This is a genomic window from Mycobacterium riyadhense (genome assembly GCF_963853645.1).
In the GTDB taxonomy this organism is placed as follows: domain Bacteria; phylum Actinomycetota; class Actinomycetes; order Mycobacteriales; family Mycobacteriaceae; genus Mycobacterium; species Mycobacterium riyadhense.
On record NZ_OY970456.1, the window covers coordinates 5,974,264 to 6,089,606 of the forward strand.

Sequence of the window (115,343 nt, forward strand, 5' to 3'; positions counted from 1 at the left end):
CCTTCGCTTGTGACGCCGCAACACCCAAGTGGGGTGGGAACAGAGCATTATGAACCAATGTTCTTCATCGCGTGGGACCGACACGCTGACTAGCCCAAGAAGGTGTGCGAGGATAATGGGACTCATCGCAGATGGTAACTTTCATCTGAAGGAAAACCGCAGGTCAGAGCTTGTTTTTGAAGGAGAGACGTTGTTAACTGGGGGTAATGGAACAACTGAATACGGGCATCCCGGACGAATCCGACCAGTCGCTAAGGCCGCAGCGACGTGTGTCGCTGCCCCTTCCGACACAGTTGCGGAGCGTTGACATGTCAACTGGCGAAACAGCTTCAACACCTGAGACATACGCCCCCGTGCGGTATGTACCCAGCGGTACCGAGTCGGACCTGACTGTAACTTCCGTTGACGGGCTCGTCGTGTACCGAGGTCCAACGCCGCAGTCATCGGGTTGGCTTGTGTCCGCCCTCAAGCGAGTCGATGACGCAAAAATGGACAAGGTCTAGAATCAATCGACCCAAGGTTCTGGTGTCAAGATTTTTTCACCTAGTTTCGATGCCTCTTTCACCCAAGGTGTCGCGTTCGCCCGAAGGTAATTGAGGCATTCATCTGAGGTAGCTGCGCCAGATCCGTGCAGCAAAATCTCCAAGGCTCCAACGGGTAAGCCCAGCCAAGGCTCGCCATCAAGAAAGATCGGCACGGCCAAGCAGTGCGTCCAACGGCGATCCACCCCACCGGGTGTCATATTGATCACCGTTCCCCTGCTGGTGAAAGCCATGATCGCGTTCTGCTTACTGAGTGGCCGAATTGGCGCCGTATGTGGCCAAGCGTCAGGTCTCCAAGTGCTTTGCGATGAGCACCAGCGTCTCATTGTCCGATCATCTGGCTCACAGCGCGCCCAGACCTCGACCTTGCAATGGTCAAATTGCGGCAGGGCCTCGAACTTGACCGCTAAGGCCCTGCAGGAAATCTCAATGTTGCCACGCATACCTGGTTCGTCGCTTTCACGGACAGTAGACCAAGCACTTGCCCATTGCCTAATTCTTGTGCGGTATTCAACATAGGTTGTACCAGGATTTATCCTCGACGATACGTTTACCCCTAACTCTTGGAGAAATTGGAAGACTTGGCCGTAGAAATCTGGTCTCAGTATCGATACGCCGAATATGAAACCCCGGCGCGCAGCCATTTCAACGAACGGCATCCAATACTTTTCAGCGATCTTTTTGCCCGAAAGATATTTGAACTCAGACTCCGAGGGCATCAACGCGTACCGCGGCTCGTTATGGGACCTCGTCCCGTCTCTCAGGCGAGCTACTATGTTGTTATCCCGTAGCGAGGCGCCAACGGTTAGCAGTCCACCTGATTGAACTCTATTGGTCAGATATGTCCGGAAGTCGCCAGTCTCCCAGTCTATATAGTCGACTTCAGAGAATACGATCTTTCCCTCAATGGGGTTGCGTCCCGCTGCCGCGTGCCCGCTAGGCGCGCGGAGCAACCCGTGTATGTGAACCACCGGAATGTCACCATCTTCAAGATCACCCGCTTCAGGTGGAGATTCGGCGAACAGAACGAGCCGAAGCTTCTCCTTAGACATAATCGAGAACAAGGGCTCGTGCAGGGCAGCTTCCTCGAACGCGTTGTCGTAGTTTGTCGTTACGATATGAACATCGACACCCGCACGCCGCAACAATATCGCGAGTTCGAGTATCTTGCCGACCAGCGTCGGCCCCACTGTAATATCGCCTAATCTGTCATGCTTATAGAGGCTGTCGCGAAGACGCTCGTTTCGAATGGATAGCATTTTCGCATGGATAGCGTTGCGTGTTGGCTTTCCCGATAGTGATGCACGAGCCCGGTCAAAAAGTAGCGAATCGATAACCGACGCAGCGGGTACCTGAAAAAGTTGATTTACAAGCTCAGTGCAAATCGTTTCGACTGGACTATCCGGCCCAAAACTTGCTGAAACTGTATCTTTTAGAAGATCTGAAACCAGAGCCGACCAAGTCGGCAAATTCAGATCCAGCGAGGCACCCGCTCCAACAAAGAATGTCAGACGGTTACAGGCAGCGAGTTTAGCGACGGCTTCCCTCGTGAGTTGGTCATCAAAGAACCCAACGTCGGGGTCACGCACCACTTCAGTCATTTCGCCTCGTAGTCTCCGTATGGAGCGGCCGTGCCAATGGGCCTGTCGATCGGCAACTGTAGCCATCCAACGCAGACAGGGCTCTCGAATCGGTCAACTATGCTGGAGTGGGAAGCATACTCGGGATGCACGGTCAGCCACGCCTAGGCACGCCAGGCCTGTCGAAATGATGCTGCGAGTTAGCTACCTCAAGGACGAACGAGTTCAAACAAGTCAACAGCTCGCGTTGATATTGCTGCAAATTCCACAGCTCCAGCCCCACCCCTGTTATGCCTCAAGAAAATAGGAATTCCTTGCGATCGGACCATTGAACGGATGTTCGATCCGAGGTAATGTCATGCCATGACGGACCCACGAATATCCCCACCAGCTGAGACTTCGCAGGGCGCCCATCGGGCGCCTTTCTTGTCGTTAGGGTCCGAAACCGCCGCGAACGGCACCGATGCCGCCAAAACGGCGATCATCTACCTACGCGTGTCGACCGCCCGCCAGGCCAACAAAGACGGCGAGGCGGAAGGCTATTCGATCCCCGCCCAGCGCGCAGCCTGTATCAAGAAAGCTCGTGACCTGGGCGCGGCCGTGATCGAGGAGTATGTCGATGCCGGTGCGTCAGCTCGCTCGGCCGACCGTGCTGGTCTGCAGCGCATGCTCGTCCGTCTTGGGGACTTGTCGCTGCCGAGCGTGGATTTCGTCATCGTGCACAAGCTGGATCGTCTGGCTCGTGACCGTGCTGACGACGTCGCCATTCTGCTCGATATCCGTAAAGCCGGCGCCACTTTGGTGTCCGTTTCGGAGCAGATTGATGAAACTCCGGCAGGCACGCTGATGCACGGCATTGTGGCGTCATTTGCCGAGTTCTACTCAAAGAACTTATCCACCGAAGCCAAGAAAGGCTTAGAGGAAAAAGTTCGCCGTGGTGGCACGCCGGGCGTTGCGCCGATCGGCTACCTAAATACCACCCGCCGGATCGACGGCACCGAGGTCAAGAGCGTCATTGTCGATGAGTCTCGTGCCCCGCATATCCAGTGGGCCTTCGCTCAGTACGCCACCGGGGAGTGGAGCATTACCGCGCTCCGCGACGCGCTTGAGGAGCGCGGTCTCAAGACTCGCGACACCCTGAAATACCGTGGCCAGCCACTCAGTCGCGCTCAGGTGCATCGCATGCTGACCCAGCCCTACTACAAGGGTCTGATCCGTTTCAAGGGAATGTTGTTCGACGGAAAGCATGAACCCCTGGTCGACGAGGTCACCTGGCAGTCCGTGCAGGAGATTCTGGCGGGCCGTCGTATCGCGGGCGACCGCTCCTGGCGGCACTCCCACTATCTGAAATCCGGTGGCAACCTGCGGTGTGCTCGGTGTGGCGGCAAGATCGGCTACGGCTGGTCCAGGGGTAAAGGCGGCAAGTACGACTATTTCTTCTGCCTTGGGCGGCATACCGGCCGCACCAGCTGCGACCTGCCATATCTGCCCGCTGCTGCCGTGGAACACAAGATCACCAGCATCTGGTCCCATATCCGGTTCAGTGCCAAGACCTTGGCGGATATCGAAACCCAAGCCGTTGCTGATTTCGAGGTGCTCCTCGGTCAACAAGAAAAACTGGCAACTGAACAACGCACGCGCCTCATCCAGCTAGAACGGCAGAAGAGCAAGCTCATCGACGCCTACATGGCCGACGCGCTGCCGGTCGAGGACCTGAAGCTGCGCCAGACCCAAGTGGCCACCGAGATCGCCGACGCTCGTCGCCTGATCGCCGAGGCGGACATCGAGCGCACCGAGCTGCGCAACCGTTTGCAGATTGTACTGGCACTGCTCCGGAAAGCACGCAAGACCTACGACACGGCGAGCGATAAAACCCGCCAGCTGCTCAACACCGCCATGTTCGAACGCTTCGAGCTCGACAGCCGCGACGCCGGACCAGCTGCCAACGGCTGGACGCCGCAGGAGCCACTCGTGGAGCGCGCCAAGTTGACCGAGGTGGTCGACGCCGTACTCAACTACCACCCGGACGCCGTGCTCAGCGCTGGTCCGCTCGCTGGTCCGACCGCGTCGAGTACCGAACCCCTCCTGACATCGGCAGACGCCGCGAAACCGTCAGGGAATAGTGGTGTCCCACGAGACACCACTTGCGCACCCGCGACCACCAGTTTCAGCGGCCTGGGACGGTTCCGACGAACCAAACCCGGTGACGCCCATACGACAACGCCAGGACGACAACGCGACATCACCGCAACCGCGCGGCGGGGTAGGCACGAAAGAACCCCAGCCGAACTTTCGTTCACCGGGGGTTCCAACAAATCACATCTGGCGGTGGCGGAGGGATTTGAACCCCCGGACGGTTTTAGCCGTCTCTCGCTTTCAAGGCGAGTGCATTAGGCCGCTCTGCCACGCCACCCTGGACAAAGTAAGACAAGGGTAACGGGCGGTAGCGTGGCCTCATGCGCGCCATCGTCGCCGAATCCCCCGAGCAACTGGTATGGCAGGACGTCGCCGATGTGACGGCCGGGCCAGGCGAGGTACTCATCAAGGTCGCTGCCGCCGGCGTCAACCGCGCCGACGTGCTGCAGGCCGCAGGCAAATATCCGCCGCCGCCGGGAGTCAGCGAGATCATCGGCATGGAGGTGGGCGGCGTCGTCGCCGAAGTAGGCGCTGGTGTGACGGAATGGTCTGCCGGACAAGAGGTTTGCGCGTTGCTGGCCGGTGGCGGGTACGCCGAGTACGTCGCCGTTCCCGTCGGTCAGGTGATGCCCATCCCACCCACTGTCAACGTTGTCGACTCCGCCGCACTCCCCGAGGTGGCCTGCACCGTGTGGTCGAACCTGGTGATGACCGCACGGTTGAGCCCCGGCCAGCTGCTCCTGGTCCACGGCGGGGCCAGCGGCATCGGCAGCCACGCAATTCAGGTGGCACGGGCATTAGGCGCCCGGGTGGCGATCACCGCGGGCTCACCGGAGAAGCTGGAACTCTGTCGCGACCTGGGCGCCCAGATCGCTATCTCCTACCGCGATGAGGACTTCGTCGAGCGCATCAAGGAAGCGACCGACGGCGCGGGCGCCGACGTCATTCTCGACATCATGGGAGCGGCCTATCTGGACCGCAACATCGATGCGCTGGCCACCGACGGGCAGCTGGTCATCATCGGCATGCAGGGCGGGGTGAAGGCCGAGCTCAACCTGGGCAAGCTGCTCACCAAGCGGGCGCGGGTGATCGGCACCACGCTGCGGGCGCGCCCAGTGAGCGGGCCCAACAGCAAGAGCGCCATCGCTGCGGCGGTGACGGAGTCGGTTTGGCCGATGATCGCCGGGGACCGGGTTCGGCCCGTCATCGGCAAACGCCTGCCCATCCAACAGGCCGAGCAGGCACATCGATTGTTGGTGTCGGGCAAGACGTTCGGAAAGGTCCTGCTGACCGTCAACGACTAGCTCCAACATCTGCCGCGAGATGCTCGCCGGTCGGCTTGGGCTGGGCGGCGACGGGTTCGGCCGTCGAAACTGCCTCGTGAAGCTTGATTTATATACGACCGATCGTGCTATATTATGAGCCGTGAGGCTGCGAACTGGGGCGGACGGCCGGCGTGCCCGCGGCGATCGAACTCGCCGGCGGATCATGGCCGCGGCCGTCGACATCGGTTCGCGCGAGGGACTGGAGATGCTCTCCATCGGTCGCCTCGCTGACCAGGTCGAGGTAAGCAAGAGCGGTCTCTTCGCTCACTTCGGCAGCAAGGAAGAACTCCAGCTGGCTACCGTCGAGGCCGCCCGCGACATCTTTATTCGCGAGGTCATCGAGCCGAGCGCCGGGACCGACCAAGGTCTGCCGCGGCTCCGCCGGGTTGTCGAACTGTGGCTGTCTTACCTCGAGCGCGACGTCTTCCCAGGCGGGTGCTTCTTTCAGGCCGCCTCGCTCGAGTTCGACGGCCGCGACGGCCCGGTTCGCGATCGGGTGGTCGAGATAATGGGCCAGTGGCTTGGCCTGCTGGAGGTCCTGGTGACGCAGGCGGGTCTTGGCGGCGCCGAACCCAAACAGCTCGCCTTTGAGATCAACGCGATTGGGCTGGCCACCAATTGGCAGCGCCAGCTCCTCGGCGACCGTGACGCAGTAATGCGTGGGCGTCGGGCCTTCGCGCACTTGTTGGGGGCGGGGCGATGAGCGATATCGGGACCTGGCAGTGGGCCGAGCGTACCGGCGGCACGATGACCCGCCGGGAACAGCTCGCCCAGGCACGCGCCGCCATCACAGCGCGTCTGGCCGCCATCCCCGCGCGATTGCGGCAAAGTGCGTCGGGATCGGCGCGGGACCTGGATCTTGCCGACCCCCCGGACAGCACGCTCGCGCGATCGGCGGAGGCATATGTCCGGGAAGTCTCAACCTCGTGGCTCTACGCACACTGTGTGCGCACTTGGCTGTTCGCCGCGGCATTGGGAGACCTCGACGGTGAGCCCTACGATTCCGAACTTCTTTACCTAGCCTGCCTGCTCCACGACCTCGGGCTCACCACGGCACATCACGGCTCCGACCCCGCAGCGTCGTGCTTCGCAGTCGAAGGCGCGCGCGCCACCCGCGCGTTGATCGTGGACCAAGGTGGCTCCGAGCACACCGCTCAGGCCGTCGCGGAAGCGATCTCGCTGCACCTCAACATCGACGTTGAACTCGCTCACGGTGTCGAAGCCCACCTGCTCAGCCGCGGAGCCGCGCTCGATGCCGTCGGGCGCGGGTTGGACAAGGTGCCCAGCACCACTGTCGACAGTGTGCTCAAGCAGTGGCCGCGCGATGGATTCGCCAACGCGCTGGCCGCGGTGATCCACCAGGAGGCCCAGTCACGTCCACGGTCCCGCGCCAGCCTGCTCGATCGTCTCGGCTTCACCGGGCTCGTCTTGAACAACCCAATGGATCGGAGTGCGACACCATGACCGCCATCGAGCTCATGCAGCGCCGACATGCCGAGTCCGCGGCGCAACGATTTCAGCCGCTCTCGGAGATACCGTCCTTGCGAGCGCTCGTCATCGCCTGCGCCGACCAGCGCGCCGACCCAACCCATATCCTCGGCCTGAAACCGGGCGAGGCGGCTGTCATTCGCAACGCCGGAGGTCGGATCACGCCCGCGACGATTCAGATGGTCGCGATGATGGCCACGGTGGTGGCCGAGGCCGGCGCCCGTGGCGGTTTTGAGCTGATCCTGCTCCACCACACCGATTGCGGTGTCGCACGGCTTGCGCCGCACGACCAAGTGCTGGCGAGTTACTTCGACATCCCGGTCAGCGCGCTGGGAGACAAACATGTCACTGAACCGGCACGAGCCGTACAAGCCGACCTCGACTGCTTGCGTGCGACACCGATCCTGCCCGACACGCTGATCGTCTCGGGCCTTGTGTACGACGTCGAAACCGGCGGCCTTGAGCTTGCGGTGCCACCCGGGCCACTTCGCGGCCGCGAACGCGGACCGAGCCCGCGACCGGCGTAGTTGCGGGGCGCAATCACGTCAACCCAATGACGCCAGTGCGCGCACCAGCTGGTCGACCTCGGCCATCGTCGAGTAATGCGCCAGCCCGACGGTCACCGCGCCGCCGACGTCGTTGACCCCGAGCACATCGAGCACGCGCGAGCTGGCGTTGGAGATCGCCAGAATTCCGTTGTCCGCCAACCGCTGTACCACCCGGTCGGCCGGCACTTCGTTGACCGCGAAGCTGACCACGGGTATCCGCGCCTCCGGCCGGCCAAGCAGCATCACCAACGGCAACGACCGCAGCGACGCCATCAGGTAGTCGAATACCCGGTTCAGGTACGAAGCGGAAGAGTGCATCGACACCGACAGTCGTTCGCGTCTGCTGCCGCGGGCCGATTCGTCCAGTGACGCCAGGTACTCGATGCTGGCGACCACCCCAGCCAGCAGGCCAAACTGGTGCACGCCCACCTCTAGGCGCGCCGGCCCGGTGGCGTAAGGGTTCGTCGAGACCGAGGCGAACGAGTTCACCAGCGACGGGTCACGGAATACCATCGCCCCAATCGGCGGACCACCCCAGCGGACCGCGTTCACGGCTACCACGTCGGCGTCGATTTCCCTGATGTCGATCAACCGGTACGGCGCAGCGGCCGAATGGTCGACCACCACCACTCCGCCCACGTCGTGAACCAGCTTGGTCATCGCTCGCAGATCGGTGACCGCGCCCAGAGTTCCCGATGCGGAGGTGACGGCGACCAGCCGGGTCGACTTGTTGATCAGACTCTCCCACTGCCACGTCGGCAGGTCACCGGTCTCGATGTCGACCTCGGCCCACTTGACCTTGGCGCCGTAGCGGTGCGCCGCCCGCAGCCACGGAGCGATGTTGGCCTCGTCGTCGAGACGACTGACGATGACTTCGTATCCCAGGCCGGCGCGCGAGGAGGACGCTTCAGCCAGCGACGACAGCAGCACCGCGCGATCGGCGCCCAGTACCACCCCGCGCGGGTCAGCGTTAACCAGGTCGGCCACCGCCTCGCGCGCCGCGTCCAGCACCGCGGCGCTCCGCCGCGCCGACGGATGCGCGCCCACCAAGCTGGAGCTGGACCTGCGGAACGCCGTCGACACGGTTGTCGCAACGGAATCTGGAATCAGCATGCCGGCCGGCGCATCAAAGTGCACCCACCCGTCACCCAACGATGGATGCAGTCCACGCACCCGAGCGACGTCATAGGCCATGCCAGCCACCTTAGAGCTTTCGCTATTCCCGCAAATTGGTGACGGTAGTAGCGGGCGCCATAGACGCTCCAGCCAGTCGGGCTTCGCGAGCCAGGTCACCCGGCCAGCCATACTAGTCGAGTGAGCTTGTGGTTCGGAACGCTGATCGCTTTGATTTTGCTGATCGCGCCGGGGGCCATCGTCGCCCGGATTGCGCAGCTGAATTGGCCCATCGCGATCGCGGTGGGCCCGCCACTGACCTACGGCGTGGTGGCCTTGGCGATTATCCCCTACGGCGCGGTTGGCATCCCCTGGAATGGTTGGACCGCACTGGCCGCGCTGGCCGTCGTTTGCGCAGCAGCAACGGGTTTGCAGCTACTGCTCGGCCGGTTTCGCGACACGGAGGCCGAAGCACGGGGAGTCAGCCGCGGGCCGGCGCTCATCGTCGCGGCCGGGGTGCTGCTCGGCGCGGCGTTCATCGGGTGGGCGGCCTACCGCGGCATCCCGCACTGGCAGTCCATACCCAGCACCTGGGATGCGGTCTGGCACGCCAACACCGTGCGCTTCATCCTCGACACCGGCCAGGCGTCCTCCACTCACATGGGTGAACTGCGCAACGTCGAGACCCATGCCCTGCTCTACTACCCGTCGGTGTTCCACGGTCTGGCCGCGGTGCTCTGCCAACTCACCGGGGCGGCGCCGACCACCGGTTACACGCTCAGTTCACTGGCCGTGGCGGTCTGGCTGTTTCCCGTCAGCGCGGCCGTTTTGACCTGGCGGGTTTTGCGCTCGCATGTCAGTGAGCGGCGGACCGCAGTCGCGGCGGCCACCGCGGCGGCGCTCTCCGCGTCGTTCACCGCGGTTCCCTACGTCGAATTCGATACCGCTGCGATGCCCAACCTGGCCGCGTACGGGGTCGCGATCCCGGCGATGGCGCTGATCACCTCGACGTTGCGGCACCGCGACCGGATCCCGGTGGCGGTGCTGGCGCTGGTCGGTGTCTTCTCGGTGCACATCACCGGCGGCATGATCGTCCTGCTGTTGGTGTCGGCGTGGTGGCTTTTGGAGGCGCTGTGGCATCCCGTGCGGAGCCGGTTGGCCGACCTGTTGCCGCTGGCGGGTGTGGTGGTGATGGCCGGACTGATCCTGTTGCCGCAGTTCCTGAGCGTGTCAGAACAGGAAGACATCATCGCCGGGCACTCCTTTCTGACCTACCTCAGCAAGAAGCGCGGGTTGTTCGACGCAGTTTTTCAGCACTCCCGCCATCTCAATGACTTCCCGGTTCAGTACTCGCTGATCGCGCTGGCCGCCATCGGCGGGTTCATTCTGCTCATCAAGAAGATCTGGTGGCCGCTGGCGGTTTGGCTGCTTCTCATCGTGATGAACGTGGACGCCGGAACGCCGTTGGGCGGCCCGATCGGCGTAGTCGCCGGAGGACTGGGCGAGTTCTTCTACAAGGATCCGCGGCGGATCGCGGCAGCCACCACACTGCTGTTGACGACCATGGCAGCCGTCGGATTGTGCGTACTGGTGATGCTGGTGGTTACCGCGGCGAAACGGCTTACCGACCGTTTCAGACCACTGCCGGGGCCCATCTGGGCCTCGGCCACCGCAGCGCTGCTACTGGGGACAATCCTGGTGAGTACCTGGCATTACTTTCCGCGGCACCGGTTTCTGTTCGGCGACAAGTACGACTCGGTGATGATCGATCAGCGCGACCTGGACGCCATGGCCTACCTGGCGAAACTCCCCGGAGCGCACGACACCATGATCGGCAATGCCAATACCGACGGCACCGCGTGGATGTACGCGGTGGCCGGGTTACACCCGCTGTGGACCCACTACGACTACCCGGTGCAGATGGGCCCGGGCTACCACCGCTTCATCTTCTGGGCCTATGCCCGCAGAGGCGATACCGATCCGCGAGTTCTCGAATCCATCAAGGTGCTCAATATCCGCTACATCCTGACCAGCAGCCCGACGGTGCGAGGGTTCGTCGTTCCCGACGGACTAGTCTCACTGGAGACTTCGCCGTACTGGAAGAAGATCTACGACAATGGCGGGGCCCGAATTTACGAATGGCGCGGGGCTGGCGCAGCGGCGCACTCCTAGCAGGCAGGTAAGAGGTGGTGACTGTATTGAGTACCGGCAACAACGACCGAGATGACGACGGTGTCGAGATCATCGGCGGCGTCGATCCGCGGCTGATGGCGGTACCAGACGACGACTCCGACGAACGCGCCCTGACCGACCTTGTCGAACAACCCGCCAAGGTGATGCGCATCGGCACCATGATCAAGCAGCTGCTCGAGGAAGTGCGGGCGGCCCCGCTGGACGAGGCCAGCCGCAACCGGCTGCGCGATATCCACGCCACCAGCATCCGCGAACTCGAAGACGGCCTGGCACCGGAATTGCGCGAGGAGCTCGACCGGCTGACACTGCCGTTCAGCGAGGAAGCGGCACCGTCGGACGCCGAGTTACGCATCGCCCAAGCGCAGTTGGTCGGCTGGCTGGAAGGTCTGTTCCACGGCATTCAGACGGCATTGTTTGCGCAGCAGATGGCCGCCCGTGCCCAGCTCGAGCAGATGCGTCAGGGAGCGCTGCCGCCCGGGTTGAGCAAGGGGGGCCAAGGCGGCGCTCACGGCACGGGACAGTACCTGTAAGCCGTGTCGAGTAGTCCGCACATCGTGACGCGCGATGCGTGGGTGGAATTTCCCATCTTCGACGCCAAGTCGCGTTCACTGAAGAAGGCCGTCCTGGGCAAGGCGGGCGGCACCATCGGGCGCAATAGCTCCAACGTGGTCGTGATCGAGGCATTGCGCGACATCACAATGGAGCTCAACCTCGGTGACCGGGTTGGTCTCGTCGGACACAATGGGGCCGGGAAATCGACTCTGCTGCGCCTACTTTCGGGGATCTACGAGCCGACGCGCGGGTGGGCGAAGGTCACCGGTCGGGTGGCGCCGGTATTCGACCTTGGGGTCGGCATGGACCCCGAGATCTCCGGCTACGAGAACATCATCATCCGCGGCCTGTTCCTCGGACAGACCCGTAAACAGATGCAGGCCAAGGTGGACGAGATCGCCGAGTTCACCGAGCTGGGCGAGAATTACCTGTCGATGCCGCTGCGCACCTATTCCACCGGTATGCGAGTCCGGCTGGCGATGGGCGTGGTCACCAGCATCGACCCCGAGATCCTGCTGCTCGACGAAGGCATCGGCGCGGTGGACGCCGACTTCCTGAAGAAGGCCCAGTCCCGGCTGCAGAGTCTGGTCGAGCGTTCCGGAATCCTGGTCTTCGCAAGCCATTCCAACGAATTCCTGGCCCGGCTGTGCAAGACCGCGATGTGGATCGACCACGGCGTCATCAGGCTAACCGGCGCCATTGAGGACGTAGTTCGGGCCTACGAGGGCGACGACGCCGCCCGGCATGTGCGCGAAGTACTGGCCGAGACCGCCAGAACTCACGAGCCAATGGCGCAATCGGCTTCCGGGGATGAGTGATTCCGTCTTCGCCGTGGTGGTCACCCACCGGCGCCCGGACGAGCTGGCCAAGTCGCTGGAGCTGCTGACCACCCAGACCCGGGAGCTCGACAAGCTCATCGTGATCGACAACGACGACTCCGGCGACAGCCGGGTTCACTATTTGATTGCCGCACAGCCGATCCCGTGCGTCTACCTCAATGCGCGTCGAAACCTCGGTGGCGCAGGTGGTTTCGCGCTCGGCATGTTGCTTGCGCTGGCACACGGCGCGGATTGGATTTGGCTGGCAGACGACGATGGGCACCCGAAGGACACCGAGGTGCTCGCCACCCTGATGGCGTGTGCCGAGAAATACGGCCTGGCCGAAGTGTCACCGATGGTCTGCAACATGGACGACCCGCAACGACTAGCGTTTCCGTTGCGCCGCGGCCTGGTATGGCGCAGGCGTGCAAGCGAATTGCGCACCGAACCGAGACAAGAGCTGCTGCCAGGCATCGCGTCGCTGTTCAACGGGGCGCTATTCCGGGCGTCCACACTGGAAGTGATCGGCGTCCCGGACCTGCGGTTGTTCATCCGCGGCGACGAGGTGGAAATGCACCGCAGGCTGGTCCGGTCCGGCCTGCCGTTCGGGACCTGTCTGGACACGGCCTACCTGCATCCCTGTGGGTCTGACGAGTTCAAGCCAATCCTGGGCGGCCGTATGCACACCCAGTATCCCGACGACCCCACCAAACGGTTCTTCACCTACCGCAACCGCGGCTACGTGCTGTCGCAACCGGGCCTGCGCAAGCTGCTGCCCCAGGAGTGGCTGCGGTTCGGCTGGTTTTTCCTGGTGACTCGCCGCGACCCCAAGGGTCTGCTGGAGTGGTTTCGGTTGCGGCGCTTGGGACGTCGCGAGAAGTTCGAACGGCCTGGAGGGTCTTCATGACGTTCATCGATGCGGCAGCTCAGTCCAAGACGTTCGCCCGGGCCCGCCGCGATCTGATCGACGGGTTCCATCGCCATGAGCTGTGGCTGCACCTGGGGTGGCAGGACATCAAGCAGCGCTACCGCCGCTCGGTGCTGGGGCCGTTCTGGATCACCATCGCGACGGGGACCACCGCCGTCGCAATGGGCGGACTCTATTCCAAGCTGTTCCATCTCGAGCTGTCGGTGCACCTGCCCTATGTCACGCTCGGGCTGATCATCTGGAACTTGATCAACGCCGCCATCCTGGAGGGCGCCGACGTCTTCGTCTCCAACGAGGGCCTGATCAAGCAACTGCCCACACCGCTGAGCGTGCACGTGTACCGGCTGGTCTGGCGGCAAATGATCTTGTTCGCCCACAACATCGTGATCTACCTCGTCGTCGCAATCATCTTTCCCAAGCCGTGGTCGTGGGCGGATCTGTCGGTACTTCCGGCGCTGGCACTGATCGTGCTCAATTGCGTTTGGGTATCACTGTGTTTCGGCATCCTGGCGACCCGCTACCGCGACATCGGTCCGCTGCTGTTTTCCGTTGTGCAGTTGCTGTTCTTTATGACGCCAATCATCTGGAACGACAACACGCTGCGACAGCAGGGCGCGAGCCAGTGGTCGAGGATCGTCGAACTCAACCCACTGCTGCACTATCTCGACATCGTCCGGGCGCCGCTGCTGGGCGACCCGCAGGAGCTGCGGCACTGGGCCGTGGTGGTGGTGCTGACGGTCGTCGGGTGGATCATGGCGGCGTTCGCGATGCGGCAATATCGCGCGCGGGTGGCCTACTGGGTGTAATCGGCCGATCACTCGACGCCCACCACCGAACGTCACGCCAGCGCGACCGTGGCCGCTGAAGGTCACGCCAGCGTGGGCGATCCGAACCGCGTTGAGGATCTTCCAAGAATCCGTTGAGAATCCATCAAGGCCTCGCCCTGAGGCTGAGTCCGTGCATCAGACAACCTGACTAACTGCGGATCTCATGCCAACGACGAGAGGTACTTTCATGCTGCGCCATGACAACGGATCCGCGCTCGACAGCGGATCGCTGCTGCAAGTTTCCGTCGGTAGAACCGGCGCCCCGGTGCCACCCCCCGAGCTCGTGCTGGTTCCCGCGATCGCGTTTCATTCGCTCTGTGCCCATCATCTGCTTCCGTTCTACGGTGTCGTGCACATCGGCTATGTGCACGGCGAAAATCAGTTGAGGCAAGCCGAATTCACACGCGTAGTCGAAGCCTGTTCACGCGGTATTCAGGTTCAGCAGCGGATGACCATCCGGATGGGTTTGTGGCTGCATCACCAACTTGCCCCGCGAGGATTGGGCGTACTGGTAGAGGGCGGCTACACGTGCGAGACGGACCGCGGCGGCGCCCCATTTGGGGGGCCAAAAACCACCCTGTCCTTCTACGGCTCGTTGCGCCATAGCGCCCACGAGCAGCGTGAATTCCTCACGGCGACCAGGCGAGAACTCGGAAAGGGAAAGTTTGGACATGAGTGATAACGCTGTGGCCGAAGGCGTTCGCATCGCTACGATTCACCGGGCCGATGCACCGATCGGCCGGACGGCAAGGTTTCATCTCCGCAAGCGCTTCGGCGATCTGCCATGCTGCCATCGCTCGTGGTCCCGTCAGGGAAAGCGCTTCTTCCTACACGGCTATGAGCGAACTTTCGAGGTCGAATTCGCCTGCGCGGAAACCGCACCCGGCACCGGCTTGGTGGTGGACACCCGTTGCCTCAAGGACCTGCGGGCAGCACTGCGACGCCAGTTCGACCACACCACGCTGATCGCAGCGGACGACCCCCAGCTCGACCTGTTCCAGATGATGGCCGATCAGGGCGTCATCGATCTGCGCATCATGGACAGCACCGGGATGGAGGCCTGCGCGGCATGGGTGTTCGACACCGTCGAGCGCATCGTCGGGAAAGCAACCGAAGGCCGGGTCTGGGTGTCTCGAATCGAGGCACGGGAGAACCGCAACAACGTGATCACCCTGACGGCCGAGCCGGCCGATTAACCCTGGCTCGACGCTGGCCCGACGAACGAGCAGTAGGCGTTCGTCAGCGCCTCGGTAGTCGGCTACGTTGGTGCGTTGACCTTGGCGACCCGCGGCGCGCAAGCATCCCACTGCAAACTCTTGACAAATACCAGGTGACGACCAGCTCTTGGTGGTGTAACACTGAATGGCCACGATCACAGACAATCCACGCGGCGAAAGGTCGGCGGACGTGAGCGACGAAGTCGAATCGACAGGGCTGGCGGCTGCAGCGCGCGATAACCTGGCAGCCGAACTCGCCCGGCTACGGCATCGACACGATCGCCTTGAGGTTGAGGTCAAAAACGACCGCGGCATGGTCGGCGATCACGGCGATGCTGCCGAGGCTATCCAGCGCGCCGACGAACTAGCGGTCCTCGCCGACCGGATCAATGAGCTCGACCGGCGGTTGAAGGGGGGCGCGGCGCACTCGACCGGATCGGAGACGCTGCCCGGCGGTACCGAGGTGACGTTGCGGTTCGCCGACGGTGAAGTCGTCACGATGCACGTGATTTCCATCGTGGAAGAGACTCCGGTCGGCCGCGAAGCCGAGACATTGACCGCTCGCAGCCCGTTGGGGCAGGCCCTAGCGGGGCATCAACCGGGCGACACCGTGACATACTCCACTCCACAGGGACCGAATCAGGTCGAGCTGATCGCGGTGAAGCTACCGAGCTAACCCGCAACGCCCCGCCGCTGCACCCAGCACCGTTAAGCTTCCTACCGATGAATCCCCCAGAGTCTGGTGCCGCGCTGCCACATCAGTACCAGCGCCACCACCTGCATCTGACGACCCAAGTCACCCGCTTTGTTCTCACTGGCGTCTTCGCGGCGATCGTCGACTTCAGCGTGTACGTAGCACTCTACAAGGGGTTGGGCCTGCAGGTTGACCTCTCGAAATTCATCAGCGTGGTCATCGGCACCATTACCGCATACCTGATCAACCGTCGATGGACATTTCAGGCGGCACCGAGCAGAGCCCGATTCGCCGCGGTCATGGCGCTCTACGGGGTCACGTTCGCCGTGCAGGTCGGCCTCAATCATCTATGTCTTGCGCTATTGCACTACCGCAGCTGGGCCCTACCCGTTGCATTCGTGATCGCGCAGGGCACCGCCACGGTGATCAATTTCGTCGTGCAGCGAGCCGTGATCTTTCGCATCCGCTGAGCCTTATCGGGCAGACGAGTGTGAATTGATGGCGTTCGCTGTGCGTTCCTGGGCGAGAAATGGGCCGCATTTCCGGCCTGGCCACCCACTCGAAGCCGTGAGCGCACACGCAAGCGTCCCGCATCGTCGCCGGACCGGCAGGTACCCTCTTTGACGATGTTGAGCGCCGACCTTTCCACCACTCCCACCCGGTTGACCGGGTGGGGACGCACGGCGCCCTCGGTGGCACAGGTGCTATCCACCCCCGATCCCGAGGTGATCGCCAAGGCGGTGGCGCGGGCGGCCGATGCCGGTACGAGGGGCGTGATCGCGCGCGGACTCGGCCGCTCCTACGGGGACAACGCGCAAAACGGCGGCGGGCTGGTGGTCGACATGACCCCACTGTCCAACATCCATTCCATCAGCGCCGACACCAAGCTGGCCGACGTCGACGCCGGAGTCAACCTCGACCAGCTGATGAAGGCCGCCCTGCCGTTCGGACTGTGGGTCCCGGTGCTGCCGGGAACACGACAGGTCACCATCGGCGGCGCGATCGCCTGCGACATCCACGGCAAGAACCACCACAGCGCGGGCAGCTTTGGCAACCACGTGCGCAGCATCGACCTGCTGACCGCCGACGGCGAGATCCGCCACCTCACCCCGGACGGTGAGGATTCCGAACTGTTCTGGGCCACCGTCGGCGGCAACGGGCTAACCGGGATTATCCTGCGCGCCGCCATCGAGATGACGCCCACCGAGACGGCGTATTTCATCGCCGACGGCGACGTCACCACCAGCCTGGACGAAACGATCGCCTTGCACAGCGACGGCAGCGAAGCGAACTACACCTATTCCAGCGCCTGGTTCGACGCGATCAGCGCCCCACCGAAACTGGGCCGCGCGGCGGTATCGCGCGGCTCGTTGGCCACCGTTGAGCAGTTGCCGGCGAAGTTGCGCCGCCACCCATTGAAATTTCATGCGCCACAACTGCTTACGCTTCCCGACGTGTTCCCGAATGGGCTGGCCAACAAGTACACCTTCGGGCCGATAGGCGAATTATGGTACCGCAAATCCGGCACCTACCGTGGCAAGATTCAGAACCTAACGCAGTTCTACCACCCGCTGGACATGTTCGGCGAGTGGAACCGCGCGTACGGTTCGGCGGGTTTTCTGCAGTACCAATTCGTGATTCCCACCGAAGCGATCGACGAGTTCAAACGGATCATCGGCGATATCCAAGCCAGCGGCCACTACTCGTTTCTCAACGTGTTCAAGTTGTTCGGGCCGGGCAACCAAGCGCCGCTGAGCTTTCCCATGCCAGGCTGGAACATCTGCGTCGACTTCCCCATTAAGGCCGGCCTGGGCGGGTTCGTCGGCGAACTCGACCGGCGGGTAATGGAATTCGGCGGCCGTCTTTACACCGCCAAGGACTCCCGTACCACGGCCGAAACCTTTCACGCCATGTACCCACGCATCGACGAGTGGATCGCCGTGCGCCGCAAGGTGGATCCCTTGCGGGTGTTCGCCTCCGACATGGCCCGACGTTTGGAGCTGCTCTAGATGGTGCTCGACGCCGTAGGAAATCCCCAGACCGTGCTGCTGCTCGGCGGTACCTCCGAGATCGGGCTGGCCATCTGCGAGCGCTACCTGCGCAACGCCCCCGCACGTATCGTGCTGGCGTGTATGCCCGAAGACCCCGGCCGCGACGACGCCGTCGCCCAGATGAAAGCCGCCGGCGCACGGTCGGTGGAGCTCATCGATTTCGACGCGCTGGAGACGGAGAGCCATCCGAAGGTGATCGACCAATGTTTCGCCCATGGCGATGTCGATGTGGCTATCGTCGCGTTCGGCTTGCTCGGCGACGCCGAAGAATTGTGGCAGAACCAGCGCAAGGCCGTGCAGATCACCGAAATCAATTACACTGCAGCGGTTTCGGTGGGGGTGCTACTGGGAGAGAAGATGCGCGCCCAAGGCTTCGGCCAGATCATTGCGATGAGCACCGTGGCCGGTGAACGGGTGCGCCGGTCCAACTTCGTCTACGGGTCCACCAAGGCTGGTCTGGACGGTTTCTATCTCGGATTGTCAGAGGCGTTGCGTGAGTATGGCGTTCGGGTTCTGGTGATCCGGCCAGGTCAGGTACGCACTCGGATGAGCGCGCACATCAAGGAAGCTCCGCTAACCGTCGACAAGGAGTACGTAGCCAACCTCGCGGTAACCGCGGCGGCAAAAGGTAAGGAATTGGTTTGGGCGCCAGCGGCATTCCGTTACGTGATGATGGTGTTGCGTCATATCCCGCGGAGCATCTTCCGCAAACTGCCAATCTGAGCATGCCGAGCAGACGCAAAGGCCCCCAATTCGGGCCCGAATTGGGGGCCTTTGCGTCTGCTCGCGCCCGAAACGCACTGGCCACCCTCGGCCAGCTGGCCCTTGCGGTGGCGGTGGCTGTCCTGGTCGCGGTGGTGTCACTGAACGCGATCTCTCGCGTCCAGTGGCCGGCCTTCCCGTCGTCCAACCAACTGCACGCCCTGACCACCGTCGGCCAGGTCGGTTGCCTTGCCGGACTGGTGGCCGCCGGGTGGGTGTGGCGACGCGGTCGGTTCCGACGTCTGGCGCAGCTGAGCGGGCTGGTGTTCGTGTCCGCGTTCACGGTCGTGACGCTGGGCATGCCGCTGGGAGCCACCAAGCTGTATCTGTTCGGCATCTCCGTGGACCAGCAGTTCCGCACCGAATACCTGACCCGGCTCACCGACAGCGCCGCCCTGCGCGACATGACCTATATCGGGCTGCCGCCGTTCTACCCGCCGGGCTGGTTCTGGATCGGCGGCCGCGCTGCGGCGCTGACCGGGACACCGGCCTGGGAGATGTTCAAACCGTGGGCCATCACGTCGATCGCCGTCGCCGTGGCCGTCGCACTGGTGCTGTGGTGGCGCATGATCCGCTTCGAGTACGCGCTGCTCGTCGCGGTTGCCACCGCGGCGGTGACGCTGGCCTACAGCTCGCCGGAGCCTTACGCCGCGATGATCACGGTCCTACTGCCGCCGATGCTGGTGCTGACCTGGTCGGGCCTGCGCGCCAGCGAGCGTGGTGGCTGGGCCGCGGTGATCGGCGCGGGCCTGTTTCTGGGCTTCGCCGCCACCTGGTACACGCTGCTGGTGGCCTACACAGCCTTCACCGTCACGCTGATGGCACTGCTGCTGGCCACATCGCGATGGCGCCAAGCGGGCATCAAGGCTGCCATCGATCCGCTGCGCCGGCTAATCGTCATCGGCGTCATCGCGGCCGCGATCGGATCCATCACCTGGCTGCCCTACCTGCTCAGGGCTGCCCGCGACCCGGTCAGCGACACCGGCAGTGCGCAGCACTACCTGCCCACCGACGGCGCCGTTTTGACCTTTCCTATGCTGCAGTTCTCGCTGCTGGGCGCGATCTGCATGCTCGGCACCGTGTGGCTGGTCGTTAGAGCGCGATCGTCGGTCCGGGCCGGCGCATTGGCCATCGGTGTGTTGGCCGTTTACTTGTGGTCCCTGCTATCGATGCTGACCACGCTGGCGCGCACCACATTGCTGTCGTTCCGGCTGCAGCCGACGCTGTCGGTGTTACTCGTGGCCGCCGGGGTGTTCGGCTTCATCGAGACCGCACAAGCGCTGTCCAGGCGCAGCCGAGCCGTCATACCGGTGGCCGGTGCGATCGGGCTGGCCGGAGCGATCGCGTTCAGCCAGGACATTCCCGACGTGCTTCGACCCGACCTCACCATCGCCTACACCGACACCGACGGCTACGGCCAGCGCGGCGACCGGCGACCACCCAGCTCCGAGAAGTACTACTCGGCGATCGACGCCGCGATCCAGCGCGTCACCGGCAAGCCCCGCGATCAGACCGTGGTGTTGACCGCCGACTACAGCTTCCTGTCCTACTACCCCTATTGGGGCTTTCAGGGGTTGACGTCGCACTACGCCAACCCGCTGGCGCAATTCGACAAGCGCGCCGCACACATCGAGAGCTGGGCCAAGCTCAAGACGGCCGACGAGCTGATCCAAGCGCTGGACAAACTGCCGTGGCCACCGCCGACCGTCTTCCTGATGCGCCGCGGCGCCGGTGCTGGTTTGGGAACCAACTACACCCTGCGGCTGGCCGAGGATGTCTACCCCAACCAGCCCAACGTGCGCCGTTACACCGTGGAGTTCAAGGCCGCGCTGTTCGCCGACCCCCGCTTCACCGTCGAGACCATCGGCCCCTTCGTGCTGGCCGTTCGTAAGCCGGTAGCGAGCGCCTGATGGCTACCGAAACCGCGCCCCGCGGCGTCACGGAGCTAGCATCTACCTCCGTGAGCGAAGCGGGAGCAAACTACCGGATCGCTCGGTTCGTCGCCGTTTTCGCCGGTCTGCTCGGGGCCATTCTGGCGATCGCCACCCCGCTACTGCCGGTCAACCAGACCACCGCCCAACTGAACTGGCCCCAGAATGGCACCTTCAACAGCGTCGATGCACCGCTGATCGGCTACGTGGCCACCGAACTGAACATCACCGTGCCCTGCCAAGCCGCCGCCGGCCTCACCGCCGCCCAGAACACGCTGCTGTCCACCGTGCCCAAGCAGGCCCCGAAGGCGATCGATCGCGGGCTGCTCCTGCGGCGCACCAATGACGATCTGGTGCTGATAGTCCGCAATGTCCCGGTGGTCAGCGCGCCGTTGAGTCAGGTGCTCAGCCCAGCCTGCCAGCGCCTGACCTTCACCGCGCACGCCGACCGGGTGACCGCCGAATTCGTCGGGCTGACGCAGGGACCCAACGGTGAGGATCCCGGCGCACCGCTGCGTGGCGAGAAAAGCGGCTACGATTTCCGGCCCCAGATCGTCGGCGTGTTCACCGACCTGACCGGTCCGGCGCCGCCGGGCCTGAGCTTCTCGGCGACGGTCGACACCCGCTACAGCAGCTCTCCCACGCCGCTGAAAATGCTGGCGATGGTCCTGGGGGTGCTGCTGACCGGCGCTGCCCTGGTCGCGCTGCACATCCTGGACACCGCCGACGGCACCCGGCACCGACGCTTCCTTCCCCCGCGGTGGTGGTCGATCGGCGGTCTGGATGCCCTGGTCATCACCGTGCTGGTGTGGTGGCATTTCGTCGGGGCCAATACCTCCGACGACGGATACATCCTGACCATGGCCCGGGTGTCCGAGCACGCCGGGTACATGGCGAATTACTACCGTTGGCTAGGAACCCCCGAGGCGCCGTTCGGCTGGTACTACGACCTGCTGGCGCTCTGGGCGCACGTCACCACCGCCAGCATCTGGATGCGGCTGCCGACGCTGGCGATGGCGCTGACCTGCTGGTGGGTGATCAGTCGCGAAGTCATCCCCCGGCTCGGGCACGCGGTCAAGCGCAGCCGGGCCGCCGCGTGGACGGCGGCTGGCATGTTTCTGGCGACCTGGTTGCCGCTCGACAACGGCCTGCGACCGGAGCCCATCATCGCCCTGGGCATCCTGCTCACCTGGTGTTCGGTAGAGCGCGCTGTAGCCACCAATCGGCTGCTGCCGGTGGCGACGGCCTGCATCATCGGTGCACTGACGCTGTTCTCCGGGCCGACCGGCATCGCGTCCATCGGCGCATTGCTGGTCGCGATCGGACCGCTGCGGACCATCGTGCACCGCCGCTCCAGGCAATTCGGCTCGCTGCCGCTGTTGGCGCCAATTCTGGCCGCAACTACGGTCACCGCGATCCTGATCTTCCGCGACCAGACCCTCGCCGGCGAGATGCAGGCAACCACCCTCAAGCGGGCCCTGGGACCAAGCCTGAAGTGGTTTGACGAGCACATTCGCTACGAGCGGCTGTTCATGGCCAGCCCCGACGGGTCGGTCGCCCGGCGCTTCGCCGTGCTGGCATTGATACTCGCGCTCGCAGTAGCGGTCGCAATGGCATTGCGCAAGGGCCGAATTCCGGGCACCGCCGCGGGGCCGAGCCGCCGCATCATCGGCATCACCGTCATCTCGTTCCTCGCCATGATGTTCACCCCTACCAAGTGGACACACCATTTCGGGGTGTTCGCGGGGCTGGCCGGCTCGCTGGGGGCGCTGGCCGCGGTCGCGGTGACGGGGTCAGCGATGCGCTCGCGACGCAACCGCACCATGTTCGCCGCGGTGGTGTTATTCGTGATGGCGCTGTCATTCGCCAGCGTCAACGGCTGGTGGTATGTCTCCAATTTTGGTGTGCCGTGGTCGAATTCGTTTCCGAAATGGCGGTGGTCTCTTACCACTGCGCTGCTCGAGCTCACGGTGGTGGTGTTGCTGCTGGCGGCGTGGTTTCACTTCGTCGCTACCCGTGACGGCCCGCCCAAGACCCGATACGGGGCACGTCTGGCCGGAATCATCCAGTCCCCGTTGGCAATTGCGACGTGGTTGCTGGTGCTTTTCGAGGTTGTGTCGCTGACCCAGGCGATGATTACTCAGTACCCAGCATGGTCGGTAGGCCGCTCCAACCTACAGGCGTTGACGGGCAAGACCTGCGGGCTGGCCGAGGACGTACTGGTAGAGCAAGACCCCAACGCCGGCATGTTGACGCCAGTGACCGCTCCAGTGGCCGACGCGCTGGGAGCCGGACTGTCGGAAGCCTTCACTCCCAACGGAATTCCGGCCGACGTCTCCGCCGACCCGGTGATGGAACGTCCGGGCGACCGTAGTTTCGTCAGCAACGACGGGCTGATCACCGGAAGCGACCCCGGCACCGAAGGCGGCACTACCGCCGCGCCCGGAATCAACGGCTCGCGCGCCCGGCTGCCCTACAACCTGGATCCGGCTCGCACACCGGTACTGGGCAGCTGGCGGGCAGGCATACAGGTGCCCGCCATGCTGCGCTCGGCGTGGTACCGGCTGCCGCCCCGGGAACAGTGGGGCAAGGCACCGTTGCTGGTGATCACGGCCGCCGGTCGGTTCGACCCGCGGGAGGTCCAGGTGCAGTGGGCCACCGACGACGGGGCGGCGAGCGGGCATCCCGGTGGATCAATGGGATTCGCCGACGTCGGCGCGGCGCCGGCCTGGCGCAACCTCCGGGCGCCGCTGTCGGCGATCCCCGGCAGCGCGACTCAGGTTCGCCTGGTCGCCGACGATCAGGACCTGGCCCCGCAGCACTGGATCGCACTCACTCCGCCGCGAATTCCGCAGGTACAAACGCTGCAGGATGTGGTGGGCTCAAAGGACCCGGTCTTCCTGGACTGGCTGGTAGGTCTGGCATTCCCATGTCAGCGACCGTTCGGCCATCAGTACGGCGTCGACGAGACGCCGAAATGGCGGATCCTGCCCGACCGGTTCGGCGCCGAGGCCAACTCACCGGTGATGGACAACAACGGCGGTGGCCCGCTGGGCGTGACCGAACTATTGGTGCATGCCACCACTGTGGCCAGCTACCTGAAGGACGACTGGTTCCGAGACTGGGGCGCATTGCAGCGGTTGACGCCCTACTACCCCGGCGCCCAGCCGGCCCGTCTGCAGCTGGGAACCGTTACCCGCAGCGGTCTATGGAAGCCCGCACCGCTGCGGCGCGGGTAAGTCGCGATTTACCCCGCGCCAACTACGGTCCTGTCACGCACGCGCGGCGGCATTGCGGCGCGGTCGGGTTTGGCGGAAGCTCGTGGGCGGATCAGCTCAGGTAGGCGCGGTCGGGGCGTCGCGGTAGCGCGGATGATGCTGGTTGCGATTGTGCACTTCGCCTAACGGATGCGCGTTGATCCGGTCGATTTGCCCTTGACCGCGACTATGCCAGGAGAAATCATCGGCACCGCGAGTGACCCCGACTGTCGGGTTACCTCCTGAACGTCTCATTCTGAGTCACTGATCGCAAGCGTGATTCTGGGTTACGGAAGAGGTCGGATGTCGCTTCGCGTGCGCCAATTCGGCCACCGAAGGAGTAGGCGGACAAACGCATGAAACGACATTCGGGAGGTAAGGGATGAACGCGACTGTGCCGTCCCTTCTTGTTTGTCCAGGCACGGCGAGAATTGAGGCCATCCTGGACCAAGCTCGTGTTCTGGTGGAGCCGATGCTGCGCTCTGTCATGGACACCCTTCCCGCTGAAGTACGCCAGGTCGCCGGTTTTCATTTGGGATGGTGGGACAGGGACGGCAGCACAGATTCGCGCGGAGGTGGCAAAGCCGTCCGCCCCGCCCTCACATTTGCATGCGCGCGTGCGGCGGGCGGTTCGCTGGAGGCAGCAATTCCAGCCGCGACCGCTGTGGAGTTGGTGCACAACTTCTCGCTGTTGCACGACGACATCATGGATGGCGATATGACACGGCGGCACCGGTCCACGGCATGGGCGGCGTTCGGGATGCCAAGAGCGTTGTTAACTGGTGATGCACTATGCGTTTTGGCCGTGGATCTGATCAATAATGGCGCGGCCGGCGAGGCTCTTAGAGCTACCCTGTTGGAGATGTGCGCCGGCCAGTCCGACGACCTTGCCTTTGAAGATCGTACCGAAGTAACGCTGCCGCAGTGTATTCGCATGGCGGAGAAAAAGACAGGCACATTATTCGGTCTTGCGTGCGAACTCGGCGCACTTTCTGCGGCCGCCGATATTCAGATTGCCGGATTGTATCGCAAATTTGGCCGTCAACTGGGCATTGCGTTTCAGCTGATCGACGATGTTCTTGGAATCTGGGGGCAGGAATCAGTTACCGGTAAACCCGCGTATTCCGATCTCAAGGCGAGAAAGAAGTCGCTCACAGTGGTCGCTGCTTTGTCTTCTGGAACTGCGGCAGGTCACGAATTAGCCGCACTTTATCGGAGCAGCGCTGCCTTGTGCCAACGTGAATTGGAGCGTGCGGCCGACTTAGTCGACGAGGCCGGCGGCCGAGCATGGGCGGAAGCCGAAGCGGCGCGTTATCTCGCCAATGCGCGCGAGCTGCTCGCCGCCGCCGAACCAGAGCGCACGGGTGCGGTCGAATTGCAGGCATTAGCCGAGGTGGTCACGGCACGGATATGCTAATGAGATCCGCTCGATATGCCGATTCCAAGGTGACTGACAAATCCGATCGAACGACGAAAAGTCAATGGCATTCGGTAGACCCCACGCAAATTGCAAAGGTCAACGCAAACACGACAAGATTGCGATATTCATGAACCAGTTCAACGATCAGCTGTCAGTTCCGATATCCCAGCCGCGACCTCGTAATGTCGCCCTCTACACCGACGGCAACGCGCGCTGGGCCGCGAAGCGCGGACTGTCCGCGATGGAAGGCCATTTGGCCGGAGGTGAGGTCGCAATCAAGCGCGTTCGCGACGCCTGCGAACTCGGCATCGAGCAGCTCTCCGTGTTCACGTTGTCCACGGATAACATGATGCGTTCCTCCGACGAGGTCGCCACACTTATGACCATCATGGCAAGCCTGTTCGATCGCGGTATCGAGCTGCTGGGCCCCTGGGGCATCCGGCTGCGGGTGGTGGGATCGCGTAATGGCCTGCCGCAGACGGTGCTTGACGCGATGGATCGCGCCGAGTCGGCCACTGCGCACAACAACCGAATGGAGCTGTTCTTCGGGTTCAACTACGGGGGCCGTCAGGAGCTGCTGGACGCCGCACAGCGCTACCACGGCGGCGGTGAACAGGTATTCCGGCAGCTGCTGTTCGCGCCTGAAATGCGCGACCTCGATCTCATCATTCGCACCGGCGGGGACCGGCGCCTGTCCAACGGCTTTCTCTGGCACTCCGCGTACTCGGAGCTGCTGTTTGTAGATGAACTGTGGCCCGACTTCACCCGCGAATGCTTCGAGAATGCGCTCGCGGACTTCGGACATCGCGTGCGCACGCTAGGAAGATCACACCGCCAAATGAGCGCCCCGCAGAACAGCGCCCACACAGCGGTTAGCCCGTAGCGCTAAACATCGTTTCCGCGGAACGGCTACCCCGAGCTTGGATACCACGTGGAAAGCTTTGCCGGATCTGTCAGGGAGGCTATGTCGGACCCGGAGGTGAATCAGCGTCGTCGGAGCGGCTCGGTAGGCGGGCGTGCGGGGAGCATGGTAGCGCTGGTGGTCGCGGCGGCCACTGCCGTCTGCACGCCCGTCATTGTGTGACTGTCGACCGCGCCGGCCCCAGGGTCACCGGCAGCGTCGACCAGCCCCGCAGTACGCGGGTATCCCTCCGACTTCCTGCACCCGCGGCTCGCACGTCGGGGAAGCACTCGAAGAACGTCCGCAATCCGACTTCGCCCTCGGCCCGCGCGAGAGCGGCTCCCAGACAGAAGTGGCGCCCGCCGGAGAACGCGAGATGTCTTCCGGCATTGGGGCGTTCGATGTCGAAGCGATGCGGATCCGGGAATACCGACGGGTCGCGGTTGGCGGCACCCAGGTAGACCAGCACCAACTCACCCCGCTTTATCCGCGTGCCCGCCACCTCCACATCGCTGCGCGCAATCCGCGCGGTGAGCTGGACCGGCGAATCCAATCGCAAGATTTCTTCAACCGCGTTCGGCCACAGCTCCGGACGTTGGCGCAGCGTGTCCAGGTGTTCGGGCGCGTCCAGCAACATCCGAATCCCGTTTCCCATCAGGTCCACCGTGGTCTCAAAGCCCGCAACCAACAACAGCCCGGCGATCGCCAGGAGTTCGTCCTCACTGAGTTGTGTTTCGGGAGAGCCACTTTCGGCTGTCTGAATCAACCGACTCATCAGATTGTCACCCCGGACACGCCGCAGTTGCCGCAGGTGCTGCGCGAGCCAGAGGTTCAATCCAGCGATCCCGTCCTGCACGGCCCGGTACTGGCGCCAGGACAGCCCGATGTCGAGGCTCGGCCCGGCGAGTTCACCGAACTCCAAGACACGGCGCCGTTCTCGCTCGGGCACTCCCAGGACTTCGCTGATAATCATGATCGGAAGCTGCGTGCAATACCGCCCCACGATGTCAATAACACCCGAATCACCAAATTGGCCGGCAAACTGCTCCAACAGATTGGCCGCGGTCTGCTCGATTCGATCCCGCAATGCGGCGACCGCCCTGGAGGTAAACACCGCCGACACCGTTTTGCGGTAACGGGTGTGGTCCGGCGGCTCGACGACGAGTAGTGACGGTGGCCGCAGCGCATGAAGAAGATCGTCGCGCGCCCAGCTCTCCAGCCAGCGCAGTGGTGCAGGCAGAGTCGAGCCAAGCATCAGTACCCGAAAGTCGTCGGATCGCAACAGCTCGTGGGCAACGCCATAGTCGGCGGTCACGTAGCTGACGCGACCGCGGAGAACCGGTCCGTGGGCCCGCAGTTCCTCATAAAGCGGCACCGGATCGTCGACCGCCCTTGGATCGGCTAGCAACCTGGCCTGCAACTCACCTCGCCGAACGCCGATCGCTGCGGCTGCCCGGATAAATCCGTGCATCGCCAACCAGTGCAATCTCTGCTTCACTTGTTCTCCATCGATTGGCTGCGCCGCAAGTGGTCTTTCACCCGCGTAGGTTAGCCGACCAGGCGGACGCCGCCTCGGGATTTGGCAGGAGACAATTGACATTGCGCTAAATTCCTGCACTCACGAGGGAACCGCACTGATCTCATCTCGGTAAACCGGCTTCGTGCGGTTTGAATCGGAACGGAGTCGATGACCGAAACTGCACAGCCAATTCACGCCTGCGCTTCTCGTCGACCCACGAAGCGCGTTGTCTTTGACACCCTTTCGGCTAAGTTCCGTCGTATCGCCGGCTTTCATCTGGGACGGTCGGACGCCGTCGGCGGCAACAAACCGGCGGGCGGCGGTAAGGCGATACGACCCACAGTGACGTTGACTTGTGCGCGCGGCGCGTGGCCCCGCACATGCGGCGATTTCAACCGTCGTCGCGGTGAATTTGGTGCACGACTTTCCGCTGCCGCACGACGACTTCATGGATTGCGTTCTCCGCGAAGCCAACGACTTGGCTTTCGTACACCGCGTCGACGTGAGTCTGTCGGAATGCCTACGCATGACAGAACAAAAGACGGGTGCGTCGTTTGGCGCGGCATGCCAGGGCGCACTTTCGGTCACCGACGACACGCGGGTGCCCGGCTGGTATCACGGGGGTCGATCGTGGGCGGCGGCGGAGGCCGCCCGCCGTCACCGATACGCGCTGGACGTGCTTGCGACCGCGAACCCAGATCCGAGCGCGGCAGACGATCTGCGGGCCCTGGCGGAATCGATCACCACACTGATGCGTTGATGAACGGCTTCCTCCCTGCTGTCGAGCACGTGGTGCTGCTCGACGAGCACGGCGGCGCCGTCGGCGTTGCCGACAAAGGCCACCGTCCACACCTCGGCCACCCCCTGCACCTGGCGTTTGCCAGCTATGTGTTCGCGCCCGATATGCGAGACCCCGACCTCATCATCCGCACCGGCGGCGAGCGGCGGCTGTCCGGCTGTCCAATTGTTTTCTGCGGCAGTCGTCGTACTCGAAGCTGCTGGTCCGCGATGTATTGTGGCCGGACTTCAGCCGCCGCAGTCTGGAGATTGCGCTGGCGGACTACGCGAGGCGCGAACGCGGGCTGGGCGGACGGACCGTTGCCCAGGGTTGAGTGTGGACGCGAGCAAATGCTCCGCACAGAGCACTATTGCTACTAGCAACTATTGCGCAGAACAACTTATTCTCAGGCAGATTTTAAACCCTCCAGGACCGTCAGCGCCGCCTGATACGAATGCCCGGCGGCCGGCCATCGGCGTGGGTTTGGCGATCTCGCCTAAGCCCGGAATTTTGCGTATTTGCGCACATAAAAGGCATGAAACCGGAGCGGCCGAGGAAGCGTTGGCTGCCGGTTGTTCCCCCGCCGTACCGACGGACGAATCGTGGCGTTCGCCTCACCGACAGTTGCATCGTGTACGGCGGCAGGGCCAGACCCGCCTTAGCCTCACAGCCGGCGACATTGTCTGTCGAAGGACGGTGAGACTGGCAACTACGTGAAGGCGATGCTGATGGATTTCGGGGCGTTGCCCCCGGAGGTCAACTCCGGTCGGATGTATGCGGGTCCGGGCTCAGGGCCACTGCTGGCCGCGGCGTCCAGCTGGGACGCGCTGGCTTCCGATTTGGCAGTTGCGGCGGTCGGCTATGGCTCGGTGATCTCGGAGCTGACCAGCTCGGCGTGGATTGGCCCAGCGTCGGCCGCTATGGTTGCCGCCACGGGGCCCCACGTCGCCTGGCTGAACGCTACCGCCGCCCTGGCAGAAGCGGCAGGCTTGCAGGCGAGAGCTGCCGCGGCGGCCTACGAGGCGGCGTTCGCGATGACGATACCCCCACCGGTCATCGCCGCCAACCGCGCTTTGCTGCTGACGCTGGTCGCGACCAACCTCTTCGGCCAGAACACACCGGCGATCGCTGCGACTGAGGCACAGTACGCCGAGATGTGGGCACAGGACGCCGCCGCCATGCACGAATATGCCGGGTCCTCGGCGCTTGCCTCGATACTGCCTCCGTTCACGCCGCCACCAGCTATTGCCAGCCTGGCTGCCGGGGCCGGCCAGGCCGAATGGGCCAACCTTTCGCCTGCCGAATGGATCGCCGTGCTCGGAGCGCTAGCGATCGCCGAAGGATTCGTCTACGACGGCGGCGGCCTCACGCTGAACGCCCTCCAGGTGGCGCAGGCCCTGATGTTCGGACCGTCTGGAGCTGCAACACCGGCCGGCGCGGGCGCTGCGGTCACGGCCGCTGCGAGTATCGGCCCAGTTGCGGCGCGCTGGGGTGAAATAGCGGTTGCGGCGAACCTCAGCCAGGCCGTCAAGATCGGCCGGATGTCGGTGCCGCCGAGTTGGACCCCGTCGCCTCCGGTACCGGCAGTCGACACCGCGGTGACTTCGAGCACTGTGGTTCAGCCCGCCACTGCGAACACGACGGCGAGCTTGCTTCGGGGTGTCCCGACGAGGGGCTTGCAGCGCACCGCCAACTTCGCCTACCGGCGGCAAGGGTTCAGTCCCACTGTCATGCAACGTCCGGTGGCCGCCGGGTAACGCGAAAGAGGTTGACAACGAATGGATTTCGGAGCATTGCCGCCGGAAGTAAACTCTGCGCGGATGTACGCCGGCCCAGGGTCGGCGCCGATGCTGGCCGCCGCATCGGCGTGGAACGGGCTGGCCGCGGAGTTGACTGCGGCCGCCGCCGACTACGACGCGGTGGTCACAACGCTCAGCAGCGAGGAGTGGCTCGGTCCAGCCTCGGCATCGATGGCCGAGGCGGTGACACCCTACGTGGCGTGGCTGAGCACGACGGCGGCCCAGGCTCAGCAGGCGGCCAAACAGGCCGCCGCGGCTGCGGCGGCATTTGAAGCCGCGTTTGGGTCGGTGGTGCCCCCACCCCTAATCGCGGCCAACCGCGCTGCCCTGACGTCGTTGGTTTCGACCAACGTGTTGGGCCTCAACGCCGCGGCGATCGCCGCCAATGAAGCCCAATACTGCGAAATGTGGGCCCAAGACGCCATGGCGATGTACGGCTACGCCGGCTCATCGGCGCGCGCGCTCGCGGTCACCCCGTTTGCCGCGCCGCCCCAGACCGCCAGCCCGGCCGCCTCGGCCGTGCAGGGCGCCGCGGTCGCCCAGTCCGTGGGCACTGCGGCCGGCGCGGTCGAATCCACCCTGTCGCAATTGCTTTCCGCGCTCCCCAGTGCGTTGCAGGGCCTGTCGTCGCCTATCTCGTCGATCTTCGCTGCCGCTGGAGCGTCCCCCACACCGGGCTGGCTGCAGTGGCTGATGAACTGGTACCTACCCGTGTCACAGCTGTTGTATAACACCACGGGCCTGCCGTATTTCGGCATCGGTATTGGCAACAGCCTGATTACCTCGGCGCGGGCGATGGGAATGATCGGCCCCGAAGTCACCGACGCCGCCGCGGCGGCGCCGGCGGCTGCCGCCGCGAGCGGCGCGGCGTCGATGGGCGGCGCAGGACCGGTAGCGGCGGGTCTGGGCAACGCGGCCGGCGTCGGCAAGCTGTCGGTTCCGCCCGCGTGGGCCGGGTCGGGCCCGGCACCGTCCGCGGTCCGCCCGCCGCTGCTGCGGGTGGACCAGATCGTCGAGCCCCCGGACGTCGGCGGGGCCGGCAACTTGTTGGGTGGCATGCCATTGGCCGGTGCCGGTGCGGGCGCGGCAGGTAGCGGGCCCCGCTACGGGTTTCGCCCCACCGTGATGACCCGCCCACCGTTCGCGGGATAGCTCGATCACGGCCCTGCGTCCAAAGACCACTCAGGACCGTCGCCTACGATCGAGCCTCGTGCCCCACGACGGTAATGCGCGATCCCATCGGATCGCCCGCTTGATAGCCGTCGTCTCGGGATTCGCCGGTCTGCTGTTGTGCGCCGTGGTCCCGCTGCTTCCGGTGAAACAGACGACGGCGACCATCCTGTGGCCTCAGGGCAGTACGCCGGGCAGCACCAGCGTCTCCCAGATCACCGCACCGCTGGTGTCCGGGGCGCCACGGGCGCTGGACGTCTCCATCCCCTGCTCGGCGATGACCACCCTGCCCGCCGACGGCGGCCTGGTGCTGTCCACCCTCCCGTCCGGCGGCGTGGATACCGGCAAGCACGGGCTGTTCGTCCGTGCCAACAAGGACACGATCGTCGTCGCGTTCCGGGACTCGGTGGCCGCGGTCGCACCTCGCGCGGCGGTCGCCTCCGGCGCCTGCAGCGTCCTGCACATCTGGGCTGACGCGGGCGGCGCGGGCGCGGACTTCGCCGGCATCCCAGGGGCCACCGGAAAACTGTCCCCTGAGAAGAAGCCGCAGGTCGGCGGGATTTTCACGGACCTGAAAGTGCCCCCGCAGCCCGGGTTGTCGGCCCGCATCGACGTCGACACCCGGTTCATCACGGCGCCCACCACCATCAAGCTCACCGCGATGGGGCTGGGCGCGCTGGCGGTCCTGGCCGCCATCATCGCGCTAGCCGCCCTGGACCGGCAGAGCCGCGGCGCCAGCTATTGGCGCTCGCCGGTCTCCTGGCTGCAGAGCTGGCGCGCCGGCTTCGCAACCTGGCTCGCCGACGCCGGCGTGATCGCCACGCTGCTGCTCTGGCATGTCGTCGGCGCGCTCTCGTCGGATGATGGCTATAACCTGACGATTGCCCGGATCGCGCCGCAGGCCGGCTACGTGGCCAACTACTACCGGTACTTCGGAACGACGGAGGCACCATTCGACTGGTACGCCTCGATGCTGGCACAGCTGGCCACGGTAAGCACCGCGAGTGTCTGGATGCGCGTGCCCGCAACGCTGGCCGGGATCGCATGCTGGCTGCTCATTAGCCGCTTCGTGGTGCGGCGGCTGGGGCCCGGAAAGGGTGGTTTGGCTTCCAATCGGGTCGCCGTGTTCACCGCGGGCGCGGTGTTCGTGGCCGCGTGGCTGCCCTTCAACAACGGCCTTCGGCCCGAGCCGCTGATCGCCCTGGGCGTACTGGTCACCTGGGCGTTGGTGGAACGCGCGATCGCGCTGCGACGGCTGGCCCCGGCCGCGGTCGCCATCATCGTCGCGATGCTCACCGCGACGTTGGCTCCCCAGGGGCTAATCGCCATCGCAGCGCTGCTGGCGGGCGCCCGCGCGGTCGCACAGGTCATCCGCCGCCGGCGGGACACTGACGGGTTGCTGGCACCGCTGGTGGTGCTGGCGGCGGCGTGGTCGCTGATCATCGTGGTGGTGTTTCGCAGTCAAACGCTGGCCACGGTCGCCGAATCGGCACGCATCAAGTACAAGGTCGGGCCGACGATCGCCTGGTACCAGGACTTCCTGCGCTATTACTTCCTCACCGTCGAGAGCAACGCGGACGGGTCGATGTCACGGCGGTTCGCCGTACTGGTGCTGTTGCTCTGCATGTTCGGAATGCTGGCCGTGCTGCTACGGCGCGGCCACGTACCGGGTTTGGCCAGCGGTCCGACCTGGCGGCTGATCGGCACCACCGCAATCGGCCTGCTGCTGCTGACGTTCACCCCCACAAAGTGGGCCATCCAATTCGGCGCGTTCGCCGGACTCGCGGGCGCCCTGGGTGCGGTCACCGCCTTCACCGTCGCCCGGATCGGCCTGCACAGCCGCCGCAACCTGGCGCTGTATGTCACGGCGCTGCTGTTCGTGCTGGCGTGGGCAACGTCGGGCATCAACGGCTGGTTCTACGTCGGCAACTACGGGGTGCCGTGGTACGACATCAAGCCCGTGATCGCCAGCCGTCCGGTGACATCGATGTTCCTGGCGCTGTCGGTCTTCACCGGCTTGCTGGCCGCTTGGTACCACTTCCGCATGGACTACGCCGGGCACACCGAGGTCAAGGACAACCGACGCAACCGGATTCTCGCCTCCACGCCGCTGCTGGTGGTCGCGGTGATCATGGTCCTGGGCGAGGTCGGTTCGATGACCAAGGGCGCGGTGTTCCGCTATCCGCTGTACACCACCGCCAAGGCCAACCTGGCCGCGCTGCGGACCGAGCTCTCACCAAGCAGCTGCGCCATGGCCGACGACGTGTTGGCCGAACCCGACCCCAATGCCGGCATGCTGCAACCGGTTCCGGGCCAGGAATTCGGACCCGCTGGCCCGCTGGGCGGCATCAATCCCATCGGCTTCAAACCCGAGGGGGTAGGCGATGACCTGCAGTCCGACCCGGTGGTGAGCAAGCCAGGAGTGGTCAATTCCGACGCGTCACCCAACAAGCCCAACGCCGCGATCAGTGACTCGGCCGGCACCGCCGGCGGCAAGGGCCCGGTCGGAGTGAACGGATCGCACGCGGCGTTGCCGTTCGGGCTGGATCCCGCACGCACCCCGGTGATGGGCAGCTACGGGGAGAACACCTTGGCGGCGCGGGCCACTTCGGCCTGGTACCAGTTGCCCGCGAATTGGAAGGCGCACATCGCGGCCCAGCCGATCGTCGCGATCGCGGCCGCCGGCGAGATTTGGTCCTATAAAGAGGACGGCGACTTCGTCTACGGTCAGTCGCTGAAGCTGCAGTGGGGCCTCGCCCGTCCCGACGGCAGCATCCAGCCACTCGGTGAGGTGTTCCCGATCGACCTTGGACCGCAACCGGCATGGCGCAACCTGCGGTTCCCGCTGGCCTGGGCCCCGCCGGAGGCCAACGTGGCGCGCGTTGTGGCTTACGACCCGAACCTGAGCTCAGAGCAATGGTTTGCGTTCACTCCCCCACGGGTGCCGCAACTGGAGTCACTGCAACAACTGATCGGATCGCAGACCCCGGTGTTGATGGACATCGCGACCGCGGCGAACTTCCCGTGCCAGCGGCCGTTCTCCGAGCACCTTGGCATTGCCGAGCTGCCGCAATACCGCATCCTGCCCGACCACAAGCAGACCGCGGTGTCGTCGAACCTATGGCAGTCCGCTTCGACCGGCGGGCCGTTCCTGTTCACCCAGGCGCTGCTGCGGACCTCGACGATCTCGACATATCTGAGCGGTGACTGGTATCGCGACTGGGGATCGGTCGAGCAGTACTACCGCCTGGTGCCGGCCGATCAGGCGCCCGAGGCCGTCGTTCAACAGGGCGTGACCGTCGTCCCCGGCTGGAGCCGGCAAGGACCGATTAGGGCCCTCCCATGACACAAAGCGCGAGCAGACGCAAAAGCACCCCAAATCGGGCGATTTCGGGTGCTTTTGCGTCTGCTCGCGGGGGGAACGTGCCCCCAGCTCGCGGGACGAACGTGGCCCGCGACGTGCGGGTGACACGCTGGGTGGCGACGATCGCCGGGCTGATCGGGTTCGTGTTGTCGGTGGCGACGCCACTGCTGCCCGTCGTGCAGACCACCGCGATGCTGAACTGGCCGCAAAACGGCCAGTTCAGCAGTGTGACGTCGCCGCTGATTTCGCTGACGCCGGTCGACTTTACGGCCACCGTGCCATGCAGCATCGTGCGCACGATGCCCCCGGCGGGCGGCGTGATCCTCGGCACCGCACCCAAGCAGGGCAAGGACGCCAACCTGCAGGCGCTGTTCGTGGTCGTCAGCGCTCAGCGGGTCGATGTCACCGACCGCAACGTGGTGATCCTGTCCGTGCCACGCGACCAGGTGGTCGGCGGCGCAAATGCGCCGGGATGTTCAAACATCGAGATCACCTCGACCCACGCCGGAACCTTCGCGACCTTCGTCGGGCTCAAAGACCCCAGCGGCGCACCGCTGCGCAGCGGCTTCCCCGACCCGAACCTGCGCCCGCAGATCGTCGGGGTGTTCACGGACCTGACCGGTCCCGCGCCGCCGGGGCTGCGTCTGTCGGCGACCATCGACACTCGGTTTTCCACCGCCCCAACGACGCTGAAACTCGCGGCGATGATCGGTGCCATCGTGGCCACCGTCGTCGCACTGATCGCGCTCTGGCACCTCGACCAGCTGGACGGCCACCGAATGCGCCGCTGGATTCCAGCGAACTGGCGCACGTTCACCCTGGCCGACGCCGTGGTGATATCCGCGTTCCTGCTCTGGCACATCATCGGCGCGAACTCTTCAGACGACGGCTACATCCTGGGCATGGCGCGGGTCGCCGACCACGCCGGCTACATGTCCAACTACTTCCGTTGGTTCGGCAGCCCGGAGGACCCCTTCGGCTGGTACTACAACCTGCTGGCGCTGATGACCCATGTCAGCGATAACAGCCTGTGGATGCGGTTGCCGGACCTCGTCGCCGGGCTGGTGTGCTGGCTGTTGCTGTCGCGTGAGGTGCTGCCGCGGCTCGGGCCGGCCGTGTCCGCGAGCAAGGCCGCGAATTGGGCGGCGGGCATGGTCCTGCTGACCGCGTGGATGCCGTTCAACAACGGCCTTCGTCCGGAGGGCATCATCGCGCTCGGCTCGCTGGTCACTTACGTGCTGATCGAACGGTCGATGCGGTACAGCCGGTTGACGCCGGCGGCGCTGGCGGTCGTGACCGCCGCGTTCACGCTCGGTGTCCAGCCCACCGGCCTGATCGCCGTGGCCGCGTTGGTGGCCGGTGGCCGTCCGATGCTGCGGATCTTGGTGCGCCGTCATCGTCTGGTCGGCACGTTGCCGTTGGTGTCGCCGATGCTGGCCGCCGGCACCGTAATCCTCACCGTGGTGTTCGCCGACCAGACTCTGTCAACGGTGTTGGAAGCCACCAGGATTCGCACCAAGATCGGGCCCAGCCAGGCGTGGTACACCGAGAACCTGCGCTACTACTACCTCATCCTGCCTACCGTCGACGGGTCGCTGTCGCGCCGGTTCGGCTTCCTGATCACCGCGCTGTGCCTGTTTACGGCGATGTTTATCATGTTGCGGCGCAAGCGAATTCCCGGTGTGGCCCGCGGCCCGGCGTGGCGGCTGATGGGCGTCATCTTCGCCACCATGTTCTTCCTGATGTTCACCCCCACCAAGTGGGTCCACCACTTCGGGCTGTTCGCCGCGGTGGGGGCCGCGATGGCCGCGCTTACAACGGTATTGGTATCACCAAAGGTGTTGCGCTGGTCGCGCAACCGGATGGCGTTCCTGGCGGCGCTGTTCTTCATGCTGGCGTTGTGCTTTGCCACCACCAACGGCTGGTGGTACGTCTCGAGCTACGGCGTGCCGTTCAACAGCACCATGCCGAAGATCGCTGGAATGAAGGTCAGCGCAATCTTTTTCGTTCTGTTCGCGATCGCCGCGATCTATGCGGCGTGGTTGCATTTCGCGCCCCGTGGCGCCGGGGAGGGACGGCTGACCCGAACCCTGACTCAGGCGCCCATACCCTTCGCGGCCGGCTTCATGGCGCTGGTGTTCGTCGCCTCAATGGGGATCGGGATCGTGCGACAATACCCGACCTACTCCAACGGCTGGTCCAACCTGCGGGCGTTTACCGGCGGCTGCGGGCTGGCCGACGACGTGCTCGTCGAACCAGACCCCAACTCGGGTTTCATGACGCCGCTTCCCGGCGATTACGGCCCGCTGGGACCGCTGGGTGGTGTTAACCCGGTGGGCTTCACACCCAACGGCGTGCCGGAACACACCGTCGCCGAGGCGATTGTGATGAAACCCAACCAGCCCGGCACCGACTATGACTGGGACGCGCCTACCAAGCTCACGACTCCAGGCATCAATGGATCCACGGTGCCGTTGCCGTACCAGCTTGATCCCGCACGGGTTCCGTTGGCCGGCACCTACACCACCGGCGCGCAACAGCAGAGCAGGCTCCTATCGGCGTGGTATCAATTGCCCAAGCCCGACGACGGGCATCCACTCGTGGTGATCACCGCGGCGGGCAAGATCGCCGGCAACAGCGTGCTGCACCACTACACCCCCGGCCAGACCGTGGTGCTGGAATACGGAAAGCCCGGGGCCAACGGCGATATCGTGCCGGCCGGGCGGATGGTGCCTGATGACCTGTATGGGGAACAGCCCAAGGCGTGGCGCAACCTGCGCTTTGCCCGCGACAAGATGCCGTCTGATGCCGTCGCGGTCCGGGTGGTGGCAGAGGACTTGTCGCTGACGCCGGAAGACTGGATCGCGATAACCCCGCCGCGGGTGCCAGACCTGCGCTCGGTGCAGGAATACGTCGGCTCGACGCAGCCCGTGCTGCTGGACTGGGCCGTAGGGCTGGCGTTCCCGTGCCAGCAGCCGATGTTGCACGTCAACGGCGTCACCGAGATCCCGAAATTCCGTATCACGCCCGACTATTCGGCCAAGAAGCTGGACACCGACACGTGGGAGGACGGCACCAACGGCGGTCTGCTCGGCATCACCGACCTGCTGTTGCGGGCTCACGTGATGGCCACCTACCTGTCGCGTGACTGGGCACGTGACTGGGGGTCGCTGCGCAAGTTCGACACCCTGGTCGATGCGCCTCCCGCGCAGCTGGAGTTGGGCACCGCGACCCGCAGCGGGCTGTGGTCGCCCGGCAAGATCCGGATCGGACCCTAGACGTCACGGACTCATCGAGCCTGCGCTCAGTGCGGCCAATCCCGGGCTGTTGCGGAATCGGCTGCGACGGGTGTGGCGTGTGGGGCCTTGACTTGGTCGAGGTTGGTGATTGCTGACTCTGGGGGGTTGCCGCTTAGCTGAAGGCGTGGGTCAGGGCGCCGGCGGTGATGGCTTTCATCAGGTTGTGCACCAGGGCGTGGAAGCTGAATTCGGCTGCGGCTCTGTCGATTCCGCGGCTGGTGAAGCGGCGGAACCCAAGGTTGTGCTTGGCGTGGGCGAACGGGGTTTCGGCGATATGACTGCGCTGCTTATAAATGGCGTGTCCCTCGGGGGTGCGCAGCCGGTGCGCCATCGCATCGATCGGGGTGGCATCCGGCGGGGGTGGCCCGCTAGCGGGGTCCTGGCGGGCGGCCAGCGCCAGGTCACGGGTCTTACCGACTGCGATGAGCCGGTCCGGTCCGGCCATGGTGAGGTTGTCGGTGCTCAGGTAGCCGGCATCGGCGAGAACGGTACCGATCCCGCCCTGGGTGTCTTGGGCCTCGGCGCTGTCAGGGCGGTGGGCGTCGATGAGTGCAGCGGCGTCCACGGATTTGTTCATGATCGTGTCAAAGGCGGTGGCATCGCTGGGATTGCTGCCCACGCTGGTCGCGATGATCAGCCCGTCGCTGCTAGTGGCGGCCTGGCAGTTGTAGCCCTGCACCCAGCCCCCGCCCCGCAGCGGCATCATCCGTGACTGCGGATCAGTGATATTGCGTTTAGGGCCCCCACCGGCCGGTGCACTGCCTTGCTCGGCGGCGGCGCGCTGCGCGGCGGCGCGCTCGGCGGCAGCCTGCTCGGCGGCGGCGCGCTCCGCGATCGCCCGGTCCAGGGCGGCTTGCTTGCGTTTGACGAAAACATCCTCCTCGACCGGTCCAGGGGTGTGCCCACCCCGGAACGGTCGGGCCGCCCAGGCATCATTGCGGGCCTGCACCCGGGCTTTCTCCCTGGCCAGGCTCTGGGTCAGAACCTCCACGCGGATCTCAGCCGGCGGTGGGCCGCACCGGATTCCGCGGGCGCGCCGGTCCTGGTAGTCGGCCAGGAAGGCCTGGCGCTTGGCAGCGCGATCGGCGTCGCGTTGGCGGCGACGCTCCTGCACGCCCTGGCGGTCGCCTCCACCGGCACCGGTGCCGGCCTTGAGTTCTGCGAGCGCCTCAGCGATACGGGCGGCCCGGGTGCGGGGATCGGCCAGATCGGCAGGCAGCTCATCACCACGACGATCCGGCCCGTACAAGGCATCCTCGGCCGCATCAGCAGCAGCGTGCTCGGCTGCGGCGGCCGCGGCGAGCTTACGGGCCTTGTCCATATCGACCGCGGCCTGCTGGGCCGCCGCCTTGACCAGCCCGTCTTCGGTGCGGTTGGCCGCTATCGAGGCATCCGAGGCGATCTTGACCGAATCGATGGCCACCACCCCCAACTGGCCCATCCCCACCCGCGCGCACAACGCCAACACCTGGGCGAACAAATCCTCACAGGCCCCAGCAGCCCGGGCCCGAAACCGTGCAATCGTCACATGATCTGGCCCATCACCAGCGCAAATGACCCGAAAAGCCACATCACGCTGACACAACCGCTCGATCACCCGCGACGACCGCACCCCCTGGGCCCACGCCCAAATCAGCAACGTCAACAACATATCCGGGTCATAACCAGCCCGGCCCGTCCCACCGACACGCCGCTGGGCATGCACACCCGAGGTATCCAGCCCCGCCACCACCTTGATCACCAGCCACACCGGATCCGACTCGGGCAACCAATCCCGCATATTCTCCGGCAACAAGAACTGCTGATCGCGATCCACCGGTCGATAACCCTTGGCCACCAACCAATCTTCGTCGACCATCAACCCCACCCCAGGCAAGACATGCCTACAACACAGGACCAAACCCAATAGCCGTACTAACTACCTATTTCGCAACAGCCCGATCCGGGGCGCGCTGGCCGCAGGCTCGGCGCACGGGCTAGCGCGTAATGGGCACCGTCTGGGCGATAACGGCACCGCCGGCGTTCAGGCCCTGCAGTTGGTAGTAGCCGTCCTTGCTTCCGCTCAGCGGTATCGGGGTGTCGTATCCCGCCCAGTCCACGGTGGAAAGCATTGTCATGGCATTACTTTCGGGCCCGTGCAGCAGCCGCCACTGCCGCACCGCGGTGGCCCCGTTCCAGACCGCGTGTGCGGTGTCGTCGGTGAAAGTCAGTTGCGGTGGGTCGACGGGATCGCCGGCCCAATCGTTGAGAAACGCGCGGTAGGTGCCTCCGGTGAGGGTGGCGTCGTAAACCATCTCGCCCGTTCCAGTGAACTCGGCGATGTGGAGGGCGGTACCCCAACTCGAGAAGGTGTTGCCGTCCGGTAGCTGTTGCAGATTGCCCATGGCGCCGGTGCTGAGCTTGTCGGGGTGGGTTTGCGCCCGGATGAGCGTGGCCCGACGGGCGGCAAAATCCAGGTGGATCCATTTCAGGCTGGTCGGCACCGATCCGCCGCTCGTTTGCCCCGCGTCGCCTTCAAAGTGGTTGTCGAACAACGTCACCGTGTTCGCATCTGGCATCTCGGCGTCATGTTGATAGGCGAAGTCGACCCCGTCACCGAGCTCGAACGTCGAATGTTTCCCCCCGAGTTGCCAATTGATGGCACCGGTGCGGGGATCGACATTGAACACAGTGGACAGCGCACGCATGCTGATCACCAGATTGCCCGCGGGATCCAGCGCGATCGCGTTCATATGGTAGGGATCCAGCACACTGCCGGCGGTGTACTTTTCCGGCGAGTCGGCGACCGGCACGTGGCTCAGCGCGTCCCACTGGAACAGCGTCTTTTTGGACGCCACATCCACCACCGATGCGATGCAGTTGTAGATCTTGCCGTCGCGGGGCCCACCGATGGCCGTCAGGTCGGTCGTCACCTCCTGGTAGGAGGTGATCAGGGCGCGCCCATCCGGGATGAGCCGGAACTCGTGGACATCCGACGCCAGATCTCCACCGGGTGTCAACGCGCTGATCACGTTGTAGTGCGCATCGGCGATGTAGCTGGCGCCAAGCCCGTGGCTTCCTTGCTTGAGGCCCTGCCACCAGGTGAGCACCGGTTTGCCTTGATAGCTCTGGACCCGCAGGTTACCGGCGCTCTGGCCGGCCGGCGTTTGGCGTTGCCACACCACTTTTCCGGTCCTGTCGGCAATCACGAGGATGGCGGGGCGGCTGGCGGTGCCGGGATTGGCGGCCGTCATTCCGGAGACGAAGAAGATGTACCCGGGCGCACCGGGCTTGTTCACGTTGACGGTGTAGCCCAGCGACTGCGCCGACACCTCGGTAGCCGGCGCTGCACCGGAAGCTGCCGACGTCTGTGTCGCTGACTTGTTGTCGCGTGAACTACACCCGGCCAGGCCGCCCGCTGTCCCGGCTGTCAGGAAAGCACCCGCTGCGATACCGAACCGACGCCGCGATAACCCGAATTGGCTTGCCACCCGGCTAGGTTGTCACACTATGACGCATGGGCTGGACGCGGCTTGCCGTGGCGTCGCTAGTTGGTGTGGTGGCGGTCGGCTGCGCCGCTCTCCCGGCGGCCAGCCCGGGCCCGGCCAAGCCGCTGGACTACGTCGCCATGGGCGACTCCGTCGCCGCCGCTCCCGGCGTGCCGGACCAGGCCGCACCGCGCGGATGCAACAAGTCGACCAATAACTACCCGTCGGTGCTGGCACGACGGATCAAGCCGACCCGGTTCGTCGACGTCACCTGCAGCGGCGCGAACACCCTGGACCTCATCAGTCGCCAACAACAGACCCAAAGCGGCCTGATTGACCGCCAACTCGACGCGGTCGCCGCGACGACAGGTCTGATCACGATCACCATCGGCGCCAACGACGTCGGGTTGGCTTCCGACGCGCAGGCGTGCGAGGTCAAATTGCCCAACCCCAAGTCGTGCACCGCCAAGTTCGTGGTTGGTGATGTCGACCGGATCTCTACCCAGATTGCCGCGCAAGTCCCGGTGTGGGCGATGATGATCGACCAGATCCGCGTCAAGGCGCCGCACGCGCGAATCATCTTGGTGGGTTACGGGATCGTCATCCGGTCTGGTGGCTGCTTTCCCGGCCAGCCGGTGCTGCCGCATGACTCCGACTACTTGCAGGCCAAGCTCAACGAGCTCGACAACCGGCAACGACAGCTTGCCGCCGCAAAGGGGATCGACTACTTCGACACCAGACCGCTGTCGGTCGGCCACGACATGTGCGCGCCGCCGGCCGAGCGGTATACCGAGGGGTTTGTAACGAAGGCTCCCGCGGTTCCCTTGCACCCCACCGCTTTTGGCGCTGCTGCTGTGGGCAGCGCGCTCGCCGAGCACGTTACCCGGCCCGGCTCGCGCGGCTGAGCGTGTCTCATCCGGGTTGGAAATGCCCGGTTTAGATTCGCGAATTGGCGGCAATCATCTAATTCGGGTCGGGCAAACCGAATCTAAGACGGTGGGGCAATGCGCACGCTGATAAGTATCGGGTTTTCCGCGGCGGCAATCATTGTGGCGACTTCCTCGGCGGCGGCTTTTGGGGCGAATACCGCAACGGCCGCACCCGGCTCGAACGGCGGCACCAGGGTTGCATTACAGGCGACTCAGCGGCACTGCGATTTCAGCCGCACCAACTTCGCACCCAAGGTGCCTCATGTTTCCGAAGCCGTCGGCTCGGTCGTCATACGCACAGCCGGCTCCAGCGTGGTCGCGGAGGTGAATCTGGTGAACACCGCGGAGCCGGGCATGCACTATGACGTCGGCCTGATCCAGGCGCCACGGCCGTCGTCGGCTACCTGCGGTCCGGGGGCTCCGAGAACCACGTATACGGGCCTGGACCTGGACGAGGCTGGCCGGGGAACCGTGACCATTCAAGACGGTATTCGGCAGGGCACGACGGGCGTGTGGGTGATAATCCAGCGCCCGAATGAGCATTCCCAAGATCCGGCCGAGGTCTACACCTCCGAATTTGTGGTCCCGGTATAGCGGCATTTGTAATACGGTCGCGGAATGAGTGACTACGACTCAGAGGCCGTGGACCGGCTACCCTTCTCGACTCCCGAGAAAGCCGATCGCTACCGCACCGAAAATTATTGCGGTGCAGTGGGTCTCAATTGGTACCTCACCGATCCCACGTTGCAGTCCACCCTGGCGTATTACCTGAGGCCTGACGAGCTGTCGGTCGTGGAGCCCCATCTGATCCGCATCGGTGAGCTGATGGGCGGCCCGGTGGCGCGCTGGGCGGAAGAGACTGACCGCAACCCACCGCGCCTCGAGCGATACGACCGGTGGGGACACGACGTCAGCGCGGTCGTCATGCCGCCCTCGTTCGCCCAGTCCAAACGCGCGGTCCTAGATGCCCAGAAGGCGTTGCGCGACGAGGCGCGGGCTGCCTCCGTGAGTTCGTCACTGGCGATGTTCGCCTCCAACTACCTGCTTGACCAGGCCGATATTGGGATGGGCTGCGCGTTGGGCACCGGTGGCGGCATGGTGCAGTCGCTGGTGGCCGCCTACGCGCCGGCCGACGTGCGAGACCACGTCCTGGCCAAGTTTGAATCCGGGGAGTGGGCGGGCGAAACGGCACAGCTGCTCACCGAGCGGACCGGCGGCTCGGACTTGGGTGCGCTGGAGACAACGGCTCGACACAGCGGGGACGCGTGGCAGTTGAACGGCTTCAAGTGGTTTGCGTCCAACTGTGCCGGAGAGGCATTCGTCGTGCTGGCCAAACCCGAGGGCGCTCCCGACTCGACGCGTGGCGTTGCGACCTTTCTGGTGCTGCGCACCCGCCGGGACGGCTCTCGCAACGGGGTGCGGATCCGTCGCCTCAAGGACAAGCTCGGTACCCGCTCGGTTGCCTCGGGCGAGATCGAATTCGTCGACGCCGAGGCATTTCTGCTGTCCGGTGAACCTAGCGGCGACACGGGCCCGTCCGACGGCAAGGGTTTGGCCCGCATGATGGAGCTGACCAACGCGGCGCGGTTGGGCATCGCCTTGTTCGCGCTGGGAAACGCGCGCCGCGCCCTGGTGGAGTCGCTGTGCTACGCCCGGGCGCGCCGGGCGTTCGGCGGCGCGCTGATCGACAAGCCGCTGATGCGCCGCAAGCTGGCCGAGATGATCGTCGACGTCGAAGCCGCACTTGCGCTGGTGTTCGACGGCACCGGAGCCACCAACCACCGTCAACCCCGCGGCATGCGGCAGCGCATCGCGGTGCCGGTCACCAAGCTCAAGGTCTGCCGGCTCGGGATCACCATGGCCTCCGATGCGATCGAGATCCACGGCGGTAACGGCTACATCGAAACCTGGCCAGTGGCAAGGCTTTTGCGCGATGCGCAGGTCAACACGATCTGGGAGGGGCCGGACAACATCCTGTGCCTCGACGTACGCCGAGGCATCGAGCAGACTCGCGCTCACGAGACGCTGCTCGCGCGGTTGCGCGACGCGGTATCGGTCTCCGGCGATGACGACATCACACGGCTGGTGGCCGAGCGCATCGAGGACCTCCACGCGGCGATCACCGCGTGGACCAAACTCGACCGAGAAGTCGCCGAGGCGCGGCTATTCCCGCTCGCCCAATTCATGGGCGACGTATATGCCGGTGCTTTGCTCACCGAGCAGGCCGCGTGGGAGCGCGAGACCCGCGGCACCGACCGCAAGGCCCTCGTCGCCCGGCTCTATGCGCGGCGTTATCTCACCGAGTGCGGGCCGCTGCGCGGCATCGACGCCGACTCCGATGACGCGCTGGACCGTTTCGACGAACTCGTGGCCGGGGCGTTCAGTTTGTAGCGCGAGCAGGGGGCACCTCCCCCCTCGCGAGCAGACGCAAAAGCGCCCTGGAACGCCCGTTCCAGGGCGCTTTTGCGTCTGCTCGCCGGAGAAAGCTAGCGCAGATCTGACGTCCGCAGCAGGCAATGCACCCCGACAACGCCATTGACCGCCTGCGACACCTCGAAGTCGGCGGCCGCCGACAAGAACGCCAACGCCGACGCGCGGTCTGCACCGGTCACCTCACACACGTACGCCAGCGCGCGCCGCACACCATCCCGCATGGCTTCGTCGAGGGTCCCGCCCAGACCCACCAGGATGGTGTGCGTCGACGTCTGCGCCCACGGCGAGGCCAACACCTGCGCGAGCCGACGCGCATCACGATCGGACAGCACCGTCACCCGAAGGTCCGCCCGCAGCGGCGCTTCCAACGCGGTGAGGGCGACCTCCCCGTTGCCCTGCGCGAAGTGCGGGTCACCCAGATACAACCCGGCGTCCGGCACCTGCACAGGCAGCAACAGCGCACTGCCCACGCCCAGGTAGCGGATATCGAGGTTGCCCCCGTAGTCCCCGGGTGGGGTCGACGACCGCGCGCATCCGTCACCGGGCGTGACCCCCACCAGGCCCAGTTGCAGTCTCAGGTCGAACCGCAGCTGACGCCCGGTCGCCAGCGCGATGTGGGCGCGCTCGTCGGTGCCGACACGACCCAGGACGCAAACCAAATCCGAGGATTCGGGCATTTCGCCAGCCAGCACACCCAGGCCGTGGCGGTTGCTGATGATGCCGTAGTCGACGCGACGGGTGAGCCCGAGTTGCTCCACGCACAACACGTCTCCAGGGCGAGCGCCGGCGATGCTAATCGGCCCGAGGACCACGTGTGGCCCGTCGTCGCCGTTGCGTACCAACGATGCACCGGCGAGTTCGCGCACGTCATCGAGGATTTCGTTGTGCGCGATGCCGTATTCGCCGAAGAACGTGACGGGATCGGCGCCCTGGTCGTCCAGCAGTCCTTCGTGGCTGACCGTGTCGACGGTGATGGTCTGGCCGCTGTTTAGCGTCACGACCGGGGTTTCGCCGGCACATGGCAATCGGCCCCAGCGCAGGGCGCCCGTCATGGCGCTGAGATATTTGTCGCCCCGGATGTCACCGGTGCCGGTGTGTAGGGGCGGCATCGCGACGGGCTAGATCGGGGTCAGGCCGTGCTTGCGGCCGACGCGCCACCACTGTTGCCTGTCCCTCAGCAGGTGCATCGATTTGCGCAGCAGCAGCCGGGTTTCGTGCGGCTGGATCACCCCGTCGATGTAGCCGCGCTCGGCTGCGGTCCACGGGATCGCCAGGTTGAGGTTGTAGCCCTCGATGAAGTCGCGCTTGACCTGCTGCGCCTCCGGCGTGGTCGGATCCGGGAAACGCTTCATCAGCAGCTGCGCGGCGCCGTCGGCGCCGATCACCGCGATGCGCGCGGTCGGCCACGCGAAGTTCAAGTCGGCGCCCAGCTGCTTGCAGCCCATTACCGCGTAGCCGCCGCCATAGGCCTTGCGGATGATGATCGTCACCTTCGGTACGTCGGCTTCGACGAGGGCGTTGAAGAACCGGCCGCCGCGCTTGATGATCCCGTTCTTCTCTTCCTGCACCCCGGGCATGGCGCCTGGGGTGTCGACGACGAAAACCAAAGGCAGGTTGTAAGAGTCGCAGAAGCGGATGAAGCCGGCCGCTTTGTCGGAGGCCTCGGTGTCGACCGCCCCGGACATGTGCATCGGCTGGTTGGCGATCACCCCGACCGGCCGGCCGTTCACCCGGGCGAACGCAGTGATCATCGCTAGACCACGCTGTGCTGCCACGTCGAAGACGTCGCCGTCGTCGAAGATGCGCAGCAGAATCTCGTGCATGTCGTAGGCGGTGTTGTCGGCGTCCGGCACGATCGAGTCGAGTTCTAAATCAGTCGGGGTGATCTCCGGCTCCAGCCCGGGGTTTACGATCGGCGGATCATCAAAGCAGTTGGACGGCAGGAACGACAGGTAGTCGCGGACGTACTGGAACGCGCCGGCCTCGGACTCCACCACCTGGTGGATATTGCCGTACCGGGCCTGGTTGTCCGCGCCGCCCAACTCGTCGAGGCTGACGTCCTCGCCGGTGACGTCCTTGATCACGTCGGGGCCGGTGATGAACATGTAGCCCTGGTCGCGCACCGCCACCACCAGATCGGTCTGGATCGGTGAATACACCGCTCCCCCAGCACATTTGCCCAGAATGATGGAGATCTCCGGAACCAAGCCACGCAACATCTCGTGGCGGCGGGCCAGCTCGGCATACCAGGCCAGCGAGGTGACCGCGTCCTGGATACGGGCGCCCGCCGAGTCGTTGATGCCGACGATCGGGCAGCCGGTCATCGCGCACCACTCCATCAGCTTGGCCACCTTGCGACCGAACATCTCCCCCACCGAGCCCTGGAACACAGTCTGGTCGTGGGAGAACACCGCCACCGGACGGCCGTTGATCCGGCCGTGCCCGGTGACCACCCCGTCGCCGTACAGCGCGTTCGGGTCACCCGGGGTCTTGCACAGCGCGCCGATCTCCAGGAAGGTGCCCGGATCCACCAGTGCGTGAATACGTTCTCGCGCGCTGGGGATGTCTTTCTTGGCCCGTTTAGCGACGGCCTTCTCACCGCCAGGCTCCTTGGCCAACTCCAGCTTTTCGTGCAGTTCAGCCAGCAGCTCGGCGGTGGTCTTAGTGCTCAATTGCGGGCCCTCTGTTCAGCCTCGATGTCCTCCAACGCGCGGCTCATGTGTTCGCCCACCTTGGCGATGATCGGTTCGTCGATGGCCTGAATGTGCTCGCCACCGATCGGCACCACCTCGAGGTCGGAGACGTACTCGCCCCAGCCGCCATCCGGCTTGCGGGTGGCATACCGCGGCTCGAACATGATCGCGTCGTCATGGTAACGATCGGCCATGTAGAGGGTGACATGCCCGTCATACGGCTGGATCTCGGCGGTGTCGATCGCCCGGTTGTCCAGATACGACGTGCGCTGGTGCTCGACGATCCCGGCCGGGATCTGCACCCCGCTTTGGCTGACGGCCTCGAGCACAAACCGGACCTGGCCTTCGTCGTCGAGCTCCTCGAGCTGCTCGTACGGGATCTCCGGGATGGTGACGTTGAACGTCTTCTCGGCGAACCGGGCGTAACGATCCCAGCGCTTGCGGATCTCCTCCTTGGTCTGCGGGATCTCCTCACCGGCTCGCACCGCGTCGATCAGCCCGACCCATGCGACGTCCTTGCCCTGTTGCTTGAGCCCGATCGCGCACGCGTAAGCCAGCACGCCACCCAGTGACCAGCCAGCCAGAATGTAGGGCCCGTCGCCCTGCATCTCGATCAGCTTCGGCACATACGCCGCTGCACGTTCTTCGATCGACCCCTCGACTCGTTCGAAGCCGTACATCGGAGTGTCCGCCGGCAACCGGTTGAGCAGCGGCTCGTACACCACCGTCGACCCGCCGGCCGGATGGAACACAAACACCGGGGCCTTGGAGCTGCTCTCGGGACGCGCCCGCAGGGTGCGGACAAATCCATCGATCACGCCGGCCTCCAGATAGCCACGTACCTTGTCGGCCAGCTCCTCGATGTTCGACGAGGTCAGCACGTCTTCGGCGGTGATCGGCCCTTCGGCACGCTCGGAGAGCCGCTGCGCCATCTTGGCGGCCGTCGCGTCGTCCAGCTTGGGCAGGGGGTTGAAGATGCCGCCCGCCGACTTGCCCGTGACGATCGCCCAGGTCGCGAACGTAACCCGCTCGGCGGCATCACGCGGCGGCACGTCGGAATTCAGTGCCTCGGCGACGGCCTTCTGGTTGAGCGCCTCCGCGGCGGCAGCCAGGTTCGGCTGTCCGTTGCCGGTGGAACTGGACGGGCCCGACGGGCCTGACGGGTCCGTCGGCGGAGGCGGGATCGGGACTTCCGACGCCGGCGCGGGCTGAGACTCGGGTTCGGCAGTCTTGCCATGCAGCAACTCGGCCTGCGCCCGGGCGATCTCCTCGGCCGTCTGGGTCTTCTGGTGCTCATGCAGCTGCTGGACCTCGTCGCGGTGCTCGACCGCGTACTCGATCAGCTTCTCGACGTTGTAGAGATTGGCGTCACGCACCGCAGTCAATTGAATTGGCGGCAGGTCGAAGTCGTATTCGACGCGGTTCTTGATCCGCACCGCCATCAGCGAGTCCAGGCCAAGCTCGATCAGCGGCACCTCCCACGGCAGGTCCTCGGGCTCGTAGCCCATGGCCGCCCCCACGATGGCGCCCAGTCGATCGGCGATCGTCTCGCCCGAATCGGGTGACCATCTGCCCATGTCGGATATGTAGCGGGTGGTCAGGCTGTCCGTCAGAGTTTCGGCTTCGGGTTCCACTGTCTCTGTTGGCGGAGCCGCTGCGGCCACCGCCGCCGGGGCCGCAATCGCCGTGCCCGCGCCCACCGCGGTCGGCAGCACCGCTTCGGAACCGGCCCGGGCCACCAGGGCGTCGTACACCAGCGTGAACGATTCCTCGATGCGCGCATGCACCTGAACCGACGCGCCGCCGGGGTGGCGGGTCATCGTCGTCACCAGCCGGGCACCCGCACCGGGCATCGCACGCTGCTCCGCGGCGCTCAACTGTGCGTCCGGAAGTATTTGCGTCGCAGCGGCTTTCACCAACGCGGCCAGATCCGTGTCGGCGTCCCGCGGCGCGTATTCCCAGACGTGGCGGCCGTCCGGCAGCGCGACATGAGTGCCCGGCACGATAACCGAGCCGTCACCGGAGAAGTGCGCGGGCAGCCAGTGCTCCTTGCGCTTGAACCGCGTCGGCGGGATATTCGCGTAGTCCTCCGGGCCAGACGCGCGGCTGAACAATGTGCGCATGTCCAGGTCGTGGCCGTATACATAGAGCTGCGCCATGGTCGTGATCATCGACTCGACCTCGTCCTGCTTGCGGGCCAGGGTCGGGATCAGTTGGGCGTCATGCAGGCCCGCCGACGCCGTGGTCAGACCCACCTGCATCAGCGCCACCGGGTTGGGCGCCAACTCCAGGAACGTGGTGTGCCCGCTGTCGACGGCGTTGCGGATCCCGTGGGTGAAGTAGACGGAATGCCGCAGCCCCTTCTTCCAGTAGTCGACGTCGTGGATGGGGTCGCTGCCGGGCTTGATGTAGCTGCCCTCGTGCACCGTGGAGTAGATCCCGGCCGTCGGGCTCATCGGCTTGATGCCCTGTAGCTCGGCGGCGAGTTCGCCGAGCAGTGGGTCCATCTGTTGGGTGTGGCTGGCGCCCTTGGTCTGGAACTTGCGGGCGAACTTGCCCTCGGCCTCGGCGCGGGCGATGATCGCGTCCACCTGGTCGGGCGGGCCGCCGATGACGGTCTGGGTGGGGGCGGCGTAGACGCACACCTCCAGGTCCGGGAAGTCGGAGAACACCGTCTTGATCTCGTCGGCGGAGTATTCCACCAGCGCCATCAGCCGGATGTATTCGCCGAACAGCATGGCCTCGCCCTCGCCCATCAGGTGCGAACGCGAGCAGATCGCCCGGGTGGCGTCGCGCAGCGACAGGCCACCGGCGAAGTAGGCGCACGCGGCTTCGCCCAGCGACTGGCCGACCACCGCGGCGGGCTTGGCGCCATGATGCTTGAGCAGCTCGCCCAGCGCGATCTGGATCGCAAAGATGGTGACCTGGGTGGTCTCGATGCCGTAGTCCTGCGAATCGTCCAGGATCAGCTCGAGCACCGAGTAGCCCAGCTCGTCTTGGACCAGCGCATCGACCTTCTCGATCCACTCGGCGAAGACCTGGTCGCGCAGGTACAGGCTCTTGCCCATCTTGCGGTGCTGGGCACCGAACCCGGCGAGCACCCACACCGGGCCGCTGGTCACCGGCCCGTCGACGCTGAACACGTTCGGCCGCTGCTTGCCTTCGGCGATGGCCCGCAATCCCTTGATGGCCTCGTCGTGGTCATGCGCCAGCACCACCGCGCGAGAGCGGCCGTGGTTGCGGCGCGACAGCGATCGGCCGATCGACTCCAGCGACGCCGCCTGGCCCTCGGGGCTTTCCATCCAGTCCGCCAATTCGGCGGCGGCGGCCTTTTTCCGAGACGTCAGGAACGCCGACACCGCAAGCGGGATCAAAGGGGCCGTAACCTCTTGTGCCGCAAGCTCTTCCAACGCAGCCGCCTTAAGCGCCAGCGCTTCTTCGGTCACGCCGGGCAGCTCGGGCTCTTCGTCTGCGGCCGCAGCGCCGTCGGTAATGATTTCGCCGTACTCGTCGAACCGCAGCGCGTGGCTTTCGAGCGGGCCCGCCTCGGCCGGGGCCGCTGCTACCGGTAGCGCAGCTTCGGGTTCCGGCTCCCGTTCGATGACGTCACGTGGTAGGACCTCGCGCACCACCACGTGCGCGTTGGCGCCGCCGAAGCCGAAGCTGGACACCCCAGCCAGCGCGTAGCCGCCATAGCGCGGCCAGTCGGCCACCGTGTCGATGACCTTCAGCCGCATCGCGTCGAAGTCGATGTATGGGCTGGGGCCGGCGAAGTTGATCGACGGCGGCAGCTTGTCGTGCTGCAGGGCTAACACCACCTTGGCCATGCTGGCCACACCGGCCGCCGCCTCCAGGTGGCCAATGTTGGTTTTCACCGCACCCAGCAGCGCCGGCCGATCGGCCGGACGTCCCCTGCCGACCACCCGGCCCAGCGCCTCGGCCTCGATCGGGTCACCGAGGATGGTGCCGGTGCCGTGCGCCTCGATGTAGTCGACATTGCGCGGATCGATGCCGGCGTCCTTGTAGGCCCGGCGCAACACGTCGGCCTGCGCGTCCTGGTTGGGTGCGATCAGGCCGTTGGACCGGCCATCGTGGTTGACCGCGCTACCGGCGATGACCGCGAGGATCTGGTCGCCGTCTCGGCGGGCGTCGTCGACCCGCTTGAGCACCACCATGCCGGCACCCTCGGACCGGGTGTAGCCGTCTGCGTCCGCCGAGAACGACTTGATGCGGCCGTCGGGCGCCAGCACCGCGCCGATCTCGTCGAAACCGATGGTCACCATGGGAGTGATCAACGCGTTCACCCCGCCGGCGACGACGACGTCGGCCTCGCCGTTACGCAGCGCTTGCACGCCCTGATGGATGGCGACGAGCGAACTCGAGCACGCGGTATCGATGGTGACCGACGGTCCCCGGAAGTCGTAGAAGTACGAGACCCGGTTGGCAATGATCGAGGTGCTGGTGCCGGTGATGGCATAGGGATGCGCGACCGTCGGGTCGGAGACGGCCAGGAATTGGTAGTCATTGGTGGTGCTGCCGACGAACACGCCGACGGCTTCGCCGCGCAGGCTTGACGGTGGGATCCGGGCGTGCTCAAGCGCCTCCCAGGTCAGCTCCAGCGCCATCCGCTGCTGCGGGTCGATGTTGTCTGCCTCGGTCTTGGCCACCGCGAAGAACTCCGAGTCGAAGCCCTTGATGTCCTTCAGGTAGCCGCCGCGGGTGCGCGCCGATGCGACCCGCTGGGCGATGCGAGGCTCTTCAAGGAATTCCGACCAGCGGCCCTCGGGCAGGTCGGTGATGCCGTCGCGGCCCTCCAGTAGCGCCTGCCAGGTCTCCTCGGGGCTATTCATGTCGCCGGGCAGCCGGGTCGACAGGCCCACGATCGCGATGTCGACACGTTCGGCGGGGCCGCTGCGTGTCCAATCGACATTGCCGGAATCGTCGGCCTCAACCTCGGGCTCGCCCTCAACGATCCGGGTGGCAAGCGATTCGATGGTCGGATGCTGGAAGGCCACCGCGACCGAAAGGGTGACGCCGGTCAGGTCTTCGATATCGGCGGCCATCGCCACGGCATCCCGCGACGCCAGGCCCAGCTCCACCATCGGCACCGACTCGTCGATGTCGTCCGGGGACTTGCCCACCGCCTTACCCACCCAGTTGCGCAGCCACTGCCGCATCTCGGCGATGGTCATATCAGGCTTGTTGGCGGGCAGGTTCTCCTGGGATTCCGATACGTCAGACATAGGCCCCTACTCAGGATTCCGTCGCAAAAACCGTCGGAGAACCGACGCCGCTGCGCAGCGTGCCGTCGAGGTAGGCCGCACGGCAGGCACGCCGGCCGATCTTGCCGCTGGACGTGCGAGGAATCGTGCCGGCCTGCACCAGTAGCACGTCGCGGACGGTCACTCCGTGCCCGACGGCGATCGCCGCCCGGATGTCGTCCGCGATGGGCTGGTAGTCCAGCTTGTGCGCGCCCGCGGCCCGCTCGCCCACGATCACCAGCTGCTCGGAGGTGTCCTCGGCGTCGAACTTCAGCCCGGCGTGCGGGTCGTCGAAGACATTCTGCGGCAACTGGTTGGCCGGCACCGAAAAGGCGGCCACGTAGCCAACGCGCAACGCCTTCGTCGCTTCCTGCGCGGTGTACTCCAGGTCCTGCGGGTAGTGGTTACGGCCGTCGATGATGACCAGGTCCTTGATCCGGCCCGCTATATAGAGGTGCCCCTTGAAGTACGTGCCGTAGTCGCCGGTGCGTACCCACAGCCCGTCGTCGGAGGCTCCCTCGGCGTGTGACTCAGGGATTCGCGACTTGAGGATGTTTTTAAAGGTTTCGGAGGTCTCGTCCGGTTTACCCCAGTAGCCGACACCGAGGTTGTTGCCGTGCAGCCAGATCTCGCCGATCTGTCCATCCGGGAGCTCGCTGGCCGTGTCGACATCGACGATGACCGCCCACTCGTCGACGCCGATCTTGCCCGCCGAGACCTGCGCGACCGCGTTCGGTGCGTCGGCGGCGACCTCGACGAAGCGCTGCTTGTTCAGCTCGTCCCGGTCGACGTGGATCACCGTCGGTTCCTCGTCCATCGGGGTGGTGGAGACGAACAGTGTCGCCTCCGCCAGACCATAGGACGGCTTCACCGCGGTCGGGCGCAGGCCGTACGGTTCGAAGGCTTTGAAGAACTTGCGCATCGACGCCGGCGACACCGGCTCGCTGCCGTTGAGGATCCCCTTGACGTTGCTCAGGTCCAGAGGCGGCTCGTCGTCGCGGGGCAGGCCACGCATCGCGGCGTGCTCGAACGCGAAGTTCGGCGCGGCCGAGAAGACGCCACCGGTCTCCCCGGGCTTCCGCGCGAGCTCACGGATCCAGCGGCCCGGCCGGCGCACGAACGCGGCGGGCGTCATAAACGTGAAGCTATGGCCGAGCACCGTCGACAACAACGTCGTGATCAGGCCCATGTCGTGGAAGAACGGTAACCAGCTGCACCCGCGGTCACCTTCCTGACCTTCCAGGGCATTCAGCACCTGCAGCACGTTGGTGGGCAGGTTCAGGTGGGTGATCTGGACGCCCGACGGAATGCGGGTCGAGCCGGACGTGTACTGCAAGTAGGCGGTGGTGGACTCGTTGGCTTCCGGCTCCTGCCACGTGGCGGCCACCTCGGTGGGCACCGCGTCGACCGCGATGACGCGCGGCCGTTCCTTGGCCGAACGGTTGCGAATGAACTTGCGGACACCTTCGGCGGAGTCGGTGGTGGTCAGGATGGTCGACGGTGCGCAGTCGTCGAGCACCGCGTGCAGCCGGCCGACGTGGCCGGGCTCGGCGGGGTCGAACAACGGCACCGCGATCCTGCCGGAGTACAGCGCGCCGAAGAACGAGACGAGGTAGTCCAGGTTCTGCGGGCAGAGGATGGCGATGCGGTCGCCCGGCTGGGTGACCTGCTGCAGACGGGCCCCCACGGCGCGGTTGCGGGCACTGAATTCCGACCACAAGATGTCGCGCTCGACACCGTCGCGCTCGGTGGAGAAGTCCAGGAACCGGTAGGCGAGCTTGTCGCCGCGAACCTTGGCCCACTTTTCGACGTGACGAACCAGGTTGGTGTTCTCCGGGAACCTGATCTTTCCGTTCACGATGAACGGGTTGTGGTACGCCATGCCGCCCTCTCCTGTCACAACACATCGGTCGGCTTCGCCGCCGGTCACATCTCGGTGTCGGCTCCGCCGACTGTTCTACCTGCACGCCGACCAGCCCCGAAACCGGCCCTGAAAGGCGCACGCTCGCGGCGTGCGCCCCTTCAATGGTCACTTCGAGCCAGCTTCAACCCGATCGGGTCACCACATGCTCTTAAATATCTCTTAATGTTAAGGGGCGGCGCGCGGCAGACCAAATCACAAGGTACCGCTGATAGCGCCCACTACAGCGCCAGCACATCCCATGTCGGACCCATGTTTCACCCGTGTTTGGGATGCGGCGCCTTCTCAACAAGCCCGCGCGCCCAGTTCAATGTCCACTCGGTCGCCGGCTGCCCGTCGGAATTCCAGAAATCGGGCGTGCCATACATCGCATGAACCGGCTGCCCGGCACCGCCGGCCAGCGTGTTCAGCGTGGTCGGCAGGTTCGCCGGACTGAACGCTTCTTGCGGGGCGGCGCAGATCAGGTCACCCTCCGCACAAATCTCATTCGTTCGGCTGTCGAGCGCACCGAAACCGCCCGGCCGCGCGCCGGTCATGGTCAAGCCGAGCCCGGACAGCACCGGAACTTCGTGGAGGGTCACCTCAGCACCTTCGCCCGGCGGATTGGGTGGGATGTCGTTACCCACCCCCTGCTGGCGACGCCCGTCCGCGATCAACGTCACGCCGAGGACCAGGTCCTCGTCGACGGGCCCACGGCCGTTGCCGATATCGCTGGCGACATCGCCGGCGATCACCGCGCCCTGCGAGAAGCCGATCAGGACGTAGCTGGTCAACGGGCATTTGTTGTTCATGTCCGTCATCGCCTGGACCATCGCGCGGGTGCCTTCCGCCCGGCTGTCGTTGTAGGACATTTGGTTGTCGGAGGTCAGCGGATTGTGGAACTGCGCCGTGTAGGGAACGGTGTAGGTCTGCACCCGCGAGCCGGGGAACTGCTGGGCGATCGGGCCCGTCACAGTGAGCAGCAACGCCTTCGGGAATTGCACCGGTTTGAGCGGGTCGTCCGTCGGCGACGATTCCCAGGTTCCGGGAACCGAAACCAGCTGCACGTCGGGGCAGGAGGCGTCCTGGAAGGCGGGTCGGGGCTTGCGTGGGTGGGACGTGGTCGGCCCCGGCGTCAAGACCCCGGGCGGCACCGCGCTGGGCGGGGTCTCGTGGCGGCGCAGTATGACCACCACCGCCACAATGACCAGCGCCACGACACATGCCATTGACCCAGCCGCGGTCCAGGCGAGGATGCGGTGGCGTCGTCGACGCCGGGAGTTCTTGGCCATGTTCTCCTGCTAACAGAGTCAGTTAGGTGCCAGCGTGGCTGCACCGCCCTCTGCTGCACTCCACTACACGGTACCGGCTCGCTGCGCGGCCCCGACCGGTCCCGATGACCGCGCAGGAACCTATGCAGCGCGGCTCAGCTCACCGGATCGCGCCGACGATATCGCCGGACATGGCGCCCAACTGTGCCGACCACGAGCCCCAGCCGTTATCGCCGCCGCCTGGGAAGTCAAAGTGGCCGTTGTGGCCGCCGACGTTGCGATACTGCTGGTAGAACGACCTGCTGTCGCCCATTGCCGCGCCGGCTTGGCCGATCATCGCGGCGGGATTGCTGGCCCCCGGGTTGGTCGGGCTCCACACCCAGACTCGGGTGTTGTTCTGCGCCAGCAACCCGGCGTGCACCCACGGGTCGTGCCACTTCCACCGGCCCAGCTGTGGGGCACCCCACATGCCGTTGCCGTCCACGCCGCCGAATTGCTGCAAGCCGGCCAGAATCGCACCGTTGGTCGTGGTGCTCGACGGGTACAGGAACCCGGACAACGAACCGGCGAAGCCGAAGCGGTCGGGGTGGAAGGCGGCCAGCGCCATCGCACCATAGCCGCCCTGAGATGCACCAACGGCGGCATGGCCACCGGGTGCCAGGCCCCGGTTTGCGGCCAGCCAATCGGGGAGCTCGCTGGACAGGAAGGTCTCCCACTGCTTGCTGCCGTCCTGCTCCCAGTTGGTGTACATGCTGTAGGCACCACCGGCAGGCGCGGCCACCGAGATCCCCTTGCCGGCCAGCGTGTTCATCGCGTTTCCCGCGGTGACCCAATTGCTGACATCCGGGGCGGCGTCGAAGGCGTCCAGCAGATACACCGCATGCGGGCCGCCGGCCAAGAATGCCACCGGGATATCGCGGCCCATCGCCGCCGAGGGCACCATCAGGGTCTCGTACGGGGCGGCCTTGGCGGTGGATCCCGCCGCCACCGTGACACCGCCCAACGCGATCGATAGCACGGCAACGCAGAACAGCCGCAGCGACACCGACAGACCCCTCATGTACCCACCTCCATGTGTAGCGCACTTCCATATGTAGCGCTGTGTGCACACAGCGTCCGTCTTGCGGCAAGACCCGACCCGCAAGGTAGCTAACCACACCGCGCACGACGGGATAAAGGGGAGATAACGGGCGAATAACTAATGGCGGCGACCCGTGGGGTCGCCGCCATTAGTCGTTGCCGTAGGACCTAGAGAGGACTAGGTGCCCTGGGTGGTACCGGTGCCGTTGGTACCGGTGTTGGGGGTGGCCCCCAGCACGCGCTGCAGGTCAGGCTTCATGGCGTTGAGCTGCGCGCCCCAGTACTCCCAGCTGTGGGTACCACTGTCCGGGAAGTTGAACACCGCGTTGTGGCCGCCACCGGCGTTGTAGGCGTCCTGGAACTTGATGTTGCTGGTCCGCACGAAGCCCTCCAGGAACTTGGCGGGCAGATTGTTGCCACCCAGGTCCGACGGCTTGCCGTTACCGCAGTACACCCACAGGCGGGTGTTGTTGGCAATCAGCGTGCCGACATTCAACAGCGGGTCGTTGCGCGCCCACGCCGGGTCATCCTTCGGGCCCCACATGTCGGAGGCCTTGTAGCCGCCGGCGTCACCCATCGCGAGGCCGATCAGCGAAGGACCCATCGCCTGGGACGGGTCGAGCAGACCCGACATCGCACCGGCGTAGATGAACTGGTGCGGGTGGTAGGTCGCCAGGTTCAGTGCGGACGCGGCAGCCATCGACAGACCGACCGCGGCGCTGCCCGTGGGCTTGACGCTCTTGTTGGCCGACAGGTACTGCGGCAGCTCGCTAGTCAGGAACGTTTCCCACTTGTAGGTCTGGCAGCCGGCCTTGCCGCAGGCGGGCTGGTACCAGTCGGTGTAGAAGCTGGACTGCCCACCAACCGGCATGACGATCGACAGGCCCGACTGGTAGTACCACTCGAACGCCGGGGTATTGATGTCCCAGCCGTTGAAGTCGTCCTGCGCGCGCAGGCCGTCGAGCAGGTACACCGCGGGCGAGTTGGCCCCGCCGCTCTGGAACTGGACCTTGATGTCGCGGCCCATCGCCGCGGAAGGCACCTGCAGGTACTCCACCGGCAGGCCCGGCCGCGAGAATGCTCCCGCGGTCGCCGAGCCGCCGATGACACCGACCAGACCCGACAGCAGGGCCGCGCCAACGGCTCCCACCACGAGTCGGCGCGGCATACCTGTCACGGCGCCACGAAACCTGTCAACAAGCTTCATCCTTGCTTCCTCATCCTCATCGTTTAGGCGCATCCGGTGTAGTGGGCGCATCCCTGAACTAGGTCGGACTGCATTGCGCTGAGCGCCTGCAGTGCCCGTGTAGTCAACCACAACTTTGGGCTTGCACTCTCCTCGAGAGCGGCGCCCAAACCGTTATCTGACGGCGATTTGGCGTATTTTTCCGTTCCGAAGCGGCGTCCGGAAATGGCATTTCCGCATGTGCCCGCGGTTCGACGCCCGCTGGTAGCGGGTCAAATGTGATGTTGCTGTCAGTATTGAGTCACCCGGCGTGCCGGGTGGGGCGCGCAATCGATGAACATTCGGGGGCAAATTCACCTACCGCCCGTCACTCACGAGGCGGGGCGGGGGGAGTCTGGGGCACCTCGAGCCCACACCTGACGAGCTCGTAGAGCGGCACGCGGTCGATCCGATATCGGGTGAATTCAAAGGAGTGCACCACGTTCGAGATGAACCGGTGCAAAGTCATCGGCGCCCGCACCGAGTTCAGCACCGCTTGGGTGGCGGGGCACTGCAAGGCCGCCTCGGCCTGCGCAACCCACGCCTGATCGAGGTATCCGGGAACTCCCGGATACCACTTCACCCATGGGCCGTCGGCGATCACCCAGTCCGGGAACAGGTTCTTGTCGTGGCCGATCCGGCCGTGCTTCAGCCGCTCCGTGTGTTGCGCCAGCGGGTTTGCCAATCCGATTTGATCGATGACCCTGACGTCAAGTCCAACGTTCATGCCCAGCATGCCAAGGTTCGTGAAAAACACTGCATGATGCGACTTTTCGTATGGCCTTTGGCCCGCTGGCGCCGGTGGCGGTGGCTGGATCATGGGCACGAGATCCCACTGAGTGTAATTGCCAGACGGCAGCAACAACGCCCCATCGGGGGTGTTGCTGAGTGCCACCAGGACGGCGGCCATCCTCGGGTAATCGAGGTAGTCGGCGGCGGTCAGCGGATGCGCGCGCCCGGTCGCCTGCGCATAGAACCGACGCTCGTCGACGATCCCCGAATAGGTGACGTGGGTGGCGTCGTCGCCCATTCCCGGCGAGTTTGCCGCCCACAGCGACCAACCCGCCACCGCCAACCAGAGCGCGCTGACAGCACCGGCTAGCCAATAACCGGTCTCTCGCGAGAAGTCCTTGCCGTCGGGCACCAGCACGGGAATGACCGCCACCGGAGCCAGCAAACAAAACAGCGGCGCCAGCAACACTCGGCCGTGCATGAAGTCGCCACCTTGCCGGATCCAATACAGCCCCTGCAGCAGCCCGCTGACCACGATGAATGCCACCACGGCCGGTGGGCTTTGCACGGCCCGAGCCACCCGGCCGTAGTTGGGTGCCAGCACCGGACGCAGGAATGAGGGCCGGCGGCGCATCGACATGAGCAGCAGCCCGAGCGGCACCAGCAGCACGACCGGCACCCAAAGCGCGTACGGCCGGTTGAAATTCGACAGATAGATCATGCCTTGCGACCACTTGTCGCCGGCCGCGTCCTTTGCCAGGGCGGTGCCCGGCACCAGCAGCCCGTAGTAGCCCATCCGGAATATCTGGTAGGCAACCGGCAGGAAGCCCCCGGCCACCACGAGCAGGACACGGCGTTGCCAGGTGCGGGCGGCGATGAGCATCATGATCAGCGCGAGCCCGCCGATGAGCGCGAACTCGGGCCGGACCAGCACGCTACATCCGGCGACAACGGCCAATGCGCCGATGAATACCGGGTTCTCCGCGCGGACCCGCAACGGCTGCGACCAACAGACCATCAGCCACCACAACAGCCCCAGATAGGTCAGCACCAACCCGCTCTCCAGGCCCGAGGTGGCGAAGTCTCGTGCCGGCGGCACCGCGATGTAGACCAGCGCCCCGGCGGGCAGCATGATGGCCCGGCGGCCGCGCAGGCTGGGTGCGTACAACCGGCCCGTCCCCAGCATGAGCAACACCACACCCAGCACCGAGAGCGTCAGGGCCACAGCCAGCGCCACATATTCCAGGCGCATCGGCCCACCCACCCAGCCGGCCACGTACAGCAAGTAGGTCCACACCGTCGACGTGTTCGCCTCAACTCGCTCGCCCTGGTTGAACACCGGTCCGTTGCCGGCCAGCAGATTTCGCACCGTGCGCAGCACGATCAAGCCATCGTCGGCGATCCAGCGCCGTTGCCAAGCGCCCCAACCGAACAGCACGGCTACCACCGCCACGCTGACCCACAGACTGATCCGGACGACGGGGTCGTAGGGGAACACCGGCCGGCTGCCGCGTCGCGCGGCAGGGCGGCGCGACAGCGCGGCTACTTGGAGGGCCTTGAGCTTTTCGCTAGCCGAAAGCAACTGCGGCACCAACAGTTCCGATCCACGCGAGCGCCAGCAACTGCAACACGCGGTCACGCAGCGCTATGTCTTCGGGCTCCCCGGCCAGGCCGCCGTCGACGTCCACGGCGTAGCGCAGGATCGCAATGGTGAACGGAATCATCGACACCGCGAACCAGGATCCGCTGTAGCCGTCGCGTTCGAAGGCCCACAGCCCGTACGTCAACACCACCGCGGTGGCCGACAGCGTCCAGACGAAGCGCAGATAGGTGCTGGTATAGCTTTCCAGCGACTTGCGGATCGCCGCGCCGGTGCGTTCGGCCAATTGCAGCTCGGCGTAGCGCTTTCCGGCCACCATGAACAGCGACCCGAATGCCATCGTGAGCAAGAACCACTTGGACAGCGGGATGTCGGCGGCCACACCACCGGCGATGGCGCGGATCAAGTACGCCGACGACACGATGCAGATGTCGATCACCGCTTGGTGCTTGAGCCCGAAGCAGTATCCCAGCTGAATGCCGATGTAGACGATCATGACAAGCACGAGGTTCGGCGTCAGCAGCCAGGCGATGGCCAGCGACGCCACACCCAGCGTGGCCGCCAGGGCGTAGGCCAGCCACTCTGGTACCACACCGGCCGCGATGGGCCGGAACCTCTTGGTGGGGTGCTCCCGGTCCGCCTCGACATCGCGCACGTCGTTGACCAAGTACACCGACGAGGCAGCCAGGCTGAACACCACGAACGCCACGGACACCTTGGTCAGGACCTCGGTGTAGTCGTAGCGGACTCCGCCGCCCAATGCGGCCAGCGGCGCGGCCAATACCAAGACGTTCTTCACCCACTGCCGCGGGCGGATCGCCTTGACGACGCCGACGACCAGGTTTGCCGGAGGGCCGGTCACAGAAGCCAGGTCATCGCTCATTCAGTCACACCTCCGTCGACTCGGACCGCGATGGCCGCGACGGCGGCGCCGAGAGCAACGCCGGCGGCCACATCGCTGGGGTAGTGCACGCCAGCCAGTATTCGCGACAGCGCCATCGGCGGTATCAGCACCGCCGGAGCCATGCCTTTGGGCAGACCTACAGCCCGGCCAATCAGGATAGCGGCGGCAGTGGTCGAGGTGGCGTGCGCTGAAGGGAAGCTCAGTTGACTCGGTACGCCCACATTGACCGCGACGGCCGGGTGGTGCGGGCGCTTACGCCGCACCACCCGCTTGATGAGAACGGCGGCGGCGTGGGCGGCGAAGCTGCCGGTCCCGGCGACCAACCACTCCCGGCGCCGGCGCGGCGCCACGACCGCACCCAGCAGCGATACCACCAGCCAGCCGATGCTGTGCTCGCCGAAGAAAGATAGCCCGCGCGCCGCGGCGAGCGTCCACGGTCGGTCAGCGAGTGCGGACTGAACGGCCACCATGGCGGCGACTTCGCCGCGCGGCGGCGCGGGTTCAGGCATGCTCAGGCTCGTTGTGAGACAGCAGAGCCGTCTCCCACTTTTGTTTGCTGGACAGCACCGGCAATGCGTCGCGATACGCCCTGCGCATCTCGTCGAACCGGCGCACCAGCCGGCGTTGCCGACGCAGCGAACCGAATAGCAGCGAGAACATCTTGGCGCGATCGCGCTGCCGGTAGACCACCCCGCACCCGTCGGCCGTCGTGACGGTGACGCCGTCGACCGTGCACAACCGGAACCACCGCGCATCCTGGGTGGGCACGTTGAATTCCGGGCGCACATGGTGGGCCGGATCTGCGACCTTGAGATTGTGCAAGATCCCGCGGGCCAGCCGGTATCCGATGACCACAGGGTTCACCGGCGGCTTCATCACTTTGTTCTTGTGCAACGGCGGCGGCAGCTCGCTTGCCGCCGGCAGCACGACCGCGTCTGGATAGGCCTTGCGGATACGGTGCACCTCCGGCAGCGCCGACTCCAGGATCGAAAAGATGTGCTCGGGCCCTGCAAGGAAATCGTCGATGGCCTTGTTCTGGATCTCTACCGTTGAATATTCAAGGCAGGCAAGGTGTTTCAGCGTCGCCTTGAGGTGGCTGCGGACTAGCCCGGTGACGTCACCGTTCCAGTGCATTGCGGCGACGACCAGCCGGTTTCTCAGGTGGAAGTACGCCTGCCAGTCAATGGCGTCGTCCTTGTCGCTCCAAGCCATGTGCCAGATCGCGGCGCCGGGCAGCGTGACCGTCGGGTAGCCGCGCTCGGCGGCCCGCAGACCGTAGTCGGCGTCGTCCCACTTGATGAACAGCGGTAGCGGCTGTCCCAACTCCTCGGCAACCTGCCGCGGGATCATGCACGTCCACCAGCCGTTGTAGTCAACGTCGATGCGCCGGTGCAGCAGCCTGCTCTTGTCTTCCTGGTCGTTCAACGGATATTCGGCGAAGTCGTGGTCGTACTCCGCGTGCGGCGCGGCGGTCCACATGAAGTTCGAGCGGTTGACGACTTCGCCCATGATGTGCAGGTGCGACGGCTCCTGCAGGTTCAGCATCTGGCCGCCCACCAGCATCGGCGACTTGGCGAAGCGGTGCATCGCCAGCACCCGCAGAATCGAGTCCGGTTCGATGCGGATGTCGTCATCCATGAACAGGATCTGTTGGCAATCGGTGTTTTTCAGCGCCTCGTACATCACCCGGCTGTAGCCGCCGGAACCGCCCAGATTGGGCTGGTCGTGGATGGAGAGCCGATTGCCCAAGCGCTCGGCCGCGGCAGGAAAGTCGGGATGGTCGCGCACCTTGCGGGTTCCCTGGTCCGGCACGATCACCGCGCCGATCACCGCGTCCACCAATGGGTCGGCGGTCAGCTCGCGCAGCGCATTCGCGCAGTCGGCGGGACGGTTGAATGTCGGAATGCCCACAGCGACGTTGGCCGCGCCCGGAGCCGCAATGGTGGCGTACCAGCCGCCGCTGAGCAATGTGACCTTGGTGTCGGTGGTGATGTCGAACCAGATCCAGCCGCCGTCCTCAAAAGGCTGCAGTCCCACCTCGATCTCGAGCGCCTGGGGCTGCTCGTCAGCACTGGCAAACTCGCGGCCTTCGACGAAGATGCGCGCCCCGGTCGCCTTGGTTCGGTAGACGTCGAGACGTCCGGCACCGGTCAGCTCGACACGCAACACCACTGACTTGCAGATGGTCCAGCGGCGCCAGTAGCTGGCCGGAAACGCATTGAAGTAGGTAGCGAACGACACCTCGGACTCGGCGCCGATCTGCAAGGAGGTGCGGCTTGTCGCGTGCGCGCGCCGCGAATTCGTGGTCGATTCCACCAGGTACAGCTTGCGCACGTCGAGGGGTTCACCCGGGCGGGGCAGGATGATTCGGGAAAGCAGGCTTACGGCAGTCAATTGCGCGCACCTTCTTCCGCTGCCTGTTCCGCCAGGGACTTGCCATCACGCAGATGCGGCGCGAGGACGTTGTCGAACATGTTCAAAGCGCTGGCAATGGCCATATGCATATCCAGATATTGGTAGGTGCCCAAGCGTCCGCCGAAAAGTACCTTCGCCGACGCGGTCTCGGACTTCGCCCTGGCTCGATAGGCGGCCAACAGGACGCGGTCGGCCTCGGTATTGATCGGATAGTAGGGCTCGTCGTCGTCTCCGGCGAACCGGGAGTATTCCCGCATGATCACGGTCCTGTCGGTCGGGTAGTCGCGCTCGGGGTGAAAGTGGCGGAACTCGTGGATGCGGGTGTAGGGGACGTCGGCGTCGTTGTAGTTCATTACCGGGGTGCCTTGAAAGTCACCGGTCGGTAGCACTTCGACCTCGAAATCCAGCGTGCGCCAACCCAGCCGGCCTTCGGCGTAGTCGAAGTAGCGGTCCAAGGGGCCGGTGTATACAACTGGCGCGTCGGGATTGCCTTCGCGCAGCTGCTCGCGGACATCGAACCAGTCGGTGTTCAGCCTGACCTCGATGCGGTCGTCGGCGGCCATGTTCTGTAACCACGCCGTGTAGCCGTCGACGGGCAGTCCCTCATAGGTGTCGCTGAAGTAGCGGTTGTCGAAGTTGTAGCGCACCGGCAGCCGATTAATGACGGCAGCCGGAAGCGTGGCGGGGTCGGTCTGCCACTGCTTGGCGGTGTAACCCTTGACAAACGCCTCGTAGAGCGGCCGGCCGATCAACGAGATGGCCTTCTCCTCTAGGTTCTGCGCGTCTGCGGTCTCGATCTCGGCGGACTGTTCGGCGATGAGCTGGCGCGCTTCGTCGGGAGTGAAGTACTTGCCGAAGAACTGCGAGACCAGACCCAGACCCATCGGAAACTGGTAGGCCTGCCCGTTGTGCATCGCATACACCCGGTGCTGGTACCCGGTGAAGTCGGTGAACTGGCGCACGTATTCCCACACCTTCTTATTGGAGGTATGAAACAGGTGCGCACCGTACTTGTGGACTTCGATGCCGGTTTGCGGCTCGGGTTCGGAGTATGCGTTGCCGCCGATATGCGGCCGCCGGTCGACGACAAGGACACGCTTGTCGAGTTGGGTAGCCACGCGCTCGGCAATCGTCAGGCCGAAAAATCCGGAGCCGACGACGAAGAGGTCGAAACGAGCGGGGAGGTCGAAACGCGAGATCATCGGTTGCCTAGGGTATCTGACCTTGCTGCCAAAACCCGACTTGACGGTGCGCGGTGGGTCCGGATTCTCCCAGGTACTGCGACGTTCCGGTGGTTTTCCGGTGGTTCACATCGGTCGAACGTCACACACGAGAAGCACTCACGTCGCGATTGCCTCACGATTCGATATCACCACTCTAGTCACATCAATCCCACTCGTACCATCGGTCGTGTGGGTTTCATGCCGTGCATGCCACGCAACGCCTAACCAGATTGAGGAGACTTCCGTGCCGAACCGACGCCGACGCAAGCTTTCGACAGCCATGAGCGCGGTCGCCGCCCTGGCAGTCGCGAGTCCATGTGCATACTTTCTTGTCTACGAAGCAACTAGCGGCCCCAAGCAGCCCGAGCACCACGAGTTCAAGCAAGCGGCCAACATCGCTGACCTGCCGGGCGAGTTGATCGGCGCACTCTCGCAGGGGTTGTCGCAGTTCGGAATCAACGTGCCTCCGGTCCCCGCCCTCGGCGGCACCAGTACCGCCAGCACCGGCCTGGGTAGCCCCGGCTTGGGGCCCAGTCCCGGTTTGACAAGTCCGGGCCTGACCAGCCCGGGCCTTACCAGCCCGGATCTGACCAGCCCCGGTCTGACGCCGTCGACACCTGGATCCCTGGCCCTGCCAGGTACCACAGTGACGCCACCGCCGACGCCCGGTGCTGGAGTCAACCCCGCACTCACCAACCCCGCGCTGACTAGCCCGACCGGGCTTGCGCCGGGCCTGACCAGCCCGACGGGGCTAAGCCCTGCCGCGGGTACCGGCGAGATTCCCATCACCTCTCCGGTCGGATTGGATCCCGGCGCCGACGGCACATACCCCATCCTGGGCGACACATCGGGCCTGGGTGGTGTCGGTAGCGGCACTGGTCTGGCGCCAGTCAGCCCGGCCAGCACCGGATCCGGCGGCGGCGGGCTCGTCAATGACCTGATGCAAGCGGCCAACCAGTTGGGTGCGTCTCAGGCCATCGACCTGCTCAAGGGCCTGGTGATGCCGGCAATCATGCAGGGCGTTCAGAACGGCGGCGCCGGCGCAGCCGGTGCCGCGCCAGGCGCGCCCGCGTTGCCGGCCGGTGCGGTACCCGCGGCGGCGGGTGCAGTGCCGGCGCCGGCCGCTCCGGTGGCGGGTGCAATACCGGCCCCGGCCGCCCCGGTGGCGGGTGCAATACCGGCCCCGGCCGCCCCGGCGGCGGGTGCAATCCCAGCCCCGGCCGCGCCGGCGGCCGCCCCGGCGACCCCAGAACTGGTGCCAGTGACCTAGATCCCCGTCCAGACAAAAGCCCTCCAACCTGTCACCTGACGACACCGCAGAGTCGCACTGGGCCCGGGTCCCGGCAAACCCACCCAGCAACAATCCTCTGCGGTGTCGTCGACATGTTTTGAACGTTTATCCCGTGTCGCCTCATAAGAAACATTAGACACACACGTAACATCGGCTGGTGCCCCGCAGCCGTGCACCGACGATGTTGCTTACCGCTATCGCGGCGACGGTGGTCATTGTCTCGTGCGTGCTGAACCGTCCTCCGCAGGGCACCCACGAGACACCACCGCGTCGCGACACCCATCTCGCCGAGCGGCCGCTGATCGGGCTCGGTGGTGGTGTGACGGTGCGCGAGCTCAATCAGGACACACCGTTTGCACTGGTCGCGCTGACCGGCGATCTGGCCGGCACCTCAACCCGCGTGCGAGCCAAGCGCCCCGACGGGTCGTGGGGGCCCTGGTACCAGACCGAATATGAAACCGCAGCGCCGGACCCGGGCCCGGAGGGGACTTCCCGGGGCCCACGGAGCACCGATCCGGTGTTCGTCGGCACCACCACGACCGTGCAGATCGCGGTGACCCGCCCGATCGACGCGCCGGTGACCCAGCCGCCGCCCGGCGGTGAGCCCGACGAGCGCGGCCTCGGCTACCGTCCCGCGACGAAAGAACAGCCCTTCGGTCAGAACATCTCCGCGATCCTCATCTCACCGCCCCAGGCACCGGCCGAAACACACTGGAACCCGCCGACCGGGGTCACCATGCCGGGGCAGGCGCCGGCCATCATCAGCCGCGCGGAATGGGGTGCCGACGAGTCGTTGCGTTGCGGTACGCCGCAATACGACAACGGTGTTCGCGCCGCGGTGGTGCACCACACCGCCGGCAGCAACGACTATTCACCCCTGGAGTCGGCGGGGATCGTCAAAGCCATCTACACCTACCACAGCAAAACCCTGGGCTGGTGCGACATCGCCTACAACGCGCTGGTCGACAAGTACGGCCAGGTGTTCGAGGGCAGCGCCGGCGGGCTCACCAAGGCGGTCGAAGGCTTTCACACTGGCGGCTTCAACCGCGACACCTGGGGTGTGGCGATGATCGGCAATTTCGATGACATGGCGCCCACGCCGATTCAGCTGCGTACCGTCGGCAGACTGCTCGGCTGGCGGCTGGGCATGGCGGACGTCGATCCCAAGGGCACGGTGGAACTGGAGTCGGTGGGCGGTTCCTACACCACCTTTCCGGCCGGTGCCGTAGCCAAGTTGCCCGCCATCTTTACCCACCGCGACGTCGGCAACACCGACTGCCCCGGCAACGCCGCCTACGCCCTGATGGACGAAATTCGAGACATTGCATCACATTTCAACGATCCGCCCGAGGAACTGATCAAGGCGCTAGAGGGTGGCGCCATCTACGAACGTTGGCAGGCGCTGGGCGGGACGAACAGCGTGCTGGGTGCGCCAACATCGCCAGAGATGGAAGCAGCCGACGCGGCGCGGTACGCAACGTTTGCCAAGGGAGCGATGTACTGGGCGCCGGAGACGGGCGCCCAGCCGGTCACGGGGGCGATCTACGATGCCTGGGCCTCGCTGAGCTATGAGCGTGGCCCGCTCGGGCTGCCCACCAGTGCCGAGATCCACGAGCCGCTGTATATCGCGCAGAACTTCGCGCACGGAACCTTGAACTTCGAGCGGCTCACCGGCAATGTGACCGAGGTCGTTGACGGGATCACCACGCCGCTGTCGACGCAGGCCCCCAGTGGCCCGACGGTGCCGCCCGAGCACTTCTCGCTCCCAACGCATCCGGCCAACTGAGGTCGGCGATAGTCTGCGTCCTGTGCCCGAGACGCCGTATCTGACGATCGATCTCGGTCGGGTCCGTGATAACTTCCAGAACCTGCGCGCCTGCCTGCCCGATGCGCGGATCCGCTACGCGGTCAAGGCGAATCCAGCCGAACCGATTCTGCGTCTACTTGCCGCCGAAGGGGCGGCATTCGACGTGGCCTCCGTTGGCGAGATCGACGCGTGTGGCTCCGCCGGTATCGCAGGACGACTGCTGACGTTCGGCAATCCCATCAAAAAGCCGTCGGCGGTGGCTGCGGCGTACGCACGCGGGGTGCAGCGGTTTACGTTCGACACCGACCACGATGCGGGCTCGATTGCCGCGCACGCCCCCGGGGCGGGTGTGGAATGTCGCATCGCGCCGGCGTTTCCGTCGTCGGCGACGCCGTTCGGCCACAAGTTCGGCTGCGATCCCGCCGAGGCCGTCGGACTGCTGAGCCGAGCCCGCCAACTTGGGTTGCGAGCGGAAGGGGTCTGCTTCCACGTCGGCTCCCAACAGCTCGACCCGACGGCATGGGAGCTCGGAATACGGTGCGCTGTGCCAATTTTCGATGCGCTAGCCGACCTCACCACCATCAACGTCGGGGGCGGATTCCCCATCCCGTACGCGGCCGGCGCACCCGAGCTCGAGGCCGTCGCCGACGCGATCATGTCGGCGTTGACGCGTCATTTTGGTGACAACCCACCACAACTAGTGGTGGAACCCGGTCGGGTGATCGTGGGTGCTGCGGGGACGATCCGCTGTGAGGTGGTGTCCATACGGACCGGGACCGACGGGCGGCGCTGGGTGTATCTCGACATGGGTCGCTACAGCGGACTTGCAGAAACCGAGAATGAATACATCCGGTACCGGCTGCGGACCGACCGCGACGGCGAACGGGTCGACGATGCCGTCATCGCGGGGCCGACGTGCGACGGGGATGACGTGCTCTACCAGAGCTATCCGCTGCCCGTCACACTGCGTCCCGGCGATGGTCTGGTGATTGACGACGCCGGCGCTTACACCGCGAGCTACGGTTCGGTGGCATTCAATGGATTCCCGCCGCTGCCAACCTATTTCGAGGGCGGTATCAACAGTGTGCGGACCGAAATCGTCGAGCCGCTGGCGCCGGGGCTCACCCGAAGTTGGCGCGTCTTCGACGTGAGCTGTGACGTGCGTACCCCCTTCCAGGAGCTGGTCATCGGACGCACCGAACAGGGCGTGGCATTGTTCAGCGACGGCGAACGTCAGAGCACCGAGTTCAGCCAGCTCATCTATCACGAGGCGCTGCTGGTACCGGCGCTGCTCTTGGCGGACCAGGTCGAGCGGGTCCTCGTCATCGGCTCCGGCGAGGGGGTGGTGAGCCAGCTGGCGGTAGCCGCCGGGGCAACCCATGTCGATCACGTCGACATCGATCGCCAAGCGGTTCGGCTGTGCGCGCAGCACCTGCCCTACGGCTACACGATGAACGAATTGCGCAGGGCGGAACAAGGACTCGGTCCGGTCAGCGTGCACTATCGCGACGGCTGGGACTTTGTGGACCAAGCCACCATGTCATATGACCTAGTGGTCATCGACCTTCCCGACGAGCGAGCCGACCTCGCACAGCACAACCGCCTCTACGGCGCCTATTTTGTCCAAAGATGTCGCGACATAGCGCGTGTCGTCGTCAGTCAGGCCGGCTGCCCGACGCAGTGGCGCAACAAGTCGCTGCAGTTGTCGTGGCAGCGCTTTCATGAGACCTTCGACACCGTCGTGTATTTCGGCAGCGACGAGCACGAATGGGCGTTCCTATCGGGCCTGTCGGGGGCCGGCTGCGCGGACCCCGTCGCCGTGATGTCGGCTCGACTGCCGACGCTGACCTACCAACCCCGCACCATCGACACCGACTCGCTGATCGCGTCCACGGTCCCACCAAAGTCGCTGCGGGGCTAGCGGATGCAGGTCGCAACAGACGACTGCTGGCTATCGGCCGCCGACAGCTGCCACCGACGTAGGTGTCGCACCGTGTGTGACTAGTGTTACACTTTGGAGTATGCCGACGACGCACCGGCGCTATGCCATCACCGAAACCGATGAGATCAGCGCCGCGCTTGCGGTGGCACGCAGGGTGTGGCCAGACCTTGCCGAGAAGCCCGGTGCGCTGCTGCGTCGGCTGATTCTGACCGGCCGTAACAGTCTGGTTCACGATTTCGCCGCCACAGAGAAGGCCCGTCGCCAAGCGATTGACGCAACCAGCGGTGCGTTGGCTGGAGTGTTCGCGCCCAGCTATCTGGCTGATCTGCGAGAGGATTGGCCAGAGTGATCCTCTTGGATGCCAGCATCTTGATCGGGCACTTCGAACCGGCCGACTCGCACCACGCCCAAGCGACCGCAGTGCTGAATGCTCATCTGATGGACTCGTTCGCAGCAAGCGTGATCACCCTGGCCGAGGTCTATGCCGGCGCTGCTCGGTCCGGGCAAGCGCATCGCCTCAAAGAGCTTCTCGAGCAACTATGCATTGAGGAGTTGGACCTTCCCGCGGGCGCGGCGCTGCGTTTGGGCGAGCTCCGCGCGGCGACCAACCTGAAGATGCCCGACTGTTGTGTTCTCTACACCGCTGAGCACCATGACGCGGCGATCGCCACGTTTGACGACAAGCTGGCTGCCCGCGCCGGCGACATCGGCATCGCGGTGGTCGACGCTGGTGCCCTGTAGTGCGTACCTCGAGTCGCGAATTGCGCTAGGAGTCAATCGCATTCGCGCGTCGACAGCACCAACAGATCTGAGGATGTTGGCCTTCGGTTCAAAGAGCCTGGACCGTCCACGACTGGCCGCCGGCATCGCCTACTCCGCCTTGCCGACGCCGCCCGCCGTATCAGCCACCGCGTGATCTGTGCTCAGTGCACTCTCATACCCAGCCAGCATGTGCACATTGCACAAAAATGGCTGTCGCCCAACAAATCCCGGCTCAGGAGTTGGTAACTAGTGCGCCAAATCCCGTGCGGATTCAGACGGCGTCACACTACGCTCGCTTTGCCTACCGATCACAGGATTGCCAGCAAGACAGTCGAGAGGAAATACCGTGTCATTTGTGGTCACGACGCCCGAGATAGTAGCGGCCGCAGCCGAGAATCTAGCGGGTATCGGCACCACGCTAGCGAAGGCAACCGCGTCCGCGGCGGGACCCACGACCGAGGTCGCAGCCGCTGCCGCTGACGAGGTGTCGATCGCAATCTCACAGTTGTTCGGTACGTACGCCCAGGAGTTTCAAGCCGTCAGCGCCCAAGCCGCGACCTTCCAGGATCAGTTCGTGCGCTTGTTGACCGGTGGCGCGGCCGCATATCTGAACACCGAGATCGCCAACGTTGAGCAGAATCTGGGGAACGCGATGAATACCCCAACCCAGGCGCTGCTGGGGCTGTCCGAGCGGATCGAGACGCTACCGGCGCTGTGGACGCCCGGCGCGGCGGCAACCGTTCCGGGCGGTGCATACCAGCAACTGTTCGCCAACACGGCCGCCAACCTGCAAGCCCTCGAGAGCGCTTGGGCTGCACACCCATTCCCGTTCCTGAGCCAGTTGATCGCCAACCAGCAGGGCTACTGGCAGCAGATAGCGATGGCATTCGCCAGGACCATCCAGAACTTCCCCGCCGACTTAGCGAATTTGCCGGCGGCCATCCAGGCCGGTATCGAGCAACTTTTGGCCTTCCCCGTGGCCTTTTACACCCAGCAGTTCATCGCCACCCAGCTCGGCTTCGCCCAGACGATCGGCACCCACCTCTACGACCTAGGCAGCGAAATCGTGGCCGGGCTGCCCAATTATTCGGCCGGGCTTCAGCTGGCCTTGAGCAATCTCGCGGCGGGCAAGTACAGCGACGCGCTGGCCGAGTTCGCAAAGGCCCACGCAAATCTCCTCGTCACCGGAGTCGACAACAGCGACATCACCTATTCCGTGGTGGGCACGTCGTTCCATATCACGGCCAAGCCCAAACTGCTGGGCCCGCTAGGACACCTATTCACGATCGACGATGTCCCTGGACAAGAGGCGCAGTACCTCACCAACCTGATGCCTCCCGGATCCATCCCCAGGCATATGGCGCAGAATTTCACCAACGTGCTCAATACGCTTGCGGTTCCGAGCATCACGGGGGATGTTGCGCTGAATTTGTCACCGCTCGGCGTGGAATTCAACGCTTTCTTCGGGTTGCCGCTGGTGCTCACCTACGCGGTGGCGGGTCCGCCGGTCGCGACACTGAACGCGCTCGCGACCAGCGCGACATCGATCCAGCAGGCCCTAGCGAGCGGGAACGGCATGGCAGCGATCGGTGCGCTCGGCGATGTCCCTGCCGTCGCGGTCGACGGCTTCCTCAATGGCCACTACATCATGGATCAGCGGATACCGATGCCTCTTCCCCCGCCATTTACCCAGACCATAGCGATCGTTCTGCACTTGCCCTTCGACGGCATTCTCGTTGCGCCCCACCCCGTTACGGCAACGGTAGACCTGCGTCCCATCGGCGCTGACCCCGTTGACCTGACCATCCGCGGCACGCCCTTCTCCGGACTGGTTCCCTTGCTGGTCAACTACATACCCCAACAGCTCGCCAAGGCAATCACACCTACGGGGTAAGCTAGGCATGCCCCGAAACTTCTAGAGAATCGCTACTGCCACCACGATGCCCAGCGCGACTTGCGCGGCGGCAACCATGAGCGACTCGTAGCAGAATTCCTCCGATTCGAACGTCCCGTGCATGTCAATGCCGATCGCCAGCGTCGCAATCCTCATCATGACCACTTGCGCGGCGATGCCCACGAGCCCGAACGTCGCCGACGCCAGCAGCCCCTCCGCCAACTTTCCAGACGACGAGTAGATCGCCAGCACCACAATGAGCGCCATGCTGACCATCCCCGCCGCGGCCACGACGATGGCGTTCGGCTTTCCGGCGTGGACCATCTTGCGCAATCGACCCGGGGTGGTGAGGTCGATGGCGTAGAACCCGACCATCATCAGCGCCAGCCCGACGATCGCGTACAACACGACGGCACTGACCCCGCGACCCAACCAGCTCCAGTAATCCGAATGCAGCGCCACAATAGTTGTCGACGATGTCGTCATCGAGCATCTCCGTTCATTACGCGGTTCATTTCAAGGGAATGCGGTGTGGGACAAAGGCTGCGCCGTCGTCGGTTATCAGCCCGGCGGTCTCCCGGATGCCGAGCCCGGCCGACGAATCGCCGACGATCCACGCGCCCAGCGCGGGTCGCATGTCGTCGAATTGTGGCAACGGGTCCAGCAATTGGTAGACGAAGCCTTCTTCGCCGTAGACACCACCGGTCGCCGTCTCCATGCCGGCGCCCACGACGGTGACGTTCGCCCCCTCCCGGCCGAGCTTGGGCTTGCGAACGTATTCGGTGAGCTCGTGCGGGTCGTCGAGGTAAGCGGGCAGCAGATTCGGGTGCCCCGGATACATCTCCCACAGCACCGCCAGGATCGCCTTGTTCGACAACAACGTCTTCCACAGCGGCTCGATCCACATCGTCTGCGGCAGGCTCGACACCACGTGTCTACCGAACTCGTCGTCGAGCACCCACTCCCACGGGTGCAGTTTGAAGATCGCGTGGATCTGCGACTCCTCCAGATCGACGAACCGTTCCAGCGCGGAGTCCCAGCCGACATCCTCGATCATCAAGCCGACGGTCTGAAAGCCCGCCTCCGCCGCGGTTTCCTGCATATACGTCGTCGTAATCTGGTCCTCGCCAGTGGCTTCCACACCGGACCAGGCAAAGTGCAATTCGTTGCTGGGCAGCAGATCGCCAACGAGCTTCCAGCGGTCGACCAGCTGTTCGTGCAGCGAGTTCCACTGGTCATCGCCTGGAAACGTGTCTTTTAGCCAATACCACTGCAGGATCGCGGCTTCGAGCAGTGTCGTAGGCGTATCGGCGTTGTATTCCAGTAAGACCGCCGGCCGTCGCCCGTCGTAACGTAAGTCGAAGCGGCCGTAGACATGTGGGTCGGAGCGACGCCATGACTCGGCAATGGCTGACCAACTCCATTCCGGCAGACCAAAATCCGCGTACCGTTCCATCAAGACGACCTGCTCGACGGCGTTCAGGCACATCGAATGCAGCAGCTCGACGTCGGCCTCTAGCGCCAGGATCTCGTCCATCTCGAATTCGTAGTAGACCGACTCGTCCCAGTACGGCCGGTCGGCGCCGGTCGCGTCACGTGCCGGCGTCCCATAAACAAGTCCTTGAGATTCGACGATCGACCGCCAGTTCGGCCTGGCCGCTATCCTGGTGCGCTTCACGAACCGCTGCTCCCGCCGCCACCCTTGCCGCCGCTGCCGCCAATGCCGCCGCGCTGAATCGTGGTGCCCGACTTGGTGGTGATCGTTGCGCCCTTGGGCGCCACCGTCGTTCCACCGGCCGGCCGTTGACCGACCGTCCCCGAGCTGCCGTAGTAGTACCGATACTGATGCCCGCCGTAATAGAAGAAGCCGTTGAGGCCCGCGGTGTGACCCGTGCAGTAGCTGTCCGGAACGATCACCGGCTGCCCGCTTGGGTCGTCGCGAACACATTGGGCGGTGACGTGATCCGGCGACAACAGCCAATAGCCCATGCCTGCCACCACACCCACCACGCCGACGGCGGCGGCGGCACCGATCAGCTGGCCCTTCCGGCGGCGCCGCTTGGCCTCCGCGGCGAGCCGTGCCTCCTCGATCTCGCGCTGTTTGTCGGCGAACTTCCGGCGCGCCCGTAACTCGGCGGGCGTCGGGGGCCGCGGCTTCGTCGTTTCCGCATCCTGAAACTGGATGCTGCCGCTGGGTCGCTTCTTGGTGGTCTCGTCGCGCTCCGACGCCGGCTCTTCGGAAGCCGGCCGCTCCGCCGCATCCTCGGGTTGGTTATCCGGCTCGCCGTCCCCGGGCGCGCCGGTTACCGGTGGCTCTTCTTCCGACCCCACTAGCTGTCCTCCGGTCGGCCAAACGCAGACACGCGGGCAGTCTTCCACATTGCCGCCGCGTTGAAGGTCAGGACCACCAGCGCTCCAGGACCCGCGCCACGCCGTCGTCTGCGTTGGAAGCGGTGACCTCGTTAGCGACGGCAAGCGCATCGGGATGTGCGTTACCCATCGCCACGCCAAGGCCGGCCTTTAGCAGCATCGGCACGTCGTTGGGCATATCGCCGAATGCCAGCACGTCCGCATCGGCAATGCCCAGCGGCCGGGCGACCTCTGCGATGCCGGTCGCCTTGTTGATGCCCCGTGGGACGATCTCCACCAAACCGTTGTTGGTGGAGTACGTGAGGTCCCCCTCGCTATCGATGTGTTTGGAAAGTTCGGCGGCCATGTCCGCACTGGCGGCGCCGGCCTTGCGGATCAGCAGTTTGATCGCCGGCGTGCTGAGCAGGTCTTCGATGGACACCTCGGTGTTGTCCGGGTTGAGCCACGCGTGCTCGTAGCCGGGCGAGCTGACGAACTGCGGGGTAACGGTGTCGTGCGCGCGCTCTCCGATCCGCTCAACCGCCAGCCCGGAACCCGGGATGACGCGCGCCGCCAGCTCGGCCAGCGCTGCCAAGGTATCGACGGGCAGGGTGCGCACCGACACCACCCGATCGGTCGCGGGATCGTAAATGACGGCGCCATTGGCGCACACCGCCATCGGCGTGAAGCCGAGTGCCTCGACGACGGGCCGCACCCAGCGCGGCGGACGGCCGGTCGCCAGGATGAAATGGGCACCACCGGCGACGGCGGCGCGCACCGCGTCCCGGGTGCGCGGGGTGAGCGATTCGTTGTCGTCGAACAGGGTGCCGTCGACGTCGCACGCGATAAGCGCCGGGCGGGTCGACTTGAAAGTCGACTCGGCCACCGAGACGGCACCAAGACGGTCCGTTTTTGCAACTGCCGGTTTAGTCAGCGTCGCCCGCCTACGTCGCGCCTGGCCGTCGTCACGCCGTCGTAACCGCGCTTTTGCATGCGCTCGGCCAACTCAGCAATTCGGAATTGCCTGGATTCGTCCGGAGTCGGCGCGCCGCCACCCAGCCGGCGGGGCACCCAGAACTCCCCAACCGGATGCGGATACTCCTCTTGCACCCGGTAGAGCATCTTGTTCATGACTTGCCGCAGCGCGCCATTGAACTGCTCGGCGTCACCCTCCGGCCACATCGGCTCACCAATCGCCACCGCGATCGGAATCTTGTTGCGCCACAAGTTCTTTGGATGATCCTTTGGCCAAATGCGGTGCGCACCCCAGACGATCATAGGAACTATCGGTACGTGCGCTTCCATCGCCATGCGCGCCGCCCCTGTCTTGAATTCCTTCAGTTCGTAACTGCGGCTGATAGTCGCCTCGGGGTGCAAGCCGACGAGTTCGCCTTCCCGCAGCCGCTGCACAGCCACCGCGAAGGCTTCGGCACCCACGGTGCGGTCGACCGGGATCAGCTGGGCATGCTTGATCACGTAGTTGACTGCCTTCACGTCTTGCATCTCGGCCTTGATCATGAATCGCAGCCGGCGTCGCCGTTCTTTCGCGGCGATCGACGCGGGAATCCAGTCCACGTAGCTGGTGTGGTTAAGGGTGACCAAGGCGCCGCCGCTCGACGGAATGTTCTCAAGTCCCTCGTATGTGATCTTGTTCCCGTTCAGCGCGACGATCGATGGAACGAGAACTTCCATCATCCGGAAGAACGGCTCTGCCATTGGTCGTCTTCTCCTTCCGCTCCTACCGCGCCTGGCGCGGTATTCGGCCCGCGGCTTTTGCGACAGCGTCGTCAGCGTCCATTTGTCTGGCCTCGTCCATGGTCGGCGCGCTGCCGCCGAGTCGGCGCGGCACCCAGTACTCGCCGGTCGGATGAGGATAGTACTGCTGGACCCGATCCAGCAGTACGGTCATCGCCTCCCGGAGTACTTGGTCGGTCACGGAGACGTCCCGGGCCGCGTGCAACGGCGGGCCCACCGCCACCGTGATCGGGATCTTGTTGCGGCCCAATCGCCTTGGATGGCCCTTGGTCCAGATCCGCTGTGAACCCCAAACAATGACCGGCACGATCGGCACATCTGCTTCCAGGGCCATTCGGGCGGCGCCCGTCTTGAACTCTTTCAGCTCGAAGCTGCGGCTGATCGTGGCCTCCGGGTAGACCGCGACCACTTCCCCCTCGCGCAACCGCTGCACGGCGACGGCATAGGCGCCGGCACCGGCGTTGCGGTCGACCGGAATGGCCCCGTTTTGCTTGATCAAGAAGTTGACCAGCTTCACCTGCTGCATCTCGGCTTTGATCATGAATCTCAGCCGACGACGGCGCCGGCGCATGGCCAACGCGGCCGGTAGCCAGTCGACATAGCTGGTGTGGTTGATGGCGATCACGGCGCCACCCTGTTCCGGGATGTTTTCGTCCCCGATGTAGGTGATCCGAGTCCCGGTGGTCCGGACCAAGAGTTGGGCGAGGATCTCGCAGACGCGGTAGGTCGGCTCTGCCATCGGTCACTGCTCCGGCGCCCCGGCGGGGTAAGCACGTCGTGCGCGGCGCGCCGCTTTCATTGCGGCGTCCTCAGCATCCATGCGGGCCGCCTCGGCTAACGAGGGAGCGCCGCCGCCCAGCCGGTGCGGCACCCAGAACTCGCCGGCCGGATGCGGTCCGTACTGCTCCTGCGCGCGTTCCAGTAAATGCTGCATCCGCGAGTGCAGCAGGCCGTTGAGTTCTGCCGTGGGCAGCGTCGGTTCGATCGGTTCGCCCACGACCACCGTGATGGGCACCTTCGGGCGAACGATTTTCTTGGGATGGCCCTTGGTCCAGATCCGCTGCGCGCCCCACACAATGTGCGGAATGATCGGCACCCCGGCCTCGACTGCCATCCGGGCGGCCCCCGTCTTGAACTCCTTGATCTCGAAACTGCGGCTAATCGTGGCCTCGGGGTAGACGCCGACCAGCTCACCGGCTTGCAGCATCTCCACCGCGGCGGCGTACGACGCGGCTCCGTCACCCCGGTCCACCGGGATGTGCCGCAGGGCACGCATGATCGGACCGGTGATCTTGTGGTCGAACACCTCTTGCTTTGCCATGAACCGCACCTTGCGCCCGAGGCCCTGCTTGTAGGCCGGCAAACCCGCGAAAGTGAAGTCTAGGTAGCCGGTGTGGTTGATCGCGACCACGCCGCCACCGCTGGTAGGTATGTTTTCCACGCCGGTCACCGTGATCCGTAGACCCTGGATGCGCCACGTCAAACGGGCAAGCTGAATGACCGTCCCATATACCGGTTCCACAGCAGTTCAGCCTAGTGCTCCCGCGAACTAGAAAGGTGACCTTATGTCTTTTCCATCGTCGTCGCCCCCGGTACCCGCGGTGGTGCGCCGACTTGCCGGCTGCCGGCCCGTGCACGCGGTGTGGGCCAACGAGCTGGGCGGCATCACCTTCCGGGTGGATTCCGGTGCCGAATTCATCAAGGTGTCCGGTGCCGGTTCGGTCGACTTCGCCAATGAGGCGCGCCGCCTCCGCTGGGCGGCGCGCTACATTGCGGCGCCGCAGGTTCTGGAGGTCGGCGCCGACGGGGACTGGACGTGGCTGCGCACCCGCGGCCTGCCTGGCCGGTCGGCGGTACACCCGCGTTGGCTGGCGGCACCGGGCGTTGCGGTACGGGCGATCGGTGTGGGGTTGCGCACACTGCACGACAGGTTGCCGGTGATGTCATGTCCGTTTGACTGGTCGGCGACCAGCCGGCTCGCGCTGTTGACACCGGCACAACGAGCCGGGCTGGACGAGGCACCGCCGATTGACCGGTTGGTGGTTTGTCATGGCGACGCGTGCTCACCCAACACGTTGATCGACGACGACGGCCGCTATTGCGGGCACGTCGACTTCGACCAACTCGGCGTCGCCGATCGATGGGCCGACCTCGCGGTGGCGACGTTGTCGCTGCACTGGAACTATCCCGACGATCCCGACCGGAACTGGGAGGCGGAGTTGTTCACCGCTTACGGCGTCGATCCGGATCCGCTGCGGATCGACTACTACCGGCGGCTGTGGCAGGCCGAAGATGACGACTCAAGCTAAGCTCGAACCGGCGCTCTGCGCTCAAAGCGCGTTACACGAAAGGCATTTGTGCAGGTCACAAGCGTCGGCCACGCCGGCTTTCTGATCCAGACCCAGGCAGGCAGCATTTTGTGCGACCCCTGGGTTAATCCGGCGTACTTCGCGTCCTGGTTCCCGTTCCCGGACAACAGCGCACTGGACTGGGACGCCTTGGGTGACTGCGATTACCTGTACGTGTCGCACCTGCATAAGGACCACTTCGACGCGCGACTCCTCGACGCACACGTCAGCAAAGACGCCGTGGTGCTGCTGCCCGACTACCCGGTGCCCGATCTGCGAAATGAGTTGGAGAAGTTAGGGTTTCACCGGTTCTTCGACACCACCGACTCGACCAAGCATCGCGTGCGCGGCCCCAAGGGCGATCTGGACATCATGATCATCGCCCTGCGCGCCCCGGCCGACGGCCCCATCGGCGACTCGGCGCTGGTCGTTTCCGACGGCGTGACCACGGTTTTCAACATGAACGACGCCCGGCCCGTCGATCTGGACGTGCTGGCCGTGGAGTTCGGTCATATCGACGTGCACATGCTGCAGTATTCCGGGGCCATCTGGTACCCCATGGTCTACGACATGCCCGAACGGGCCAAAAGCGCGTTTGGCACCCAGAAGCGGCAGCGCCAGATGGACCGCGCTCGCCAATACATCGCCCAGGTGGGCGCCACCTGGGTGGTGCCGTCTGCCGGGCCGCCGTGTTTTTTGGATGGCGAACTGCGTCACCTCAACGACGACCGCAGCGATCCGGCTAACATCTTCCCCGACCAGATGGTGTTCTTGGAGCAGATGCGTGCCCACGGCCACGACCGGGGTCTGCTGATGATTCCCGGGTCGGTCGCGGATTTCACTGGCACCGAACTGAACTCGCTGAGCCATCTGCTGCCGCTTGACCAAGTCGAGGCCATCTTCACCACCGGCAAGGCTGCGTATATCGCCGACTACGCCGATCGAATGGCGCCCGTGCTGGCCGCGGAGAAGGGCGGCTGGGCTTCGGCGGGCGAGCCACTGCTGGAGCCGCTGCGCGCACTGTTCGAGCCGATCATGCTGCAAAGCAACGAGATCTGTGACGGAATCGGATATCCCGTCGAACTGGTCATGGGGCCCGAATCCGTAGTACTGGACTTTCCGAAACGCGTGGTGCGGGAACGGATTCCCGACGAGAAGGTCCGCTACGGGTTCGCGATCGAACCCCAGCTGGTGCGCACCGTGCTCCGCGATCGGGAGCCGGACTGGGTCAACACCATCTTCTTGTCCACCCGGTTCAAGGCGTGGCGGGTCGGTGGTTACAACGAGTACCTGTACACGTTCTTCAAATGCCTGACCGACGAACGGATTGCCTACGCCGACGGCTGGTTCGCCGAGACCCACGACGACTCGGCGTCGATCGTGCTGGACGGCTGGGAGGTTCAGCGTCGCTGCCCGCACCTCAAAGCCGACCTCTCGAAATTCGGTGTGGTAGAGGGCAACACACTGACCTGCAACTTGCACGGGTGGCAGTGGCGCTTGGACGACGGCCGCTGCCTCACTACTCGGGGTCACGAGCTACGGAGCTCCCGCGCATGATGCAGTTTTACGACGACGGGCTGATCCAACTGGACCGCGCCGCGCTCACCCTGCGGCGGTATCACTTTCCGTCCGGCACTTCGAAGGTGATCGCGCTGAAGGACATTCGTGGTTATCAGGCCCAGTCACTGGGGCTGTTCATGGCTCGGTTCAACATTTGGGGCACTCCGGATTTGCGCCGCTGGCTGCCGCTGGATACGTATCGGCCGCTCAAGTCGACGCTGATCACCTTCGACGTACCCGGCGAGCGCCCGAAACCCGCGTGCACGCCCGCACGCCCGCACGACTTCATGGCATTGCTGGACGATCTACTCAGCCGCCGCGATATCTAGAGCTCTTCCAACGCCGCTCGCCCGGCGTTAAAGCCCGGGATGAACGTGATCCCCGGTCCGCCGTGGCATCCCGCGCTACCCAGGTATAGCCCGTCAATCGGGATCGGCTGGCCGATAAAGCCTTTCGGGCCCGGGCGGTTCTGACCGATCTGGTCTGGATTCAACAGGCCGTGGCAGTAGTCGCCGCCGGGCGCTCCGAACATCACACCCATGTGTTTGGGCGTGAAGGTGGTATGCCGGGTGATGCTGGTCTCGAAGTTCGGCGCCAAGCCGGTGATCTTGTCGATCACGCGTTGTCCCATTTCGACCTTTGCCGCGCCGTAGTCGGGGTTACCTTCGATCGGGAACCAGAGCGCGAACGCCGATGCCGCGTGCTTGCCCGGCGGGGCCAAGTCCGGATCGTGCACCGACGGAATCTGCAAGACGACCGTCGGATCGGCCGGCACAATCCCACGACGGCAATCCTCCCACTGCTGCTGGACCTCCTCGGGTGTGCAGAAGATGCCCAGCGACGCCTGCATGCTCGGATCGTTGAGTGCCTCGTAGGGTGCGGCGAAGACGGGCGGCTCGTCCAAGGCGAAGTGCATCTGTAAGTAGCTGCCGCGGTGGTCAATGCGTGAATAGCGCTGCCGGACTTCCGGCGGCAGCGCCGCGGGGTCGACGAGCTCGTTGAGCGTGACGTCAGGCGCGATCGCGGAGACGACGATTGGGGCGCCTAAGGTGTCGCCCGCCTCGGTGCGCACTCCGGTTACCTTGCCGTCAACGACGAGGATTTCGGTCACCTTGGCACGCAACCGAACTTCGCCGCCGCCGTCCTCTAGCAGCCGCTGCAGATGCGCGGTGAGCGCGCCGATACCACCGCGCAGCTTCTTCATTTGCACGAAGTCGCCCTCGGGCATGCCCAATCCGAAGGCGAGCGCGGCGGCGCTGCCGGGTGTGGCCGGCCCGCGGTAGAGGGTATTGACCGCCAGCACGGTCATCGAGCCGCGCAGCGCGCCGTGTTTCTCGCGGTCGGGAAAGTAGCGATCCAACACGTCGGTGACCGAACCGAACAACATGTCGTCAATGGCGGAGCGTTCGAATTCGTTGGTGGCACAGGCATACATCTCGTCGAAGGTCTTGGGCAACGTGCCGGCCTCGAACCTGCCCAGCGCCCGCGTCGGCGCCTGGCTCCACGCCAGTAGGCCCGCCATTCCGGTGACGGCGTCGGCTCCGTGCACCTCGTTGAGATGGGCGAACATCTTCATCGGGTCGGTGTACTGGACCAGTGGGTCATCACCGATACCACGCAGCGCTACCGCCATCACCTCCAGATCGACGGTCGGCAGGGAATCCAAGCCCAGTTCGTTAATGACCACCGATGACGTCGGGAATTGCACCGATCCGGCGATCTCGAACCGGTACCCGTCGAACAGCTCCACGGTGGAAGCCATCCCGCCGGCGTAGAGCTTGGCGTCCAGGCAGGCGGTCCGTAGTCCGGCCCGTTGCAGCAGCACCGCCGCGGTCAACCCGTTATGTCCTGCGCCAATGACTATCGCGTCGTAATCAGACATGCTCCATGACCTCCCGAAAGGCAGGCTGACACGGGCCCCAAGTTTTGTCAATTATGACGAAACGCGATGGGCGTGGGCCACGCGGCCCAGCTTTCCTAGATGCCGGCCCGCAGCGACTCGAGCGCCAGCCGGCACATCCTCGCCAGCTCACCGAGCGACCGGTCCTCGCCGAGCATCCACAGCTCCATCGCCCCGAAAACCGCGGCCGAGATGCAGCGGGCGGTCACCGCGATACGCACCCGGGCATCCACGCCCTGACTTGCCGCGCAGCTACGGCGTTGCAGCTGCGCGGCGATGGCGTCGGCGAAGTCGGCTTGCACTTCCTGCATGTGGCGGACGATACGGCTCGGGTCGAGCTCGCCACCCCGTAGCGCGGCGATTTTGGTCACGGCCTCAACGTCATAGGGAAAGGCAAAGATTGCCGACTGCACGGAATCGATCATCGATTCGTCGACGGGCCTGGCGTCGAGCGCCGCGCGAAACCAGTGCAGTCCGGTGTAGTCGGCAAACAACAAGTCGTGCTTGGATCGGAAGTGGCGATAGAACGTGCGCAACGATACCCCGGCGTCGGCAGCGATCTGCTCGGCGGACGTCTCCTCAACACCTTGGCCCAGGAACCGCACCAGCGCGGCCTGCCGCAACGCCTCCCGGGTGCGCTCACTGCGTGCCGTCTGCGCTGGCCTGACCATGACAGTAAAGTAGCAGCATCTTTTGTCAACATTGACAAAACATGGCGTCACGATGAGACTGCGGCCATGGTCTCGCTTCTTGTCCACGCAATACTTGGGCTCGCCGTCGTCGGCTGGATCATCGCCTCGAACCCCGGGGTCTATGCCCGGCCGGCCGGCGGTGCCTGGTTCTCACCGCTGGAATGCGTTTACTACGCCGTCGGCATTGCATCGATCGCGCTCGGCTGGTATTTCAATATTCGCTTCGTCCAGGAGTACTCGCATGGGTCGACCAACCCGATCTGGGGGCCAGGCAGCTGGGCCGACTACATCCGGCTGATGTTCACCAACCCGGCCGCCGGTTCCGCGAGCCAGGACTACACGATCGCGAATGTCATTCTGCTGCCGCTGTTTTCCATCGTCGACGGCTACCGGCGTGGTCTCCGCCGCCCCTGGCTGTACTTCGTGTCCAGCCTCTTCACCAGCTTCGCCTTTGCGTTTGCGTTCTACTTCGCCACCATCGAACGGCAGCGCCGACACGAACGATCCCACACGACAGTGCACGCGTAGGCCCAGGCTCTGGCGATCAGAGCTGCAGGTCTGATTGACGGTCCCAGCACGCGTGGCGGGCACCACCAGCACCACGTGGGCACAGGGCACAGCCGCTCAGCGCCGTCACTGTCACCTGCCGCAGCGGCGTCGAGGCGATAGTGCCTGGCTCGTGCCGGCCCGTCAATGAGTGAGTAATTAAGGTATGATTTCTATACATGCTTGAGTTTGAGTTTGATCCCGTCAAGAGCGCGGCAAACTTGGTCAAGCACGGCATCGACTTCATTGCGGCGCAGTCCATTTGGCGGGATACGCACCGCATTGAAGTTCCGGCACGCACAACGGACGAGTCGAGGTGGATGGTGATAGGTCAGCTTGACGGCCGATGTTGGTCGGCAATAGTAACCTACCGCGACGAACACGTGCGGATCATCTCGGTACGTCGCTCACGTGAAGGCGAGGTGGCGCTTTATGAAGGCTAAAGAGTTCGATGAGCGGTTCGATGCCGGCGAGGACATGGCCACCGCTCTGGATACGGCACGGGCGCGGCGCCCCGGCGAGGAACATCGGCGCGTAAACGTCGACTTCCCGGCTTGGATGGTCGTCGAACTCGACCGCGAAGCCACCCGGCTCGGAGTCACCCGTCAGTCACTCATCAAGATCTGGATCGCCGAAAAGCTCGACCGCGGCAACCACACCGCAGCCTGACCGAATATCAACGTAATCGGCGCGGGCGGCGGCCCGGGGTTCAGTCCGGCTGTCGTGATAGCCGGCCACGGCCTTCCTTGCAGCCTGGCATTCGGCCTTCGTTGCCACAGTTGGACGATACCGGTAAACGCTTAAGCAGCAACCGGTTTGGTGGCCCGCCAGCGCTGTCGACCGCGTGCGACGTCGATCTGGATGTCGGTGAATCCCACGGTTCGAAGCCGGCAGGGCAGATCCTCGGGGGCGATCGGGTTGTAGGTGTCGGCGATGTGTATCAGGCGAAACGGCAGTGACGGTACGCCGTCGCTGCCGGCGAAGGTGCCCCCGGGTTGCAGCACTCTGAAGGCCTCGGCGAACAGCTGGTCTTGCAGCTGGCCGCTGGGCACATGGTGCAGCATCGTGAAGCACACCACTGACGTGAAGTGGCCATCGGGCAGCCCGGTGTTGGTGCCGTCACCGTGGATAATGTGTGCTCGTTCACCGTAGCGGCGATTCAAGCGCTCGGCCATCGTGCTGTCGACCTCAACGGCGGTGAGCGACGCGGTCCGGTCCAGCAGCGCCCGCAGCGTCGCACCGTAGCCAGGGCCGATTTCCAATGTCCGAGAACCCAATTCGACGTGCTGCAACGCCCACGGCAGCAGCTGGTCGGCCACCATCGTGGCCCAGCCTGCCGAGCTGCAACGGCGTCGGTGGAGAAGATTCATAGCCATACGCAAAACCTAAGCCACCACCGCCGCGGCAGGCTTCCGATATTCTGCCGTGATATGTCGGAAATCAGCCACCCGAGGCTCGCCACGACGTCGCTGACGTTGACGCCGGGCGCGCGGATCGAACGGCACCGCCACCCGCTGCACCAGATCGTCTACCCCTCCGCCGGTGCGGTCTCGGTAACCACCCCCGCGGGAACCTGGATCACGCCGGCCAACCGCGCGATCTGGATACCGGCGGGCTATTGGCACGAACACAAGTTCCACGGTCACACTCAATTTCACGGTGTGGCACTGGATCCGCAGCGCTACCGGGCAGGGCCGGCGGCGCCGGCCGTCCTTGCGGTCACTCCACTGATGCGCGAACTCATCATCGCGTGCTCGCAGTCGACCGAGACCGACACCGACGAGCACCACCGGATGCTGGCCGTGCTGCACGATCAACTGCAAGCAACGAGCATCCGGGAGCCACTGTGGATTCCCACTCCAGTCGATGGCCGGTTGCGGCGAGCCTGCGCGTTGATCGCCGACAACCTGCGCGAGCCGTTGACGTTGCGGCAGATCAGCGACCAGACCGGCGTCAGCCAGCGCACCCTCAGCAGACTCTTCAGCGCGGAGCTGGGCATGACTTTCCCGCGATGGCGCACCCAACTGCGCCTGCAACATGCGCTCGTGCTGCTCGCCGGCCAGAGCGACGTCACCTCCGTGGCGCTGGAATGCGGTTGGGCTACCCCAAGCGCGTTCATCGACACCTACCGGCGCGCCTTCGGACACACCCCGGGTCGCAGCGCGCTCAACCGGTCGGCTCAAGCACCTCGACGCCAACGAACGGAACCAGCGCCTTCGGGACCCTGACGCTGCCGTCGGGCTGTTGGTGGTTCTCCAGGATCGCAACCAGCCACCGGGTGGTACCCAGCGTTCCGTTGAGCGTGGCCGCGATCTGCGGCTTGCCGCTGGCGTCCCGGTAACGCGTCGCCAGCCGGCGCGCCTGAAAGGTCGTGCAGTTCGACGTCGACGTCAGCTCTCGGTAGGCGCCCTGCGTCGGAACCCAGGCCTCGCAATCGAACTTGCGGGCGGCCGACGAGCCGAGGTCCCCCGCGGCCACGTCGATAACCCGATACGGCACCTCGATGCGCGCCAACATCTCGCGTTGCCAGCCCAGCAACCGTTCGTGTTCGGCCGCGGCCTGGGCGGGCTCGCAATAGACGAAGCCCTCCACCTTGTCGAACTGGTGCACCCGAATGATGCCGCGGGTGTCCTTACCGTAGCTGCCGGCCTCGCGACGAAAACACGAAGACCAGCCCACGTAGCGCAACGGCCCGTCGGACAGGTCCAAGATCTCGTTCCAGTGATAGCCGGCCAACGGCACCTCGGAGGTACCCACCAGGTAGAGGTCGTCGGCCTCGACGCGGTACACCTCGTCGGCATGGGCGCCCAGAAATCCCGTGCCCGCCATCACCTCCGGGCGCACCAACACCGGCGGGATCATCGGGGTGAAGCCGTTGTCGACGGCCGCCCGCAGGGCCAGCTGCAACAGTCCGAGCTGTAGCAGCGCGCCCCGGCCGGTCAGGAAATAGAAGCGCGAGCCCGACACCTTGGCGCCGCGCTGCATGTCGATGAGCCCCAACGATTCGCCAAGCTCGAGGTGGTCTTTGGGGTCCGCCAGCGCAGCGGGTTCGCCGACGATATCGAGGACGCGGTAGTCGTCCTCACCGCCGGCCGGGACGCCGTCGAGAATGACGTTGGAGATCGCCATATGCGCCGCGGTGAACGTCGTCTCGGCGTCGGCCTGGCCCGCTTCGGCGGCTTTGACCTGCTCGGCGAGTTCCTTGGCGCGCCGCAGCAGCGCCGGGCGCTCCGCGGCCGACGCCGCACCCACACTCTTGCTGGCGGCTTTTTGTTCAGCGCGCAGCGAATCGGCGGACGATATCGCGGCCCTTCGGGCGCCGTCGGCCGCCAGCAGCGCGTCCACCAGCGCTGGGTCTTCGCCGCGGCTGAGTTGGGACCGGCGTACGACGTCGGGGTCTTCCCGGAGCAGCTTCAGGTCGATCACGGCCGCAAGACTACTTTTGACGGCGCCGTCATAGCACAGCACCCGCACCGGGTCTCACATCTGCAACTTTTGTAACGCCGCTGGAGGCCGCCTGTCAGAATGGAGCCGATGTTGGATGCGCTCGAGCAGGAAGTTCCCACGGCCGATCCGCCGACCGCCGCCCAAGACGGCGCTGCGGAGCCGCCGGTGGGCAAGCTCCGGTGGCCACGCGCCCTCCAGGCATCAGCCACCAGGCGAGGGCTGTTGCTCACCGCCCTGGGCGGCCTGCTGATCGCGGGGCTGGTCACCGCGATTCCCACCGTCGGCACCGGGGCGGGGCGGCTGGCCGGTTACATCGACAGCAATCCGGTGCCCAGCACCGGCGCCAAGAGCAACGCCGCGTTCAACCGGGCCAGCAGTGGTAGCTGCCTGATGTGGCCGGATGGCACGCTAGAGTCTGCGAGCATTGTCAGCTGCGCCGACGAGCACCGGTTCGAAGTCGCCGAGTCCATCGATATGCGGACGTTCCCCGGGACGGAGTACGGGCCCAACGCCGATCCGCCGTCACCCGCCCGCATTCAGCAGATGAGCCAGGAGCAGTGCGAGCCCGCCGTGCGCCGCTACCTCGGCCCCAAGTTCGATCCCAACAGCAAGTTCACCATCAGCATGTTGTGGTCCGGGGACCGCGCGTGGCGGCAGGCAGGCGAGCGCCGCATGCTATGTGGTCTGCAGTTACCCGGTCCGAACAACCAGCAGATCGCCTTCAAGGGCAAGGTCGCTGACATCGACCAATCCAAGGTCTGGCCCGCCGGGACCTGCTTGGGCATCGATTCGACCACCAACCAGCCTGTCGACGTTCCCGTCGACTGCGCCGCACCGCACGCGATGGAGGTCACCGGCACGGTCAACCTGGGCGAAAAGTTCCCCGATGCCCTGCCGGCCGAACCCGAACAGGACGGTTTCATCAAGGACGCGTGCACCCGCATGACCGACGCTTACCTCGTGCCCACCAAATTGCGCACCACCACGCTGACGCTGATTTACCCCACGGTGTCGCTGCCCAGCTGGTCGGCGGGTAGCCGTGAGGTTGCCTGCAGCATCGGAGCAACGTTGGGCAACGGCGGCTGGGCCACGCTGGTGGGCAGCGCCAAGGGTGCGCTGCTGATCAATGGTCAGCCGCCGGTACCGCCGCCCGACATTCCCGAGGAGCGGCTCACCTTGCCGCCGATTCCGCTACAACTGCCGACCTCTGTGCCCGTCCCGGCACAGCAGGTTCCGACCACACCGCCAGGCAATCAGCATCTGCCCAACCAGCAGCCGGTGGTAACGCCCTCGCGGGCCCCGGCGTCGCCGGCTACCCAAGCGCCGCCGCCGGCCACCCAGGCACCGCCGGAGAACCAGCCACCCGCAGGGGACGGCGGACCGCCACCGCCGGCCCCGCCGCCCGAAGCCCCGGCACCCGCACCCGCCGAGCCAGCGCCTGCGGGCTAACCCGATGGCCGTGCGGATGGACCCGCGGCGGTTCGATGAGCTTGTCGCTGACGCCCTCGACCTGATTCCGCCCAAGCTGGCAGCCGCCATGGACAACGTCGTCGTGCTCGTCGCCGACCGGCACCCCCAGGACAAGGATTTGCTTGGGCTGTATGAAGGGGTGGCGTTGACCGAGCGCGACTCCGACTATGCCGGGTCGTTGCCGGATGCCATCACGATCTTTCGGGATGCCTTGCTGGACGTCTGCGATTCCGACGACGAGGTCGTCGATCAGGTGGCGATCACGGTGGTCCATGAAATCGCCCATCACTTCGGCATCGACGACGACAGGCTGGACGAGCTGGGCTGGGCCTGATCATCTCGTGGCTCGCGCTGGGCGCGGCATCCCGGATTTTGTCAGCCGCTGATGCTATGAACGGCCTATGAGCATAGGCTGCCGCGACTGCCGGGCAGGCCTGGATCACTGCCACGGCACCATCATTCGCCACTCCGTTGGTAGGCCGGAATGCACCGAAGCGGAGTGCACCAGCCCCGAGTTAGTGGCGCACAGTTTCGTCATCGACTGCGACGTCGTTGGCTGCAGATGCGCTGACATCGTCCCAATGGTCGACGGATCAGCCCATCGGATCGGTGCTTGACGCGACGGTGTCCGTTACCGGACTAACGTCGGGTTCGGGATAAAAGGGCGGCGTCTGGGTTCCCCAACGTAGACAACTCCAGCGCCCATCGGTGATCGGGGTGAGCACCACCGCCTCGGCGTTGTTCAGGTGGTTGTCGAGGACAAAGGTGCCATCCACTCCGGCCAGCACCGCGGACGCAAGCCGGATCGCGGCGCCATGGCTGACGACCACAATGTCGCCGGTCCAGCGATCGTCGTCGAGGTATCGCATCCGTAGATCGGTAAGTACTGGCACATAGCGATCCAAAACGTCGTTGGCGGTCTCACCGCCAGGCAGTGGCACGTTCAGCTCGCCGCGATGCCATCGCTCGTAGATGGCGTTGAATTCGGCGACCGCCTCGTCGTCGTTGCGGTTCTCCAGCTCGCCCACCTGCACCTCATGAATGCCGGCAACCTCGTAAGCCGGCAAAGCGAGTTCCGCGGAAATGACCGCGGCCGTTTCCGACGCCCGCAGCGCCACCGAATGCGCCAGCAGGGCCGGCCGGCTGCCACCGCCGTGCGCGAAAGCCCGGGCCTGATCGCGGCCCAACGGCGTCAATGAGGTTCCCGGCGGCAGCGTGTCCAGCCGTCTCTCGACGTTGCCGTAGGACTGGCCGTGCCGCACCAGCACCAAACGACCGCTCATGTCCCTGACTCCTGCGCTTGCTCGGGTTTGCCTGCTCGCAGCCGCTCCAGCCAGCTGACTGCCTCGTCGGGTGGCGGCGGCACCGACGCCCTTGGGCCGTCAGCCAGCCCGGCTGGCCAGGAGCCCAGATATCGCACATCGACACAACGACGATGCAGCGCCTTGAGCGCTTCGGCGACGGCGTGATCATCGATGTGGCCGAGGCAGTCCACGAAGAACATGTACGTGCCCAATTCAGTACGGGTAGGCCGGGATTCGATGCGGGTGAGGTCGATGCCGCGCATACCGAATTCAGTGAGCGCTTGCAACAACGCGCCTGGCACGTTGTCGATCCGCAATATCGCCGACGTGCGGTCTACTCCGGTGCGCGCCGGAGGTGGCGCCGGTGGGCCGATCAGGACGAAGCGCGTGCGTGCATTGGCCTCGTCGACAACACCGTCGGCCAACGTGGCCAGCTTCCAATGTGCGGCGGCCAGCGGTGACGTCACCGCGGCGTCGACCTGGCGGTCGGCCACCTGACGGGCGGCGTCAGCGTTGGAATAGGCCGGCTGTAGTTCGGCGCCGGGCAAATGGTCCGTCAGCCACTGCCGCACCTGCGCCGCCGCCACTGGAAACGCCGCCAGCGTATGTACATCGGCGGCGCTGCGGCCCGGCCGGACAACAATGTTGAACGACACGTCCAATGTCGTCTCGGCGAAGACCTGCAGGGGCGCACCCATGGCCAGACTGTCCAAAGTGGGCGCCAGCGACCCGTCGATCGAATTCTCGATCGGCACACACGCATAGTCCGCGACCCCGTCACGCACAGCATCGAGCGCGGCGGGCGTGCTCTCGACCGGTAGACGCTCAAGTGTGTACGGATCATGGTCGGGGACGAGTCCCGCGGCCGTCATATCGAGCAGCGCTGCCTCTGTGAAGGTTCCTTCCGGACCGAGGTAAGCGATGCGGGCCACGCCCTCAACCCTAACGGCGCGACACCGACGGGCGACCCTTGCGACGCCCCGCCATCTAAGTTAACTTAGGCTTACCTAATCTCAGGAGCGGAGGAGGTACCTGTGCTACCGGTCACCATGCCTACCATGCCCACGCCGACGACTGCCGAACGGATCCGCAGCGCCTGCGTAAGGGCCGGCGGCGCCCTCCTGGCGGTCGAGGGCGAAGATCCGGTGGCCACACCGATACACCACTTGCTTTACGACGGATCCTTCGCCGTGGCGGTCCCGGTCGCCCGCGGCACCGGCGCGGTTTGCGGATCTCAGGCATTGCTGGAGCTGACCGACTACGCGCCGCTGCCGGTGCGTGAACCGGTCCGTTCCCTGGTTTGGGTCCGTGGCCGACTCCACCGAGTGCCACCTGGGGCCGTGACGAAGCTGCTCGACCTGATCGCGACCGAGAATCCGACTCCGGCGCTGCTGCAAGTCGAGACACCGGAATCCGGACCGTCCGACGGGGACGATGCCCGGTACACGCTGCTGCGGCTTGAGATCGCATCCGTGGTGGTCACCGACGCTACCGGCGCCGAACCCGTCAGCGTCCACGAGCTGCTGGCCGCTCGGCCCGACCCGTTTTGCGAGATCGAATCGACGCTGCTATGGCACCTGGCAACCGCGCATGACGACGTAGTAGCGCGACTGGTATCGAGGCTGCCGGCACCGCTGCGACGCGGACAGGTACGCCCCCTTGGGCTAGACCGATACGGCGTGCGGTTTCGGGTCGAAGGCAACGAGGGCGACCGCGACATCCGGCTGCCATTCCACAAGCCGGTCGATGACATGAATGGACTCAGCCAGGCCATCCGGGTACTGATGGGTTGCCCGTTCGTCAATGGACTGCGTGCCCGGCAGTAACTGACGGCCCGCCATCTCGGCTGGCTGCACCAAGACGGGTCGGACACGTACGTTGTCCAGGTGAACGGCGATCGACCCGAACCCTCACAGGTAATTCGCCGCGCAACCGCTGGTGTGTCGCACATACCGCCGCTTCGACCCGCCGCGCCCCCGCCGCCGCGTCGACCGGCCGTGCCCCCACCACGCCCGGTCGCGCCGAAGACACGCCGTAAGCCCCGCCGGGGCCAGGTGATCGCGCTGGGTCTGCTGATCGTTGTGCTGTTGGCCACCGCCGGCATCCTCGGCGAAGCGCTCTGGCTCGACACCGCGCTACAACGCCGGCCGATACTCACCGACTACCCCGATCGACCCGGCTCGGGCCGCGGCATGAACTGGCTGCTGGTCGGTTCGGACAGTCGCCAGGGGCTCAGCGTTGAGCAACAGCAGGAGCTGGCCACCGGCGGCGACGTCGGCACCGGGCGCACCGACACGATCCTGCTGGTGCACCTGCCCAGTTTCGGATCCAGCACCCCAGCGACGGTGGTGTCGATACCACGCGATTCGTACGTACCGATCCCCGGCCACGGCCGAGACAAGATCAACGCCGCGTTCGCGATGGGCGGTGCGCCATTGCTGGCACAGACCGTCGAGCAGGCCACCGGCCTGCGTTTGGACCATTACGCCGAGGTCGGTTTCAGTGGATTCGCCGGGTTTGTCGACGCGCTTGGCGGGGTCACCGCCTGCCCGGCCAACCCGATCAGCGATCCGCTGGCCGGCATTGATCTGCCGACCGGCTGCCAGCAGCTGGACGGCCGGGGCCGCACTGGGTTTCGTCAGGACTCGAGCCACACCGCGGGCCGACCTGGACCGGATGATCAATCAGCGGCAGGTCATGTCGGCGCTGCTGCGGCGCGCCACTAGCCCGGGGGTGTGGCTCAATCCGTGGCGCTGGTATGAGGTTCCGCGAGCGGCGGCCGGCGCCTTAACCGTTGATCAGGGCGATCATGTGTGGGATCTGGCCCGCCTCGGCTGGGCCCTGCACGGACGTACCGTCCCGATGACGGTTCCGATCGGTGAGTTCACCGACGGCGACGGCGGGGCGGTGGTGCTCTGGAACCACGACGCCGCCGGCGAGTTGTTCGACGCGCTGAACTCCGACGCATCGGTACCAGCGGCCGCGCTGGATGGCCAGCCATAAACTCCGATAATTGAGCGCTTGCGAACGGTTCAGCATTACAACATAGCCTTACTTTACTAAGGCAATCCTGCCCTGAGCAATAAAGCTATTTTCGTTGTGTAGGTACTTAGGAAATCCTTTCCTGACTAAGTAATACCTTCGTTGCTGATACACTTCTACCTGCGCTAACCTGATTTTCATGACTGAATACGACGGCCCTAAGACAAAATTTCACGCCTTAATGCAGGAACAGATTTTCAACGAATTCACCGCCGCCCAACAATATGTTGCAATCGCGGTTTATTTCGACAGCGAGGACTTGCCACGGTTGGCCAAGCACTTTTACAGCCAGGCGGTGGAGGAACGAAATCACGCGATGATGCTGGTGCAGCATCTCCTCGACCGCGACCTTCGCGTCGAGATCCCCCGAGTGGACGCGGTGCACAACCAGTTCGACAGACCACGCGAGGCGCTCGCGCTGGCCCTGGATCAGGAACGCGCAGTCACCGACCAGGTCAGCCGCCTGACGGCCGTGGCTCGCGACGAGGGCGACTTCCTTGGCGAGCAGTTCATGCAGTGGTTCCTGCAGGAGCAGGTCGAAGAGGTGGCGCTGATGTCCACCCTGGTGCGGGTGGCGGATCGGGCAGGGGCCAACCTGTTCGAACTCGAAAATTTCGTTGCGCGCGAGGTGGATAAGGCGCCGGCCGGATCGGGCGCCCCGCCCGCTGCCGGTGGCCGCCTCTGAGCTCCCCGGCGAATGGACTAACCGCTGCTCTCGCGTCCGTTTTCCAACCAGGCCTTGGTGCGGCCGGGGTGGTGAGTGGCAATCCATGCCACGCCGACGTCGCGACAAAAATCGATGTCTTCGTACTCGTCGACGTTCCAGCAGTACACCGCCCGACCCTGGGCGGCGGAGCGGTCGACGAGCTGCGGATATTCCTTCAACGCCGGCAGCCATGGCCCCACCGCGGTGGCCCCGACGGCGGTGGCCGCGCTGCTGGCCAGGTAGCGGGCGGTCTTGCCCAGCAGCACGGTCGGCAGCAGCGGCGCTGCTCGCCGGATTCGCCAGACCGCGGCCGCCGAAAAGGACATCACCACCGCACGGGATAGGTCGGCGGAGGCGGGCGCGGCGATGCCGAAGCGGTGCAGCAGTGCCAGCAGTTTGCTTTCCACCAGCGAGCCGTACCGGACGGGGTGCTTGGTCTCGATGAAGATCTTTACCGGCCGGTGCCAGTCCAGGACCAGCGCCACTAGCGCGTCCAGGGTCAGCAGGCTGGTGTCACCGTGCGTACCGTCGGGACGCCAGCTGTCGTGCCACGCGCCGTACTCCAATTCGCGCAGCTCGGCGAGCGTCATCGTGCTGACCAAACCGGCTCCGGTCGAGGTCCGGTCGAGCCGGCGATCATGAACACACACCAGATGGCCGTCACGGGTCAGCCGCACGTCACATTCCACACCGTCGGCGCCCTCTTTGAGGGCTAGGTCGTAAGCGGCCAGCGTGTGTTCCGGCCGCGCGGCGGACGCGCCGCGATGGGCAACCACGAAGGGGTGCCCGGCGAGCACCTCGTCGGCCCACGGCATGCTCACTATGCTGCCGGTTCCTGCCCATCCAACTCAACCGGCGCGGTGGATCGGGACGCTTGACGCTGGCCGTCAGGTACCACGAGCCAGCGATGCGCAGGCCGTTCGACCGGTTTGAGTTCGAAGCCCTCGAAGACCCGCGCCATAGCGGCCACTGTGGCTGCCGCGCATAGGTACGCAACCACCATCATGACGGTGTTGTTGGCAATGCCCTGGGCATCGGAGACCCAGCTGGTAGCGATGGCGAAGATGGATATCGCATTGCTGAAAACCCACACGATCCACCAAATGACGATCGGTCTTTGCAGTCGTGCGTAGTGATCCTCGATGCGTGCCAGCTCGGTCACGTACACCGGCGCCCAGAACAGATTGACCAGGGGGATCAGGCAGCCGAGCCACAACGCGCGGACGGATCGCGGCTCAGGCAGGCCCGCATGCGCGAACGCCGCGGCCCGCCGGGCGATCAGCCACAAGATCAAGAGCACAGCAGTGGTGCCCACCGCCGCGATCACCGCCAGACTGACCAGATACCCCAGCCAGACCGACGCGGCGGCCACCAGGGAGTTCAGCAATGTGTTGCGGTTGATGATCAGCAGTACATAGCGCACCACAAACACCAGCGCCGCGATGCAGAGCGCCAGAAGCGTCAGGAACAGTGCGGTCCGCACCGTTGCCGCCGTTGGACCCGCCTTCGGCGGCTGCACCGCTGCGGGGACAACCTGGTCGACACGGTCGGCCAGCCCCCACCGCGGTATCACCGCATAGCGGGGTGTGGGGCCGCGGAACCGTCGCCCGGGCCGCCGGGGGGGTGCGGCGCCGGGACGCACCGCTATCCAGCGGAAACCCGGTGGGAGCCGCGGTGCTGTCGGCCGCACGGCCGGAGCCATCGGCAGCTGCGGGGCGCCAGGTGTAGGCCAGCGCGGGTCGGCCGATGGCGCGTCCGCCAAGGGCGCCATCAGGGCGCCACGACAACGAGGGCACCACTGTCGCTGCCGGTCGCGGACGTTCCACCGAGTGCCGCACTGGGAGCACACCTGGATCACCGCACCAGCCTAGCCTCGCGACGATGAGCGCCACGGCCACGTGGCGGTCTGAGGAGCGAGGCCATCCAACCGAGCCTCGCGACGATGAGCGCCACGGCCACGTGGCGGTCTGAGGAGCGGGGCCATCCAACCGAGCCTCGCGACGATGAGCGCCACGGCCACGTGGCGGTCTGAGGAGCGGGGGCCATCCAACCGAGCCTCGCGACGATGAGCGCCACGGCCACGTGGCGGTCTGAGGAGCGGGGCCAGATTTCTGTCGCTCCGAGGTGAGCTCTACGAGCCAAATCGGAGCGGGCCAATCCCACCCCGTGGGCCCCACCGCGCGCGCCGGGACGCTGATACAGCGAATAATCGACTATCCACAGTTTCCACAGCTTTATCCACAAGTAGCGGGGTCGACTACACATCGTTGACACCCCGCCTATCGGCGCGGTTGGCGGGGAACTGTGGATAAAGCGGTGCTGCGGAGAAGATCCAATCGACAGGCCTTGCGGGCGCCGGAGCGAAATGGATTGCCGCGCTAAGCACCTACCGCGGCGCGCCGGTTCGCGGTCGCAGCGAAGCTGAGTTGACCCGATTCGGCCAGTTTCCCTAGCAATGCACCAGGCGTTATGATCTGCGACGCGAGACTCCGTTGTGACCCACCTCACTACGAGGTGAATGTGCAGGTGAAAGGCGTGTGATGGCCACACATTCGTTTGGTCCGGGTACGACGACATCGTCGGATTCGTATTCCGGCTCGCCGGCCTGGAACCACGCCTATGTCGTTGCAGCGTTGCGCGCCGGCCTGGTGGCCTTGGCTTTGCTCGCAGTTCTGGCCGTTATCGCTTTGTCTTGAACCCCCAAACGGGGTATTCGCAGCCTGTAACCCATGGCGGCCGTCCTTGCGGCGCGCGCGGTCATGGAGCAGGGTTGAAGACGCCAGCCCGTCGCATGGGGAGACCCACGCGAAAGACGCGTCAGACGATCACTCTTCATCGAAGAAAGGAATGCCGTGGCCGAATACACATTGCCGGACTTGGACTGGGACTACGGAGCGCTGGAACCGCACATCTCGGGTCAGATCAACGAGCTTCACCACAGCAAGCACCACGCCACCTACGTCAAGGGCGCCAATGACGCGGTCGCCAAACTCGAAGAAGCACGAGCCAAGGACGACCATTCCGCGATCTTGCTGAACGAAAAGAACCTCGCTTTCAACCTCAGCGGCCATGTCAACCACACCATCTGGTGGAAGAACCTGTCTCCTAGTGGCGGTGATAAGCCCACGGGTGAGCTCGCCGCGGCCATTGACGACGCGTTCGGGTCGTTCGACAAGTTTCGTGCGCAGTTCCACGCGGCCGCCACCACCGTGCAGGGGTCGGGTTGGGCGGCACTCGGATGGGACACACTCAGCAACAAGCTGCTGATCTTCCAGGTGTACGACCACCAGTCCAACTTCCCGCTCGGCATCGTTCCACTGCTGCTGCTCGACATGTGGGAACACGCCTTCTACCTGCAGTACAAGAACGTCAAGGTCGATTTCGCAAAAGCGTTCTGGAATGTTGTCAACTGGCCGGACGTGCAATCCCGCTACGAGGCCGCGACCTCGAAAACCCCGGGGCTGATTTTCGGCTGAGTCCATTACCTGAGGGCGTGGGCGTCGCGCGGATCGCGCGGCGCCCATGTCTTTCGCCAGGGCTTAATATTTCGTCTTTGTGAACCTCGCGATGAGATAGCCACGCCAAGTTGCAAGGCGCCAAAACACCGCGCATGCTTGATTATTCGAGCTACGATTTATTTACAGCTGCGAGCGTGGTTATTCGGACGGAGGCGTCGCGGAGGGCGAGATGGGTGCTGGGTCAAATCGGCCTATAGGGGTCGCGCCTTTTCATTCTCGTGGTGCCCTTAAGGGGTTTGTGATTTCGGGGCGTTGGCCGGATTCGACGAAAGAGTGGGCTCAGCTATTGATGGTCGCGGTTCGGGTGGCGTCGTTGCCCGGACTGCTTTCCACCACAACCGTGTTCGGTGCGCGCGAGGAGTTGCCCGACGAACCCGAGCCGGGCACCGTCGGCCTGGTACTGGCCGAGGGCACGGTTTTCGGCGAATCAGCAATCCAGCCAGGGTATTTCGCTGATCACCAGCCTCCCGCGTTGCTTATGCTGCATCCGCCGTCGGAGACGACGCCGTCCTTGCCGGAGTGCACGGGGGCAGCCTCAGGCTGTGTGCTGCTGCCGGGACTCCCGTATCTGGGATTGGAGCACCGGGCAGCCTGGGTCGAAGCAGAAGCTGACGGCACCATCACGTCGATGGTGAGCCGCGTCGGTGTCGACCCGATCAGCCATCCCGACACCGCAATTCTTGCGATGCTGCTTGCGGCATAAGGAAATTCAAACCAATAAATACGGGTACCCGAACTTCGCCGGGATCCTGGCGCACATCAAACTCGCCCGCTAACCTTGGGTCGTTAGCGAAGGGGAGTAGCCCCAAATCGTCGTGTCGACATACTGGTGAAAGCCCGGCCGGCGAACCGCTCCGATCGGACGGTGGGTGAGACCTTCGACCGATGTCCAGTGACCGTATGGTCACTGGCCACCTGTCGAAAGGTCGCCTGCCATGCTCACCGCCACACTGTTAAGTCTCGGGGTGGTTTTCCTTGCCGAACTCGGCGACCGGTCTCAGCTCATCACCATGACCTATGCGCTGCGCTACCGCTGGTGGGTGGTGCTGACCGGGGTGGCGATCGCGTCAACCACCGTGCACGGCGTCTCAGTGACGATCGGCCATTTTCTCGGCGCTGCACTGCCAGCGCGCCCGATGGCCTTTGCATCGGCGATCGCCTTCCTAATTTTTGCCGCATGGACCTGGCGGGAAGGCGCGTCCGGCGACCACAACGGATCTGCTCCTCGGGCACCCCGATTCGCGCTGCTTACGGTGGTGTCGTCGTTCGTGCTGGCCGAGCTGAGCGATAAGACGACGCTCGCGACCGTGACGTTGGCCAGCGATCACAACTGGGCCGGCGTGTGGATCGGCACGACCCTGGGAATGGTGCTGGCCGACGGCCTGGCCATCGGCGCAGGACTGCTACTGCATCAGCGGCTCCCCGACCAGCTGCTGCACGGCCTGGCCAGCCTGCTGTTCCTGTTGTTCGGGTTGTGGATGCTGCTCGACAACGCGCTGGGGTGGCGTTCGGGGGCCGTCTTCGCGATCGCCGCGATGGCGCTGGCCGCGGCAGCCGGCGCCGTGTCAGTGTGGGTGGCGCAAACTCGTCGGCGGCGGCAGCGGGCGGTGACAGTCACCGGAACAGCACCGGACATCGTCTGAGTTCCGCCCGACGGCACCCAACTATCGCCGCCCCAGCCGACGGCCGCTCCGCGGCTTGTCGCGGCGAGCTTGCGACCCGCTGCGCGTCACCCAAACATGGGCTGAGCAGAGACGACAGCAAAGGAGTCTGTTCGCGATTTTCGGCCTTCTGCCGGTTGCCCGAAGTCGCGGATGCGCGCTTTGCTCAGCCCGCTCGATCGCTTCGCCGAGCACGAAGTCGGTACACCGGCGCGCACCTTCTTGCGACGTATTCTGCGGATAACCTGTGAAATACGTTCATTTTATGGACACCCGACCGAATCATTTGGATGCTCATCGGGGGGGTGTCGCCGACCGCTCAGCCCGGTTGTGGCTAATCCGCTCAGGTTTGCACTTGGTTGTGGACACAACTGTCGCTACCATGATCAGCAAATACACATAGATAAGGGTTTGCGCTACAGCCCAGTGGAGGTCATATCGATGAGCACGACATTCGCTGCCCGCCTGAACCGCCTGTTTGACACGGTGTATCCACCCGGACGGGGGCCGCACACCTCCGCGGAGGTCATCGCGGCGCTCAAGGCGGAGGGCATCACGATGTCGGCTCCCTACCTTTCGCAGCTACGTTCCGGCAACCGGACGAACCCATCGACGGCGACCATGGCCGCCCTCGCCAACTTCTTCCGAATCAAGCCCGCCTACTTCACCGACGACGAGTACTACGAGAAGCTCGACAAGGAATTGCAGTGGCTAGCCGCCAGCCGCGAGGACGGCGTGCGCCGCATCGCGCTGCGGGCCCACGACCTGTCCTCCCAAGCGCAGCAGGAGGTCTTGGACCGGATCGACGAGCTGCGCCGCGCGGAGCGGCTCGACGCCTGAGCCCGCGCTCCAGTTAATCCGTCCACCCCGACCTGACGGATCGCCGGCGGCCTGCTCCGATTAGGGTTGGCCCAGCGCTCGCGCGCACGCATACGCGATAGTCCACGAGATACCGGGAGGCGGCCGGGAATGGCCCTGTTCCGCAAGCGAAAGAGCCGCGCGACCCGCCGCGCCGAAGCCCGAGCGATCAAGGCCCGCGCCAAGCTCGAAGCCAAGCTATCTGCCAAGAACGAGGCACGCCACTTCAAGGCCACCCAGCGGGCCGCCAACAAGGCGCTCAAGGCGCAGCTGAAGGCCCAGCGCGACAGTGACCGGGCGGCGCTGAAGGTCGCCGAGACCGAACTCAAGGCTGCGCGCGAAGGAAAGCTACTGTCGCCCACGCGGATCCGTCGAGTGCTCACCGTTTCCAGGCTGCTCGCGCCCATCCTGACGCCGGTGATATACCGGGCGGCCATCGCCGCACGCGGGCTCATCGACCAACGGCGCGCTGATCAGCTCGGGATTCCGTTGGCCCAAGTCGGTCAGTTTTCCGGGCACGGCGCTCGGCTGTCGGCCCGCATCGCCGGGTCTGAGCAATCGCTGCGGACGGTCCAGGAAAACAAGCCCAAGGACGCCGAGACCAAGCAATTCGTGTCGGCGGTGAGCGAACGGCTCTCGGATCTGTCGGCGGCTATTACGGCCGCCGAACACATGCCGGCACCGCGGCGCCGAGCCGCCCACTCCGCGATCTCGTCGCAACTAGACGGTATTGAGGCCGACCTGATGGCGCGCCTCGGGCTGACTTGATTGGTGACAAGGTGACCCCGCCTGACATCTCATTCCACTGGATTTCACGCAGCGTGATCGCGATCGCCCTAGCCGCCGCGCTGTATCTTGGCTCGGTCGTGGGCATTCCCACAGCCAGCGCACATGGTCATGCCAGCTGCGACAAGCCAGTACACGATGGTATGTCGATCGTCACCTTCCAGAGATCCACCTTCAAGGAGCGCCTCCACCCGACGTTCGCGGCCATGACGGCCGTCGGGCCGGATGCCAACATTTGGTCTGCCGCCGCACCGTCCGTACGGGGCGCGGTCGTCACAGTCGGCCTGCGACCGCTTGGACCGGCCGGGCGCGATACCGTGAATTATCGCCTGACCTCTGCGGACGGGCAGGCCTCCGGGTCGGCGTGGTATGGGCTGACCGCGCCCGGCACCGGGACGCCCGGACCCGCGGCCGCTGCCAACGACGAAGGCGCCGACATCCCGGCCTGGCCGTTCGCGGTGGGCGCAATAGTCGCGGTCGGCGCGGGTGCGTTATGGGCTATCCGGCGGAGGCCGTAGCCAAACCGCGTCCTGGCATGATGGGACCCGAATGCATGGCGACTTAATGAGCGACGACAAAGCTGCAAAGGAGCGGCCGCATGGCAGACCCGCAGGATCGACCCGACAGCGAATCCGACGACGCATCGAAACCACCGGCCAAGAAGGCAACTCCCCCGGCCGCCAAGAAGGCTGCCAAGGCGCCCGCCAAGAAGGCGCCCGCGAAAAAACCGCCCGCAAAAAAGGTGCCGGCAAAGAAGGCACCCGCCAAGAAGGCACCGGCCAAGAAGGCACCCGGCGTGCAGCCTCGGGCCGAAACTAATGGCCAACAGGCCGCTGCCGCCAAAGATGCGGCAGCCCAAGCGAAGTCGACCGTGGATCGTGCCAACAACCCACTTCCGCCAGACACATCTGCTTCATCGCCGCTTCAGTCCCCGGTACCGCTGGTGGTTGCTATCACCCTTAGCCTGTTGGCCTTGCTGCTCATCCGACAGCTGCGGCGCCATTAACAGCGATGACCTTGTCATTCCGGCCAACGGCCGACCTCGTCGACGACATCGGGCCCGACGTGCACAGTTGTGACCTCCAGTTCCGGCAGTTTGGTGGCCGCACGGAATTCGCCGGGCCAATCAGCACCGTCCGGTGTTTCCAGGACAACGCACTGCTGAAATCGGTGCTGTCGCAACCGAGCGGCGGTGGAGTGCTGGTCATAGACGGTGCCGGCTCGCTGCACACCGCCTTGGTCGGAGATGTGATCGCGGAATTGGCCCGCTCCAACGGCTGGGCCGGCCTGGTCGTTAACGGCGCAGTGCGCGACGCGGCAGCCCTACGCGGCATTGACATCGGCATCAAGGCGTTGGGCACCAATCCCCGCAAGAGCACCAAGACCGGTGCTGGCGAACGCGGCGTCGAAATCACCTTGGGCGGTGTAACGTTCGTGCCCGGCGATATCGCCTACAGCGACGATGACGGCATTGTCATCGTCAAGCCGTAGGGATCCTAAACTGCTACTGCAGTAGGCTTTTTCGCGAATCTCAGACCCTCGTCATCGATCCTGCCACGCCGGATCAGGTGGATGTCGCGTAGGTAGTTTTGGTTCAAGCGCCACGGGGTGCGCGAGCCCTGCTTAGGTAACTCGTCGAGCGAGCGCAAGACGTAACCCGGGGTGAACTCCATGAACGGCCGTTCCTCGACCGCTGAGCCCGGGTGTTCGACGACCACCGTGTCAAACCCGTTGGCGTCCATGTAATTAAGCAAACGACAGACGAACTCTGACACCAAGTCGGCCTTCAGCGTCCACGACGCATTCGTGTAACCAACCGTGTAGGCCATATTGGGGATGCCGGACAGCATCATGCCCTTGTAGGCCATCGTCTTGGTCAGATCCACCGGTTGCCCGTCGACGGTGGCGGTCGCACCACCAAAGAGCTGCAGGTTCAAACCCGTTGCGGTGATGATGATGTCGGCCGACAATTCGCGGCCCGAGTTGAGCCGGATGCCTGTCGGCGTGAACCGGTCGATGGTGTCGGTGACCACGTCAACCTTCCCGTGCCGGATGGCGCGGAACAGGTCGCCGTTGGGCACCAGGCATAACCGCTGCTCCCACGGATTGTAGTGCGGCCCAAAGTGCTTCCGTACGTCGTAACCTTCGGGCAACTGGCGTTGCACCAAGCCCATGAACATTTTCCGCATGCGGCGCGGCCACTTCTGGCACGCCCCGTACACGGCCTGCTGGCGCAACACGTTCTTCCACCGAACGACGGCGTAGGCCATCCTTTCGGGCAGCCACCGGTTCAGCCGCTCGGCGATGGAGTCCTGCTCTGGTTGAGAGACGATGTATGTGGGTGAGCGTTGCAGCATCGTGACGTGCTTTGCACCCGAATTTGCCAGGGCCGGTACGAGAGTGACCGAGGTAGCGCCACTGCCGATCACGATGATCGTCTTGTCGGCGTAGTCCAGATCCTCGGGCCAGTGTTGCGGATGGATGATCGGGCCGGCGAAGTCCTCGGAGCCAGCGAACTTCGGCGAGTAGCCCTCCTCATAGTTGTAGTAGCCGCTGCATAAGAAGAGAAACGAGCAGGTGAGCGCGCTTTGCGTGCCGTTGCTCTCGATCTGAACCGTCCAGCGATTTTCGGTGTTCGACCAATCAGCGCTGACGACCTTCTGGTTGAGCCGGATGTGCTTGTCGATGCCATACATCGCGGCCGTGCTCTTGACGTAGTCGAGGATCGGCTTGCCATCGGCAATGGCCTGGCGATCGGTCCACGGGCGGAACCGGAAACCCAGCGTGTACATGTCTGAGTCGGAACGAATTCCGGGGTAGCGGAACAGGTCCCAGGTGCCACCCATGGACGAGCGCTTGTCCAGGATTGCGTAGCTCCTAGTAGCGCAGCGGTCTTGCAAATGCCAGGCCGCACTCACCCCCGAAATGCCGGCGCCCACGATGACGACGTCAAGGTGCTCAGTCATGAAGCCCACGCTATCAACGGTGTGTCGAATCCGTCAACGAAGTGTCGAATTATTCGACATAGAGTAAGCTGCCTGTCGTGACCACCTCCGCCGCCAGCCAGACATCGCTGCACCGCGGCCGGCGCAGCGCGCGTCCGTCCGGCGACGAGCGCGAATTGGCGATCCTCGCCACCGCCGAACACCTGCTCGAGGATCGGCCACTAGGCGACATCTCGGTCGACGACTTGGCTAAAGGCGCCGGAATCTCCCGGCCAACGTTCTACTTCTACTTCCCGTCCAAGGATGCGGTGCTGCTGACGCTGCTGGATCGGGTGATCAACGAGGCCGACTCGGCGCTGCAGGAGCTCGCGGAGAAGGGCAACGACGACCGTGAAGACATGTGGCGCAACGGGATCAACGTGTTCTTCGAGACGTTCGGGTCCCACAAGGCAGTGAGCCGCGCCGCCCACGCCGCAAGCGGCACCAGCGCCGAGGTTCGGGAGCTGTGGTCGACATTCATGCAGAAGTGGATCGCCTACACCGCCTCAGTGATCGAGGGCGAGCGCGACCGCGGCGCCGCACCCGACACCCTGCCCGCCGAGGAACTCGCCACCGCTCTCAACCTGATGAATGAGCGGACGCTGTTCACATCATTTGTCGCCGAGCAGCCCTCCGTCCCGGAAGCGCGCGTGCTGGACACGTTGGTGCACATCTGGGTCAACAGCATCTACGGCGAGGCCCGCTAACTGTCACGCCGCTATGCGAACATATGTTCGTGCGGTGCGAGGCGTCCATCCTGCACGCGGACCTGGATTCGTTCTACGCCTCCGTCGAACAGCGCGACGACCCGGCGTTGCGGGGCCGTCCGGTGATCGTCGGCGGCGGTGTCGTGCTGGCCGCCAGCTACGAAGCCAAGGCCTACGGCGTGCGCACCGCGATGGGCGGTGCGCAGGCGCGACGATTGTGTCCACACGCCGTGGTCGTGCCGCCCCGAATGGCGGCCTACATGCAAGCCAGCGACGCGGTCTTCGAGGTGTTTCGCAACTGCACGCCGCTCGTGGAGCCGCTCTCGGTGGACGAGGCGTTTCTCGATGTGAGCGGCTTGTGGCGGATCGCGGGCACACCAGTCCAAATCGGAGCACGGCTGCGCGCCGAGGTTCGCAACCGCGTCGGCCTTCCCATCACCGTCGGAGTGGCCCGGACGAAATTCCTGGCGAAGGTCGCCAGCCAGGAGGCCAAGCCCGACGGACTGCTGCTGGTGCCACCCGACCAGGAGCTGGCATTTCTGCATCCGCTGCCAGTGCGCCGGCTGTGGGGCGTGGGTGCGGTGACCGCCGAGAAGTTGCATGCGCACGGCATCACAACGGTCGCCGAGGTCGCCGAGCTCAGTGAGTCGACGCTGGCCTCGATGCTGGGTGGCGCCATGGGCCGCCAACTGTATGCACTGTCCCGCAATATCGACCGTCGGCGGGTGACCACCGGCGTCCGACGCCGCTCGGTGGGCGCCCAGCGCGCGCTCGGCCGAGCCGGTAGCAGCATGTCGCCCGCAGAGATCGATGCGGTAGTGGTCACGCTAATCGATCGCATTACCGGCCGCATGCGAGCGGCCGGGCGCACCGGACGCACGGTGGTGCTGCGCCTACGGTTCGACGATTTTGGTCGCGCAACTCGGTCACATACGCTGCCGTGGGCCACGTCATCGACGCAGCCCATCCTCGCCGCCGCTCGCCGGCTGGTTGCGTCGGCCGCGCCAACCATCGCAGAACGTGGTTTGACGCTGGTCGGATTCGCGGTATCGGGCATCGACCGCAGCGGTGCCCAACAACTCATGCTGCCGTTTGGCGGCGAGCAGCCCCAGTCCATTGACGAGGCGGTAGACCAGATACGCCAGCGCTACGGCAAGTCCGCGGTGACGCGGGCGGTGCTGGTCGGCCGTGACCCGGGCATCGAAATGCCACACCTACCGGACTGAAGCGGCAACACTCCTCGGCCGAGCGGCGTTCGACTGCTTCTCCGTCGGCTGGAACACACCAACGTGGTACAAACTGCTGGGATATTCTTTTGCGCCTATTAGTTGCGATAGTGGCGTTCGAACCGGCTCGCCATTGGCAATTCTTGATGCGATGGCGTCCAAGTCGAACCGCGGCTCCCATCGGAGTTCACAGCGCGCCCGGGCATTGACGTATACGCGATCCACCCGATCCGGGAACCGCCACCCTTTCTCGGCCCACGCAGCCGCCGCCAGCGGCGCGCGGCGCGCGAACACCGCGGCCGCGTCAGTCCGCAATTCGGCCATGTCCTCCGGGGCGAACGGTGTGGTTGCCGATATGACGTAGCGCCCAAACCCAAGATCACTCGCACAGGCTGCCGCTTTCAGATGCGCGTCGACGGCGTCTTCCAGCGCGACGCGCCGATACGCATATTCGTTGCCCTTCACGTTGTCGTCACTCCGCCCGCCGTGAGTATCTGGCATGTCATCGAGCTCTGCGAAGAACCGCGCGGCGCGCAGGACAACGCAGGCCAGGCCGTCGTTCCGATACGCCAACTGGCAGAGGTCTTCGGCAGCAGCCTTGGTGACGCCATAGATGTTCTTGGGAACCGGCGGAACGGATTCGTCGATCCATGCCGCGGGCTCGCCAACCGGTGGCACCAGCGCATCACCGAAAACCGTTGTGGAGGAAGTCATCACAAATGCGCGAACATTCGCCGCAGCGGCCGCATGCAATAGGGTATGGGTGCCACTGATGTTGGTATCGACAAACGACTGGCGCGGCACGAAAGCCAGCTGCGGTTTGTGCAAGGTCGCCGTGTGGAATACCGCGTCTGCGCCGGCCATTGCTTCGTGCACCAAATCCGCGTCATTGGCGCAACCAACAAAGTCGGTCCATTGTGACGGTCGCATGTCGAGTCCAACGACGTCGACCCCGCGTTCGCGCATGGTGCGCACAAGCGCCTCACCCAGGTGACCGGAGCTACCGGTCACGAGCGCGCGCCGCAACGGCGCGCCAAGGCTGATGACGGGAGCGTGGGCGTCGGTGTCACTCATCTGGATACTCCAGGTTCGGTGTCCGCACTCCGGGCGCGATCGGGTAGGCATTACCATTTTGCCGCGCCGATGAGTCATCTGTAAGCGGGATGTCTAGATTAAACCCGAAAATATTGATCAATTCCCGTTATCAATGCCGGTTCCATTTACCGGGGGCCTCGGGTAAAACGGCCAAATTGTCAAGATATTTGACACTACCCGGCCGAAGCCCACTCCAACACCTCATCGGCAGGCCAGGTGTTGACGATGCGCTCGACCGGAATACTCGCGTCCAGCGCGCGCTGCGCGCCATAGCCCAGGAAATCCAGCTGACCGGGCGCGTGCGCGTCGGTGTCGATGCTGAACACGCAGCCGATGTCGCGGGCGAGGTTCAGCAGGCGGGTCGGCGGATCGCGGCGCTCGGGACGGGAGTTGATCTCCACCGCGGTGCCATGGTCACGACAAGCGGTGAACACCGCCTCGGCGTCGAACTTCGATTCGGGCCGGATGCCGCGGTTTCCGGAAACCAACCGGCCGGTACAGTGTCCCAGCACATCGGCCTGGCCATTGGAAACGGCGCGCACCATCCGGCGGGTCATCGCGGCGGACTCCATCGACAACTTCGAGTGCACGCTGGCGACCACGATGTCGAGGCGGTCCAGCAACTCGGGCTCCTGGTCCAGGCTGCCGTCGTCGAGAATGTCCACCTCGATGCCGGTGAGAATGCGCATTGGCGCGAACTTTTCGCGCAGCCCCTCGATCTCGTCGAGCTGTTTGCGCAACCGGTCCGCAGACAGTCCGTTGGCGATCGTCAGCCGCGGCGAATGGTCGGTCAACGCGCAGTACTCATGGCCCAGCGCCGCGGCGGTGGCCATCATCTCCTCGATCGGCGCTGACCCGTCCGACCAGTTCGAATGCAGGTGCAGGTCCCCGCGCAGCGCGGCCCGGATGTCGCCGCCTCCGAGATCCCGAGCAGCCGAACGCAATTCGATCAGGAGGTCGGGCTCGCGGCCGGACCAGGCCTGATCGATGACCTTTGCGGTCCTGGGCCCGATGCCCGGTAGCGACTGCCAGCTGTTGGCCTGACCGTGCCGCTCCCGCGCGGCGTCGTCGAGTCTTTCGATGATGTCGGCGGCGTTGCGATACGCCATGACCCGTCTGGGATCGTGACGGCTCCGATCCTTGTAGTACGCGATCTGTCGCAGCGCGATTACCGGGTCCACAGCTGCCCCGCGATGAACCCGGCGAAAACCACTGCGAATCCACCTATCTCGCCGAGGATGAGCAAGGCCATCGCCGTCCCGGCCCCGCGTGCGGGTGGGTCGAATTGGTTCTCGGTGTCCCGCCGCGCGCCGTGGAAGATGTAGCTCGCGATGGCGCCGACAAAGAAGAACACCGCCACCATCGCCGCGGACAGGTTGACCCACGCCGGCCAGGCGCTGAGTTCGACGAAGACCGCGATCAGCAGCGTCGCAAACGCGTAGAGCAGCGCCGCCCGGTGTGCGATGTCGACGTAGGGGTGCGCGCGGTGGTCGTCGGTGACCATGATTTGGCGGTACTTCCACACTCCAAGACCAAGCGCGAGAAGAAAGATCAACCCGGTCGCCAGCAGGGTGATGTTGGTATCGATGCGGTTGATTCCAGGCACGCAGCTCATGGTTCGCTCCAGCTTAGTTGTGCGTCGGAGAGCAGGACTACCGTCGGACCAATGCGATTCGCGTTCAAAACCTCACCGCAACACACCACTTGGGCCGACATGCTGGCCGTCTGGAAGGCGGCCGACGACATCGAGGTCTTCGAGTCCGGGTGGACGTTCGACCACTTTTATCCGATCTTCAGCGACTCCACCGGGCCGTGCCTGGAGGGTTGGACAACTCTTACGGCATTGGCCCAGGCCACCACCCGGTTGCGGCTGGGCACGCTCGTCACAGGGATTCATTACCGCCATCCGGCGGTGTTGGCCAACATGGCAGCCGCGCTCGACATCGTCTCCAACGGCCGGCTCGAGCTCGGGATCGGCGCGGGCTGGAACGAGGAAGAATCCGGTGCCTACGGAATCGAGCTGGGCAGCCTTAAGCAACGCTTTGATCGGTTCGAGGAAGCCTGTCAGGTACTGACCAGCCTGCTCAGCCAGCAGATCACCGACTTTGACGGGAAGTACTACCAGCTCAAGGGCGCTCGCAACGAGCCGAAGGGTCCGCAGCGCCCGCACCCGCCGATCTGCATTGGCGGCAGCGGGGAGAAGCGCACGCTACGAATTACAGCTCGCTACGCGCAACATTGGAACTTCGCCGGCGGTCCGCCCGAGGAGTTCGCACGCAAGCGCGACGTCCTGGCGGCGCATTGTGCCGACATCGGACGCGACCCGAACCAGATCACCCTGTCGGCCCATCTGCGCCTCGGCGAGGACCGCAACTACACGAAGCTTGTCGAAGATGCGGCGGGACTGGCCGCCGAAGGATTAGACCTGGGAATCGTCTACATCACCCCGCCACACGACCCCGCCGTCCTAGAACCGCTGGCCAGGACCATCGAGAAATCGGGACTCTGCCAGATAACAACTTGATAAAGCTGAGCAAACTTTTGCGAAACCGTTTGTTCGCGATCCGAGCGATTACACCGCGAATCGCAGCAGTTCCTCAGCGGTTACCAGGCGCTCGTGCTTAGCGGGAAACTCGTGGCTCTTCACCGGGTGACGGAACCATGACCAGGCGATTCGCCCCATTCGCGACCGGGGTACTGGGTTGCTACGCACAGTGGCACTCCTGCGATCGGACAACTCATCCGGGCTCTCACATGCGATTCTGTGTGACTCCTATGTGATCCAGCCCACAACAGCTATTAGACACCCGACGTCTGGCAAACACTCGACGACGCGCCGAGCAATTTATCAAATGTTCCTGTTGTGACAGCTGTGACTATCGCAGCGGTACCGCGGTCGGCTTGATCGGGGCCGGCAGCGCGCTCGAGCCCATCAGATACCGATCCACCCCCGCCGCGGCGGCCCGGCCTTCGGCGATCGCCCAGACGATCAATGACTGGCCACGGCCCATATCGCCGGCGACGAACACACCCGGGACCGAGGTGGCGAAGTCGTCGTCGCGGGCTACATTGCCGCGGTCGGTGAGCTCCACCCCAAGGTCGGTGAGCAGCCCCGGCTTTTCCGGGCCGACGAATCCCATCGCCAGCAAAACCAGATCGGCTTCGAGCTCGAAGTCAGAGTCCTCAACCTTGACGAACTTGCCGTCCTCCATGGTCACTTCATGCACCTTGAGCGCGCTCACGCGCCCGTCTTTGCCGACGAACTCCTCGGTGTTGACCGAGAAGACCCGCTCGCCGCCTTCTTCGTGGGCCGCCGACACTCGATATATCAGCGGGTAGGTCGGCCATGGGGTCGATTCCGCGCGCGTATCCGGTGGACGCGGCATGATTTCGAACTGGTGGATGTTCGCCGCGCCTTGGCGATGCGCGGTACCCAGGCAGTCGGCCCCGGTGTCACCACCGCCGATAATCACGACCCTCTTGCCCTTGGCGGTGATGGGCGGCTCGCCATCGTCGCCAAGGACGTCATCGCCCTCCTGTACCCGGTTAGCCCACGGCAGGTACTCCATCGCCTGGTGGATGCCGTCCAGCTCGCGGCCCGGTATCGGCAGCTCACGCCAAGCGGTGGCGCCGCCAGCCAACACCACCGCGTCGAACTCCGCGAGCAGTTGGTCGACGGTGATGTCGACGCCGACGTTGACGCCGGTGCGGAATTCGGTGCCCTCGCCGCGCATCTGCTCCAGCCGTCGGTCGAGGATGCGCTTTTCCATCTTGAACTCGGGGATGCCGTAGCGCAGCAGCCCGCCGATGCGGTCATCGCGCTCAAAGACGGTGACCTTGTGTCCGGCACGAGTGAGCTGCTGGGCGGCGGCCAGGCCCGCCGGGCCCGAACCCACAACGGCGACCGTCTTTCCGGTCTCGCAGTGCGGCCGCACCGGCTCCACCCAGCCTTCGTCGAAGGCCTTGTCGATGATCTCCAGCTCGATCTGTTTGATCGTGACCGGATCCTGGTTGATGCCGAGCACGCACGCCGGCTCGCACGGCGCCGGACACAGCCGGCCCGTGAAGTCGGGGAAGTTGTTGGTGGCGTGCAGTCGTTCGATCGCGTCGCGCCAACGGCCCCTGCGCACCAGGTCATTCCACTCCGGGATCAGATTGCCTAGCGGACAACCGTGGTGGCAGAACGGAATACCGCAGTCCATGCAGCGGGTCGCCTGTTGGCGCAAGGTGGCCTCGTTGAACTCTTCGTAGACCTCGTTCCAGTCCCGCAGCCGCAACGGCACCGGGCGCCGTTTCGGCAATTCGCGACGGCTGTATTTCAGGAAGCCGGTTGGATCAGCCATGCGCCGCCGCCATGATCGCCTTGTCAACGTCAACGCCGTCACGTTCGGCTTCCGCGATCGCCTGCAGCACCCGCTTGTAATCGCGGGGCATCACCTTCACAAAGTGCCGTTGCTGCCCGGTCCAGTCGGCCAGGATCCGCTGCCCCACAGCGGAATCGGTGGCATCGACGTGTGCCTGGATGAAGCCGTGTAGGAACTCCACATCGTCATCATCGAGTGCCTCGACCTCGACCATCTCGGTATTGAGGTTGGCCGGAAGTTCACCGTGCGGGTCGTAAACGTAGGCGACACCGCCCGACATGCCGGCGGCGAAGTTGCGTCCGGTGCGGCCCAGGATGACCACCCGGCCTCCGGTCATGTATTCACAACCGTGATCGCCCACGCCTTCGACCACCGCGTGTGCGCCGGAGTTGCGGACCGCGAACCGCTCCCCCACGACACCGCGTAGGAAGACCTCTCCACTGGTAGCGCCGAACAGAATCACGTTGCCGCCGATGATGTTTTCCTCGGCAACATAGTCCTGCGGCGCATTGTCCGACGGCCGCACCACAATCCGACCACCGGACAGGCCCTTGCCAACGTAGTCGTTCGCATCACCGTAGACACGCAACGTAATCCCCCGCGGCACAAAGGCGCCAAAGCTGTTACCCGCCGATCCTTCGAACGTGATATCGATGGTGCCGTCCGGCAGGCCTTGGCCGCCATAGGCTTTGGTTACCTCGTGGCCCAGCATGGTGCCCACGGTGCGGTTGACATTGCCGATAGTCGTGGAAAAACGCACTGGCTTCTGCGAATCCAATGCCTCTCTGCTCATCACGATCAACTGCTGATCGAGCGCCTTGTCCAGGCCGTGGTCCTGGCGCGAGCTGCAATACAGATCCTGGTTCATGAACGCCGACTCCGGCTCATGCAGCACCGGCGTCAGATCCAGCTTGTGCGCCTTCCAGTGAGCCCGCGCCAGCGTGGTGTCCAGCGCCCCGGCTTGGCCGACGGCCTCGTTGAGTGTCCGGAAGCCCAACTGCGCCATGTACTCCCGCACTTCTTCGGCAATGAACATGAAAAAGTTCTCCACGAACTCGGGCTTGCCGGTGAATCGTTCGCGCAGCACCGGGTTCTGGGTGGCCACACCGACCGGGCAGGTGTCCAGGTGACAAACCCGCATCATGATGCAGCCGGCGACCACCAGCGGGGCGGTGGCGAAGCCGAACTCCTCGGCGCCGAGCAGCGTCGCGATCATCACGTCGCGGCCGGTCTTGAGCTGGCCGTCCACCTGAACCACGATCCGATCGCGTAACCCATTGAGCAGCAACGTCTGCTGCGTTTCGGCCAGGCCCAGCTCCCATGGCGCGCCGGCATGCTTCATCGATGTCAGCGGGGTGGCGCCGGTGCCACCGTCGTGGCCCGAAATCAGGACCACATCGGCGTGCGCCTTGGAAACACCCGCGGCAACCGTCCCCACGCCGTTCTCGGAGACGAGCTTGACGTGCACCCGCGCGGATGGGTTGGCGTTCTTGAGATCGTGGATTAGCTGCGCCAGGTCCTCAATCGAGTAGATGTCGTGGTGCGGCGGCGGCGAAATCAGGCCGACGCCGGGTGTGGAGTGCCGGACTTCGGCGACCCACGGGTACACCTTGTGCCCCGGAAGTTGGCCGCCCTCACCGGGTTTCGCTCCCTGGGCCATCTTGATCTGGATGTCGGTGCAGTTGGTCAGGTAGTGCGAGGTGACCCCGAACCGCGCCGAGGCGACCTGCTTGATCGCGCTACGGCGCCAATCCCCATTGGGGTCGCGGTCAAATCGCTTGACATCTTCGCCGCCTTCACCGCAGTTGGACCGGCCGCCCAGCCGGTTCATCGCAATCGCCAGCGTCTCGTGCGCTTCGGCGGAGATCGAGCCGTAGCTCATCGCACCCGTCGAGAACCGCTTGACGATCTCGCTGGCGGGCTCGACCTCATCCAGCGGGACCGGCGGACGCACACCCGCGCGGAACTTCAGCAGCCCGCGCAGGGACGCCATCCGCTCGCTCTGGTCGTCGACCAGACGGGTGTAGTCCTTGAAGATCTGGTATTGGCCCGTGCGCGTGGCGTGTTGGAGCTTGAACACGGTCTCCGGGTTGAACAGGTGGTATTCGCCCTCGCGGCGCCACTGGTATTCCCCACCCACTTCGAGCTCACGGTGCGCGCGTTCGTCGGGCCGGTCCAGGTAAGCCAGCGCGTGCCGGGCGGCGACGTCTGCGGCGATGTCGTCGAGCGTGATTCCGCCGGTGGGACAAGCCAATCCGGTGAAGTACTCGTCGAGAACGTCCTCGGAGACACCGACCGCCTGGAACAGCTGCGCGCCGGTGTAGGACGCCAGCGTCGAAATGCCCATCTTGGACATGACTTTCAGCACGCCCTTGCCTGCAGCCTTGACGTAGTTCTGCAACGCCGTGTTGCGATCAATACCATCGATGAGTCCCCGGTCGAGCATGTCTTCGATCGACTCGAACACCAGGTAAGGGTTGACCGCGGCGGCCCCACAGCCGACCAGCATCGCCATGTGGTGGACCTCGCGGGCATCGCCGGATTCGACCACCAGGCCCACATGGGTGCGGGTCCGATCGCGCACCAAATGGTGGTGAACCCCCGCGACGGCCAGCAGTGACGGAATCGGAGCCAGCCGCTCGTCGGAACCGCGGTCGGACAAAATGATCATCCGGGCGCCGTCAGCGATCGCCGCCGACGCCTGCGCACGCACCTCGTCCATCGCGGCGGCTAGGCCGGCGCCGCCTTCGGCGACCGGGTACAGGCAGCGAATCACCTTGGACCGCATGCCATGCGGGCGTCCGTTGACCTCGTCGTCGGGGTTGAGGTTGATCAGCTTGGCCAGCTCATAGTTTCGCAGCACCGGCTGGGGCAGCAGGATCTGGTGGCAGGAGTTCTCGTCAGGGTTGAGCAGGTCACGCTCGCCGCCGGTGGTGCCCTGCAGGCTGGTCACCACCTCCTCACGGATCGCGTCCAGCGGCGGGTTGGTCACCTGAGCGAACAACTGGTGGAAGTAGTCGTACAGCATCCGGGGGCGCCGCGACAGCACCGCGATCGGGGTATCGGTGCCCATCGATCCGATCGGTTCGGCGCCGGTGCGGACCATCGGTGCCACCAGCAGATTGAGTTCCTCATAGGTGTACCCGAATGCCTGCTGTCGCATGACGAGTCGGTGGTGGGGCATGCGCACGTATTTGTTCGCCGGCAGCTTCTCGATGGGCACCAGGCCCTTGTCGAGCCATTCCTGATAGGGGTGCTCGGCGGCCAGCTCCGCCTTGATCTCCTCGTCGGAGACGATGCGGCCTTGGGTCGTGTCCACCAGGAACATGCGGCCGGGCTGCAGCCGCATCCGCTGAACCACCGTGGACGGATCCAGGTCCAGCACGCCGGCCTCGGAGGCCATGACGACCAGCCCGTCGACGGTGACCCAGATGCGGGACGGGCGCAGACCGTTGCGGTCGAGCACCGCGCCCACGATGGTGCCGTCGGTAAACGTCATCGACGCCGGGCCGTCCCAGGGCTCCATCAAGGATGCGTGGTACTGGTAAAACGCCCGCCGCGCGGGGTCCATCGACTCATGACGTTCCCAGGCCTCCGGGATCATCATCAGCACCGCGTGGGCCAGGCTGCGTCCGCCCAGGTGCAGCAGCTCGAGCGCCTCGTCGAAGCGCGCGGTGTCGGATGCGCCCGGGGTGCAGATCGGGAACAGCTTCTCGACATCGGCTTCCGACCCGAAGATGTCGGTCCTGATCAACGCCTCACGGGCCCGCATCCAGTTCTCGTTGCCGGTGACGGTGTTGATCTCACCGTTGTGGGCAATGCGCCGGAAAGGGTGTGCGAGCGGCCACGACGGGAACGTGTTCGTGGAGAACCGGGAATGCACAATGCCTAGGGCGCTGGTCAGCCGCTCGTCCTGCAGGTCGAGGTAGAACGCCTTGAGCTGCGGGGTGGTCAGCATGCCCTTGTAGACGAACGTCTGGCCGG

General features: G+C 65.0%; 95 protein-coding genes, 1 tRNA gene and 4 pseudogenes (1 of these 100 running past the window's edge). 60 read left to right on the plus strand and 40 right to left on the minus strand.

Annotated features, from left to right (window positions below):
• Positions 1-505 precede the first annotated feature (505 nt).
• A complete protein-coding gene (locus AADZ78_RS26370) occupies positions 506-2,143 on the minus strand; it encodes an SIR2 family protein (protein ID WP_169726379.1) in 1,638 nt (545 codons plus the stop codon).
• A gap of 342 nt (positions 2,144-2,485) precedes the next feature.
• Here AADZ78_RS26370 and AADZ78_RS29320 point away from each other — a divergent pair.
• Positions 2,486-3,577: pseudogene (locus tag AADZ78_RS29320) on the plus strand (recombinase family protein); the annotation flags it as partial.
• Between the two features lie 195 nt (positions 3,578-3,772).
• Here the strand turns inward: AADZ78_RS29320 and AADZ78_RS26380 are convergent.
• A complete protein-coding gene (locus tag AADZ78_RS26380) occupies positions 3,773-4,144 on the minus strand; it encodes a hypothetical protein (RefSeq protein ID WP_085252418.1) in 372 nt (123 codons plus the stop codon).
• A 301-nt stretch (positions 4,145-4,445) separates the two neighbouring features.
• Positions 4,446-4,535, minus strand: a tRNA-Ser gene (locus AADZ78_RS26385).
• A gap of 43 nt (positions 4,536-4,578) precedes the next feature.
• Between AADZ78_RS26385 and AADZ78_RS26390 the strand changes: the two genes are divergently transcribed.
• The 4 genes from AADZ78_RS26390 (at position 4,579) to AADZ78_RS26405 (ending at position 7,598) form a co-directional block, all read left to right on the plus strand.
• Complete coding sequence (locus AADZ78_RS26390; RefSeq protein WP_085252419.1) at positions 4,579-5,562, plus strand: NAD(P)H-quinone oxidoreductase; 984 nt, start codon at positions 4,579-4,581, stop codon at positions 5,560-5,562.
• A 184-nt stretch (positions 5,563-5,746) separates the two neighbouring features.
• The gene (locus tag AADZ78_RS26395) at positions 5,747-6,286 is read left to right on the plus strand and encodes a TetR/AcrR family transcriptional regulator (protein ID WP_085252420.1); all 540 of its coding nucleotides are present in this window, start codon (positions 5,747-5,749) and stop codon (positions 6,284-6,286) included.
• Positions 6,283-7,047 (plus strand): HD domain-containing protein, encoded by a 765-nt coding sequence (locus tag AADZ78_RS26400; RefSeq protein WP_085252421.1) that lies wholly within the window; start codon positions 6,283-6,285, stop codon positions 7,045-7,047. Before AADZ78_RS26395 ends, AADZ78_RS26400 begins: the two co-directional genes overlap by 4 nt.
• Entirely contained in the window at positions 7,044-7,598 is a 555-nt protein-coding gene (locus AADZ78_RS26405; RefSeq protein ID WP_085252422.1) for a carbonic anhydrase, read from the plus strand. The genes AADZ78_RS26400 and AADZ78_RS26405 overlap by 4 nt, the downstream gene beginning before the upstream one ends.
• 18 nt (positions 7,599-7,616) lie before the next feature.
• Here the strand turns inward: AADZ78_RS26405 and AADZ78_RS26410 are convergent, their stop codons facing one another.
• The gene (locus tag AADZ78_RS26410) at positions 7,617-8,813 is read right to left on the minus strand and encodes a cysteine desulfurase-like protein (RefSeq protein WP_085252423.1); all 1,197 of its coding nucleotides are present in this window, start codon (positions 8,811-8,813) and stop codon (positions 7,617-7,619) included.
• A gap of 120 nt (positions 8,814-8,933) precedes the next feature.
• On the opposite strand from AADZ78_RS26410, the gene AADZ78_RS26415 reads away from it, so the two are divergent.
• The 15 genes from AADZ78_RS26415 to uppS all read left to right on the plus strand — a co-directional run bounded on the left by AADZ78_RS26415 (position 8,934) and on the right by uppS (position 26,265).
• Positions 8,934-10,904 carry a DUF6541 family protein gene (locus tag AADZ78_RS26415; RefSeq protein ID WP_085252424.1) on the plus strand — a complete coding sequence of 657 codons (1,971 nt, stop codon included), beginning with the start codon at positions 8,934-8,936 and terminating at the stop codon, positions 10,902-10,904.
• Positions 10,905-10,918: 14 nt separating this feature from the next.
• Entirely contained in the window at positions 10,919-11,455 is a 537-nt protein-coding gene (locus AADZ78_RS26420) for a bacterial proteasome activator family protein (RefSeq protein WP_204080299.1), read from the plus strand.
• A gap of 3 nt (positions 11,456-11,458) precedes the next feature.
• Positions 11,459-12,295: an ABC transporter ATP-binding protein gene (locus AADZ78_RS26425; protein ID WP_085252425.1), complete on the plus strand. Its 837-nt coding sequence runs from the start codon at positions 11,459-11,461 to the stop codon at positions 12,293-12,295.
• Positions 12,288-13,202 carry a glycosyltransferase gene (locus tag AADZ78_RS26430; protein ID WP_085252426.1) on the plus strand — a complete coding sequence of 305 codons (915 nt, stop codon included), beginning with the start codon at positions 12,288-12,290 and terminating at the stop codon, positions 13,200-13,202. Before AADZ78_RS26425 ends, AADZ78_RS26430 begins: the two co-directional genes overlap by 8 nt.
• Positions 13,199-14,029, plus strand: a complete 831-nt coding sequence (locus AADZ78_RS26435) for an ABC transporter permease (RefSeq protein WP_085252427.1) — start codon at positions 13,199-13,201, stop codon at positions 14,027-14,029. The genes AADZ78_RS26430 and AADZ78_RS26435 overlap by 4 nt, the downstream gene beginning before the upstream one ends.
• A 208-nt stretch (positions 14,030-14,237) precedes the next feature.
• Positions 14,238-14,729, plus strand: a complete 492-nt coding sequence (locus tag AADZ78_RS26440; RefSeq protein WP_169726380.1) for a GTP cyclohydrolase I — start codon at positions 14,238-14,240, stop codon at positions 14,727-14,729.
• A gap of 7 nt (positions 14,730-14,736) precedes the next feature.
• The gene (locus AADZ78_RS26445; RefSeq protein ID WP_169726381.1) at positions 14,737-15,246 is read left to right on the plus strand and encodes a 6-carboxytetrahydropterin synthase; all 510 of its coding nucleotides are present in this window, start codon (positions 14,737-14,739) and stop codon (positions 15,244-15,246) included.
• 211 nt (positions 15,247-15,457) lie between these two features.
• On the plus strand, positions 15,458-15,943 hold the full coding sequence (locus AADZ78_RS26450) for a GreA/GreB family elongation factor (protein WP_085252516.1): 486 nt from the start codon (positions 15,458-15,460) through the stop codon (positions 15,941-15,943).
• A 47-nt stretch (positions 15,944-15,990) separates the two neighbouring features.
• Positions 15,991-16,431 carry a GtrA family protein gene (locus tag AADZ78_RS26455; RefSeq protein ID WP_085252430.1) on the plus strand — a complete coding sequence of 147 codons (441 nt, stop codon included), beginning with the start codon at positions 15,991-15,993 and terminating at the stop codon, positions 16,429-16,431.
• Between the two features lie 156 nt (positions 16,432-16,587).
• Positions 16,588-17,970, plus strand: a complete 1,383-nt coding sequence (locus tag AADZ78_RS26460) for an FAD-binding oxidoreductase (protein ID WP_085252431.1) — start codon at positions 16,588-16,590, stop codon at positions 17,968-17,970.
• A complete protein-coding gene (locus tag AADZ78_RS26465; RefSeq protein WP_085252432.1) occupies positions 17,971-18,735 on the plus strand; it encodes a decaprenylphospho-beta-D-erythro-pentofuranosid-2-ulose 2-reductase in 765 nt (254 codons plus the stop codon).
• Positions 18,736-18,737: 2 nt separating this feature from the next.
• The gene (locus tag AADZ78_RS26470; RefSeq protein ID WP_085252433.1) at positions 18,738-20,684 is read left to right on the plus strand and encodes a galactan 5-O-arabinofuranosyltransferase; all 1,947 of its coding nucleotides are present in this window, start codon (positions 18,738-18,740) and stop codon (positions 20,682-20,684) included.
• Complete coding sequence (locus AADZ78_RS26475) at positions 20,684-23,944, plus strand: arabinosyltransferase domain-containing protein (RefSeq protein WP_085252434.1); 3,261 nt, start codon at positions 20,684-20,686, stop codon at positions 23,942-23,944. Before AADZ78_RS26470 ends, AADZ78_RS26475 begins: the two co-directional genes overlap by 1 nt.
• A 400-nt stretch (positions 23,945-24,344) precedes the next feature.
• A complete protein-coding gene (locus AADZ78_RS26480) occupies positions 24,345-25,379 on the plus strand; it encodes a polyprenyl synthetase family protein (protein ID WP_085252435.1) in 1,035 nt (344 codons plus the stop codon).
• 130 nt (positions 25,380-25,509) lie between these two features.
• Positions 25,510-26,265, plus strand: coding sequence for a polyprenyl diphosphate synthase (gene uppS, locus AADZ78_RS26485; protein WP_085252517.1), 756 nt, complete (start codon positions 25,510-25,512; stop codon positions 26,263-26,265).
• A 190-nt stretch (positions 26,266-26,455) separates the two neighbouring features.
• Here uppS and AADZ78_RS26490 read toward each other — a convergent pair whose 3' ends face one another.
• Positions 26,456-27,781 (minus strand): cytochrome P450, encoded by a 1,326-nt coding sequence (locus AADZ78_RS26490; RefSeq protein WP_085252436.1) that lies wholly within the window; start codon positions 27,779-27,781, stop codon positions 26,456-26,458.
• 427 nt (positions 27,782-28,208) lie between these two features.
• On the opposite strand from AADZ78_RS26490, the gene AADZ78_RS26495 reads away from it, so the two are divergent.
• The 6 genes and pseudogenes from AADZ78_RS26495 (at position 28,209) to embB (ending at position 38,191) form a co-directional block, all read left to right on the plus strand.
• Positions 28,209-28,562: a hypothetical protein gene (locus AADZ78_RS26495; protein ID WP_239656163.1), complete on the plus strand. Its 354-nt coding sequence runs from the start codon at positions 28,209-28,211 to the stop codon at positions 28,560-28,562.
• A gap of 187 nt (positions 28,563-28,749) precedes the next feature.
• Positions 28,750-28,914, plus strand: a pseudogene (locus AADZ78_RS26500) (undecaprenyl diphosphate synthase family protein); the annotation flags it as partial.
• Positions 28,915-29,308: 394 nt separating this feature from the next.
• Positions 29,309-30,337 (plus strand): PPE family protein, encoded by a 1,029-nt coding sequence (locus AADZ78_RS26505; RefSeq protein ID WP_085252518.1) that lies wholly within the window; start codon positions 29,309-29,311, stop codon positions 30,335-30,337.
• A 21-nt stretch (positions 30,338-30,358) separates the two neighbouring features.
• Positions 30,359-31,531, plus strand: coding sequence for a PPE family protein (locus AADZ78_RS26510; RefSeq protein WP_085252437.1), 1,173 nt, complete (start codon positions 30,359-30,361; stop codon positions 31,529-31,531).
• A gap of 58 nt (positions 31,532-31,589) precedes the next feature.
• The gene (locus tag AADZ78_RS26515; RefSeq protein ID WP_085252438.1) at positions 31,590-34,895 is read left to right on the plus strand and encodes an arabinosyltransferase domain-containing protein; all 3,306 of its coding nucleotides are present in this window, start codon (positions 31,590-31,592) and stop codon (positions 34,893-34,895) included.
• Positions 34,892-38,191 carry an arabinosyltransferase EmbB gene (gene embB / locus AADZ78_RS26520; RefSeq protein ID WP_139828954.1) on the plus strand — a complete coding sequence of 1,100 codons (3,300 nt, stop codon included), beginning with the start codon at positions 34,892-34,894 and terminating at the stop codon, positions 38,189-38,191. Before AADZ78_RS26515 ends, embB begins: the two co-directional genes overlap by 4 nt.
• Before the next feature lie 133 nt (positions 38,192-38,324).
• Here the strand turns inward: embB and AADZ78_RS26525 are convergent, their stop codons facing one another.
• Entirely contained in the window at positions 38,325-40,070 is a 1,746-nt protein-coding gene (locus tag AADZ78_RS26525) for a transposase (protein ID WP_204903291.1), read from the minus strand.
• Positions 40,071-40,188: 118 nt separating this feature from the next.
• On the minus strand, positions 40,189-41,682 hold the full coding sequence (locus tag AADZ78_RS26530; protein WP_139828955.1) for an arylsulfotransferase family protein: 1,494 nt from the start codon (positions 41,680-41,682) through the stop codon (positions 40,189-40,191).
• 26 nt (positions 41,683-41,708) lie between these two features.
• Here AADZ78_RS26530 and AADZ78_RS26535 point away from each other — a divergent pair, with 26 nt between their 5' ends.
• The 3 genes from AADZ78_RS26535 to AADZ78_RS26545 all read left to right on the plus strand — a co-directional run bounded on the left by AADZ78_RS26535 (position 41,709) and on the right by AADZ78_RS26545 (position 44,999).
• Positions 41,709-42,584 carry an SGNH/GDSL hydrolase family protein gene (locus AADZ78_RS26535; protein WP_085252440.1) on the plus strand — a complete coding sequence of 292 codons (876 nt, stop codon included), beginning with the start codon at positions 41,709-41,711 and terminating at the stop codon, positions 42,582-42,584.
• Positions 42,585-42,683: 99 nt separating this feature from the next.
• Positions 42,684-43,202, plus strand: coding sequence for a hypothetical protein (locus tag AADZ78_RS26540; protein ID WP_085252441.1), 519 nt, complete (start codon positions 42,684-42,686; stop codon positions 43,200-43,202).
• Between the two features lie 24 nt (positions 43,203-43,226).
• Positions 43,227-44,999: an acyl-CoA dehydrogenase family protein gene (locus AADZ78_RS26545; protein WP_085252442.1), complete on the plus strand. Its 1,773-nt coding sequence runs from the start codon at positions 43,227-43,229 to the stop codon at positions 44,997-44,999.
• Between the two features lie 95 nt (positions 45,000-45,094).
• Here AADZ78_RS26545 and AADZ78_RS26550 read toward each other — a convergent pair whose 3' ends face one another.
• The 12 genes from AADZ78_RS26550 to glf all read right to left on the minus strand — a co-directional run bounded on the left by AADZ78_RS26550 (position 45,095) and on the right by glf (position 65,324).
• The gene (locus AADZ78_RS26550) at positions 45,095-46,150 is read right to left on the minus strand and encodes an acetamidase/formamidase family protein (protein WP_085252443.1); all 1,056 of its coding nucleotides are present in this window, start codon (positions 46,148-46,150) and stop codon (positions 45,095-45,097) included.
• 9 nt (positions 46,151-46,159) lie between these two features.
• A complete protein-coding gene (locus AADZ78_RS26555; protein WP_085252444.1) occupies positions 46,160-47,713 on the minus strand; it encodes an acyl-CoA carboxylase subunit beta in 1,554 nt (517 codons plus the stop codon).
• Positions 47,710-52,977 (minus strand): polyketide synthase Pks13, encoded by a 5,268-nt coding sequence (pks13, locus tag AADZ78_RS26560; RefSeq protein ID WP_085252445.1) that lies wholly within the window; start codon positions 52,975-52,977, stop codon positions 47,710-47,712. Before pks13 ends, AADZ78_RS26555 begins: the two co-directional genes overlap by 4 nt.
• A 10-nt stretch (positions 52,978-52,987) precedes the next feature.
• Positions 52,988-54,877, minus strand: a complete 1,890-nt coding sequence (gene fadD32 / locus AADZ78_RS26565; RefSeq protein ID WP_085252521.1) for a long-chain-fatty-acid--AMP ligase FadD32 — start codon at positions 54,875-54,877, stop codon at positions 52,988-52,990.
• A 296-nt stretch (positions 54,878-55,173) separates the two neighbouring features.
• On the minus strand, positions 55,174-56,187 hold the full coding sequence (locus tag AADZ78_RS26570; RefSeq protein ID WP_085252446.1) for a cutinase family protein: 1,014 nt from the start codon (positions 56,185-56,187) through the stop codon (positions 55,174-55,176).
• Positions 56,188-56,326: 139 nt separating this feature from the next.
• Positions 56,327-57,226 (minus strand): esterase family protein, encoded by a 900-nt coding sequence (locus AADZ78_RS26575; protein WP_085252447.1) that lies wholly within the window; start codon positions 57,224-57,226, stop codon positions 56,327-56,329.
• 198 nt (positions 57,227-57,424) lie between these two features.
• Complete coding sequence (gene ag85A / locus AADZ78_RS26580) at positions 57,425-58,453, minus strand: diacylglycerol acyltransferase/mycolyltransferase Ag85A (protein ID WP_085252522.1); 1,029 nt, start codon at positions 58,451-58,453, stop codon at positions 57,425-57,427.
• A gap of 346 nt (positions 58,454-58,799) precedes the next feature.
• Positions 58,800-60,797 (minus strand): terminal beta-(1->2)-arabinofuranosyltransferase, encoded by a 1,998-nt coding sequence (gene aftB, locus AADZ78_RS26585; RefSeq protein WP_085252448.1) that lies wholly within the window; start codon positions 60,795-60,797, stop codon positions 58,800-58,802.
• Positions 60,772-61,686 (minus strand): decaprenyl-phosphate phosphoribosyltransferase, encoded by a 915-nt coding sequence (locus tag AADZ78_RS26590; RefSeq protein ID WP_085252449.1) that lies wholly within the window; start codon positions 61,684-61,686, stop codon positions 60,772-60,774. Before AADZ78_RS26590 ends, aftB begins: the two co-directional genes overlap by 26 nt.
• A complete protein-coding gene (locus tag AADZ78_RS26595; protein WP_085252450.1) occupies positions 61,683-62,216 on the minus strand; it encodes a phosphatase PAP2 family protein in 534 nt (177 codons plus the stop codon). The genes AADZ78_RS26590 and AADZ78_RS26595 overlap by 4 nt, the downstream gene beginning before the upstream one ends.
• Entirely contained in the window at positions 62,209-64,101 is a 1,893-nt protein-coding gene (locus tag AADZ78_RS26600) for a glycosyltransferase (RefSeq protein ID WP_085252451.1), read from the minus strand. The genes AADZ78_RS26595 and AADZ78_RS26600 overlap by 8 nt, the downstream gene beginning before the upstream one ends.
• Positions 64,098-65,324 carry a UDP-galactopyranose mutase gene (glf, locus tag AADZ78_RS26605; protein WP_085252452.1) on the minus strand — a complete coding sequence of 409 codons (1,227 nt, stop codon included), beginning with the start codon at positions 65,322-65,324 and terminating at the stop codon, positions 64,098-64,100. The genes AADZ78_RS26600 and glf overlap by 4 nt, the downstream gene beginning before the upstream one ends.
• A 265-nt stretch (positions 65,325-65,589) precedes the next feature.
• Here glf and AADZ78_RS26610 point away from each other — a divergent pair, with 265 nt between their 5' ends.
• From AADZ78_RS26610 to AADZ78_RS26635, 6 genes are all read left to right on the plus strand, one after another.
• Positions 65,590-66,615, plus strand: a complete 1,026-nt coding sequence (locus AADZ78_RS26610) for a hypothetical protein (RefSeq protein WP_139828956.1) — start codon at positions 65,590-65,592, stop codon at positions 66,613-66,615.
• 175 nt (positions 66,616-66,790) lie between these two features.
• Positions 66,791-68,422, plus strand: coding sequence for an LGFP repeat-containing protein (locus tag AADZ78_RS26615; protein ID WP_204081569.1), 1,632 nt, complete (start codon positions 66,791-66,793; stop codon positions 68,420-68,422).
• A gap of 22 nt (positions 68,423-68,444) precedes the next feature.
• On the plus strand, positions 68,445-70,364 hold the full coding sequence (locus AADZ78_RS26620) for an alanine racemase (protein ID WP_085252455.1): 1,920 nt from the start codon (positions 68,445-68,447) through the stop codon (positions 70,362-70,364).
• Positions 70,365-70,464: 100 nt separating this feature from the next.
• Positions 70,465-70,734 carry a hypothetical protein gene (locus tag AADZ78_RS26625; protein ID WP_085252456.1) on the plus strand — a complete coding sequence of 90 codons (270 nt, stop codon included), beginning with the start codon at positions 70,465-70,467 and terminating at the stop codon, positions 70,732-70,734.
• Positions 70,731-71,126: a type II toxin-antitoxin system VapC family toxin gene (locus tag AADZ78_RS26630; RefSeq protein ID WP_085252457.1), complete on the plus strand. Its 396-nt coding sequence runs from the start codon at positions 70,731-70,733 to the stop codon at positions 71,124-71,126. Before AADZ78_RS26625 ends, AADZ78_RS26630 begins: the two co-directional genes overlap by 4 nt.
• Before the next feature lie 367 nt (positions 71,127-71,493).
• Entirely contained in the window at positions 71,494-73,041 is a 1,548-nt protein-coding gene (locus tag AADZ78_RS26635) for a PE family protein (RefSeq protein WP_085252458.1), read from the plus strand.
• A gap of 21 nt (positions 73,042-73,062) precedes the next feature.
• On the opposite strand, the gene AADZ78_RS26640 is transcribed toward AADZ78_RS26635, so the two are convergent.
• From AADZ78_RS26640 to AADZ78_RS26670, 7 genes are all read right to left on the minus strand, one after another.
• Positions 73,063-73,527: a DUF350 domain-containing protein gene (locus tag AADZ78_RS26640; RefSeq protein WP_085252459.1), complete on the minus strand. Its 465-nt coding sequence runs from the start codon at positions 73,525-73,527 to the stop codon at positions 73,063-73,065.
• Between the two features lie 25 nt (positions 73,528-73,552).
• Complete coding sequence (locus AADZ78_RS26645; protein WP_085252460.1) at positions 73,553-74,719, minus strand: glutathionylspermidine synthase family protein; 1,167 nt, start codon at positions 74,717-74,719, stop codon at positions 73,553-73,555.
• A complete protein-coding gene (locus tag AADZ78_RS26650) occupies positions 74,716-75,372 on the minus strand; it encodes a hypothetical protein (RefSeq protein WP_239656666.1) in 657 nt (218 codons plus the stop codon). Before AADZ78_RS26650 ends, AADZ78_RS26645 begins: the two co-directional genes overlap by 4 nt.
• Before the next feature lie 67 nt (positions 75,373-75,439).
• Entirely contained in the window at positions 75,440-76,276 is an 837-nt protein-coding gene (locus tag AADZ78_RS26655) for a Cof-type HAD-IIB family hydrolase (RefSeq protein ID WP_085252461.1), read from the minus strand.
• A gap of 44 nt (positions 76,277-76,320) precedes the next feature.
• Positions 76,321-77,106 (minus strand): lysophospholipid acyltransferase family protein, encoded by a 786-nt coding sequence (locus tag AADZ78_RS26660; RefSeq protein WP_085252462.1) that lies wholly within the window; start codon positions 77,104-77,106, stop codon positions 76,321-76,323.
• Between the two features lie 22 nt (positions 77,107-77,128).
• Positions 77,129-77,884 (minus strand): lysophospholipid acyltransferase family protein, encoded by a 756-nt coding sequence (locus AADZ78_RS26665; RefSeq protein ID WP_085252463.1) that lies wholly within the window; start codon positions 77,882-77,884, stop codon positions 77,129-77,131.
• A gap of 3 nt (positions 77,885-77,887) precedes the next feature.
• Positions 77,888-78,667: a lysophospholipid acyltransferase family protein gene (locus AADZ78_RS26670; RefSeq protein ID WP_085252464.1), complete on the minus strand. Its 780-nt coding sequence runs from the start codon at positions 78,665-78,667 to the stop codon at positions 77,888-77,890.
• A 43-nt stretch (positions 78,668-78,710) separates the two neighbouring features.
• Here AADZ78_RS26670 and AADZ78_RS26675 point away from each other — a divergent pair, with 43 nt between their 5' ends.
• Genes AADZ78_RS26675 through AADZ78_RS26685 form a run of 3 tightly spaced genes read left to right on the plus strand, consistent with a single transcriptional unit; the run spans position 78,711 to position 81,382 of the window.
• Positions 78,711-79,454 (plus strand): phosphotransferase, encoded by a 744-nt coding sequence (locus AADZ78_RS26675; RefSeq protein ID WP_085252465.1) that lies wholly within the window; start codon positions 78,711-78,713, stop codon positions 79,452-79,454.
• A 48-nt stretch (positions 79,455-79,502) separates the two neighbouring features.
• A complete protein-coding gene (locus AADZ78_RS26680; RefSeq protein WP_085252466.1) occupies positions 79,503-81,050 on the plus strand; it encodes an MBL fold metallo-hydrolase in 1,548 nt (515 codons plus the stop codon).
• Positions 81,047-81,382 carry a hypothetical protein gene (locus AADZ78_RS26685; protein ID WP_085252467.1) on the plus strand — a complete coding sequence of 112 codons (336 nt, stop codon included), beginning with the start codon at positions 81,047-81,049 and terminating at the stop codon, positions 81,380-81,382. Before AADZ78_RS26680 ends, AADZ78_RS26685 begins: the two co-directional genes overlap by 4 nt.
• On the opposite strand, the gene AADZ78_RS26690 is transcribed toward AADZ78_RS26685, so the two are convergent.
• Entirely contained in the window at positions 81,379-82,935 is a 1,557-nt protein-coding gene (locus AADZ78_RS26690) for a phytoene desaturase family protein (protein WP_085252468.1), read from the minus strand. The two genes, AADZ78_RS26685 and AADZ78_RS26690, sit on opposite strands and share 4 nt — an antisense overlap.
• A gap of 95 nt (positions 82,936-83,030) precedes the next feature.
• Positions 83,031-83,624, minus strand: a complete 594-nt coding sequence (locus AADZ78_RS26695; protein ID WP_085252469.1) for a TetR/AcrR family transcriptional regulator — start codon at positions 83,622-83,624, stop codon at positions 83,031-83,033.
• A 66-nt stretch (positions 83,625-83,690) separates the two neighbouring features.
• Between AADZ78_RS26695 and AADZ78_RS26700 the strand changes: the two genes are divergently transcribed.
• From AADZ78_RS26700 to brnA, 3 genes are all read left to right on the plus strand, one after another.
• Positions 83,691-84,173: a DUF2834 domain-containing protein gene (locus AADZ78_RS26700; protein ID WP_085252470.1), complete on the plus strand. Its 483-nt coding sequence runs from the start codon at positions 83,691-83,693 to the stop codon at positions 84,171-84,173.
• 197 nt (positions 84,174-84,370) lie between these two features.
• Positions 84,371-84,634: a BrnT family toxin gene (locus AADZ78_RS26705; protein WP_085252471.1), complete on the plus strand. Its 264-nt coding sequence runs from the start codon at positions 84,371-84,373 to the stop codon at positions 84,632-84,634.
• Positions 84,624-84,860, plus strand: coding sequence for a type II toxin-antitoxin system BrnA family antitoxin (gene brnA / locus AADZ78_RS26710; protein WP_085252472.1), 237 nt, complete (start codon positions 84,624-84,626; stop codon positions 84,858-84,860). The genes AADZ78_RS26705 and brnA overlap by 11 nt, the downstream gene beginning before the upstream one ends.
• A gap of 131 nt (positions 84,861-84,991) precedes the next feature.
• On the opposite strand, the gene AADZ78_RS26715 is transcribed toward brnA, so the two are convergent.
• Positions 84,992-85,567, minus strand: coding sequence for a class I SAM-dependent methyltransferase (locus tag AADZ78_RS26715; RefSeq protein ID WP_085252473.1), 576 nt, complete (start codon positions 85,565-85,567; stop codon positions 84,992-84,994).
• Positions 85,568-85,621: 54 nt separating this feature from the next.
• On the opposite strand from AADZ78_RS26715, the gene AADZ78_RS26720 reads away from it, so the two are divergent.
• On the plus strand, positions 85,622-86,419 hold the full coding sequence (locus AADZ78_RS26720; RefSeq protein WP_085252474.1) for an AraC family transcriptional regulator: 798 nt from the start codon (positions 85,622-85,624) through the stop codon (positions 86,417-86,419).
• Here AADZ78_RS26720 and serS read toward each other — a convergent pair.
• Complete coding sequence (gene serS / locus AADZ78_RS26725; RefSeq protein WP_085252524.1) at positions 86,358-87,617, minus strand: serine--tRNA ligase; 1,260 nt, start codon at positions 87,615-87,617, stop codon at positions 86,358-86,360. The genes AADZ78_RS26720 and serS overlap by 62 nt on opposite strands.
• 108 nt (positions 87,618-87,725) lie before the next feature.
• Here serS and AADZ78_RS26730 point away from each other — a divergent pair, with 108 nt between their 5' ends.
• From AADZ78_RS26730 to AADZ78_RS26740, 3 genes and pseudogenes are all read left to right on the plus strand, one after another.
• Positions 87,726-89,087 carry a septum formation family protein gene (locus AADZ78_RS26730; RefSeq protein WP_139828957.1) on the plus strand — a complete coding sequence of 454 codons (1,362 nt, stop codon included), beginning with the start codon at positions 87,726-87,728 and terminating at the stop codon, positions 89,085-89,087.
• 4 nt (positions 89,088-89,091) lie between these two features.
• Positions 89,092-89,513: pseudogene (locus AADZ78_RS26735) on the plus strand (metallopeptidase family protein).
• The gene (locus AADZ78_RS26740; protein ID WP_085252477.1) at positions 89,510-89,725 is read left to right on the plus strand and encodes a hypothetical protein; all 216 of its coding nucleotides are present in this window, start codon (positions 89,510-89,512) and stop codon (positions 89,723-89,725) included. The pseudogene AADZ78_RS26735 and the gene AADZ78_RS26740 overlap by 4 nt, the downstream one beginning before the upstream one ends.
• Here the strand turns inward: AADZ78_RS26740 and AADZ78_RS26745 are convergent.
• Both AADZ78_RS26745 and pheA read right to left on the minus strand, forming a co-directional pair.
• A complete protein-coding gene (locus AADZ78_RS26745) occupies positions 89,702-90,391 on the minus strand; it encodes a histidine phosphatase family protein (protein WP_085252478.1) in 690 nt (229 codons plus the stop codon). The genes AADZ78_RS26740 and AADZ78_RS26745 overlap by 24 nt on opposite strands.
• Positions 90,388-91,344, minus strand: a complete 957-nt coding sequence (pheA, locus tag AADZ78_RS26750) for a prephenate dehydratase (protein ID WP_085252479.1) — start codon at positions 91,342-91,344, stop codon at positions 90,388-90,390. The genes AADZ78_RS26745 and pheA overlap by 4 nt, the downstream gene beginning before the upstream one ends.
• A 117-nt stretch (positions 91,345-91,461) precedes the next feature.
• Between pheA and AADZ78_RS26755 the strand changes: the two genes are divergently transcribed.
• From AADZ78_RS26755 to AADZ78_RS26765, 3 genes and pseudogenes are all read left to right on the plus strand, one after another.
• Positions 91,462-92,238, plus strand: a complete 777-nt coding sequence (locus AADZ78_RS26755) for a DUF2470 domain-containing protein (RefSeq protein ID WP_085252525.1) — start codon at positions 91,462-91,464, stop codon at positions 92,236-92,238.
• Between the two features lie 231 nt (positions 92,239-92,469).
• A pseudogene (locus tag AADZ78_RS26760) lies at positions 92,470-93,415 on the plus strand (LCP family protein).
• 178 nt (positions 93,416-93,593) lie between these two features.
• Complete coding sequence (locus AADZ78_RS26765) at positions 93,594-94,139, plus strand: ferritin (protein ID WP_085252480.1); 546 nt, start codon at positions 93,594-93,596, stop codon at positions 94,137-94,139.
• A gap of 17 nt (positions 94,140-94,156) precedes the next feature.
• Here AADZ78_RS26765 and AADZ78_RS26770 read toward each other — a convergent pair whose 3' ends face one another.
• A complete protein-coding gene (locus tag AADZ78_RS26770; RefSeq protein WP_085252526.1) occupies positions 94,157-94,975 on the minus strand; it encodes a glycerophosphodiester phosphodiesterase in 819 nt (272 codons plus the stop codon).
• A gap of 5 nt (positions 94,976-94,980) precedes the next feature.
• Complete coding sequence (locus AADZ78_RS26775; RefSeq protein ID WP_085252481.1) at positions 94,981-96,018, minus strand: DUF4328 domain-containing protein; 1,038 nt, start codon at positions 96,016-96,018, stop codon at positions 94,981-94,983.
• 682 nt (positions 96,019-96,700) lie between these two features.
• On the opposite strand from AADZ78_RS26775, the gene AADZ78_RS26780 reads away from it, so the two are divergent.
• The 9 genes from AADZ78_RS26780 to rraA all read left to right on the plus strand — a co-directional run bounded on the left by AADZ78_RS26780 (position 96,701) and on the right by rraA (position 102,474).
• The gene (locus AADZ78_RS26780; RefSeq protein WP_169726383.1) at positions 96,701-96,856 is read left to right on the plus strand and encodes a hypothetical protein; all 156 of its coding nucleotides are present in this window, start codon (positions 96,701-96,703) and stop codon (positions 96,854-96,856) included.
• Positions 96,857-97,012: 156 nt separating this feature from the next.
• Positions 97,013-97,636 carry a superoxide dismutase gene (locus tag AADZ78_RS26785; RefSeq protein WP_085252482.1) on the plus strand — a complete coding sequence of 208 codons (624 nt, stop codon included), beginning with the start codon at positions 97,013-97,015 and terminating at the stop codon, positions 97,634-97,636.
• Positions 97,637-97,847: 211 nt separating this feature from the next.
• Positions 97,848-98,381 carry a peptidase gene (locus AADZ78_RS26790; protein ID WP_085252483.1) on the plus strand — a complete coding sequence of 178 codons (534 nt, stop codon included), beginning with the start codon at positions 97,848-97,850 and terminating at the stop codon, positions 98,379-98,381.
• A gap of 232 nt (positions 98,382-98,613) precedes the next feature.
• Positions 98,614-99,321: a TMEM165/GDT1 family protein gene (locus AADZ78_RS26795; protein WP_085252484.1), complete on the plus strand. Its 708-nt coding sequence runs from the start codon at positions 98,614-98,616 to the stop codon at positions 99,319-99,321.
• Between the two features lie 459 nt (positions 99,322-99,780).
• The gene (locus tag AADZ78_RS26800; RefSeq protein ID WP_085252527.1) at positions 99,781-100,179 is read left to right on the plus strand and encodes a transcriptional regulator; all 399 of its coding nucleotides are present in this window, start codon (positions 99,781-99,783) and stop codon (positions 100,177-100,179) included.
• Between the two features lie 129 nt (positions 100,180-100,308).
• A complete protein-coding gene (locus AADZ78_RS26805) occupies positions 100,309-100,965 on the plus strand; it encodes a DUF6474 family protein (protein ID WP_085252485.1) in 657 nt (218 codons plus the stop codon).
• Between the two features lie 11 nt (positions 100,966-100,976).
• Entirely contained in the window at positions 100,977-101,501 is a 525-nt protein-coding gene (locus tag AADZ78_RS26810) for a copper resistance protein CopC (protein WP_239656161.1), read from the plus strand.
• 80 nt (positions 101,502-101,581) lie between these two features.
• Positions 101,582-101,989 carry a nucleoid-structuring protein H-NS gene (locus tag AADZ78_RS26815; RefSeq protein ID WP_085252486.1) on the plus strand — a complete coding sequence of 136 codons (408 nt, stop codon included), beginning with the start codon at positions 101,582-101,584 and terminating at the stop codon, positions 101,987-101,989.
• Between the two features lie 5 nt (positions 101,990-101,994).
• Entirely contained in the window at positions 101,995-102,474 is a 480-nt protein-coding gene (rraA, locus tag AADZ78_RS26820) for a ribonuclease E activity regulator RraA (protein ID WP_085252487.1), read from the plus strand.
• A gap of 5 nt (positions 102,475-102,479) precedes the next feature.
• On the opposite strand, the gene AADZ78_RS26825 is transcribed toward rraA, so the two are convergent.
• Positions 102,480-103,949 carry a flavin-containing monooxygenase gene (locus AADZ78_RS26825; protein WP_085252529.1) on the minus strand — a complete coding sequence of 490 codons (1,470 nt, stop codon included), beginning with the start codon at positions 103,947-103,949 and terminating at the stop codon, positions 102,480-102,482.
• A gap of 77 nt (positions 103,950-104,026) precedes the next feature.
• Here AADZ78_RS26825 and AADZ78_RS26830 point away from each other — a divergent pair, with 77 nt between their 5' ends.
• Positions 104,027-104,674, plus strand: coding sequence for a TetR/AcrR family transcriptional regulator (locus AADZ78_RS26830; protein ID WP_085252488.1), 648 nt, complete (start codon positions 104,027-104,029; stop codon positions 104,672-104,674).
• A 23-nt stretch (positions 104,675-104,697) separates the two neighbouring features.
• The gene (gene dinB / locus AADZ78_RS26835; RefSeq protein ID WP_085252489.1) at positions 104,698-105,900 is read left to right on the plus strand and encodes a DNA polymerase IV; all 1,203 of its coding nucleotides are present in this window, start codon (positions 104,698-104,700) and stop codon (positions 105,898-105,900) included.
• On the opposite strand, the gene AADZ78_RS26840 is transcribed toward dinB, so the two are convergent.
• The 3 genes from AADZ78_RS26840 to AADZ78_RS26850 all read right to left on the minus strand — a co-directional run bounded on the left by AADZ78_RS26840 (position 105,889) and on the right by AADZ78_RS26850 (position 108,601).
• A complete protein-coding gene (locus AADZ78_RS26840) occupies positions 105,889-106,974 on the minus strand; it encodes an NAD-dependent epimerase/dehydratase family protein (RefSeq protein ID WP_139828958.1) in 1,086 nt (361 codons plus the stop codon). The genes dinB and AADZ78_RS26840 overlap by 12 nt on opposite strands.
• A 194-nt stretch (positions 106,975-107,168) precedes the next feature.
• The gene (locus AADZ78_RS26845; protein ID WP_085252491.1) at positions 107,169-108,176 is read right to left on the minus strand and encodes a PHP domain-containing protein; all 1,008 of its coding nucleotides are present in this window, start codon (positions 108,174-108,176) and stop codon (positions 107,169-107,171) included.
• The gene (locus AADZ78_RS26850; RefSeq protein ID WP_372510601.1) at positions 108,164-108,601 is read right to left on the minus strand and encodes a hypothetical protein; all 438 of its coding nucleotides are present in this window, start codon (positions 108,599-108,601) and stop codon (positions 108,164-108,166) included. Before AADZ78_RS26850 ends, AADZ78_RS26845 begins: the two co-directional genes overlap by 13 nt.
• A 60-nt stretch (positions 108,602-108,661) precedes the next feature.
• On the opposite strand from AADZ78_RS26850, the gene AADZ78_RS26855 reads away from it, so the two are divergent.
• Positions 108,662-109,519 carry an LLM class F420-dependent oxidoreductase gene (locus tag AADZ78_RS26855; RefSeq protein ID WP_085252493.1) on the plus strand — a complete coding sequence of 286 codons (858 nt, stop codon included), beginning with the start codon at positions 108,662-108,664 and terminating at the stop codon, positions 109,517-109,519.
• 352 nt (positions 109,520-109,871) lie between these two features.
• On the opposite strand, the gene AADZ78_RS26860 is transcribed toward AADZ78_RS26855, so the two are convergent.
• Positions 109,872-111,338: a glutamate synthase subunit beta gene (locus tag AADZ78_RS26860; RefSeq protein WP_085252494.1), complete on the minus strand. Its 1,467-nt coding sequence runs from the start codon at positions 111,336-111,338 to the stop codon at positions 109,872-109,874.
• Positions 111,331-115,343 carry the 3' portion of a glutamate synthase large subunit gene (gene gltB / locus AADZ78_RS26865; RefSeq protein ID WP_085252495.1) on the minus strand. The gene runs 580 nt beyond the window's last position, so only the last 4,013 of its 4,593 coding nucleotides appear in the window; the start codon falls outside the window, past its right edge; its stop codon occupies positions 111,331-111,333. The genes AADZ78_RS26860 and gltB overlap by 8 nt, the downstream gene beginning before the upstream one ends.

Excerpts from the sequence above, each read along its gene's own strand:
- AADZ78_RS26370 (WP_169726379.1), bottom strand. The coding sequence starts at position 2,143 with ATGACTGAAGTGGTGCGTGACCCCGACGTTGGGTTCTTTGATGACCAA.
- AADZ78_RS26390 (WP_085252419.1), top strand. The coding sequence starts at position 4,579 with ATGCGCGCCATCGTCGCCGAATCCCCCGAGCAACTGGTATGGCAGGAC.
- AADZ78_RS26395 (WP_085252420.1), top strand. The coding sequence starts at position 5,747 with ATGGCCGCGGCCGTCGACATCGGTTCGCGCGAGGGACTGGAGATGCTC.
- AADZ78_RS26400 (WP_085252421.1), top strand. The coding sequence starts at position 6,283 with ATGAGCGATATCGGGACCTGGCAGTGGGCCGAGCGTACCGGCGGCACG.
- AADZ78_RS26405 (WP_085252422.1), top strand. The coding sequence starts at position 7,044 with ATGACCGCCATCGAGCTCATGCAGCGCCGACATGCCGAGTCCGCGGCG.
- AADZ78_RS26410 (WP_085252423.1), bottom strand. The coding sequence starts at position 8,813 with ATGGCCTATGACGTCGCTCGGGTGCGTGGACTGCATCCATCGTTGGGT.
- AADZ78_RS26430 (WP_085252426.1), top strand. The coding sequence starts at position 12,288 with ATGAGTGATTCCGTCTTCGCCGTGGTGGTCACCCACCGGCGCCCGGAC.
- AADZ78_RS26435 (WP_085252427.1), top strand. The coding sequence starts at position 13,199 with ATGACGTTCATCGATGCGGCAGCTCAGTCCAAGACGTTCGCCCGGGCC.
- AADZ78_RS26440 (WP_169726380.1), top strand. The coding sequence starts at position 14,238 with ATGCTGCGCCATGACAACGGATCCGCGCTCGACAGCGGATCGCTGCTG.
- AADZ78_RS26455 (WP_085252430.1), top strand. The coding sequence starts at position 15,991 with ATGAATCCCCCAGAGTCTGGTGCCGCGCTGCCACATCAGTACCAGCGC.
- AADZ78_RS26460 (WP_085252431.1), top strand. The coding sequence starts at position 16,588 with ATGTTGAGCGCCGACCTTTCCACCACTCCCACCCGGTTGACCGGGTGG.
- AADZ78_RS26465 (WP_085252432.1), top strand. The coding sequence starts at position 17,971 with ATGGTGCTCGACGCCGTAGGAAATCCCCAGACCGTGCTGCTGCTCGGC.
- AADZ78_RS26470 (WP_085252433.1), top strand. The coding sequence starts at position 18,738 with ATGCCGAGCAGACGCAAAGGCCCCCAATTCGGGCCCGAATTGGGGGCC.
- AADZ78_RS26475 (WP_085252434.1), top strand. The coding sequence starts at position 20,684 with ATGGCTACCGAAACCGCGCCCCGCGGCGTCACGGAGCTAGCATCTACC.
- AADZ78_RS26480 (WP_085252435.1), top strand. The coding sequence starts at position 24,345 with ATGAACGCGACTGTGCCGTCCCTTCTTGTTTGTCCAGGCACGGCGAGA.
- uppS (WP_085252517.1), top strand. The coding sequence starts at position 25,510 with ATGAACCAGTTCAACGATCAGCTGTCAGTTCCGATATCCCAGCCGCGA.
- AADZ78_RS26505 (WP_085252518.1), top strand. The coding sequence starts at position 29,309 with ATGGATTTCGGGGCGTTGCCCCCGGAGGTCAACTCCGGTCGGATGTAT.
- AADZ78_RS26510 (WP_085252437.1), top strand. The coding sequence starts at position 30,359 with ATGGATTTCGGAGCATTGCCGCCGGAAGTAAACTCTGCGCGGATGTAC.
- embB (WP_139828954.1), top strand. The coding sequence starts at position 34,892 with ATGACACAAAGCGCGAGCAGACGCAAAAGCACCCCAAATCGGGCGATT.
- AADZ78_RS26525 (WP_204903291.1), bottom strand. The coding sequence starts at position 40,070 with ATGGTCGACGAAGATTGGTTGGTGGCCAAGGGTTATCGACCGGTGGAT.
- AADZ78_RS26535 (WP_085252440.1), top strand. The coding sequence starts at position 41,709 with ATGGGCTGGACGCGGCTTGCCGTGGCGTCGCTAGTTGGTGTGGTGGCG.
- AADZ78_RS26540 (WP_085252441.1), top strand. The coding sequence starts at position 42,684 with ATGCGCACGCTGATAAGTATCGGGTTTTCCGCGGCGGCAATCATTGTG.
- AADZ78_RS26545 (WP_085252442.1), top strand. The coding sequence starts at position 43,227 with ATGAGTGACTACGACTCAGAGGCCGTGGACCGGCTACCCTTCTCGACT.
- AADZ78_RS26550 (WP_085252443.1), bottom strand. The coding sequence starts at position 46,150 with ATGCCGCCCCTACACACCGGCACCGGTGACATCCGGGGCGACAAATAT.
- pks13 (WP_085252445.1), bottom strand. The coding sequence starts at position 52,977 with ATGTCTGACGTATCGGAATCCCAGGAGAACCTGCCCGCCAACAAGCCT.
- fadD32 (WP_085252521.1), bottom strand. The coding sequence starts at position 54,877 with ATGGCGTACCACAACCCGTTCATCGTGAACGGAAAGATCAGGTTCCCG.
- AADZ78_RS26570 (WP_085252446.1), bottom strand. The coding sequence starts at position 56,187 with ATGGCCAAGAACTCCCGGCGTCGACGACGCCACCGCATCCTCGCCTGG.
- AADZ78_RS26575 (WP_085252447.1), bottom strand. The coding sequence starts at position 57,226 with ATGAGGGGTCTGTCGGTGTCGCTGCGGCTGTTCTGCGTTGCCGTGCTA.
- ag85A (WP_085252522.1), bottom strand. The coding sequence starts at position 58,453 with ATGAAGCTTGTTGACAGGTTTCGTGGCGCCGTGACAGGTATGCCGCGC.
- AADZ78_RS26590 (WP_085252449.1), bottom strand. The coding sequence starts at position 61,686 with ATGAGCGATGACCTGGCTTCTGTGACCGGCCCTCCGGCAAACCTGGTC.
- AADZ78_RS26595 (WP_085252450.1), bottom strand. The coding sequence starts at position 62,216 with ATGCCTGAACCCGCGCCGCCGCGCGGCGAAGTCGCCGCCATGGTGGCC.
- glf (WP_085252452.1), bottom strand. The coding sequence starts at position 65,324 with ATGATCTCGCGTTTCGACCTCCCCGCTCGTTTCGACCTCTTCGTCGTC.
- AADZ78_RS26625 (WP_085252456.1), top strand. The coding sequence starts at position 70,465 with ATGCCGACGACGCACCGGCGCTATGCCATCACCGAAACCGATGAGATC.
- AADZ78_RS26640 (WP_085252459.1), bottom strand. The coding sequence starts at position 73,527 with ATGACGACATCGTCGACAACTATTGTGGCGCTGCATTCGGATTACTGG.
- AADZ78_RS26660 (WP_085252462.1), bottom strand. The coding sequence starts at position 77,106 with ATGGCAGAGCCGTTCTTCCGGATGATGGAAGTTCTCGTTCCATCGATC.
- AADZ78_RS26665 (WP_085252463.1), bottom strand. The coding sequence starts at position 77,884 with ATGGCAGAGCCGACCTACCGCGTCTGCGAGATCCTCGCCCAACTCTTG.
- AADZ78_RS26675 (WP_085252465.1), top strand. The coding sequence starts at position 78,711 with ATGTCTTTTCCATCGTCGTCGCCCCCGGTACCCGCGGTGGTGCGCCGA.
- AADZ78_RS26685 (WP_085252467.1), top strand. The coding sequence starts at position 81,047 with ATGATGCAGTTTTACGACGACGGGCTGATCCAACTGGACCGCGCCGCG.
- AADZ78_RS26690 (WP_085252468.1), bottom strand. The coding sequence starts at position 82,935 with ATGTCTGATTACGACGCGATAGTCATTGGCGCAGGACATAACGGGTTG.
- AADZ78_RS26695 (WP_085252469.1), bottom strand. The coding sequence starts at position 83,624 with ATGGTCAGGCCAGCGCAGACGGCACGCAGTGAGCGCACCCGGGAGGCG.
- AADZ78_RS26700 (WP_085252470.1), top strand. The coding sequence starts at position 83,691 with ATGGTCTCGCTTCTTGTCCACGCAATACTTGGGCTCGCCGTCGTCGGC.
- AADZ78_RS26705 (WP_085252471.1), top strand. The coding sequence starts at position 84,371 with ATGCTTGAGTTTGAGTTTGATCCCGTCAAGAGCGCGGCAAACTTGGTC.
- brnA (WP_085252472.1), top strand. The coding sequence starts at position 84,624 with ATGAAGGCTAAAGAGTTCGATGAGCGGTTCGATGCCGGCGAGGACATG.
- AADZ78_RS26715 (WP_085252473.1), bottom strand. The coding sequence starts at position 85,567 with ATGGCTATGAATCTTCTCCACCGACGCCGTTGCAGCTCGGCAGGCTGG.
- AADZ78_RS26720 (WP_085252474.1), top strand. The coding sequence starts at position 85,622 with ATGTCGGAAATCAGCCACCCGAGGCTCGCCACGACGTCGCTGACGTTG.
- AADZ78_RS26730 (WP_139828957.1), top strand. The coding sequence starts at position 87,726 with ATGTTGGATGCGCTCGAGCAGGAAGTTCCCACGGCCGATCCGCCGACC.
- AADZ78_RS26740 (WP_085252477.1), top strand. The coding sequence starts at position 89,510 with ATGAGCATAGGCTGCCGCGACTGCCGGGCAGGCCTGGATCACTGCCAC.
- AADZ78_RS26745 (WP_085252478.1), bottom strand. The coding sequence starts at position 90,391 with ATGAGCGGTCGTTTGGTGCTGGTGCGGCACGGCCAGTCCTACGGCAAC.
- AADZ78_RS26755 (WP_085252525.1), top strand. The coding sequence starts at position 91,462 with ATGCCTACCATGCCCACGCCGACGACTGCCGAACGGATCCGCAGCGCC.
- AADZ78_RS26765 (WP_085252480.1), top strand. The coding sequence starts at position 93,594 with ATGACTGAATACGACGGCCCTAAGACAAAATTTCACGCCTTAATGCAG.
- AADZ78_RS26770 (WP_085252526.1), bottom strand. The coding sequence starts at position 94,975 with ATGCCGTGGGCCGACGAGGTGCTCGCCGGGCACCCCTTCGTGGTTGCC.
- AADZ78_RS26780 (WP_169726383.1), top strand. The coding sequence starts at position 96,701 with ATGGCCACACATTCGTTTGGTCCGGGTACGACGACATCGTCGGATTCG.
- AADZ78_RS26790 (WP_085252483.1), top strand. The coding sequence starts at position 97,848 with ATGGGTGCTGGGTCAAATCGGCCTATAGGGGTCGCGCCTTTTCATTCT.
- AADZ78_RS26795 (WP_085252484.1), top strand. The coding sequence starts at position 98,614 with ATGCTCACCGCCACACTGTTAAGTCTCGGGGTGGTTTTCCTTGCCGAA.
- AADZ78_RS26800 (WP_085252527.1), top strand. The coding sequence starts at position 99,781 with ATGAGCACGACATTCGCTGCCCGCCTGAACCGCCTGTTTGACACGGTG.
- AADZ78_RS26805 (WP_085252485.1), top strand. The coding sequence starts at position 100,309 with ATGGCCCTGTTCCGCAAGCGAAAGAGCCGCGCGACCCGCCGCGCCGAA.
- AADZ78_RS26815 (WP_085252486.1), top strand. The coding sequence starts at position 101,582 with ATGGCAGACCCGCAGGATCGACCCGACAGCGAATCCGACGACGCATCG.
- rraA (WP_085252487.1), top strand. The coding sequence starts at position 101,995 with ATGACCTTGTCATTCCGGCCAACGGCCGACCTCGTCGACGACATCGGG.
- AADZ78_RS26825 (WP_085252529.1), bottom strand. The coding sequence starts at position 103,949 with ATGACTGAGCACCTTGACGTCGTCATCGTGGGCGCCGGCATTTCGGGG.
- dinB (WP_085252489.1), top strand. The coding sequence starts at position 104,698 with ATGTTCGTGCGGTGCGAGGCGTCCATCCTGCACGCGGACCTGGATTCG.
- AADZ78_RS26840 (WP_139828958.1), bottom strand. The coding sequence starts at position 106,974 with ATGAGTGACACCGACGCCCACGCTCCCGTCATCAGCCTTGGCGCGCCG.
- AADZ78_RS26855 (WP_085252493.1), top strand. The coding sequence starts at position 108,662 with ATGCGATTCGCGTTCAAAACCTCACCGCAACACACCACTTGGGCCGAC.
- AADZ78_RS26860 (WP_085252494.1), bottom strand. The coding sequence starts at position 111,338 with ATGGCTGATCCAACCGGCTTCCTGAAATACAGCCGTCGCGAATTGCCG.